The sequence below is a fragment of the Stenotrophomonas sp. YJH_SMC_101-4 genome (genome assembly GCF_059370395.1).
Genome location: NZ_JCAFTP010000001.1, coordinates 338,458 through 451,207, shown reverse-complemented (window position 1 = coordinate 451,207; position 112,750 = coordinate 338,458). Strand labels below are relative to the sequence as shown.

109 protein-coding genes, 1 tRNA gene and 2 pseudogenes (1 of these 112 cut by a window edge) are annotated in these 112,750 nt (G+C 64.4%); 52 read left to right on the top strand and 60 right to left on the bottom strand.

All coding sequences use genetic code 11. From position 1 onward, the window contains the following. Positions 1-379, top strand: partial view of a mechanosensitive ion channel family protein gene (locus AC5P8D_RS02150; RefSeq protein WP_010484905.1) — the final stretch only. Its footprint begins 515 nt before the window's first position; only the last 379 of its 894 coding nucleotides appear in the window; its start codon lies beyond the left edge, outside the window; the stop codon is at positions 377-379. A 46-nt stretch (positions 380-425) separates the two neighbouring features. Here the strand turns inward: AC5P8D_RS02150 and AC5P8D_RS02145 are convergent, their stop codons facing one another. The 5 genes from AC5P8D_RS02145 to AC5P8D_RS02125 form a co-directional block, all read right to left on the bottom strand. Further along, on the bottom strand, positions 426-1,541 hold the full coding sequence (locus tag AC5P8D_RS02145; RefSeq protein WP_495203030.1) for an alkene reductase: 1,116 nt from the start codon (positions 1,539-1,541) through the stop codon (positions 426-428). Positions 1,542-1,680: 139 nt separating this feature from the next. After that, positions 1,681-2,556, bottom strand: coding sequence for an EcsC family protein (locus AC5P8D_RS02140; protein ID WP_495203029.1), 876 nt, complete (start codon positions 2,554-2,556; stop codon positions 1,681-1,683). Positions 2,557-2,681: 125 nt separating this feature from the next. Next, a complete protein-coding gene (orn, locus tag AC5P8D_RS02135) occupies positions 2,682-3,254 on the bottom strand; it encodes an oligoribonuclease (protein ID WP_043402905.1) in 573 nt (190 codons plus the stop codon). 75 nt (positions 3,255-3,329) lie between these two features. Further along, entirely contained in the window at positions 3,330-3,854 is a 525-nt protein-coding gene (gene tadA / locus AC5P8D_RS02130) for a tRNA adenosine(34) deaminase TadA (protein ID WP_049436615.1), read from the bottom strand. 75 nt (positions 3,855-3,929) lie between these two features. Continuing rightward, a complete protein-coding gene (locus AC5P8D_RS02125) occupies positions 3,930-4,289 on the bottom strand; it encodes a winged helix-turn-helix transcriptional regulator (protein WP_010484895.1) in 360 nt (119 codons plus the stop codon). Positions 4,290-4,366: 77 nt separating this feature from the next. Here AC5P8D_RS02125 and AC5P8D_RS02120 point away from each other — a divergent pair, with 77 nt between their 5' ends. From AC5P8D_RS02120 to AC5P8D_RS02110, 3 genes are all read left to right on the top strand, one after another. After that, positions 4,367-5,134, top strand: coding sequence for an NAD(P)H-dependent oxidoreductase (locus AC5P8D_RS02120; RefSeq protein ID WP_043403253.1), 768 nt, complete (start codon positions 4,367-4,369; stop codon positions 5,132-5,134). A 68-nt stretch (positions 5,135-5,202) separates the two neighbouring features. Next, a complete protein-coding gene (locus AC5P8D_RS02115; protein WP_010484891.1) occupies positions 5,203-5,640 on the top strand; it encodes an acetyltransferase in 438 nt (145 codons plus the stop codon). A 58-nt stretch (positions 5,641-5,698) separates the two neighbouring features. Then, complete coding sequence (locus AC5P8D_RS02110; RefSeq protein WP_005410107.1) at positions 5,699-5,905, top strand: hypothetical protein; 207 nt, start codon at positions 5,699-5,701, stop codon at positions 5,903-5,905. Positions 5,906-5,927: 22 nt separating this feature from the next. On the opposite strand, the gene AC5P8D_RS02105 is transcribed toward AC5P8D_RS02110, so the two are convergent. Then, a complete protein-coding gene (locus tag AC5P8D_RS02105) occupies positions 5,928-6,434 on the bottom strand; it encodes a GNAT family N-acetyltransferase (protein WP_071306062.1) in 507 nt (168 codons plus the stop codon). A gap of 274 nt (positions 6,435-6,708) precedes the next feature. Between AC5P8D_RS02105 and AC5P8D_RS02100 the strand changes: the two genes are divergently transcribed. Genes AC5P8D_RS02100 through AC5P8D_RS02090 form a run of 3 tightly spaced genes read left to right on the top strand, consistent with a single transcriptional unit; the run spans position 6,709 to position 9,388 of the window. Then, positions 6,709-7,365: a hypothetical protein gene (locus AC5P8D_RS02100; protein ID WP_395137088.1), complete on the top strand. Its 657-nt coding sequence runs from the start codon at positions 6,709-6,711 to the stop codon at positions 7,363-7,365. A gap of 44 nt (positions 7,366-7,409) precedes the next feature. After that, entirely contained in the window at positions 7,410-8,063 is a 654-nt protein-coding gene (locus AC5P8D_RS02095; protein WP_049455015.1) for a hypothetical protein, read from the top strand. Then, a complete protein-coding gene (locus AC5P8D_RS02090) occupies positions 8,060-9,388 on the top strand; it encodes an XVIPCD domain-containing protein (protein WP_049455016.1) in 1,329 nt (442 codons plus the stop codon). Before AC5P8D_RS02095 ends, AC5P8D_RS02090 begins: the two co-directional genes overlap by 4 nt. 54 nt (positions 9,389-9,442) lie before the next feature. On the opposite strand, the gene AC5P8D_RS02085 is transcribed toward AC5P8D_RS02090, so the two are convergent. From AC5P8D_RS02085 to AC5P8D_RS01995, 19 genes and pseudogenes are all read right to left on the bottom strand, one after another. Next, positions 9,443-10,711 carry a hypothetical protein gene (locus AC5P8D_RS02085; protein WP_373695618.1) on the bottom strand — a complete coding sequence of 423 codons (1,269 nt, stop codon included), beginning with the start codon at positions 10,709-10,711 and terminating at the stop codon, positions 9,443-9,445. A 97-nt stretch (positions 10,712-10,808) separates the two neighbouring features. Beyond that, positions 10,809-11,813: an XVIPCD domain-containing protein gene (locus AC5P8D_RS02080; protein ID WP_329764511.1), complete on the bottom strand. Its 1,005-nt coding sequence runs from the start codon at positions 11,811-11,813 to the stop codon at positions 10,809-10,811. A 57-nt stretch (positions 11,814-11,870) separates the two neighbouring features. Further along, a complete protein-coding gene (locus tag AC5P8D_RS02075; RefSeq protein ID WP_241885282.1) occupies positions 11,871-12,407 on the bottom strand; it encodes a hypothetical protein in 537 nt (178 codons plus the stop codon). A 394-nt stretch (positions 12,408-12,801) separates the two neighbouring features. Then, positions 12,802-13,149, bottom strand: a complete 348-nt coding sequence (locus tag AC5P8D_RS02070; protein ID WP_159360321.1) for a DUF4189 domain-containing protein — start codon at positions 13,147-13,149, stop codon at positions 12,802-12,804. Positions 13,150-13,391: 242 nt separating this feature from the next. Next, positions 13,392-14,134: pseudogene (locus tag AC5P8D_RS02065) on the bottom strand (type IV secretion system protein); the annotation flags it as partial. 225 nt (positions 14,135-14,359) lie between these two features. Further along, on the bottom strand, positions 14,360-14,839 hold the full coding sequence (locus AC5P8D_RS02060) for a DUF4189 domain-containing protein (protein WP_230080658.1): 480 nt from the start codon (positions 14,837-14,839) through the stop codon (positions 14,360-14,362). A 77-nt stretch (positions 14,840-14,916) separates the two neighbouring features. After that, a complete protein-coding gene (locus AC5P8D_RS02055) occupies positions 14,917-16,068 on the bottom strand; it encodes a TrbL/VirB6 family protein (protein WP_236565072.1) in 1,152 nt (383 codons plus the stop codon). Between the two features lie 79 nt (positions 16,069-16,147). Continuing rightward, complete coding sequence (locus AC5P8D_RS02050) at positions 16,148-16,945, bottom strand: hypothetical protein (protein ID WP_054172017.1); 798 nt, start codon at positions 16,943-16,945, stop codon at positions 16,148-16,150. Between the two features lie 59 nt (positions 16,946-17,004). Next, on the bottom strand, positions 17,005-19,443 hold the full coding sequence (locus AC5P8D_RS02045; protein WP_313268384.1) for a VirB4 family type IV secretion/conjugal transfer ATPase: 2,439 nt from the start codon (positions 19,441-19,443) through the stop codon (positions 17,005-17,007). 81 nt (positions 19,444-19,524) lie between these two features. After that, positions 19,525-19,833 (bottom strand): VirB3 family type IV secretion system protein, encoded by a 309-nt coding sequence (locus tag AC5P8D_RS02040; protein ID WP_100049996.1) that lies wholly within the window; start codon positions 19,831-19,833, stop codon positions 19,525-19,527. Continuing rightward, on the bottom strand, positions 19,826-20,236 hold the full coding sequence (locus AC5P8D_RS02035; protein WP_049436633.1) for a TrbC/VirB2 family protein: 411 nt from the start codon (positions 20,234-20,236) through the stop codon (positions 19,826-19,828). The genes AC5P8D_RS02040 and AC5P8D_RS02035 overlap by 8 nt, the downstream gene beginning before the upstream one ends. Before the next feature lie 73 nt (positions 20,237-20,309). Beyond that, positions 20,310-21,293 (bottom strand): lytic transglycosylase domain-containing protein, encoded by a 984-nt coding sequence (locus tag AC5P8D_RS02030; protein ID WP_159360323.1) that lies wholly within the window; start codon positions 21,291-21,293, stop codon positions 20,310-20,312. A 3-nt stretch (positions 21,294-21,296) separates the two neighbouring features. Beyond that, on the bottom strand, positions 21,297-22,340 hold the full coding sequence (virB11, locus tag AC5P8D_RS02025) for a P-type DNA transfer ATPase VirB11 (RefSeq protein WP_049398229.1): 1,044 nt from the start codon (positions 22,338-22,340) through the stop codon (positions 21,297-21,299). Between the two features lie 14 nt (positions 22,341-22,354). Beyond that, on the bottom strand, positions 22,355-23,620 hold the full coding sequence (locus AC5P8D_RS02020; RefSeq protein WP_049436635.1) for a TrbI/VirB10 family protein: 1,266 nt from the start codon (positions 23,618-23,620) through the stop codon (positions 22,355-22,357). Next, positions 23,617-24,396, bottom strand: coding sequence for a TrbG/VirB9 family P-type conjugative transfer protein (locus tag AC5P8D_RS02015; RefSeq protein ID WP_019338166.1), 780 nt, complete (start codon positions 24,394-24,396; stop codon positions 23,617-23,619). Before AC5P8D_RS02015 ends, AC5P8D_RS02020 begins: the two co-directional genes overlap by 4 nt. Next, positions 24,393-25,448: a VirB8 family type IV secretion system protein gene (locus AC5P8D_RS02010; protein WP_010484847.1), complete on the bottom strand. Its 1,056-nt coding sequence runs from the start codon at positions 25,446-25,448 to the stop codon at positions 24,393-24,395. The genes AC5P8D_RS02015 and AC5P8D_RS02010 overlap by 4 nt, the downstream gene beginning before the upstream one ends. 89 nt (positions 25,449-25,537) lie before the next feature. Continuing rightward, positions 25,538-25,984, bottom strand: coding sequence for a hypothetical protein (locus AC5P8D_RS02005; RefSeq protein WP_495203175.1), 447 nt, complete (start codon positions 25,982-25,984; stop codon positions 25,538-25,540). Positions 25,985-26,411: 427 nt separating this feature from the next. Continuing rightward, entirely contained in the window at positions 26,412-28,091 is a 1,680-nt protein-coding gene (locus tag AC5P8D_RS02000) for a type IV secretory system conjugative DNA transfer family protein (protein WP_049482596.1), read from the bottom strand. Between the two features lie 36 nt (positions 28,092-28,127). After that, positions 28,128-28,385, bottom strand: a complete 258-nt coding sequence (locus AC5P8D_RS01995) for a hypothetical protein (protein WP_029379975.1) — start codon at positions 28,383-28,385, stop codon at positions 28,128-28,130. Between the two features lie 234 nt (positions 28,386-28,619). On the opposite strand from AC5P8D_RS01995, the gene AC5P8D_RS01990 reads away from it, so the two are divergent. Further along, entirely contained in the window at positions 28,620-29,831 is a 1,212-nt protein-coding gene (locus AC5P8D_RS01990; protein ID WP_495203028.1) for an MFS transporter, read from the top strand. A 16-nt stretch (positions 29,832-29,847) separates the two neighbouring features. Here the strand turns inward: AC5P8D_RS01990 and AC5P8D_RS01985 are convergent, their stop codons facing one another. Further along, positions 29,848-30,327: a MerR family transcriptional regulator gene (locus AC5P8D_RS01985; RefSeq protein WP_495203027.1), complete on the bottom strand. Its 480-nt coding sequence runs from the start codon at positions 30,325-30,327 to the stop codon at positions 29,848-29,850. Between the two features lie 89 nt (positions 30,328-30,416). Between AC5P8D_RS01985 and AC5P8D_RS01980 the strand changes: the two genes are divergently transcribed. The 6 genes from AC5P8D_RS01980 to AC5P8D_RS01955 all read left to right on the top strand — a co-directional run bounded on the left by AC5P8D_RS01980 (position 30,417) and on the right by AC5P8D_RS01955 (position 35,200). Then, complete coding sequence (locus AC5P8D_RS01980; RefSeq protein ID WP_049413021.1) at positions 30,417-31,655, top strand: NADH:flavin oxidoreductase/NADH oxidase family protein; 1,239 nt, start codon at positions 30,417-30,419, stop codon at positions 31,653-31,655. 93 nt (positions 31,656-31,748) lie between these two features. Then, positions 31,749-32,225, top strand: a complete 477-nt coding sequence (locus tag AC5P8D_RS01975) for a hypothetical protein (protein WP_019338173.1) — start codon at positions 31,749-31,751, stop codon at positions 32,223-32,225. A gap of 103 nt (positions 32,226-32,328) precedes the next feature. Next, on the top strand, positions 32,329-32,598 hold the full coding sequence (locus AC5P8D_RS01970; protein WP_010484830.1) for a hypothetical protein: 270 nt from the start codon (positions 32,329-32,331) through the stop codon (positions 32,596-32,598). 125 nt (positions 32,599-32,723) lie between these two features. Continuing rightward, positions 32,724-32,969, top strand: coding sequence for a hypothetical protein (locus AC5P8D_RS01965; protein WP_010484828.1), 246 nt, complete (start codon positions 32,724-32,726; stop codon positions 32,967-32,969). Between the two features lie 97 nt (positions 32,970-33,066). Then, complete coding sequence (locus AC5P8D_RS01960) at positions 33,067-33,315, top strand: hypothetical protein (protein WP_005410137.1); 249 nt, start codon at positions 33,067-33,069, stop codon at positions 33,313-33,315. A gap of 181 nt (positions 33,316-33,496) precedes the next feature. Next, the gene (locus tag AC5P8D_RS01955) at positions 33,497-35,200 is read left to right on the top strand and encodes an ATP-binding protein (protein ID WP_495203026.1); all 1,704 of its coding nucleotides are present in this window, start codon (positions 33,497-33,499) and stop codon (positions 35,198-35,200) included. An 8-nt stretch (positions 35,201-35,208) separates the two neighbouring features. Here AC5P8D_RS01955 and AC5P8D_RS01950 read toward each other — a convergent pair. Next, a pseudogene (locus AC5P8D_RS01950) lies at positions 35,209-36,721 on the bottom strand (FAD-dependent monooxygenase). Positions 36,722-36,803: 82 nt separating this feature from the next. Here AC5P8D_RS01950 and AC5P8D_RS01945 point away from each other — a divergent pair. Next, entirely contained in the window at positions 36,804-37,448 is a 645-nt protein-coding gene (locus AC5P8D_RS01945; RefSeq protein ID WP_043398660.1) for a TetR/AcrR family transcriptional regulator, read from the top strand. 74 nt (positions 37,449-37,522) lie between these two features. After that, positions 37,523-39,664, top strand: coding sequence for a TonB-dependent siderophore receptor (locus AC5P8D_RS01940; protein WP_495203025.1), 2,142 nt, complete (start codon positions 37,523-37,525; stop codon positions 39,662-39,664). A 58-nt stretch (positions 39,665-39,722) separates the two neighbouring features. Here AC5P8D_RS01940 and AC5P8D_RS01935 read toward each other — a convergent pair whose 3' ends face one another. Continuing rightward, complete coding sequence (locus tag AC5P8D_RS01935) at positions 39,723-40,004, bottom strand: hypothetical protein (RefSeq protein ID WP_099559583.1); 282 nt, start codon at positions 40,002-40,004, stop codon at positions 39,723-39,725. A 210-nt stretch (positions 40,005-40,214) separates the two neighbouring features. Between AC5P8D_RS01935 and AC5P8D_RS01930 the strand changes: the two genes are divergently transcribed. From AC5P8D_RS01930 to AC5P8D_RS01895, 8 genes are all read left to right on the top strand, one after another. Next, positions 40,215-40,889 carry a response regulator transcription factor gene (locus tag AC5P8D_RS01930; RefSeq protein WP_019338179.1) on the top strand — a complete coding sequence of 225 codons (675 nt, stop codon included), beginning with the start codon at positions 40,215-40,217 and terminating at the stop codon, positions 40,887-40,889. Continuing rightward, complete coding sequence (locus AC5P8D_RS01925) at positions 40,889-42,238, top strand: sensor histidine kinase (RefSeq protein ID WP_010484812.1); 1,350 nt, start codon at positions 40,889-40,891, stop codon at positions 42,236-42,238. Before AC5P8D_RS01930 ends, AC5P8D_RS01925 begins: the two co-directional genes overlap by 1 nt. A 323-nt stretch (positions 42,239-42,561) precedes the next feature. Next, the gene (locus AC5P8D_RS01920) at positions 42,562-42,978 is read left to right on the top strand and encodes a hypothetical protein (RefSeq protein ID WP_019338181.1); all 417 of its coding nucleotides are present in this window, start codon (positions 42,562-42,564) and stop codon (positions 42,976-42,978) included. Between the two features lie 135 nt (positions 42,979-43,113). Next, the gene (locus AC5P8D_RS01915) at positions 43,114-44,304 is read left to right on the top strand and encodes an efflux RND transporter periplasmic adaptor subunit (protein WP_019338182.1); all 1,191 of its coding nucleotides are present in this window, start codon (positions 43,114-43,116) and stop codon (positions 44,302-44,304) included. Further along, on the top strand, positions 44,301-46,265 hold the full coding sequence (locus AC5P8D_RS01910) for a MacB family efflux pump subunit (protein ID WP_495203024.1): 1,965 nt from the start codon (positions 44,301-44,303) through the stop codon (positions 46,263-46,265). Before AC5P8D_RS01915 ends, AC5P8D_RS01910 begins: the two co-directional genes overlap by 4 nt. A gap of 90 nt (positions 46,266-46,355) precedes the next feature. Then, entirely contained in the window at positions 46,356-46,754 is a 399-nt protein-coding gene (locus AC5P8D_RS01905) for a hypothetical protein (protein ID WP_053443254.1), read from the top strand. Between the two features lie 27 nt (positions 46,755-46,781). Then, positions 46,782-47,159: an EF-hand domain-containing protein gene (locus AC5P8D_RS01900; protein WP_100446102.1), complete on the top strand. Its 378-nt coding sequence runs from the start codon at positions 46,782-46,784 to the stop codon at positions 47,157-47,159. 115 nt (positions 47,160-47,274) lie between these two features. Beyond that, positions 47,275-47,472 (top strand): hypothetical protein, encoded by a 198-nt coding sequence (locus AC5P8D_RS01895; RefSeq protein ID WP_049455411.1) that lies wholly within the window; start codon positions 47,275-47,277, stop codon positions 47,470-47,472. Between the two features lie 87 nt (positions 47,473-47,559). Here AC5P8D_RS01895 and AC5P8D_RS01890 read toward each other — a convergent pair whose 3' ends face one another. After that, entirely contained in the window at positions 47,560-47,898 is a 339-nt protein-coding gene (locus AC5P8D_RS01890) for a winged helix-turn-helix transcriptional regulator (protein WP_495203023.1), read from the bottom strand. A gap of 102 nt (positions 47,899-48,000) precedes the next feature. On the opposite strand from AC5P8D_RS01890, the gene acuI reads away from it, so the two are divergent. The 4 genes from acuI (at position 48,001) to AC5P8D_RS01870 (ending at position 54,308) form a co-directional block, all read left to right on the top strand. Beyond that, on the top strand, positions 48,001-48,990 hold the full coding sequence (gene acuI, locus AC5P8D_RS01885; RefSeq protein WP_414614421.1) for an acrylyl-CoA reductase (NADPH): 990 nt from the start codon (positions 48,001-48,003) through the stop codon (positions 48,988-48,990). Between the two features lie 146 nt (positions 48,991-49,136). Further along, positions 49,137-49,457 carry a hypothetical protein gene (locus AC5P8D_RS01880; RefSeq protein ID WP_329762903.1) on the top strand — a complete coding sequence of 107 codons (321 nt, stop codon included), beginning with the start codon at positions 49,137-49,139 and terminating at the stop codon, positions 49,455-49,457. A 107-nt stretch (positions 49,458-49,564) separates the two neighbouring features. Further along, complete coding sequence (locus tag AC5P8D_RS01875; protein ID WP_495203174.1) at positions 49,565-52,324, top strand: UvrD-helicase domain-containing protein; 2,760 nt, start codon at positions 49,565-49,567, stop codon at positions 52,322-52,324. Between the two features lie 811 nt (positions 52,325-53,135). Beyond that, positions 53,136-54,308, top strand: coding sequence for a tyrosine-type recombinase/integrase (locus AC5P8D_RS01870; RefSeq protein WP_081323743.1), 1,173 nt, complete (start codon positions 53,136-53,138; stop codon positions 54,306-54,308). A gap of 34 nt (positions 54,309-54,342) precedes the next feature. On the opposite strand, the gene AC5P8D_RS01865 is transcribed toward AC5P8D_RS01870, so the two are convergent. Beyond that, the gene (locus tag AC5P8D_RS01865; RefSeq protein ID WP_495203022.1) at positions 54,343-55,176 is read right to left on the bottom strand and encodes a hypothetical protein; all 834 of its coding nucleotides are present in this window, start codon (positions 55,174-55,176) and stop codon (positions 54,343-54,345) included. A gap of 167 nt (positions 55,177-55,343) precedes the next feature. Then, positions 55,344-55,607 (bottom strand): hypothetical protein, encoded by a 264-nt coding sequence (locus tag AC5P8D_RS01860; protein ID WP_144435774.1) that lies wholly within the window; start codon positions 55,605-55,607, stop codon positions 55,344-55,346. A gap of 850 nt (positions 55,608-56,457) precedes the next feature. Here AC5P8D_RS01860 and AC5P8D_RS01855 point away from each other — a divergent pair. Then, positions 56,458-56,796: a helix-turn-helix domain-containing protein gene (locus AC5P8D_RS01855; RefSeq protein WP_059064568.1), complete on the top strand. Its 339-nt coding sequence runs from the start codon at positions 56,458-56,460 to the stop codon at positions 56,794-56,796. On the opposite strand, the gene AC5P8D_RS01850 is transcribed toward AC5P8D_RS01855, so the two are convergent. Next, entirely contained in the window at positions 56,786-57,352 is a 567-nt protein-coding gene (locus AC5P8D_RS01850; protein WP_059064569.1) for a recombinase family protein, read from the bottom strand. The two genes, AC5P8D_RS01855 and AC5P8D_RS01850, sit on opposite strands and share 11 nt — an antisense overlap. Here AC5P8D_RS01850 and AC5P8D_RS01845 point away from each other — a divergent pair. Genes AC5P8D_RS01845 through AC5P8D_RS01835 form a run of 3 tightly spaced genes read left to right on the top strand, consistent with a single transcriptional unit; the run spans position 57,342 to position 61,528 of the window. Beyond that, a complete protein-coding gene (locus AC5P8D_RS01845) occupies positions 57,342-58,961 on the top strand; it encodes a protein kinase domain-containing protein (protein WP_495203021.1) in 1,620 nt (539 codons plus the stop codon). The two genes, AC5P8D_RS01850 and AC5P8D_RS01845, sit on opposite strands and share 11 nt — an antisense overlap. Beyond that, complete coding sequence (locus AC5P8D_RS01840; RefSeq protein WP_164212572.1) at positions 58,958-60,112, top strand: UvrD-helicase domain-containing protein; 1,155 nt, start codon at positions 58,958-58,960, stop codon at positions 60,110-60,112. Before AC5P8D_RS01845 ends, AC5P8D_RS01840 begins: the two co-directional genes overlap by 4 nt. Next, positions 60,113-61,528, top strand: a complete 1,416-nt coding sequence (locus AC5P8D_RS01835) for a hypothetical protein (protein ID WP_164212571.1) — start codon at positions 60,113-60,115, stop codon at positions 61,526-61,528. 107 nt (positions 61,529-61,635) lie between these two features. On the opposite strand, the gene AC5P8D_RS01830 is transcribed toward AC5P8D_RS01835, so the two are convergent. Beyond that, positions 61,636-62,184: a hypothetical protein gene (locus tag AC5P8D_RS01830; RefSeq protein ID WP_495203020.1), complete on the bottom strand. Its 549-nt coding sequence runs from the start codon at positions 62,182-62,184 to the stop codon at positions 61,636-61,638. Between the two features lie 714 nt (positions 62,185-62,898). Beyond that, positions 62,899-62,988 (bottom strand) — tRNA-Ser (locus AC5P8D_RS01825). Positions 62,989-63,112: 124 nt separating this feature from the next. Between AC5P8D_RS01825 and AC5P8D_RS01820 the strand changes: the two genes are divergently transcribed. Next, positions 63,113-64,183 (top strand): DUF4241 domain-containing protein, encoded by a 1,071-nt coding sequence (locus tag AC5P8D_RS01820; RefSeq protein ID WP_049412992.1) that lies wholly within the window; start codon positions 63,113-63,115, stop codon positions 64,181-64,183. 81 nt (positions 64,184-64,264) lie between these two features. Here AC5P8D_RS01820 and AC5P8D_RS01815 read toward each other — a convergent pair whose 3' ends face one another. Continuing rightward, positions 64,265-65,257: a LysR family transcriptional regulator gene (locus AC5P8D_RS01815; protein ID WP_005410175.1), complete on the bottom strand. Its 993-nt coding sequence runs from the start codon at positions 65,255-65,257 to the stop codon at positions 64,265-64,267. A 127-nt stretch (positions 65,258-65,384) separates the two neighbouring features. Here AC5P8D_RS01815 and AC5P8D_RS01810 point away from each other — a divergent pair, with 127 nt between their 5' ends. Together AC5P8D_RS01810 and AC5P8D_RS01805 are read left to right on the top strand one after the other, a co-directional pair. Next, complete coding sequence (locus tag AC5P8D_RS01810) at positions 65,385-65,972, top strand: FMN-dependent NADH-azoreductase (protein WP_010480565.1); 588 nt, start codon at positions 65,385-65,387, stop codon at positions 65,970-65,972. 218 nt (positions 65,973-66,190) lie between these two features. Then, positions 66,191-66,541 carry an SH3 domain-containing protein gene (locus tag AC5P8D_RS01805; protein WP_272773718.1) on the top strand — a complete coding sequence of 117 codons (351 nt, stop codon included), beginning with the start codon at positions 66,191-66,193 and terminating at the stop codon, positions 66,539-66,541. A gap of 143 nt (positions 66,542-66,684) precedes the next feature. Here AC5P8D_RS01805 and serS read toward each other — a convergent pair whose 3' ends face one another. Continuing rightward, the gene (gene serS / locus AC5P8D_RS01800) at positions 66,685-67,965 is read right to left on the bottom strand and encodes a serine--tRNA ligase (protein ID WP_049455435.1); all 1,281 of its coding nucleotides are present in this window, start codon (positions 67,963-67,965) and stop codon (positions 66,685-66,687) included. Between the two features lie 113 nt (positions 67,966-68,078). On the opposite strand from serS, the gene AC5P8D_RS01795 reads away from it, so the two are divergent. Both AC5P8D_RS01795 and AC5P8D_RS01790 read left to right on the top strand, forming a co-directional pair. After that, positions 68,079-68,717: an energy transducer TonB gene (locus AC5P8D_RS01795; protein WP_010480562.1), complete on the top strand. Its 639-nt coding sequence runs from the start codon at positions 68,079-68,081 to the stop codon at positions 68,715-68,717. 119 nt (positions 68,718-68,836) lie between these two features. After that, on the top strand, positions 68,837-69,409 hold the full coding sequence (locus AC5P8D_RS01790; protein ID WP_010480559.1) for an energy transducer TonB: 573 nt from the start codon (positions 68,837-68,839) through the stop codon (positions 69,407-69,409). Between the two features lie 174 nt (positions 69,410-69,583). On the opposite strand, the gene aroA is transcribed toward AC5P8D_RS01790, so the two are convergent. From aroA to AC5P8D_RS01770, 4 genes are all read right to left on the bottom strand, one after another. Then, complete coding sequence (gene aroA, locus AC5P8D_RS01785; RefSeq protein ID WP_053443256.1) at positions 69,584-70,891, bottom strand: 3-phosphoshikimate 1-carboxyvinyltransferase; 1,308 nt, start codon at positions 70,889-70,891, stop codon at positions 69,584-69,586. Positions 70,892-70,967: 76 nt separating this feature from the next. Beyond that, entirely contained in the window at positions 70,968-72,173 is a 1,206-nt protein-coding gene (pheA, locus tag AC5P8D_RS01780; RefSeq protein ID WP_019337283.1) for a prephenate dehydratase, read from the bottom strand. Between the two features lie 51 nt (positions 72,174-72,224). Further along, positions 72,225-73,310 carry a 3-phosphoserine/phosphohydroxythreonine transaminase gene (gene serC, locus AC5P8D_RS01775; RefSeq protein WP_019337284.1) on the bottom strand — a complete coding sequence of 362 codons (1,086 nt, stop codon included), beginning with the start codon at positions 73,308-73,310 and terminating at the stop codon, positions 72,225-72,227. 252 nt (positions 73,311-73,562) lie between these two features. Then, on the bottom strand, positions 73,563-74,369 hold the full coding sequence (locus AC5P8D_RS01770) for an FHA domain-containing protein (RefSeq protein WP_010480552.1): 807 nt from the start codon (positions 74,367-74,369) through the stop codon (positions 73,563-73,565). Between the two features lie 125 nt (positions 74,370-74,494). Between AC5P8D_RS01770 and AC5P8D_RS01765 the strand changes: the two genes are divergently transcribed. The 3 genes from AC5P8D_RS01765 to AC5P8D_RS01755 all read left to right on the top strand — a co-directional run bounded on the left by AC5P8D_RS01765 (position 74,495) and on the right by AC5P8D_RS01755 (position 76,590). After that, on the top strand, positions 74,495-74,770 hold the full coding sequence (locus AC5P8D_RS01765; RefSeq protein WP_414614426.1) for a polyhydroxyalkanoic acid system family protein: 276 nt from the start codon (positions 74,495-74,497) through the stop codon (positions 74,768-74,770). Positions 74,771-74,851: 81 nt separating this feature from the next. Further along, on the top strand, positions 74,852-75,343 hold the full coding sequence (locus tag AC5P8D_RS01760) for a phasin family protein (RefSeq protein ID WP_010480542.1): 492 nt from the start codon (positions 74,852-74,854) through the stop codon (positions 75,341-75,343). 236 nt (positions 75,344-75,579) lie between these two features. Then, positions 75,580-76,590, top strand: a complete 1,011-nt coding sequence (locus tag AC5P8D_RS01755; RefSeq protein ID WP_049436705.1) for a restriction endonuclease — start codon at positions 75,580-75,582, stop codon at positions 76,588-76,590. A gap of 101 nt (positions 76,591-76,691) precedes the next feature. On the opposite strand, the gene hutC is transcribed toward AC5P8D_RS01755, so the two are convergent. Then, positions 76,692-77,420 (bottom strand): histidine utilization transcriptional repressor HutC, encoded by a 729-nt coding sequence (hutC, locus tag AC5P8D_RS01750; protein WP_049436706.1) that lies wholly within the window; start codon positions 77,418-77,420, stop codon positions 76,692-76,694. Positions 77,421-77,447: 27 nt separating this feature from the next. Beyond that, complete coding sequence (locus AC5P8D_RS01745) at positions 77,448-78,818, bottom strand: formimidoylglutamate deiminase (RefSeq protein ID WP_049436707.1); 1,371 nt, start codon at positions 78,816-78,818, stop codon at positions 77,448-77,450. 67 nt (positions 78,819-78,885) lie between these two features. On the opposite strand from AC5P8D_RS01745, the gene hutI reads away from it, so the two are divergent. The 6 genes from hutI to AC5P8D_RS01715 all read left to right on the top strand — a co-directional run bounded on the left by hutI (position 78,886) and on the right by AC5P8D_RS01715 (position 88,069). Continuing rightward, positions 78,886-80,109 (top strand): imidazolonepropionase, encoded by a 1,224-nt coding sequence (hutI, locus tag AC5P8D_RS01740; protein WP_414614427.1) that lies wholly within the window; start codon positions 78,886-78,888, stop codon positions 80,107-80,109. Further along, positions 80,106-81,647, top strand: coding sequence for a histidine ammonia-lyase (hutH, locus tag AC5P8D_RS01735; protein WP_227199659.1), 1,542 nt, complete (start codon positions 80,106-80,108; stop codon positions 81,645-81,647). The genes hutI and hutH overlap by 4 nt, the downstream gene beginning before the upstream one ends. After that, positions 81,644-82,498 carry an N-formylglutamate deformylase gene (gene hutG, locus AC5P8D_RS01730; RefSeq protein ID WP_019337290.1) on the top strand — a complete coding sequence of 285 codons (855 nt, stop codon included), beginning with the start codon at positions 81,644-81,646 and terminating at the stop codon, positions 82,496-82,498. The genes hutH and hutG overlap by 4 nt, the downstream gene beginning before the upstream one ends. Then, a complete protein-coding gene (gene hutU / locus AC5P8D_RS01725; protein ID WP_478416169.1) occupies positions 82,495-84,162 on the top strand; it encodes a urocanate hydratase in 1,668 nt (555 codons plus the stop codon). The genes hutG and hutU overlap by 4 nt, the downstream gene beginning before the upstream one ends. A gap of 165 nt (positions 84,163-84,327) precedes the next feature. Beyond that, positions 84,328-85,764 (top strand): serine hydrolase, encoded by a 1,437-nt coding sequence (locus AC5P8D_RS01720; protein ID WP_495203019.1) that lies wholly within the window; start codon positions 84,328-84,330, stop codon positions 85,762-85,764. 193 nt (positions 85,765-85,957) lie between these two features. Further along, positions 85,958-88,069, top strand: coding sequence for a TonB-dependent receptor family protein (locus tag AC5P8D_RS01715; RefSeq protein ID WP_495203018.1), 2,112 nt, complete (start codon positions 85,958-85,960; stop codon positions 88,067-88,069). A 46-nt stretch (positions 88,070-88,115) separates the two neighbouring features. Here AC5P8D_RS01715 and AC5P8D_RS01710 read toward each other — a convergent pair whose 3' ends face one another. The 6 genes from AC5P8D_RS01710 to AC5P8D_RS01685 form a co-directional block, all read right to left on the bottom strand. Continuing rightward, the gene (locus AC5P8D_RS01710; protein ID WP_010480529.1) at positions 88,116-88,634 is read right to left on the bottom strand and encodes a hypothetical protein; all 519 of its coding nucleotides are present in this window, start codon (positions 88,632-88,634) and stop codon (positions 88,116-88,118) included. A gap of 13 nt (positions 88,635-88,647) precedes the next feature. Then, positions 88,648-89,169: a hypothetical protein gene (locus AC5P8D_RS01705; protein ID WP_010480528.1), complete on the bottom strand. Its 522-nt coding sequence runs from the start codon at positions 89,167-89,169 to the stop codon at positions 88,648-88,650. A 351-nt stretch (positions 89,170-89,520) separates the two neighbouring features. Beyond that, positions 89,521-90,366 (bottom strand): energy transducer TonB, encoded by an 846-nt coding sequence (locus AC5P8D_RS01700; RefSeq protein ID WP_495203017.1) that lies wholly within the window; start codon positions 90,364-90,366, stop codon positions 89,521-89,523. A 52-nt stretch (positions 90,367-90,418) separates the two neighbouring features. Continuing rightward, positions 90,419-91,198: a hypothetical protein gene (locus tag AC5P8D_RS01695; protein ID WP_495203016.1), complete on the bottom strand. Its 780-nt coding sequence runs from the start codon at positions 91,196-91,198 to the stop codon at positions 90,419-90,421. A gap of 153 nt (positions 91,199-91,351) precedes the next feature. Then, entirely contained in the window at positions 91,352-91,735 is a 384-nt protein-coding gene (locus AC5P8D_RS01690) for a nuclear transport factor 2 family protein (RefSeq protein WP_043398547.1), read from the bottom strand. 52 nt (positions 91,736-91,787) lie between these two features. Then, positions 91,788-92,363 carry a TetR/AcrR family transcriptional regulator gene (locus tag AC5P8D_RS01685; RefSeq protein WP_043398545.1) on the bottom strand — a complete coding sequence of 192 codons (576 nt, stop codon included), beginning with the start codon at positions 92,361-92,363 and terminating at the stop codon, positions 91,788-91,790. Positions 92,364-92,432: 69 nt separating this feature from the next. On the opposite strand from AC5P8D_RS01685, the gene AC5P8D_RS01680 reads away from it, so the two are divergent. Next, entirely contained in the window at positions 92,433-92,978 is a 546-nt protein-coding gene (locus tag AC5P8D_RS01680; protein ID WP_057503324.1) for a thioesterase family protein, read from the top strand. A gap of 6 nt (positions 92,979-92,984) precedes the next feature. Here the strand turns inward: AC5P8D_RS01680 and AC5P8D_RS01675 are convergent, their stop codons facing one another. Continuing rightward, on the bottom strand, positions 92,985-94,118 hold the full coding sequence (locus AC5P8D_RS01675; RefSeq protein ID WP_495203015.1) for an agmatine deiminase family protein: 1,134 nt from the start codon (positions 94,116-94,118) through the stop codon (positions 92,985-92,987). A 105-nt stretch (positions 94,119-94,223) separates the two neighbouring features. Between AC5P8D_RS01675 and AC5P8D_RS01670 the strand changes: the two genes are divergently transcribed. Next, positions 94,224-95,108, top strand: a complete 885-nt coding sequence (locus tag AC5P8D_RS01670) for a LysR family transcriptional regulator (RefSeq protein ID WP_043398538.1) — start codon at positions 94,224-94,226, stop codon at positions 95,106-95,108. Here AC5P8D_RS01670 and AC5P8D_RS01665 read toward each other — a convergent pair. Further along, complete coding sequence (locus tag AC5P8D_RS01665; RefSeq protein ID WP_312250059.1) at positions 95,083-95,871, bottom strand: SGNH/GDSL hydrolase family protein; 789 nt, start codon at positions 95,869-95,871, stop codon at positions 95,083-95,085. The two genes, AC5P8D_RS01670 and AC5P8D_RS01665, sit on opposite strands and share 26 nt — an antisense overlap. Positions 95,872-95,920: 49 nt before the next feature. Beyond that, positions 95,921-96,886, bottom strand: a complete 966-nt coding sequence (locus tag AC5P8D_RS01660) for a DUF2268 domain-containing putative Zn-dependent protease (protein WP_478413737.1) — start codon at positions 96,884-96,886, stop codon at positions 95,921-95,923. Positions 96,887-97,024: 138 nt separating this feature from the next. Here AC5P8D_RS01660 and AC5P8D_RS01655 point away from each other — a divergent pair, with 138 nt between their 5' ends. Continuing rightward, positions 97,025-98,008, top strand: coding sequence for a hypothetical protein (locus tag AC5P8D_RS01655; protein WP_224328297.1), 984 nt, complete (start codon positions 97,025-97,027; stop codon positions 98,006-98,008). A 10-nt stretch (positions 98,009-98,018) separates the two neighbouring features. Here AC5P8D_RS01655 and AC5P8D_RS01650 read toward each other — a convergent pair whose 3' ends face one another. The 3 genes from AC5P8D_RS01650 to AC5P8D_RS01640 all read right to left on the bottom strand — a co-directional run bounded on the left by AC5P8D_RS01650 (position 98,019) and on the right by AC5P8D_RS01640 (position 101,519). Next, complete coding sequence (locus tag AC5P8D_RS01650) at positions 98,019-98,339, bottom strand: hypothetical protein (protein ID WP_159360352.1); 321 nt, start codon at positions 98,337-98,339, stop codon at positions 98,019-98,021. A 220-nt stretch (positions 98,340-98,559) separates the two neighbouring features. After that, entirely contained in the window at positions 98,560-101,022 is a 2,463-nt protein-coding gene (locus AC5P8D_RS01645) for a S9 family peptidase (protein ID WP_495203014.1), read from the bottom strand. A 167-nt stretch (positions 101,023-101,189) separates the two neighbouring features. Next, on the bottom strand, positions 101,190-101,519 hold the full coding sequence (locus tag AC5P8D_RS01640; RefSeq protein WP_010480503.1) for a hypothetical protein: 330 nt from the start codon (positions 101,517-101,519) through the stop codon (positions 101,190-101,192). Positions 101,520-101,757: 238 nt separating this feature from the next. On the opposite strand from AC5P8D_RS01640, the gene AC5P8D_RS01635 reads away from it, so the two are divergent. Continuing rightward, a complete protein-coding gene (locus tag AC5P8D_RS01635) occupies positions 101,758-102,534 on the top strand; it encodes a HipA family kinase (RefSeq protein WP_043398508.1) in 777 nt (258 codons plus the stop codon). Then, positions 102,512-102,904, top strand: coding sequence for a DUF3037 domain-containing protein (locus tag AC5P8D_RS01630; protein ID WP_019337307.1), 393 nt, complete (start codon positions 102,512-102,514; stop codon positions 102,902-102,904). The genes AC5P8D_RS01635 and AC5P8D_RS01630 overlap by 23 nt, the downstream gene beginning before the upstream one ends. A gap of 12 nt (positions 102,905-102,916) precedes the next feature. Here the strand turns inward: AC5P8D_RS01630 and AC5P8D_RS01625 are convergent, their stop codons facing one another. The 4 genes from AC5P8D_RS01625 to AC5P8D_RS01610 all read right to left on the bottom strand — a co-directional run bounded on the left by AC5P8D_RS01625 (position 102,917) and on the right by AC5P8D_RS01610 (position 106,156). Continuing rightward, complete coding sequence (locus AC5P8D_RS01625; protein ID WP_138984362.1) at positions 102,917-103,141, bottom strand: hypothetical protein; 225 nt, start codon at positions 103,139-103,141, stop codon at positions 102,917-102,919. A gap of 62 nt (positions 103,142-103,203) precedes the next feature. Further along, on the bottom strand, positions 103,204-104,634 hold the full coding sequence (locus tag AC5P8D_RS01620; protein WP_228354658.1) for a serine hydrolase domain-containing protein: 1,431 nt from the start codon (positions 104,632-104,634) through the stop codon (positions 103,204-103,206). A 64-nt stretch (positions 104,635-104,698) separates the two neighbouring features. Continuing rightward, positions 104,699-105,199, bottom strand: a complete 501-nt coding sequence (locus AC5P8D_RS01615) for a DUF4952 domain-containing protein (protein ID WP_049455460.1) — start codon at positions 105,197-105,199, stop codon at positions 104,699-104,701. Positions 105,200-105,250: 51 nt separating this feature from the next. Beyond that, positions 105,251-106,156 (bottom strand): LysR family transcriptional regulator, encoded by a 906-nt coding sequence (locus tag AC5P8D_RS01610; RefSeq protein WP_057503330.1) that lies wholly within the window; start codon positions 106,154-106,156, stop codon positions 105,251-105,253. Between the two features lie 118 nt (positions 106,157-106,274). Here AC5P8D_RS01610 and AC5P8D_RS01605 point away from each other — a divergent pair, with 118 nt between their 5' ends. Beyond that, on the top strand, positions 106,275-107,264 hold the full coding sequence (locus AC5P8D_RS01605; protein WP_143994118.1) for a zinc-dependent alcohol dehydrogenase family protein: 990 nt from the start codon (positions 106,275-106,277) through the stop codon (positions 107,262-107,264). Between the two features lie 43 nt (positions 107,265-107,307). On the opposite strand, the gene AC5P8D_RS01600 is transcribed toward AC5P8D_RS01605, so the two are convergent. Both AC5P8D_RS01600 and gyrA read right to left on the bottom strand, forming a co-directional pair. Then, on the bottom strand, positions 107,308-109,836 hold the full coding sequence (locus tag AC5P8D_RS01600; RefSeq protein WP_134958625.1) for a membrane-bound PQQ-dependent dehydrogenase, glucose/quinate/shikimate family: 2,529 nt from the start codon (positions 109,834-109,836) through the stop codon (positions 107,308-107,310). 131 nt (positions 109,837-109,967) lie between these two features. Further along, positions 109,968-112,682 carry a DNA gyrase subunit A gene (gene gyrA / locus AC5P8D_RS01595; RefSeq protein ID WP_019337314.1) on the bottom strand — a complete coding sequence of 905 codons (2,715 nt, stop codon included), beginning with the start codon at positions 112,680-112,682 and terminating at the stop codon, positions 109,968-109,970. Between the last annotated feature and the right edge of the window lie 68 nt (positions 112,683-112,750).

Below are 112,750 nucleotides of genomic sequence, written 5' to 3'. Positions count from 1 at the left end.
CGCGCCGATCATCAACCTCACCGCCGAACCGACGCGCCGCGTCGAACTGGTGATCGGCATCGGCTACGAAGACAACATCCAGCTGGCACGCGACACCGCGCTGGCGCTGATGAAGGCCGACCCGCGCGTGCTGCAGACGCCAGCACCGGACGTGGTGGTATACGAACTCGGCGCGCACGCGATCAACCTCGGCATCCGCTGCTACGTGAAGTCGGCCGACTGGTTCGGTACCAAAGTCACGTTGCTGGAACAGCTGAAGCTGGGCTATGACAAGGCCGGCATCAACATCCCGTACCCGCAGCAGGACATGCACCTGTACCTGCATGGCAAGGATGGCGGCGTGGTCGAAGCGGACGCGCTGGTGCGCGACAAGCCCTGATCCAACCCGGGAGTGCCGGCCAACGGTCGGCACCCACCGATGGGCATCAGGCCTCGGCGGCCTCTTCCAGCGCCGGGTAATCGGTGAAACCCTTCGCACCACCACCGAAAAATGTGGCGCGATCCGGCGGATTCAGTTCTGCACCCGTACGCAGGCGCTCAGGCAGGTCCGGGTTGGCAATGAACGGCCGGCCGAAACCGATCAGGTCGGCCCAGCCTTCGGCCAGCGCCTGCTTGGCGCGCTCGGCGGTGTACTTGCCGGCGTAGATCAGCGTGCCCGGGTAGACCATGCGTAGCGCCTGCTTGAACGCCACCGGCATCAGCGGCGCATCATCCCAATCCGCTTCGGCAATGTGCAGGTAGCCCACCCCCATCTCACCGAGCAGGTGTGCGGCAGCCAGATAGGTCGCCTGCGGCGTATCGTCCACCGCCCCCTGCAGCGTGGTCAGCGGCGCCAGGCGCACGCCCACACGCTCGCCACCGGCAACCTCGACCACCGCCTGCACGACCTCGCGCAGGAAGCGCAGCCGGTTCTGCAGCGAACCGCCATAGCCATCGGTACGCTGGTTGGCCTGCGAGTCGATGAACTGGTTGATCAGGTAGCCATTGGCGCCATGCAGTTCGACGCCGTCGAAGCCCGCCTCCAGCGCATTGCGGGCGGCCTGCGCGTAATCGGCGACGATGCCCGGAATCTCGTCTTCGCGCAGCGCACGTGGCATCGAATGCTGGATCATCTCGCCGACGCCGGCTTCGGGACCTGCCCCTGTCGGGTCGACGAACACTTTCACGCCATCGGCCAGCAATGCCGAGGAAGACACCGGCGCTGCGCCATCGGGCTGCAGGGCCACATGCGAGACGCGGCCGACGTGCCACAACTGCGCGTAGATGCGGCCACCGGCGGCGTGCACCGCATCGGTCACCTGCCGCCAGCCCTTTACCTGTTCGGGGCTGTGGATGCCCGGCGTCCAGGCATAGCCCTGGCCCTGCGGGCTGATCTGGGTGCCTTCGCTGACAATCAGGCCGGCACCGGCACGCTGCGCGTAGTAGGTCGCCATCTCGGCGGTAGCAACGTTGCCGGCAGCCGCACGCGAGCGGGTCATCGGCGGCATCACGATGCGGTTGGGCAGGGTCAGCGTGCCCAGACGGTGGGAGGTGAACAACATGGCGGACATCTCTTGCGGGGGGAGTGCCAGCAAGAATGGGGACCGCCTGCGAAAGGCAACAGGCGTGTTGTGGCAAAACAGTTGTGCCCGGCAGGCAAGGATGGCCCGGCATGAAGGCTCATCCACGCATGGCGTGGATCTACTCCAGGCGGGGTTCGATCTTTACCGCGCCATGCGCCACGCGGTCATAGCAGGTGCGCACCACGTCTTCCCCGTACTTCAGCTCCAGCCGGCGCACGATGAAGTGACCGCGCGCCATGTCCTGGTAGTAGTCGGTGAACATGGTATTGAGCGTTGCACCTGCAGCGGCACCGACAATCGGCACCGCCTGCGCGGCGAATTTCTCGGTGACCACCACGCCGAAACGCGCCGCCACTTTCTCCACCATCTTCGCCAGCAGCTTGCCGGCCTCCTTCGGTGCCACGCCCAGGGTCAGGTCGCGGCCGGTCACCACGCGCCCGGCCAATTCGGCCGACAGGTGGCGCATCACGTCGGTGGTGAAGCCGCGGGCCAGGTAGTAGCCGGTCTCGCTGGCGTCATCGCGCGGCGAGTTGCCACCCAGCGCGAACACCTCCAGGCAGGCCTGGCGGGTGCTGAATTCGGACAGGTCAAAGCCCTCGCTGCGGGCCACGTCGGCCACCGCGCGCATCATGATGGTGGTCGACACCGGCAGCTCGATGAACAAGGCCGCAAAGCCGAATGCCCCGCCGACCGCGCCGGAGGTGGCCGCCGCCAATTTGTGCCAGCGGGTGGAGGCCCCCTTGCCCGGGGTGTTGTCCATGCTCCACAGCGCGGCCTGCGCCGATTTGGTCAGCGCCGCCTGCACCGCATCGTGGATGCGGTTGGAGACCGAACTGGGCAGCGCCTTCACCGCGAACTCCAGCGGCGTGCCAACCAGGTTGGCCATGCGCGCGGTCAGGGTCGGCGCTTCCAGCAGCGCCACCGCCCGCTGCAGGTCGGACCAGTCGCGGGCGTCGTGGGCGATGTCGCGGGGGAGCAGGATGGGCTCGTTCATGGCGCCGATCTTAGCGCCAGGGAGTTGAACGGTTCGTCGCGGGGCACGACAGAGGGGTCAGAGCCCTTTCCGCTGGAAAGGCATCCGCCCCCGGCGCCTTGCCGGCCAGCGGCCGGCACTACCGATCAAGGCGTCGAAAGGCCGGAAAGCGCGCCCATGAACTGGCGGTAGTGGCGCAGCTCGGCGATCGAGTCGTGCACGTCGCTCAGCGCGGTGTGGTTGCTGTTCTTGCCGACGCCGGCGGCCACGGTCGGCGCCCATCGCTTGGCCAGTTCCTTCACCGTGGACACGTCCAGGTTGCGGTAGTGGAAATACTTCTCCAGGCGCGGCATCTGGCGGTGCAGGAAGCGGCGGTCCTGGCAGATCGAGTTGCCGCACATCGGCGACAGGCCGGCCGGAATCCACTGTGCCAGGAAGTTCACGGTCTGCGCCTCGGCCTGGGCCAGCGTGGTGGTGCTGTCCACCACGCGCTGCCACAGGCCCGAACGACGATGCTGGTTGCGGTTCCACTCGTCCATCGCTTCCAGCGTTTCCAGCGGATGATGGATGGCGAATTCAGGGCCCTCGGCCAGCACGTTGAGCTGGGCATCGGTGACCACGGTGGCGATCTCGATGATCGAATCGTTGTCGGTGTCCAACCCGGTCATTTCCAGGTCGATCCAGATCAGTCGTTCGTTGGCCGCGCCGGTGTCCGCCATTGTGTCGCCTCGTTGCTGGGCAGGCGCGCGGCCTACCGGTGAAGGAAAGAGGCGCCCATCATACCCGTTCGCCCCTCAGCCCTCGCCGACGTGGTCTTCCAGCAGCAGCGGCGGCTTGCCACGTTTGGCGCGGAAATAATTGGTCAGGCGTGTACTGGCTTCCTTGGCCAGCACCCCGCCGTGAATCTCGACGCGATGGTTGTGGCGGGCGTCGCCAATGAGGTCGAACACGCTGCCGCAGGCGCCCGTCTTGGGGTCACTGGCGCCGTAGACCAGACGGGCGACGCGTGCATGCACGATCGCCATCGCGCACATCGCGCACGGCTCCAGGGTCACATACAGCGTGCTGCCGAGCAGGCGGTGGTTCGCCAGCAGCTTTCCGCCGGCCCGCATCGCCACGATCTCGGCGTGCGCGCTGGGGTCGTGCGAGGCGATGTTGAGGTTCCAGCCCTCCCCCAGCAGCTGGCCATCGGCACCCACCAGCACGGCTCCGACCGGAATTTCGTCGAACTCGCGCTGCGCGCGCTCGGCCAGCGCCAGCGCGTGGCGCATCCAGTGTTCATCGGTGTCGTGCACCGGCACGCCCAGGGCGTCGGTCATGGCGGTTCTCGCGTGTGTGCAGGGCCAGGATGGCCGCCGGGGCCGCATTGTACGCCCCGGGCCGTACAGGCGCCGCTAGCGCGCGTCGAAGCGCTCGCGGGCCGCATCCAGCGCCGGGAAATTGTGCTCCGCCCAGCGGTCCAGGGCGGACAACGTCTCGACCAGACCGTGCGCGACCTCGGTCAGGCGGTACTCGACATGCAGCGGTTTGCTGCCCCGGTCACACCGCTCGACCAGCCCATTGCGCTCCAGCTGTCGCAGAGTCTGGGTCAGCACCTTCTGCGAGATGCCTTCGATCTTCCGCAGCAACGCGCCGTTGCGAAGCGGGCCCTGCGCCAATGCCGGCAGCAGCAGCATCACCCACTTGCCGGAGATCAGCGCCAGCGCATCGCGCGCCGAGCAATCGGCGGCATAGACATCGCCCGGATAGGCCATGGTTACCTCAAGGTGCGTAATTGCCGGGGCATGCCGGCACCGCGAGGATGGTCGCACACTCCTCGAACACCTCGCCCATGCGCGCCCTGATCCTGCTTGCCCACCCCGAACCCCGCTCCTTCAATGCCCACCTCGCCGCGCAGGCGGCCGAGCAGCTGAGGCACGACCACTCGCAGGTGGATGTGGTCGACCTGTATGCGGAAGGCTTCGATCCGCTGGAAGCGGCCTGGCACCATCCACGGCGCCTGCAGCCCGAGCGCTTCGATGCCCAGCGCGAACAACGCCACAGCGCCGAACTGGAGCAGTTACCCGCCGATGTGCGACGTCACCTGCACCTGCTGCGGGTCGCAGACCTGGTGATCCTGCAGTTCCCGCTGTGGTGGTTCGCGGCGCCAGCCATCCTCAAGGGCTGGCTGGACCGCGTGCTGGTATATGGGCCGATGTACAACAGCCGTCAGCGCCACGAACATGGCGTGATGCAGGGCAAGCGTGCATTGCTGAGCGTCACCACCGGTTCATCGGCACGGGCATGCGCGGTGGACGGCCGCGAAGGCGACACCCGATTGCTGCTGTGGCCGTTGATGTACAGCCTGCGCTACGTCGGCTTCGAGGTGATGGAGCCATGCGTGGTGCATGGCGTGCGTTCCGGGCTTGCAGCGGAACGCGTGCAGGCCCACGACGAAGCACTGGTTGCAGCCACCCTCTCCTACCGCGAGCGACTGACGCACTGGCGGCAGTGGCCAATCGTGCCCTTCAACGACAGCGATGACTTCGAGGATGGGGTGGTGCTGCGCGCGGACGCGACTGCGCACAGCCCCTTCATCCGCCACCGCGACGCGGGATGAATCTTCGCCTGCAGGCGCTACCGGAAAGCCTCATACTTCGCACTCTTCCGAAGCACCTTGGTGAACCCATGACCACCCTGCGTCCCTCTCGCGCCGACGACGGCGCCGCCCTTGTCGACCTCTGGCGTCGCGCCGTCGACGCCACCCACGACTTCCTCAGTGCCGAAGACCGCCAGGCCATCGATGCCGAAGTGGCCGGTTTCCTGCCGCAGGCGCCGATGACCGTTGCTGTCGATGCACAGGATCGGCCGCTGGGCTTCATGCTGATCGACGGCACGCACATGGAAGCGCTGTTCATCGATCCCGACGTACGTGGCACCGGGATCGGCCGGCAACTGCTGCAACACGCACTTGCCCAGCATCCGCAGCTGAGCACTGACGTCAACGAACAGAACGCACAGGCCGTCGGCTTCTACCTGCGCATGGGCTTCGTCGAAAGCGGCCGCTCACCGCTCGATTCGCAAGGCCGTCCGTATCCGCTCATCCATCTTCGGCATAACGGCTGACATCCGTCGGCAGCGGCCACGTGCTAGCGTGGCTGCTTTCGACCAAGGAACGCCGTGCATGGATGGTGCAAAAGCCCTGCTGACCCTGTTTGCGCTGGGCATCAGCCTGGTCTGGATCCTGGTGCCATTCGCCATCTTCGCCGTGCGCAACCTGCTGCGTGAGGTACTGGTCGAGCAGCGCCGTACCAATGAACTGCTTGAACACATCGGCGGCTACCGCATTCCGAAGCCACAACCTGAACCGACCGTCTGGCGCGCGCCCTGAGCGGGAACGTGCCAGGCCCGGATCAGGCCGTCGCCTCGAAGGCCGGTGAGTACTGCACCTCGCCCTGTGCCAGCGGAGGCTGCAGGCAAAGTGCCTGGAAGTACTCTGCAGGCACACCCGGCAGGACCAGGCCCGGCTCGGCACGGAAGCCGAAGCGACCGTAATAGGCCGGCTCGCCCAGCAATACACAGCCATGTGCACCCTGCTGACGCAGCGCTTCAAGTGCGGCGTGCATCAGGGCCGCACCGATGCCCTGCCCCTGCCACGCGGGCAATACCGAGATCGGTCCCAGGCCGAACCAGCCCGTGCTGCCATCGCTGATCGTCACCGGCGACACCGCCACATGGCCGATCACCTTGCCGTCCATCTCGGCCACCAGCGAAACGCTCAGCTCCCCGAGGGCGCGCAGGGCGTCGACGATGAACTGCTCGGTATGGCTGCTGTGCGCAGCGTCCCGGAATGCGGCCTCGGTGAGCGCATGGAGGGTGGCGTGATCATCAATGGCTTCGGCGCGGATGGTGTAGTTCATGGCGTAATGTTCGCTTGCATGAGAGTTGCGTGAATTGGCGACCGTTGTCACAAATTGGCGGCGAAATGTCGAGCGCGAGGCGCAATCGCCCCGCGAACCTCGAATCGCCTGTGCCGCAATCGATTCGGCGACGCCGCCGAACGCTGAATGCGTCAAAATTCCGTCACCCACGCCTTGCCCTAGCTGGCGCCAGGTTTCCAGAACACTCCATAATCGATAAACCTGTCACCAGGGAAGGATATATGGACACGGACGCACGATGCAGGATGCCGCCATGGATGTAGCCATGCCGACACGCAAGGGACGCCATCTGGTACCGATGGGCCTCTTGCTGGCACTGACGGCCTGCTCGCCTTACGCGGACGCAGAGCGTGACGTTGCCGCAGGTGGACGCGGCCTGGCCAAGCTCAACCCGTCACCGCAGCAGGGCTACGAGCTGGTACTGACACTGAAGGACGCGCCGGGCCCGTTCGCGATTGTTGAGGGCTCGGCCCAGTACGACGCCAGCAACTACGCAGACTGTGGACGGATCGTGCCTGCAACGGGCACTGCAGGCCGCATCACCAGCCAGGAGCCCGTCACCCTGCACAAGGTCGGCGAGCACGAATACCGCGGCACGTTCTACCTGGACCGCATGCTGGACGAGGACTACTACGGGCGTGGCGTCTGCCATTGGTCGCTGACAGGTGTCGGTGCGATGTTGCGCGCCACGAACGGCAAGGCGGATACGCGATTCCTGACGTTCATCGACAAGAAGCGCATGGACGCGGGGAGCCAATTGACACGGTACTACCCACGCGCCGACTACCCGCGGATCGAAGAGATCACCGGATACGGAGCGAGCGGCAAGGAAGATCCTTCAGCGTACAAAGAAGAGCTGCGCAATGCGCTGTTCTCAACCACCACTACTGTGCAGAAGCTTGTGCCATGAACTGCCAGTGTCACATTTACCTCTACCCCCAAAGGAGGCCGACATTGCGCCACAAGATGATTCCGTGCCTTGCTCTGCTTCTATTGACCGCCTGCAACCCGGAGACCGCCATGAACCAGGAACGTGCCGCTGCTGAAGCCGATGTCGCCCAGGGTGGGCGTGGCCTCGCCAAGCTCAACCCCAGCCCGCGCAAGGCCTATGAGCTGGTGCTGCGCCTGAAGGACGCCCCGGGCGATTTCGCGGTGGTCGAAGGCGTGGCCCAGTACGACGTCACCAACGAAGACCAGTGCGGCCACATCGAGCCGGCCACCGGTACGGCGGCACGCATCACCAGCCAGGAGCCGGTGGAGCTGCGCAAGGTCGCTGATGGTGAGTACCGCGGCACGCTGTATGTGGACCGCATGCTGGATGAAGACTACTACGGTCGTGGCGTCTGCAAGTGGGAGTTCACCGGTGCCGGGGCAATGCTGAAGGCGACGGGTGCCGAAGAAGAGACCCGCTTCCTCACTTTCGTCGACGCCAAGCCGCTGACCGAAGGTGGCGCCCATACGCTCTACTATCCGGATCTGGTCTATCCGAAGGCAGATCGCGTTCCCAACTTCCCAGCCAGTGGCGAGCCCGATCGCAGCAACTACGCCCCTGATCTGCAGGACAAGCTGTTTACGATCACCCTCTCCGCAAGTGAGGTGGCGCCGTGACCGTCACCTCTCAGGACTACGCCGCGTTATCCAATGACGCCTACAAGGATCGGGCCGTCGGCCGACGTGAACCCGGCCAAGAAGAAAAAGTCACGTTAAACGGCCATGAGTACAAGATACTTGAGCATGTCAACAATCGTCTCAACGGCTATCAGGGCACCGTCTATCAGCGCGTAGACACCAAAGAGATCGTCATTGCCCATCGTGGCACCGAGCAGATCGCCCGCGACGCGATTCTGACCGATGGCGGAATGGTGGTTGCACGCACCAATGTCCAGGCACCTGACGCGATCGCATTGACGCAGAGGACAATTGAAGGCGCCGCACTTCAGTCCCGCTTGAGCGGCGGACCTGCCCCCCAGGTCACCGTCACAGGCCACTCCCTCGGCGGCGCCCTCGCCCAGATCACCTCGCACCATTTCAACGTCAAGGGCGAGACCTTCAACGCCTACGGCGCGGTCAGCCTCAGCTACCGCATTCCGGAAGGCGGCAACACCATGATCAACCATGTCATGGCCTCCGATCCGGTCAGCGCTGCCTCGCCGCACTTCGGCCAGGTGCGCGTCTATGCCAAGCCCGATGAGATCAAGACGCTGGCAGCGAACGGCTTCAGCAATCACCCCCTGCGTGACCTGATCCCAGACCGCCCGATCATCGCGGCCACCAGCTCCTTCGGCGCGCACAAGCTGGGCAACTTCCTCGGCGACGGCTCGGTTCTGAAACACCCGGAAACGCAGAAGCTGGCAAAAGACAACGCCAGGATGATCGAGGAGTACCGCGACGACGTCGAGTCACTGCGTCGCGGCGTCACCCGCGCGGCACGGGGCATCCCGGGCGGTGCCATCGATCTGTACGACCACATCCGCGGCCCGCTGCAGCCCGGTGAACCGGCACGCCGCGAAGCGGAGAAGAACGGCCATCACACCAGCATGCTGCGCATGGACGATGCCAATCACCTGGGCAACCCATTGTTCAACGATGCGATCCGCGGCGTGCACGCGCAGGACGTCCGCGTCGGCCGCGTGCCGGATGTGATGAGCACGCAGTTGGCCGGTAGCTTGGCGGCGGAGATGCACGCTGCAGGCGGCAAGCGCATCGACGAGGTGGTGATGAATGCCGACGCCTCACGCAGCTTCGCGGTGCAGGGCCAGGGCGGCGACCCGGCACACCTGCGCGTGTCGGTGGACACAGCGGTGGCGATGAACACGCCGCTGGAGCAGAGCAGCCAGCGGATTGATCAGCAAGCCGCGGGACAGCGCTTGGCACAGGACCGCGATCAGCAACTGGAACAACAGCAGAACCAGACCCGCAGCATGCAGGCCTGATGAACAGCGCGGGAGCCGGTCATTCCGGCTCCCGCTTTACTTCAGCATCGCGCGTCAGGGGCTGGAGGCCGCGACCGGCGCCGACGCACCGGCGGTTACGAACAGATCCGGCCCGGAATCCGGGAAGCCACCACAGGCGCGATCGCCCGGCGCTACCGGGTCACAGGGCCACTGCGCCCGCGCGACCTTCTCACGCAGCTCGAAGCGATCCCCAGTCCAGACCACGAACGCGATGTGCTCGCGGTTCCAGTCACCGTAGGCGCGCGGACCGCCCTTCTGCGCAGACTCCGGGTACTGTACGAACCAGCGCATGGCCGGGCCGTACTGCAACTTGCTATGGTCCAGGCTGATCCGTCCCTTACGCGACAGCTGACGCGCACGATCGGCCTCCGTGACCGTGGGCATGGCCGGCATGGCATCGGCGGTCACATCCCTCGGCGCCGCGTCCCCGCGGACCTGGTACACACGCTGGGCCACGTAGGCCTCGCGGCAATCACCCGCTGGCACGCGGACCGGCTCCGCGCCGTACTCATCGCGGTTGGCGACCTGGTCGCTGCAGGTGAACGGTGCTGACACCAGATAGAACGTGCTGTCGGCGTCGCGCCCTTCCAGCGAGCGCACCCAGATGTCGCCCATCCGCACGATGAAGTCCGGGCGCTGGCCGTAGCCCGGCACCGCCTTGAACCACGCCTTCTGCTGCACCTCACGCTCGCGCCAGCTGCGCGGCAGGTGGATGTCCTGCTGGGGCAGCGCGACCAGCAGCGCGGCCAGATGCGCCGGCATCCTGCCCTGGCAGGCGCCGATCAGCAGCTCGCCCTGGGTCGCCAGCCGCCCGGCCAGATCCACCGGGCAACGGGCGCCAAGCGCGCGCTCGGTGGCCTGCTCGGGCTGCAACGGCACGATGGCCAAGGCGGGTGGCGCGGGAGCTACCGCCGGGACGGCTGGCTCGACGACGGCAGGCGGCGCAGCGACAGGCGCCACCGTTGCGGGTGCAACGGGCACAGGCGTCGGGCCTGCGGCCGGCGCCGGCTGCGCGTCCACCACAGGTGTCGCAGGAGGTGTCACGGCAGCCGGCACTTCGGGAGCCGGTGCCGCGGCAACAGCTTCGGCCGCCGTGGGTGCTGCAACGTGCGCCGTCCCTGCAGGCGCGTCAAAGGCCGCCTCGGCAGCGCGGGGCGTCTCCACGAGGGGTGCTGCGGCCTCCTGAGCCTGTGCCGACGCTGCGGCGAGTCCAAGTGACAGCAGCCAGAGTGACGGCAGGCGGCGCACGGATGCACTGCAGTGGGCGGCGGCGTGCCGGGCATTCGGGGGAACGATTCGCATGTGGTGTCCTTACGAGTGGGTTTCCATGTCGGCGCCACAGGACGCCACGCGTCGTACGTAAAGCGCCCGCGGGCACCCTGCCCGCCGGCATCAGGTGTTACAGGGATCGAGAACGCTGCTCCTGCTCGCGCGCGAGCGTGGCCGCCGGGTCCTGCTGGGCGACGCTGGCAGCCAACTGCTGGCTGCTCTGCGCCAGTGGCTGCTGCGCCGCCTGTTCGCGATCGACCGATGCGCGCAGCATGGCCGGATCGCCCAGCCCACCCTGTACCGCAAACAGCGTGCGACCGTCATTGCCGGCCAGGAGATGATCGATGCGCGACAGGCCGGCTTTATGCGCCCCCAGCGCCAATGCGCCAGCGGTATTGTCGAGCTCTTGTATGCTGCGCAGTCCACTCTGTGCTCCCATCTGCTGCAGGCGTCGGCGTGCATCCTCGAACAACGGGTTGCCGGGCTCACCAGTCTGCGACATGTCTCGGGCAACACTCTGCGCCGGCGCACCGACCTCACCCCGCTCCAGCCGCGCCATCACGTCCGGCGTCAGCTTCTGCTGCCAGACCTCGAAGCGTTGCCGGCGCGCCTCGATGCCATTGAGGGCGCCATTGAGCGCATGCGTTGCTTCGCGCACATCCTCGCGCGCGGCTTCCGGCACACGTGTCTGCCACTGCCACACCGCAATACGGCCTGCGTGCTCGGGCTGCGCGGCCAGTTCCGGCTGATTCACCAGGTCCAGATCCAGCGCCTTGCCGGCACGCTCGTAATTCTCCTTGCCGACCAACGGCAGATAGCCGCGGCCGTGGTACTTCAGCGCATCACCAGGCGCGTCATTGCCCATGCGCCCGCCGTACATCAGCTCAGCCAGGTTTTCCGGGCAGCCATGCAGCGCTTCCTGGCGGGCGCTCTCCAGCGCAGCGTTGCCATTGCGCCACGCAGCTTCCACCGGGATCTGCGAGATTCCCCGGGTGAAGTTGAAACTCTCATTGAGCCGGCTCAAGCCGCGCGACTCGTGCCCTGCCTGGGCCATGAAATTGGCCAGTTCAAGCGGGGAGTCGATGCCGGCTTTGGTCGCCTGCCGCAACAGTTGCGACTCTCTATCGGTCGACACAGTGCAACTCCTGAATCTTCATCAGCGCGGATTCCCTTCCGCCGGTTGGAGCTTGGCTCATGGAAGCGACACCTCGGCGACACTGGACGGGTCGAAGTCCTCGAACCGCACCCTGCCCAGCTCCGCCACCGAGTAATCCCGGATGTGGGTCGCTTCGGTCTCGATATCCACGACCTTGCGTCTCACCCCGTCCACCCAGCAGGCCTTGTCCGCGGGCGCATACCGGAACCGGTAAGTGCTGCTCCAGCGCTCGCGGCTACCGCCGTTGGTGATCACGCTGAAGGTGCCTTCCTCGACCATTGCATACGCAAAAGGGTCGCCGGCCAGGCCACCTCGGGTAGAACACGGCACCAGCTTGTCGTTGCGCGCGGCCAGCTGCCAGCGCCCGCGTCCGTCACCGCGCAGCAACAGCAGCACCCGGTTTGGTCCGTGCTGGCCGGGCACCAGCCCTTCCGGTGTCGGCTGGTCGATGACCAGCAGCTGATACTCTATGCCATCGCCGTTGAGCTCGCCCCTGACCGCTTCCAGCAGGTTCGCACCGGACGGAACGAACGCCAGGGCATTGTCCATGTGTACGCCACTCCCCTTCTGCATCCCCTGCGACTCCTTGAATCCTGACTTGCCAGTACCCGTGCGTCGATCAGGAGCCCGTGCACTGGGCTGCGGACCCCGGCGTCCGCCATGGCGGATCATAGCCCCGGCCCTACGGCGTCTGAGATCGTCGCAATCGTTACCCGCATCGTGGGTCGTCAGAGTCCTCATGGACGGAAAAGCTCCTGCACTCGATGGCACCGATGCGCCGGAATTTTGACGCGCACGCAGCTTACTTCGAAGAGGCAGCACTCGTCGAAGGGCGCTTGGGATGAAAAGCGCACTTGATCACATAAAACCGCGATCTTCGAAAGCGGTTACCTACTTGGTGACCGAGTCGACGATCATGCTCTCAGGTAGCGCCAGCCATCAGGCTGACTTACCCCGATAGATTCACTCAGAACTCGCGAAAAACCGGATTCGAGCACTCCGAGTAGGCAATGATGCAACTGCCTCCTCCAACATCCTTGCAACTGCGAAGTGCGCGAGCCTTAACGGTGTCCATATCCACTGCGGTATTCACCGAGCCCCGACCTTTTCCTGACGATGGCGCGGAAAATGCCACGCATTGGTTGTAGTAGCTAACAGTGGTCCTACAATCCCTCGAACCCTCGGCCGCGCACTTTCTAATTGCTTCCGATTCGGCAAGCTCCTTGCTGCGCTTGTTTGCCGAGGTTCCAACCAAATTCGATGTCGGAGATTCTGCGACCGCTCCCCAGGTCGTAAGCCACTCTCCGGTCGGCATCGGTGGCGCGTCTACGGGAGCGGCGGCTGAGCCGCTAGATGCGCCGGGTATCGGCGCACACCCTTGCACTCCCTGTCCCCCGATCGGATAGAACCCGGGAGGACAACTCCCACCTTCAGCCAAGACGGCAAACGGAACGAGAGCCAGTGCAGCACAAGCCAGAAATCCGCAACTAATTCGCATTGAAAACTCCGCAATTACTGTCAGACATCCGTCGTTGAAGCATTACCACGTTGTCCAGTCTACACGGGCGCATCAACGGCACTGCCAAACCTGGGCATCGAGCTCTGAGCGGGCGCTTCGAATGCGTGATTGTTACTTGGAGCACTGGGCTTGTAGGATGAGCCTCCCGTAGATCCGGGCGGTTGGCCCTGTGGTCCTGGTTGCGCGGCCGGCGAGCCACCAATCTGCGAATATGCCATGTAGCTACCCAAGTTGCCCTGGAAGAACATAGCCGCTATTGGGGCGCAGTCAGAATCAGGGGCGTCAGGATCAATCCCATGCGGCCCTGCTGCATCGCCTGACTGGACATGCCGTCGCTGGATGCGCCCATCAGCGGGAACTTGTTCACCAGCGCCGTCACCCACAACGACGCAGACAAGCGGATCACCATGTCCAGCGCAATCAAGACCATGGCCGCCAGCACCGCTATCGAGAACATGGTTCCGATGCCATAGAACAACCATCGTTGGAACAACTGCTTGGTCTGGTCGAACAGAAGGCAAAGAATGAACAACGGCCCGAATCCGATGAACAGCGCCATTGCTACTTCGTAGAGCAGAAGCATTGAACCCGCAGTCACCGCTGGACCACCAGTGCCGAGGCCAATGAACCACATGGCCCGGGTCTTGTCTTCCTGCAATCCAGGGTCATTCGGAATCTTGATGCCATCAATGCTGGACAGCGCCACCTGCATCCAAGCCAGACTCTTGTCGATCTGCTCTTCCGGTGCCTAATCTTTTCCGGTAACGACATGGGTGATGAGACATCAGAAAAAACACGCCTCGGCACTCAATCCCGGGCCGATGCTAGATCCAGCATCTGATCTGCTGTCATTCAGCTCCCGCCACCACGCACTCGAGCTACGGACGCATGCTGTTCGCCTCTACACCAGCCGCCCGAGTCAGCGCGCAACCATGGGGGCACCTAACCATTTCGATCTGGCTGACATTCAATCTAGCCGGACGACCACAGACTCGCTATAGGACTTCTAGAATTTCTCGAAGATCGGCTCAGAGCAAGCAGAATAGACGGGAGCGCAATCGCGCCCTCCTTTCGAAGCACAGAGCCGGGAAGCAAACTCCTCAGCACTCTCAATCGTCGCGCCGGTACCAAACTGCGTGGTTCCATCTGTGCCCGAGCTGGCGACAACAGCGGCCACGCATTGATTCTTGTAAGTAATGGTGATCTTACATCCCACTCCACCGGATTCAGCACATCTCCTCTGCGCCTCTTCAACAGCCTCCGCCTTCCGGACACGCCCAGTTGAGGAGCCTGAGGCGCCCGAGGGCGCCAACGATATTGCGCCCCACGTCTTGATCCATTTACCCGTCGCTCTAGGCCCACTGGTAGTCGTGCCCGCGCCTCCAGGAATCGGGGCGCAACCACCGACGCCCTGCCCTCCGATCGGATACTGCCCAGGAGGACACCGCCCCTCAGCCTGAGCCTCAAGAGCCGATGTGGCGAACATGAACACCAACGGCGCTAGCAAATGGATCACTCTCATCAGGCAACTCTCCTTACACAGACAACACGCATCTCCGCGAACTAAATAGGTGCCTTGGCAAATCGGCCTGTATCCGACTGCGTATCGGCAACATGTGGAGATCCAGTCGATCGACTCATCTGCCCTACTCCGCTTGCTCCATGCCCGGAGCTCCCCTTCTCTGGCGTCGCCGGCGAGTAATAGCTACCCGGCGGCTGCCCGCTCGGACCAGGCGCCTGAGCGACCGGGCTGCCGCCTATCTGCGAATATGCCATGAAGCTACCCAAGGTTCCCTGGAAGAACATCGCCGCCATTGGGGGCGCAGTCAGAATCAGGGTCGTCAGGATCAATCCCATGCCGCCCTGCTGCATCGCCTGACTGGTCATGCCGTCGCTGGACGCGCCCATCAGCGGGAACTTGTTCACAAGCGCTGTCACCCAGAACGAGGCGGACACGCGAATTACCATGTCCAGTGCGATCGACACCATGGCCGCCAGCACCGCCATCGAGAACATGGTTCCAATGCCGTAGAACAACCATCGCTGGAACAACTGCTTGGTCTGGTCGAAGAGGAGACAAAGAATGAACAAGGGCCCGAACCCAATGAACAACGCCATCGCAACTTCGTAAAGCAACAGCATTGAACCCGCAGTCACGGCTGGGCCACCCGTACCGAGACCGATGAACCACATGGCTCGTGTCTTCTCTTCCTGCAGCCCCGGATCCCCGAGGACCTTGATGCCATCAATGCTGGACAGCGCCACCTGCATCCAAGCCAGGCTCTTGTCGATCTGCTGCTCCGGCTTCTGATCCTTGCCGGTAACGACGTGGGTGATGAGTCCCTTTACATCCTCGGTCAGGAACTCATGAAGATCACGTCCAAACATGCCCATGCTCGTTGCCACAGCAACAATCAGAGCAGCGCGAGCCATGTTCGTCACAAGGATCATCATCGAGTCACGACTGCGCCCAGTGACGATGCGATAGCCTTGGATCAACACCCACAAGGTCATGAGGGTCAGGGCAATACCGCCAACCCACGCCATCATGTTGTCCATCAGGTCGAAACCAAACTTGCCGATCTTGTCCCGCAGGTAGTCCAGGATCAGTTTGAAGAACACGAAATCGCCGACCGACTGGACACGCACCGCGTGCTCCATCAAATCCTGGAAACCGCCCGAAAAATCAAAGTTGGCAATCGACCTGATCGTCATACCCACATTCCCTTGGTAATACCGCTATCGCATGAAGCACCACGCGGATTCGTGGTCCCCAGGTGCCCCATTCCACGCATCAGTCGATGGACAACGCCGTCTTCAGCGCTACCGTCTTGACCAGATCGCTAGCCAGGTTCTTCATCGGATCCCCCTTCAACGCTGCCTGCGCCACGACCTTCTGGTTTGCTTCCATCACCGAGATGTACGCGTCATATGCCTTGATACGCGCCTCAAAATTCTGAACCGACGCATTCATTTCATTGGCGGTCCGCAACGAGTCGTTTGCTACCGCCTCCATATCACCAAGGCGACTGCTACCAAACCGAATCTGGGCGATCGAATCCAGGCTCTTCATGATCGATGGGCCGGTCTTCTGCATGAAATCAACCGCATCGTTGTACTTGCGATTCTGCATCATGCGAATATTCACGCAGATCTGTGTCTGCTGATCCTTCCAGTCACCGTCAGGCTTGAACACGATCGACGTCATCAGGTCCTTGAGCTGGGCCCCGGTTCCGCAGGTCTCGGCGATCAGGTATTTCGGAGGCACGGGCGTCAACGGCGTAGCTGCGGGCAGGCCGAAATCATTGACGATGCCCTGGACCCTCACGAGCATCTCGTTGTATTCCTTGATCGTCTGATTCCAGTCACGCAGCCACTGGGTATTCTCCTTCACGAACTGTGCCTTTTCCTGCACTTTGGACTGAAGAGTGTTGAACTGGTTCCAGATGTGCTGCCAAAGCGCAGGACCCGTTTCCTGCACCGGGCCGATGGCACCCGCATTGGTCGCTGAAAGGGCCAAGGCAACGCCGAGCACCTTGGCCATCGGCTTGAGTACCTTGCGGGCGCTGGCCCGACGCTTGACGTTGTTCATGGGGAAACTCCTGTTGTTCTGATTGACGTCCACTTGCCTGTCTCCTGCTCGCACGGCCATCACGCCGCGTCGGAACGGGGTTCCTTCCCCGATCCCTTCCGGTTCCTGTAGAAATCTTCCAGCCACTGCTCCGGGCTGAGCTCGTCGACAGTGACGCGATTGCGTACCGCTGCCGTCTGCAACACCCGATGCATGACATCAATGTTGTCGGTCGAGGCCGAGATCACCGACAGGATGTCGTCCATGCCACGAAGGTTGAGCTGGCAGACGCTGGACGCATGGCCCTGCTTGACCAGGAAGCAGCGCGAGCGCTCGTCCAGGGCGGTCACCACCCTGAACTCGGCCTCGGTCAATTTCAGGCCATCCATGTAGTCGCTCTTGCTGGCATTCGGGTTCGGCAGCAGGATGAGCGTTGCGGTCTGCTCGATCAGGGCGGCGGAGATATCGCTCTTCAGCGCATCTTCCGGGCTCTGCGTCGCGAAGATGCCGAGACCATTCTGCTTACGGATGGTCTTCTGCTTGTTCTTCGCGAATTCCTTCAGGCCACCCTCGCCGTCGAGGATCTTCCAGAACTCGTCCATGACGTAGATCAGCGGACGACCGTCGATCAGCGATTCCAGGCGGTGCAGCAGGTAATTGATCACCGGCACGCGCACTTCAGGATTGTCGATGATGTCGGTGTAGTCGAAGCCGATGATGTTGGCCTTGCTCAGGTCAACGGTATCCACGGGATTGTCGAACACCCAGCCCAACGAATTGCCCGATGTCCAACGGCGCATGCGCGCGTAGAGGCCATCGTCGCCCATGTTGGGCAGGCTCTTCTGGAAGTTGGTCATGCTGCGCAGGTGCATCGGCGTATCGAGCATGCTTTCCACCGCGCGGTAGATATCCTCTTCTTCGCGGGCGCTGTATTCACGCTTGCCGGCCAGCACCTTGATCAGGTCGGCAAGGAACTGCACATTGGCTTCGTTGTTCTCGCACTGGAACGGGTTGAAGCCGGTCGGCGCGCCGTTCTCCAGGGCCAGGTAGTTGCCACCGCAGGCACGCACGAAGATCTCCGCGCCGCGGTCCTTGTCGAAAAAGAAGATGGTTGGCGACGGCTCGTACTTCTGCACCTGGCTGAGCAGGAAGTTGATCAGCGCGGTCTTACCGGTACCGGACTTGCCGATCACCATGGTGTTGGCGATCGCCTTCTCACCCAGCGAGTTCTCCGACGGGTGGGTCGCGTGGAAATTGAAGTAGTACGGCTGGCCGTTGGTGGTCTGCAGCGTGGTGACGCAGTCGCCCCACGGATTGTTGTGCTGCTTGCCGGTGGCGAAGTTGTGCAGTGGCGACAGGCCCAGGAAATTCAACGAGCTGACATTGGCCAGTCGGGTGCGGTAGCGCCAGTTACCCGGCAGCTGCGAGTAGAAGGACGAGGTAACCGCCAGGTCTTCCTTGGTCGACACGAAACCGGCATTGGAGAGCTCGGCGCGGGTCGAGGCGACGTTCTGCGAGAGCTTGGCCTGGGTGTCGCCGTAGACCGCCATGATGAAGTGGTATTCACCCAGCACGAAGTTACCCGACGACAGCTGATCCATGGCCTGATCGAGCTCGACGATCTGGCTGACCGCCTTGTCGCCGGACGAGATCATCATGCCCTTGGTGCGATCGAGCACCTTCAGTGCATCCTGGCGCCCCATCGGGCTGAACGAATGGGTGATGACGTACTCGTAATCCAGGTACTTCAGGCCGTTGAGGATGCCGGGGTAGGTTCCCTCGGCATACTCCTTGATATTCAGGATGGCGCCGAAATGATTGGCACCATTCGGGGTGTTGATTGCGAAGTCACCGGTCTTGGCCGAGAACATGTGGCGGCTGACAGGCAGGTAATCCTTGATCGGTGCCGACAGCACCGGCACCGGCTCGTCGATGCGATTGATCAGGTAGCCGAACAGCTCCAGCGTTTCAGAGAACACCACCCCGTTCCTGGCTTCGTACATGCCCAGGCGATACGGCGCGTAATCGCGGATCACGGCCTCGACGTTGCCGGCCAGCTCCATCAGCTTCTCGATCGCCTGCTCCTGCTCGGCGCGCAGCTTGTCCACGTTCGCCGATTTTTCGACGAAGCGCTTACCCGTCACCACCGGGCGGTAGATCATGGTCAGGTACAGCTCGTTCTGCATGATGCGCTGCGAGGACAGCATGCCCATGTACTGATCTGACACATCCTGGTTGAAGCGCTGCTTGTAGTTGCTCTTGCCCTTCAGCGTGCGGCGGCGACGGATGTCATGCACCCAGAAGGCGACGTTGACAAAATCAGGCGCGCGCAGCGTCTGCAGCAGGCGGTTGAACGTGTTGTGGCGATGCTCGAGCTCCCACTCCTCACGGCCGACGAACGGCAGCCCTTCCAGATGCCAGGTCAGCAGGTAGTCGCCGCCCGTGGTCTTGACCACGTTCGGGGCAACATGCGACGACAACGGAATGAACTCACTGATGGAGGTGTCAGGGCTGAACATACGACTGCTTCCAAAGAGGTACTGCCAAGGAGTTTCAAGAGACCTGGCGGGCGCGGACGGCCGCCAGGCCGGATCCGGACCTCAATCCATTCGGGCCGGCTTGTCGCGGTAATGGTTGGGGTTGAACACCCACATGCCATCGTGTTCCTGCACGTTGCGCACCTTCAGCTTGAACATCAGGCGCAGGCCCAGTAGCCGGAAGATCATTTCGTCACGCTTGGCCATGTGCCGCATGATGAAGACCGCCACCGGAATGGTGAGCAGGAACCAGAAGTTCGTGTACATGCTGAGCAGCAACAACCCACCTGCCACCATGAAAAATGGCAGGTAGGGGACGCCCAGGAACATCGCTGGACGCGTGCAGCCGCGGAACACGACGTTCTTATGCACTGTAGTACTGGATCACGTGGTTGATCAGGTAGGAGGTGCTGGTGCCACCACCGCACTTGCCGTCGCTGCCATCACCCAGCAGCATGCGCGCGATCTGGCCGGCGGCGCCGATCAGCACGCCACCGATCAGGATCGGGGCGACGTCAGCGATGCGCTTGTGCGCGAAGGCGATCTGATAACCGGCGAAGATCACCGCGATGGTGACCACGGCAATCGAGGCGATGTTCAGCAGGCCGTTGATGTTGTTGAAGAAGCCGCAGACCTTCTTGTCGGTGCCGCCGAAGTCGGTAGCACCGTTGGCGAAGACCTGCGGGGCGAACAGTGCGCCAACGAAGAGCGTGGCCATCAGCAGGGTTTTCAGCGTGCGCTGGGCCTGGACGAGGTCGAGATTGGATCGCTTCATGGATTGATTTCCTTGTTGATGGACTAACACAACTGAATCGGCCAGCCGGGGGACTGGCCGTACCACGACTTCGTCAGAACACGAAGGCCGCATCCCCTGCGGGAATCTGCTGCACCGGAGCGGCCTGCGCCGGTGCGTTGTATGAATTGCCATTGCCGGCCACCGGCAGATTCCGCTCGCTCCAGGGTCGCAACATCACCGGCCCCTCATTGCTTGCGCCGGCAGCACCCGGCAACTGCTGCGGCATGGCCATCGCCTGTGCGCCGCCCTGCTGAGGCAGCTGCTGCGGCATGCCAGGGGCCTGTTGCTGCGGATAGGCGGCGCCTTGGATCTGCTGTGCCTGCGGTTGCATCATCCGGTCCACCGAACCCAGCACCACCTTCGACAGCGCCTGGTCGGCGATGTTCAGCAGGCTGCCCCGCGCCATCGCACCGGTAGATGGGTACACGACATAGGCACGCGCCGGGTCTTCGGAGGGCACGTACACCGGACCACTCGACTGCGCAACGATGCGCGCCTGCGCCGGAGAGGCCAGCTGCGGATGATGCTCGACCTTTACGCTGCGGCGTTCGCCACGGCTGACCACGTCGATCGGCGCAGCCCCATTGCTGGCAAGCTGCTGCCCGCGGCGCATCGAGTCATAGACCTTCTGCACGTAGCCGTGACGGAAACCGGTCTCGAAATTGCCCGAGTAGTAGCAGCTGAACGACTTGCCCCAGTCACCACCGGAGCGCTTGTAGCACTCGGCCAGGATGCGCGAGCCCGCCTGCAGGTTCGGGCACTGCTGGAAGGCCTTCTCGTAGGAATCCAGGCCGTACTTGCCGAGGTTGTAGCGGTTGACCTGGGCCAGCCCGATGGAAAAGTTGTAGCCCTTCTCTTCCAGCATGCGCACCGTCGCCAGCGCTTCGTCCAATGCCTTGGGCTGGCGCACAAGCGCTCCGCCGACCACGCCGATGGCGTAGGGATTGCGCGACGATTCCACGTTGATGACATGTTGCATCACGTCCATCGATACGGCCATCTCCGGGCACGCCATCATTTCCAGTCCTGGCAGCATCCTTCAGCCCTCCTGCCCCTGGGCACGCCCAGGATTGAAGTCGATGCCGGTGATGTAGCGCGAACCGGCATGCGCCTTGATATGCACAACGATGTCGATGGTCATCATCAACAGTCGCTTGATCACGTTGAATTCCAGGCCCGAACCTTCGGTGGAGGCCTTCACCATGAGTGCCAACTGGTCCCAGGTCTGCTCCGGACTGCCCGCATGGCAGCTGGTGATCGAACCCGGGTGGCCCGATGCACAGTTGCGGATGAAGTAGAACGCCTCGTCACCGCGCAGCTCGGCAAGGATGATGCGTTCGGGCTTCATGCGCAGGCAGGCTTCCATGCAGCTCTTTGCGCTGACGTTGCTGGTGCTCTGCCCACCCTTGGAGTACAGCAGGTGCACCACATTGGGTTGGGTCAGAAACAGCTCGCGTGCGTCCTCGATCGTGACCAGGCGTTCGTTGTCGGGGATATGATTGACCAGCGCTTTCATGAATGTGGTCTTGCCGCTACCGGTCGCACCGGATACCACGATGTTCTTGCGGTACATCACCGCGCGCCGGAAGAACTCGGCGTACTCGCGCTGCTGGCGCAGTTCGAGCAACTCTCGATCCTGCTCGCTGATGCTGCCATCGCTTTCCAGGATCTGATTGAAGAAGCCGTCTTCGTGATACTGGCTGAGCGACTTGGTGTGCTTGGACGGCAAACGGATGGTGATCGACACCTTCCCAGCGTCACATGCCGGCGGAATCACGAACTGCGCACGCTGGCCGGTGGGGAACGTGAGCGACACGACCGGATCGGCATCGGTGATGCGCTGGCCGGTGTTGCTCTCGTTCACCACAGCCGTGCAGAACTGCCGGGCCCGCTCGAAGGTCAGGCCCGGCACATCCACCCGCTGCCACCCCGCCCGGGTTTCCAGGTACAGCTCACCGGGACGGTTGATGCAGATTTCCGTCACCTCCGGCGAGGTCATGTACTCGGCAATGCCCAGCACTTCGTATTGATAGCGCAGGAAATCGCTGGAGACGAGGGCGAGGGGTGACACTTCAGCGTCCATGATCGTTCGTTGGGTTACCGGCGGGGGTGCAGCACGCTCGTGAAGTCGACGTCCTTGGCGACGTACACATTCACGATGGTGCCTTGGTTGATGGTCACGGTCGGCGGGCGACGCTGGCTGAGCGACTCGTTGGCCAAGCGCTCCATGGTGCGCGCCGTGGCGCTCTCATAAGGCGACTGGATGGTCATGCCGTTGTTGGCCACCGTGGTGGTTTCCGGGCCATGTTCGGCGGCGGCGTACTTGAACGCGTCGGCCAACAGGCTGATCATCAGCGCCGAGGCGATACGGCTACCCCAGTGAGCGCTGTACTGGCCCGGATGGCCTGCGCCACCCAACTGATCAACGCCCGGGCTGGACATCGCCACGTCGATGCCATTCGGAGTGGTGATGCGGTCCCAGATCACTTCCACCCGCTTGCCGGTGGGACCACCGCCGTAGGCACCATAGATCTTGGAGCCCTTCGGCAGCAGCAGATTACGGCCGTTGATCGAGTACACCGGCTCTGTCACCAGGCACGAGGTGTAGCCCGCGATGTCGGTGATGATGCGGGTTTCCAGCACGCAGCGCAGATAGGTGCCACGCACCAGCAGCGCATCGGGGCTGCGGATGTAGCTGGCATTGGACACGTCATCCACGTCGGGGCCACGGCGCACGCGCGCGGGCGCTGCATTCTGCTGGCCACCCATCATCTGGGCCTGCAGGCGCAGCGTGCGGGTCAACTCGTCTTCCTGCCCTCCCTGCCCTTCGCTGCCAGTGCCGTCGCCGGCGCCAACGAAACCATTCCCCGATGCCCCCATCCGGCGCTCAGCGAGCGTCGGACCGCGCGGTGCTTCACGCTCGCTCATGTTGAACGCAGGTTCCGCACGGGTCGGCTCCGAAGGCGGCGGCAACATCGGAATCGGGTCAACCGGCTGCATCGCCTGGGCCGGACCCGGATCGGTCTGGACAGCATCCGGCAGCGTTGGCGTGCTCGCGCGCGCGACATCCGGCACCTTCGGCGCATCGTCCTTGTCCTGGCCCTTGCGGAACAACAGGAAGCCCATCGCCACCAGCAGCACCACGATACCGCCCAGGAACAGCAGCGCCTTGCGGTTCAGCCGCTGCTCTTCGGCCGAGCGCAGCTGCGGCGCGGCCGCATCCAGATCCGGCGCAGGCTCGGCCTGGGTGGTGCCGAAGTACGGGTTCGACTGCGCGTCCGGGGCACCTTGTGCACCATAGGGGCTCTGGCTCTCGTCGCGTCCGTTGTTCGGGTCGTTTCCGGGAGTGTTCTGCTGGCTCATTTCTTCACGTTCCTTCGCAGGCCGACGACGAAGTCGCCGTGGCGGATGACCAGGTACGGGTAGGTCCCGTGCACGATCAGCGTATTGCCTTCAACCGTGGTGTTGACCACGAAGTCTTCACCGTATTCCGTTTCACGACCGAACACGGCCGGGAAGATGCCGGTCTTGTACTCCGGCGAGTTCGGTAGCTTCAGGTAGGTGAAGCGGCTGTCGTCGTAGGCGTTGACCGGGATCAGCCAGCCCATCTTCTTCGCCCTGCTGGTCGAATAGGAGTAGTTGAAGTTGTACTGGCGATCCTTGGCCAGCTCAGAGCTCAACAGCGGCTTGGCCTCTTCCTCGACCGCTTCCTGGGCGACGCCGAACACGGTGTCGTTCGGATAGACGAAGGCGATCTTGTACTGCACGCCTGCCCGGCGGGCCTGTTCCAGCTGGCGCCAGTCGGTGGCCACCACTTTCAGTTCGAAGATGTAGGAATGGGTCTCGGTGCGCACCATCATGTTGGTGTCGACGTCGACGTTCTTCGGCTTGAGATAGAACACGTTCTCGCGGCGCGTCAGCTCCCAGCCACTGCTGAAGCCGGTGCTGTAGTCGAGGATCTTCTCGTTCGGGCTCAGCTCGATCTGGGTGGTCAGGCCCAGGCCGGTGCGAACCGGATAGATGCGGTCCTTCTCGTACTCGTAGTGGTCCACCGCCTGCGCCATCGCCGCTGCTGAAAACAACAGCGACAACATCGACAGCAGCGCCAGCGCGCTTCCCCTGATATTTCGACTACTCATCGGTTGCTTGCTCCATCAGCAGTTCCGGTGGAATTGTTCTGCGCCGGCCTCATGGCCGGCTGTCCGGGCATGGCTTGCCCCGGCGTTACTTGCCCCTGCACCGGCTGACCCGGCATGGGTTGACCCTGTACGGGCTGGCCCGGCATCGGCTGGCCCGGCACCTGGCCGTTGACCGGAGCCGCAACCGGTTGGCCGGTGGCAGGATCGATCATCGTGGCCGCAGCCGGATTGTTCGGATCGTAGACGCCCTGTGCCTGCTGCGCGGCCTGTGCGGCCTGCTGCGCCTGCGCCTGCATGGCGCCGTCATCCGGCACCGGGACGCCACGGGAATAGTCGTTGTCGACGCGATACTCGGTGACCTGGAAGGCCAGCGGATTGAGGATACGATCCTGCTCGGACAGCGCGAGGTTCTGGTTGTAGCCGAAGCGCATCGTCACCAGCTGATTGTCCAGGTAGGTGGCAACGCCAGTGCGCTTGTCCAGCAGGCTGCGCTGGATGCGCACCGACGCACCGCGGAAGCTGCCGTTCGGTTCGGCGCCCAGCGGCGTGATGCTGAGGATCTTGACCCGGATGGCGCGCTCGCGGCCATACATCACGAACGGGTTCTGCGGGTTGTTGCCGGCATATCGCACGCGCATGGACTGCGCCACCGGATCGGTGGACATCACGAACACCAGCTCCCAGTCGCGCAGGCCCATTACCGCCGAGTCGTACGATTCACGTGCCAGCACGTACTGGGCCACGTTGCTGCGATTGATCGCTTCGTTGCTGGTGATCGTCTCGCCCTGGAAGGTCCCACTCAGGCGCGCGACGGTCGCGGTACCCGTGTAGGCGTCGGCCATCACCAGGAACGGCACCTTCTCCTTCAGCGGCAGCATGTAGTAGTAGCCGCCCGCCAGTGCGAGCGACATCAGCAACGAGCCTGTGGCGACCCACCACGCGCGCCGCTCGCTGCGACGCGCCATATCGGCCACGGTGATCTCGTAGCTGACCGCCTTGGCGACCGACTGCTCGACCTTGGGACTGTTGCCGGGATCCTTCTTGCGGAACATGGATTCTTCCGTACTGCTGAAACATCAATGGGCATGGAGCCCCTGCGACAGGCGCGGGGAGCAGCACGTTCGATGGTTTCGAGGTGGACTCAGGTGCCGCTGTTGGAATCAGCGCCCTGCGCCGACGCGGTGGGCGTCGAGCCAGCGCTCTGCACAACGATCTGGTTGCCAACAATGAAGACGGAGATGCCTTGCGCCGAATACGCCGAAGTCAGATCGATCACAGCCTGCTGCGCGTTGGTGGTATCGATCTTCGAGACCGCGCCATACAGCGTGAAGTCCGAATTGAGGCGGTAATCCAGCGTCCGGCCTGAATCCTTGGCCCAGCGCTCGAGCATGGCTTTGAGCGTGCCATCCATCGGCGAAGCCTGGTAGACGTAGCTGGAGTACAGCGGGATCTCGGTCGTCGCCACGGCAAAGCGGTTGACCGGCTTCCAGCGCCCACCGAAATCGGGGGCGGACTTGGTGGCACACCCTGCCACCATCAGCGCCGCGACTGCGGCGATGGAGATTTTCGCGATAAACGCCTGATTCATACGGGCTTCACTTTGACGTACGAAAAAGCAGTCCCGAGCGTTGGTTCCCTGGTCGTCCGGCGCTGCATGGCGCACGCCGGAATCGGGGAGACGCGCTGGCATGCAGCACACCTGCCCCGGCTCCCCTGCAGCCCGAAAGCTGCCAACCAGGTCGCGGGGCCGCCAGACGTTGCCGACGACACACCCGCACACCCTCACCAACGTCGAAACCATCCTTGTTTCCATGGCACAAACTCCTGGCCACCCTGCGTTACAACTTTTGCCATCCAGCACACACTTCTGGATGACGAACACAGAGTTACACAACCACGCGTCAATTCCATGTCAGACAAGTCTGAAAATCTATGAACAGATGCCGAATTTTTGACTCAGGTCACGATTTCATTTCAGTGAATATGAATCCACGTCACAAATTTAGCGACGTGAATTAGACGTTAAGCATCGGAACGTCGACCTTCGGCAGCAGCCTCGACGTGAAATAGCGATCCTTGTAATAGCGGATCTTGTCGCACTTCACCGGATGCGGTATGCCCTCGTAGAGGAATACTTCCTTGTCCGGCCCCATCGCCTTCAGCTCCTGAGGCAGCATCAGTGCGCGCCGCTCCTCGGTGAAGTTGTGGGTCTTCTCGCGGGCATGGGTGACGTTCTTCTTGCGGATGGTGGTGTAGCCCAGCATGTCGGAGTAGTCGTTGGCGTCCTGCTGCTCGCGCGGCGCGTACAGGATCTGCAGCGCGTGGTTGGTGATGATCGTGCGTGACACTTCCCGTCCGTAGGTGGCATCAAGCTGGGACATGCTCTGGATGATCGGCAGCAGGCGGATGTTGTAACCGGCCATGTAGGACACCGCCGAGGCGATGATCTCGACCTTGCCGATCGAGGTGAATTCGTCCATCAGCAACAGGCACTGGTACTTCAGGTCCGGGTTGGACTTGGGCAGTTCCTTGGTGTTGAGGTTGATCAGCTGGCTGAAGAACAGGTTGATGATCAGCCGGCTCTCGGCCAGCTTGTTCGGCTGGATGCCGATGTAGATGGTCATCTTCTTCCTGCGCACGTCGGTCAGCAGGAAGTCGTTGCTGCTGGTGGCCTTGTCCAGCACCGGGTTGATCCAGGGATTGAGCGGCTCCTTGAAGGTGCCGAGGATCGAAGCGAAGGTCTCGTCGGCCTGGGACAGCATGTTGGCGAACGCCGAACGGGCGTTGCCACTGAGGAACGACCGCTCCGACAAAGCCTTGAGGTACTTCTTCAGATCGGTGCCGTCGCCCGATGACAACCGGTAGACAGCGCCCAGCGTGGGCGTGCCCGAGCCGCCCGGGAAACCACTGCTGCGCTCGTCGTCCCAGTTCTCGAACAGATACAGGGTGAAGGCCATGAACGCGTTGCGCGCCTGGCTGACCCAGAACTTCTGGTCCTCGGCCCCATCCGGATACAGCATCGCGGCAATGCTCATCAGGTCCGAAACCCGGAACGCCGGGTCATCGGACACGTAACTGAGCGGGTTCCAGCGGTGCGTGCGCCGATCTTCGGCGAAGGGATTGAACAGGTAGATCTCCTGGCCCTGGCTGGCGCGCCAGCCACTGGTCAGGTCGAAGTTCTCCTGCTTGATGTCCAGCACCACCAGCGATTCGCCGTACTCCAGCAGGTTCGGGATGACCACGCCCACGCCCTTGCCTGAACGGGTGGGTGCCGCAAGGATCACGAACTGCTGGCCGTCCAGCCGCACCAGCTTGCCGCCATGGCTGCCGACCACGATGCTCTGGCCGGTCTTCTTGAACATGCCGTGCTTGGACAGGTCGGCGCCGGTGGCGAAACGCGCGTCGCCATGCAGCGAGCGCTTGTCCTTCTTCAGCAGCAGCGCCAGGCCGGTCACCAGCAGGGCCAGCAGCGGCAGACCGAAGCCCACGTAGCCAGCCCATTTGATCTTGCCCACGAAGGGCGCGACCTGTGGCTGGTCCAGCGCATTGAAGTACTGGTAATAGGTGTTCCAGGTGAACAGCTTGGTATCCAGGCCCAGGAACAACAACGTCAGGTAGCCGGAAAACACAAAACCAAGCAACAGGGTCGCCAGCGTGGTGATGGCGATGAGCAGATACTTCTTACTGGGCAACACCCGAATCCTCCATGATGCGCACAAGGGCGCGACGGCCTAGCGGCGGCGCCAGCGCGACGCCTTCTTCCGCAGGTGGTTTTCGTTCTCCAGCCCGGGCTCTTCGCCCTCTTCACGCACCCGTTGCAACAGCAGTTGGCGCGCTTCGGCCAGTGATACCAGGTCGGTCAGACGATCCCCATCGTCGGCGACGACCGCATGGCCGACCACATCGCCCGGAGCGTACACCGGCGCGTAGGACACCGCTACCAGCTGATAGCGGCCGCGCGTCTCCAGCACATGCCTGAACTCCTGCATCGACATCCTCCTTGTTCCAGCATTCCACAGCCCCTGCACGCCCATCATGCCGACCGCCGTGTCGTCATCACATGCAGGAGGCCGGCAACAGGGGGCCGCACGCGCTGCAGCACCGAGCCCGTGCCCGGCGTGCCGCAATCCCATCGATCAAACACTGATTTGCCCCGGGCGTGGCTGCTGCTGTTGCGGTGCAGCAGTACAATGGCCGGCTCCCCGCCCCCATCGCGCCCCCGCATGAGCCCCAACGCTTCCCTGGCTGCGCGGCTGACGCCCCGTCAGCGCACCTTGATCATTCTTGCCCTGTCCCTGGGCGGCTTCGCCATCGGCACCAGTGAATTTGCCAGCATGGGCCTGATGCTGGAGATCAGCCGCGGCCTGTCGATTTCCGAAACCCAGGTCGGCCACCTGATCAGCGCCTACGCCATCGGCGTGGTGGTCGGCGCCCCGATCCTCGCCTTCGTCGGCGCCAGCTTCCCGCGCCGTAAGCTGCTGCTGGCACTGATGGGCTTCTATGCCGTCGGCAACCTGGCCAGCGCATTGGCACCAAACTACGGCACGATGCTGATCGCGCGTTTCGTCGCGGGCCTGCCACACGGCGCCTACTTCGGCGTGGCGATGCTGGTGGCGGCGGCGATCAGCCCGGCCGGCCAGCGCGGCCAGGCGATGTCGCGGGTGCTGCTGGGCCTGTCGATTGCGATCCTGGTCGGCAATCCGCTGACCACCTGGCTGGGCCAGCAGCTGAACTGGCGCACCGCCTTTGCCCTGGTCAGCCTGCTGGCCATCGCCACCGTGGCGATGATCGCGCGCTTCCTGCTGCCGGACCCGGACGAAGTGCGCACTTCGCCGATGCGCGAACTGCGCGCCTTCAACACCACCCAGGTGTGGCTGGCGCTGGCAATCGGCGCCGTTGGCTTCGCTGGCATGTTCTGCGTGTTCACCTACCTGGCGCCGACCCTGGTGCAGGTCACCGGCGTAGCCGAATCGTGGATGCCGCTGGCGGTGGGCGTGTTCGGCATCGGTGCGATCATCGGCAACATCGCCGGTGGCTGGCTGGTGGACAAGTTCCACTTCAAGGCCGCCGCGGTGGTGCTGGTGTGGTCGATCGTGATGCTGCTGCTGTATCCGCTGGCCGCGCAATCGGTGTGGACCATCGGCCCGATGATCATCACCGTCGGCACCATGGGTGCACTGGCCGCGGTGCTGCAGACCCGCCTGATGGACGTGGCCGGTGAGGCGCAGACGCTGGCCGCTGCCTCCAACCATGCCGCCTTCAATACCGCTAATGCACTCGGCCCGTGGCTGGGCGGCATGGCGATCAGCGCCGGCTTCAGCCCGGCCAGCACCGGCTATGTCGGTGCGGCCACTGCGATCGGCGGCCTGCTGCTGTGGTGCGTGGCGGTGATGCTGGACAAGAAGCGCAAGGCAGCCGGCGTGGGCAGCCACTGACCTTCGCGCCGGATCGTCAGCTGCTGCCCGCGCGGCGGCGGCGATCCGGACGCAGCAACGCCGTATCGCCGGCCGCCAACGTCGGTCGCGCCAACTTACCGCGCCGTACGCGGTCCAGTACCCGCCGCGAGTTGGCCGCGCAGTCGATGCCCTCTGGCCGTGCCTGGATGTCCTCGATCAGGGCCAGCAGATGGGCCCGGCTCTGTGCCAGCCGCAACTGCAGCGCCTCGATGTCGGTCACCTTCTGCTGCAGCATCGTGATCAATGCGTCGTGCTGCCACTGGCCCATGTCCGGTGGCAGCAGGGCGCGTATCTCCTCCAGGCTGAAGCCGGCGCGCTGCGCACCGGTAGTCAGCTCCAGCAACAGCACCGCCTGCTCCGGGTAGTCGCGGTAGCCGTTGGCCTGCCGCTGGACCACCAGCAACCCGGCCTCTTCGTAGAATCGGATGCGCGACGCTGCCAGACCCGTGCGCCGGGCCAGCTCACCGATCTTCATCTGCCTGAATCCTCGACATCGGAACCTGTTGACCTTCAATCAAACTTGAAGGTTAGCGTAGCGCCATTCCCCTGTCCTGGAGCTGTCCGATGTCGCTGTTCTCGCCCCTGGCACTACCCTCCGGTGCCGTCATCCGCAACCGCATCGCCAAGGCGGCGATGGAGGAAAACATGGCCGATGCCGACCACGCCCCCTCCGAAGCGCTGCTGCAGTTGTACCAGCGCTGGGCCGACGGCGGCGCCGGACTGATCATCACCGGCAACGTGATGGTCGATGGGCGCGCCATGACCGGGCCGGGCGGCGTGGTACTGGAAGACGATCGTCACCTCGACCGCTTCACCGCCTGGGCGGACACTGCCCGCTCGCGGGGTGCGCAGATGTGGATGCAGATCAATCACCCGGGGCGGCAGATGCCGGCCGCACTCGGCCAACCCGCGCTCGCGCCGTCAGCCGTTGCTTTGCAGATGGGCGCGCTGTCCAAGCAGTTCGCACCGCCGAAGGCGATGACCGAGGACGACATCGACGCGGTGATCGCGCGCTTCATCCGCAGTGCCGAGCTGGCCGAGCGCGCCGGCTTCAGCGGGGTGGAGATCCATGCTGCGCACGGCTACCTGCTCAGCCAGTTCCTGTCGCCGCTGTCGAACCAACGCAATGACCGCTGGGGCGGCAGCCTGCACAACCGCGCGCGCCTGCTGCTGGAGATCGTGCAGGGGGTGCGCGCGGCCGTGGCGCCCACCTTCGTGGTGGCGGTGAAGCTCAACTCCGCCGACTTCCAGCGGGGCGGCTTCTCGCCCGAGGACGCGCGCGCCGTGGTGGAGATGCTGGCGCCCCTCGGCGTGGATCTGGTCGAACTGTCCGGCGGCAGCTATGAAGCACCGGCCATGACCGGCGCCGCACGCGACGAACGCAGCGTGGCCCGCGAAGCGTACTTCCTCGAATTCGCACGCGAGATCGCCACGGTGGCAACGATGCCGCTGATGGTCACCGGCGGCATCCGCCGCCGCGAAGTGGCAGAACAGGTGTTGGCCAGCGGCGTGGCCATGGTCGGCATCGCCACCGCGCTGGCGATCGAGCCGGATCTGCCGCAGCACTGGCAGCAGGGCCGCGACCCGGTGCCGACACTGCGCAACATCAACTGGCGCAGCAAGCCGCTGGCGGCCAGCGCGCACATGGCCGCAGTGAAGTATCAGCTGGGCCGGTTGAGCCGGCACCGCCCCACCGCGCCCGGTATCTCACCGGCCTGGGCACTGCTGCTGGCACAGGCGGACGTAAAGTGTCGGACCCGCCGCTACCGGCGCTGGATCGGCGCCCGCGTCATCGCACATTGAGCCGCGCGGACTTCTCATCACCGCAGCGATGCTCCACCATCTGCAGGATCGGCGGCACTCCGCCGCCGGTCGCAACTTGGAGATGGAAGCCACGTGGCAGCAGGATCGACCAGGAACCGCGAGAAGCTGCTCGACGACCTGCTCTCGCTGGGCCGCAACTGGGCACTTGCCATCGCCATCGCCGGTGCCGGCGCGGCCGTCCACTACAACGAATCGGTCTACGAGGCCGGGCTCTGGCGTGGCCTGCTGCCCCCCCTCTGCTTCCTGGTCGCGATCATCTGGATCGTGCTCAGCATCATCCGCTTCGACCTGACCCTCCAGCAGCACTTCGAGCGCAAGCGCACGCGCTGGCTCAGCCGCCTGCTCTACGTGGTGCTGCTCGGTACCGGTATCACTGCCGTGTTCTTCGTGACCGAACTGGCGTCCAACAACCACATCGCAAGAATGTGCGACGCCGTGGCCAACGAACCGGCCAGCCGGATCCACAGGTCCGCCGAGTGCCAGCGCCTGTATCAGCATCGGGCGGCCTACCGGCAACGGCTGGAGTCGGCCGAGGGCGAGTTCGACTGAAGCCTGCGCCGGCTTCGCATCGCGTGCGCGAAAAACACATGGCGTGGATATGCCGTCGGGCACAGTGGCTGCGCCTCCCTTGCAGCGAACGAACGCCGCCGACATGCACCACCCACCCGCCCCTGCCCGTCACGATGCCATCGCCCTTCAGGCCGGTGTACTCGGCAGTGTGTTGGGCGTGACGCTGTTCAAGGCGATCGCACTGTCCGCACTGGCGAGTGGATCCTTGATGGTGATCGGGCTGTGGCTGCTGGCCTGCGCGCTGCTGGCTGCCTGGGCACTGGCCGCCTGCCTGGCCTGCCTTGCGCTGAGCCGGCGCGTATTCGTGCTGATGCTGGCGCTGAGCATGATGCTGATGATCTGCGTCGCCTGATCCCAGCAGGCGCGGGACTATCGCGCATCTGTTACAGAATAACAAGTGCGGTTGGTCGGATTGTGCGTGCCCGGGGTCACGGATTTGAATGCCATGGCCAGCCCGGCACCACCCGAGACCTCCCCATGACCCTGCAGCCCCTGCTTCGCGCCTCCCTCACCGCCGTTGCCCTGGCCTCGCTCAGCGCCTGTGCCACCTATGACGACAGCAACATGCATCAGGCCTGCCAGGAATCACCGCATCTGAAGGACCTGCCGCGCGAAGTGGCTGCCCGCGAGAGCCGCTGCAACAAGGGCATGGAAGTGTGGTCGAGCGAGCGCAAGGGCAGTGACAGGCCGATCGACCTGAGCGGCAGGAAGAAGGATCTCTGAGCCGCCTGGCATCTTGATCGTTCCGATGCATGCGGATGACCAGCCCGTCACGATCAGAAGGGCAGGATAACGCCTCCCCACCGCGACGACTTTCCCGATGCCGGCCACTGGTCACCCTGTCATCCATGCCTTTGAAGCTGTGTTCGACCTGTCTGGCGGAGTGGAGCGCATTACGGCGCTCACTGTCATCTGCCGGCACTGTTCTGAAACCCGCTCGGCCAGCGAAGACAACTTGGTCCAGCTGCCGGGCGGTGCCTTGTTCCGCTGCGATGGATGCGGCAGTCATCAGGCGGTGAGCCATGCGCGGGTTGCCGATTGGCAGGTGAATTCGCTTCTGGGTGTCTGAGGCTGGAATACGACGGTGCCATGACGCAGGCTGTTGGCGCAGGGATGATGGTGAAGTCAGAGGCCGCCCCGTGAGCCACCTCGTCGGCCCGAAGGGCCGATGACGGCCAGGGCGCAGGACCTGTGCAGAGCGCAATGACATCACCTCGGCTAAGCTGCGGCACCTTTCTTCACGCACGGCCATGCATCCCTTCCCCCTTCCTGTCTCGGCACCCGATCAACTCGCCTACCGGCTGCTGCAGGACAGCGACTGGGCCCGTTCCGCCGACGCCGCCAACGCTACTCCCGAACTTCGCGCTCTGCTGGCGATGATCCTGGATTCTCCGGAGCCGCTGTGGATCGCATGGGGCCGCGACAACAAGGCGTTCTTCTTCAACGATGCCTACCTGCCGATGCTGGGCGGCAAGCTCCACGGCGCCATGGGCAGCCGATTGGAAGACGTCTGGGCCGACGTCTGGGCCGACGTCGTCGATGCTGTCAACGACGCCTTCGGCGGCACGAGCCGCAGTTTCAAGAACATGCCGTTGATGATGGACCGTGATGGCACGTTGCGCGAGACATTCTGGACGTTCTCCTACTCGCCGCTGCGTGCCGGTTGCGGAGGCGTGGCCGGCATCATCTGCGTCGTCAGCGAGCAGACCGAACGGGTGATCGAGCGCGACCGGCACACGCGCCAGGTAGCGGCCATCACCGAGCAGGCACGCGAGGCCCACCTTGAACTGGTACGCGCCCGCGAACAGCTGCGGCAGTCGCAGAAGCTGGAGGCCATCGGCCAGCTGACCGGCGGCGTTGCACACGACTTCAACAATCTGCTGCAGGTCATCACCGGCTCCGTGGACATGCTGCTGCATACCTGGCCAGCCGGAGATGCGCGCCTGCGCTATGTACAGGCCATCGAAACCGCCGCTGACCGCGCCACTCGCCTGACCGCCCAGCTTCTAGCGTTCTCGCGTAGACAGAGCCTGTCGCCGCAGGTGTTCGACCTTTGCGAGAGCGTGCGCGCGCTTTCAGACATCATCACCACAGTACTGGGTGCGCGCATCTCCGTATCAGTAAACCTGCCCGACGCCCCGTTGCCGGTACTGCTGGACCGAACCCAGCTCGACACCGCACTGATCAACATCGCGGTGAACGCGCGCGACGCCATTGACGGCCACGGCAAGGTGACGATCGATGTGGAACAGCTGACATCGGTGCCTTCCGTGCGGTTCGCGGCGCCGATGAAAGGCAACTTCGCTGCGATCAGCGTCAGCGACACCGGTGCCGGTATCGATCCGTCCGTGGTGGACCGGATCTTCGAGCCATTCTTCACCACCAAGGGAGTGGGCGCGGGCACCGGGCTTGGCCTCAGCCAGGTGTTCGGCTTCGTCAAGCAGTCCGAGGGCGAAGTGGACGTACAGAGCCAGGCCGGTGTCGGTACGCGCTTCACGTTGTATCTGCCGCTGGCGCAGGAAAACGCCACCATCGAGCTGCCGACCACGCAACAGGGGCTGCTGCATGGCCACGGATTGTGCGTACTGGTGGTGGAAGACAACGTGGATGTGGCCGAGTTTGCAGTCGGGGCGCTGCGCGAGCTTGAGTACAACGTCGTACTCGCGCGCAATGCCGACGAGGCGCTGGCGGAGCTCGAGCGCGACGCTGCGCGTTTCCACGTGGTGTTCAGCGACGTGGTCATGCCCGGGACCAATGGGCTGGATCTCGCCCGCACCATCCGCAGCCACCTGCCCGATCTTCCGATCATTCTCACCAGTGGCTACAGCGAACTGCTGGCCCGCGATCCAGGACACGGTTTCACGCTGCTGCGCAAGCCCTACTCACTGAAGCAGCTGGCCTCCGTGATGACCGAGGCCAGCCGTCGCTCGCAGACGATGGTGACTGCGTTTTAGCCGGCAGATCACCGCGTCGGACCGGTCCAGGAAGCAAGCGCCGAATCAAGGCCGGGCATATCTCCTCCTATGCCGCAGGTCCAGGCAACGATGCCATCCGGGCGCACCAGCACCGCCCCCAGACCCGATGCCGCATCTCCAGTATCTGCGGCGCAGGCGATGGAAGGCTGCCAGCGTTGGCCATGCTGCGGCGGCGAAGACGCCGGGTCGAAAACAAGCAGCGCCCCCTGCCCCGCTCTCAGCAGTTCGCCCAGGCGGCGGCCATCGGCCAACCGGAAGTCCGGCGCGCTCCTGCCGACCAGCGGGTGCTCTCCGCCAAGTTCCAGCTGCTGCGAAACACCCCAGATCCGCTCGGCCAGATACGTGGCCCCATCGCGGGTGCCGGCCAGGTCGGCCATGATCGCTGCCAGCGCGCGCGAGCCGGCCCCGGGACGCATCAGCGCAACCTGCGCGCGCGACCATGGTGCCCACCGGATGGCGCTCAGACTGATAGCTGTCCAGCAGCGCCTCATCAGCCTTGCCCCGCACTACGGCGGCCAGCTTCCAACCGAGGTTCATCGCATCGCCGATGCCAAGGTTCAGCCCCTGGCCGCCCAACGGTGAATGCATGTGCGCGGCATCACCTGCCAACAGCACACGGCCGCTGCGATAGGCCGTCGCTTGGCGCGCAGCATCGGTCCATGTCGTGGCCAGGTGCAATGCAGTGATCGTTGCCTCGCGGCCAGACACCCGCCGCAGCAACGCTTGCGCGGAGTGCCGGTCCAGTGGCGTGCGATGGCCCGCGCCACCGTCGAAATCGGCCAGCGCCAGCAGGCCTGGCGGGTTGAAATTGCACATCCCGTGATCGGTGAACTGTCGGCCCGGTGTGAGTACACACCCATCTGCCAGTTCGACCAGCAGCGTGTAACCGGTGAACTCCGGCCCGGTTCCAGCAAAGATGAAGCCCGATTGCTTGCGTACCGTGCTGCGGGCCCCATCACAACCGACCAGCCAGCGGCCGTGGACCCTGCCGGAGCCGATGTGCACGGCAACCTGCGCCTCGTGCGCATCCACCGCCTGTACCGCACGCCCGCGTTCGATGCGCACGCCCAGCGCAATCGCACGTTCGGCCAATACCGTTTCCAGGGCCTGCAGCTCCACCGCCATCTGAGTACCCACTGGCGTCGGCAGGCGCCAGCTCCAGCGCGTGCGGTCGACGTCGTCCAACGCAAACGGAATGCCGGCGAAGTGGCCACCCAGCGCCCGCGGTTGCGCCAGCCAATGGGCGGTGCCCAGCGGCGGCGCGCCCTTGTCGGGCTTGAGCACCTGAGTCGCGACGACCGCGTCCAACAGGCCACGCCGATCCAGCGCCTCCAGCGTGGGGACGTTCAGGCCGCGCAGCCCGAATGGCAGGTGCTTCAACGGCGAATCAGCGGACCCGGCCTGTTCCAGCACCAGCACCGAACACCCGGCATGGGCCAGTTCGCAGGACAGGAACAAGCCAACCGGGCCAGCACCGGCAATGACGACGTCGTACAGCATGGAGATTCCTTGTGAGCGCCGGGTCGGCGCTCTGGCGGGACAAATGTTACACTCGGTGTACGTTTTCACACGTGAACCACCCATGACCCCGCTTCCTGGCCGTCGCGAGCAGCGCAAAGCCGAGACCCGACAAGCGATTTCCGACGTCGCCACCGAGCTGATCATCCGGCGGGGCTTCGAGGCCGTCTCCATGTCCGAGATCGCCGAAGCCGCGGGCGTCTCACGCAAGACGGTCTTCAACTACTTCGCCAGCAAGGAAGACCTGGTGTTCGATCGCGATGAGGAGGCGCGCACGCTGCTGCGCGAGGGCATGATGGCGCGCAGCGGAATGACCCCGCTGATGGCCTTCCAGTCACTCGTGCGCGAGTTGCTGGAGGCGGGCCATCCACTGCTGCGCATCAATGCCGGTGCTGCCGCCTTCTGGGGCACCGTGGCGGAGAGCCCGGTACTGGTCGCGCACGCGCGACGTCTGCAGGCGCAGTTGACTGACGATCTGGCGCAATTGATGGCCGACGCTGTCGGCCGGCCCGGACATGACGCCGAAGGGCGATTGGGCGCGGCCATGCTGCTGGCGTCGATGGTGGCGGCCTATGAGAAAGGACTGGCAAGCCAACTGCAGGGCGAGGACCCGCGCGAGGCCATGCTGCAGCTGATCGTGCGCGGCGCCAACGGGGTACTGGTGGCCTTGGCGGGCACCCCATATACGGACCCCGGCGCGCGTCCATAGCGCATTCGGGGGATAGGTTTCGAAGTGTTGCAAATGCTACTCTTTCTCATTTGCAGACACATAACCCCTCCCCAATGCCCCTTCCCACACCCCTGCAACGCGCCCTGTACCTGGCACTGACCCTGCCCTTGGCACCGCTTGCCCATGCTGCCGAGTCCTCTACTGCCGCGCCCAAGGACCTGGACAAGGTCGAGGTTCGCGGACGTGCACAGGCGCTGTACCGGGTGGACGATGCCGCGGTCGGCACCCGCACGGATACACCGCTGGAGCTGGTCCCACAGTCGATCCAGGTCATCCCGCGTGAACTGATCGACGACCAGGCGGCGCGTCAGGTAACCGATCTCTATCGCAGCATCAGCGGCATCAGCTATTTCAGCTATGCCGGGGTGACCCTGCGCGGCTTCCGCCAGGAGAACGTGCTGTATGACGGTCTGCGCGGCGACCCGTATGCAGGATTCTCGGTGCCGCAGTTGTTCAACATCGAGCGCGTGGAAGTGCTGAAGGGACCGGCAGGCGCGCTTTATGGCGGGGGTGATGCGGGCGGTGTCATCAACTACGTGACCCGCAAGCCCAAAGCCGCTGCCGAGCGCCGCATCGAGGTCCAGCTGGGCGACAAGGACTTCCGTGCCGGATCGATCGAGGGTACCGGGCCGTTGAATGCCGCCGGCAGCGTGCGCTATCGCGCCGGGCTCTATGCCGACAATGAAAAGGGCGTGCGCTGGAACACCGACAGCGAGAGCGTGATCGGCGATGCCTCGCTGGCCTTCGACGTCGGACAGACCAGCGAACTGGTGCTGCAGTTCACCGACATCACCCAGAACCTTGGCGGCAACCGTCTGCGCGGCGTGCCGGTCAACGATGCAGGCACGTTCCTGACCGACCGCCGCTGGAACCACAACGAGGCCAGCGACTTTCTCGACATGCGCGCCAAGGTGGCGCTGGCGCAGTACCGCTTCGCGCCGCTCGACACGCTGGACCTGGACTTCGCCGCCCGCTGGTTCAGCAACAACGAGCACCAGATGTACCACGAGCCGATGGGCCTGCTCGATCGTGACCGCGATGGCGTGGCCGAATGGATGACCCGCCAGCTGCGCAACCAGATCCGCGACAACGACGCATTCACTGCCAACGGCAATGCAGTCTGGCGGGTGACCACCGGCGCGGTGGAGCACAAGGTGCTGTTCGGCGCCGATGTATACCGGCTGGATGCGGACTTCACCGCACAGACCGCGAACAGCGCTGACCTTGCGCGTGGCGCCGGGCCGGTGCGCGGCATCGACCTGTTCAATCCCGTGTACGGCGCCAGTACCTGGCACGACTACAACCTGGCGGCCCTCCCCTGGCGCAGCACGTCCACCCGCAGCAAGCGCTATGGCGGCTACCTGCAGGACGAACTGGCACTGGGCACGCGCTGGCATGTGCTGGCCGGACTGCGCTGGGATGGCTTCAAGGATGAGGACCGCATGGGTGGCAGCAGCGTGGATGGCAACGATCTCAGCTGGCGGCTGGGTGGCACGTTCACCGTGCGCGAGGGCCTGAATGTCTACGCCAACGTCGCCAGTGGTTTCGTGCCGCAGAGTGCCGCCAACCAGAACCCGGCCGCTGGCGGACCGTTCGATGCCGAGCGCAGCAAGCAGTGGGAAGTGGGCATGAAGTCGCTGCTGGCCGACCGTGTGACCTTGAACATGGCGGCCTACCGGATCGACCGCAGCAACATCGTGCAGGCCACCGGCGAGGTGATCGGTGGCGTGAACCAGTTGGCCGCGCTGGGCCTGGTACGTAGCACCGGCATGGAGCTGGACCTTCTGGCCGACCTCACCGAGCGCTGGGTGCTGAACCTGACCTACGCCTACAACGATGCGCGGGTGAAGGACGCCGGCCCGAATGGCATCACCAACGCCTCCGGCGACCGATTCGCCAATGCGCCGCGCAACAAGCTGGGACTGTGGACGCGTTATGACCTGCCGGCGATCAACTCCGCCATCGGCTTTGGCGCCGATCACGTCGGCGAACGCCTCAGCCTGGATGGGCAGACGGTCAAGGCCTACACCGTGTTCGACGTGAGCTGGAAGACCACGTGGAGGCAATGGCACTTCCAGGCCAACGTCAAGAACCTGTTCGACAAGGTGTACGCGGCCAGTGGCTTCATTGAACGCAACGGGCATTTCCCCGGCGAGCCACGGCGGGTGTATGTGCAGGCGGCCTACAGCTTCTGACACAGGGCTGCGAACCATGATGACAGGGGGAGGTGGCTGCCCACCTCCCCTCCCGGTGTCAGTGCGAGCAGGCCACCAGCATCGAGCGGGTGGCCATCTGGGTGGAGGTGAAGCCGTTCTTGTTGCCCACCGCGATGGCGTTGCCGTCGTCGCCATCCTTGCTGAAGACCACATAGCCGCCTGGGCACATCTGCCCGGCCTTTTCGTAGCAGCCACTCCAGGAGCCGGAGCCGCTGCAGTCGATGGAGACGCCGCGTCGGCCATCGGGGGTAACGGTCATCCTGGCGGTGGTGCAGCCACTCAGCGCGGCCACGAACAACAACGGAACGAACAACTTCATGGGTACTCCAGGGGGTGGGATCAGCGGAAGGGCGCCAAGGCTGGAGTGCCCGGATTGCGCGAACCTTGCGCCGACATCCGCTTTCCTGCGTCCATTACAGCCTTGCGGGACATCGGGAAGGCACGCCATGTTCACGCAATGTTCCTGTCATACGGTGCCGGCGCGTGCCGAACCGCCCCGCCACGCCCCCTTCCTGCGCAAACCCCGCCGATGCACATCCTGCTGATCGAAGACGAAGCCGAACTGGCCGCTACCCTGAAGTCCGCCCTGCAGCGCGAGCGCTACGTGGTGGACCTGGCCAACACGCTGGCGCTGGCCCGCGAAGCGGCCCTGTGCGGATCGCACGACCTGGTATTGCTGGACCGCACCCTGCCCGACGGCGACGGACTGGGATTGATTTCGCTGTTGCGTGAGCGCAACCCCGGGGTGCCGATCATCGTGCTGAGCGCGCTGGGGCAGCTGCCGGACCGCATCGCCGGCCTGGATGAGGGCGCGGACGACTATCTGGCCAAGCCCTTCGCACTGGAGGAGCTGTTCGCCCGCATCCGCGCTGCCGGGCGCCGGCCGAGCGGCATGCAGGTGGAACTGGTGAGCATCGGCCGGTTGGTGTTCGACCCGGCATCGGGCGAGGCGAGCGTGGGCGGGCAGCGGCTGGAGCTGCCGCGCCGTGAGATACGTGTACTGGCCGCGTTGGCCCGGCGTCTGGGTCGCACCGTGCTGCGCGAGTCGATTGAAATGGCGGTGTATGGATTCGATGACGGCATCCATTCCAACACGCTCGATTCGCACGTATCGCGCCTTCGCCGCAAGCTGGCCGATGCCGACGCAGGAGTAGAGATACACGCCATCCGCGGTGTCGGCTATCTGATGCGGGAAGCCAAATAATGGCGCGTCGTCCATCGCTGAAGCGTCCGTTGATCGTCAAAACGCTGATCTATCAGCTAATGGCGTTGCTGGTGGCGTTCTTCGCGCTGCTGATGGTGCTGATACGTGCCGACAGCGGTGGCTACTACACCATCCAGACCTTTGCGCCGGTGGCCGCCGACGCGGTGCACCGCGACCGCAATGGCGAACTGTACGTGCAGAACACACCGGAACTGGCCGAACTGCTGAAGATCGTTCCCGGTGCATGGTTCATCGCCGAGGATGAGCATGGCCACTACGTTACGTTCGGACCTGTGCCGCCGGCCTATGCCTCGCTGGTAGGCGCACTGGATGGCATCCCCTTTGGCGACCTGCGCGGGCGGGATCGCAGCGATGGCCTGGCCGTCGTGGTCCGCCAGCACAGCGGGCCGGCCGGCAAGCTGACCATCATGGCCCATGGCGAAACCGATACGCTGACCTGGCAGATGGCGCTGGCGGCACACATCATCACCCTGCCGATCTTCCTGCTGCTGGGCCTGGCCACCATCGTCCTGACACCGATCATCGTGAGACGGGCCCTGGCCGGGGTGGAGCGCATCGCCGAGGAAGCCCGCAACATCTCCGCCAGCCGCCGCGGTGTCCGCCTGACAGAAACCGCTGTGCCTGTGGAGATCGCTCCGTTGGTGACGGCGGTGAATGAAGCACTGGAGCGGCTGGACGAGGGGCACGAACGGCAACGCCGCTTCATCGCCGCCGCCGCGCATGAGCTGCGCACACCCATTGCGATTCTGAGGGTAAAGGTCGATGCGGCCGACGACGCCACCTCGTGCAGCCTGGCCGTGGAAGTGGCGCGGCTGGCGACGCTGGCAGAGCAGCTGCTGGATCTGCACCGCATGGACGAAGACGGGCCGAAGGAAACCATCAACCTGGCGCGGGTGGCCAAACGGGTGGCCGCCGATCTGGCGCCGCTGTTGATCCAGTCGGACAAGACCGTAGCCGTGGCGGTGGAATCACATTTCCCGGTGCTCGGCGAGACCGGTGCAGTGGAGCGGGTAATTTCCAACCTGGTACTGAATGCTGCCGAACATGGCGGACGCCAGATCATCGTGCGCGTTCAAGGCAGCTGCCTGGAGGTCGAGGACGACGGCCCCGGCATACCGGTCGACCAGCGCGAACGGGTTTTCGAACCCTTCCAGCGGTTGAGGCCGCGGCAGACAGGCGCGGGCCTGGGGCTGAACCTGGTGCGCCAGGTGATCGACCGCCACGGCGGCCACGTCACGATTCTGGATGCGCCAGGCGGTGGTGCATTGATCCGTGTCGAGTTTCCATTGCATCCGGGCGTGACCAGCACGCCACCGCTGGAGCACTGAACACATCGCATGCACCTGTGTAACCGGCGCCTGTCCATACGTGGCCGGGAGCGAGGACAGGCAAGGTTGCGGCAATGTTCGCTGGACAGCATCGGGGTGTGGCACCTGCCGTGCCACCGCGCTCCTATCTGACAGGAAGCCTGCATGTGACCCAGGGAGCTCCCCCACCGTCCCCTTCCGCACGCACTGTGCCACCGCGGAATTCGCCGGGACTTACGGCTGCCGCATGGAATCGCCGCCCACACAATGTCCGCGCGCCCGGCCTGCAACATTGGCCGCTTTGGCTGCGGACAGTCCCCGATATCGAGCGCGCTGGCGTGTTGATGCGGCTGTTCGGCGCGTTGTTTCTGCTGCTGCCCGGCATTGCGCTGGTGGCTTCAGCGTATCGGCATGCGAGCACAGCGGTGGCGACGGCCGTGCTCCTGTTCGTTGCCGTGCATGCTGCGCTGCATGGGCTGGCGGCATGGCGGGCGGCAACCCCGCACCCAACGCCACCGCTGCTGCGGGCCCTGGACGGCCATGCCGCTGGGATAATGATTGCCAGTACGCTGCTGATCGCCATCGGTGCAGGAATGGCGAAGCTGCATGCTTCGACCTTCCCCTGGTTGTTGGCCAGCGCGGCGATTCAACTCTGCGCTGCGCGCATCGCAGGTCACCGGCTGCGAAATGCACTGCTGGTTCTCGGTAGCGCCCTGCAGTTCATCGCCGTGGCACTGCTCGCTCTTCATGCCGCGCGCTGACACAACGATCGCCCCGCAAGGTTCGCGCAACCCAGCGCATCGAGACTCGACGGCCAACCACGTCTGCCCCGACAGACGTGTGTCTCTTCTGTCGCAAGGACCCCCGATGACCTGTCTCTTCTGGTTGCTGAGCCGATGAGCACCGTACCCCGCAAGCGCCGCCGTGCGCTCATCGTCGCTGCCGGCCTGCTGTGCTGCGCGCTGACTCTGTTCGCGTGGTTGCGGCCCGCACCACCTCCGCACCTGCAGGTTGCACCGGTCGCTCGCGGCAGCATCGAACAGGTGGTGGAGGCCACTGGCACGCTGAAGCCCTCGCAACTGGTAAGCGTGGGTGCACAGGTCTCCGGACGCATCGATACCCTGCATGTAAAGCTGGGCGACAAAGTGAAAGCCGGCGATCCCATCGCCGACATCGACTCGCGTACTCAACGCAATGCATTGCTCAGCGCGCAGGCCGCACAACGCACCGCGCGTGCCAACCGCGATGCGCTGGCCACCGACCTGCGCCAGTTCGAGCTGACACTGCATCGGCAGCAGCAACTGGTGGCCTCGCAACTGGTGGCCCGCGCCGACTTCGATACAGCCAAGGCCAAGGTCGATGCCACCCGTGAACAGGTCGCTGCGCTGGACGGTGAAGTGGCGCGCCGACAGACCGACGTCGATGTTGCTCAGACCAATCTGGAGTACACCCGCATCACCGCCCCCACCGACGGAACCGTACTGGCCGTGGTCGCGCGCCAGGGGCAGACCGTGAATGCGGTGCAGAGCGCCCCCACCATCGTGATGCTGGGCAACCAGGATGTGATGACGGTGTACGCCGAGATCTCCGAGGCCGACGTCGTACACACGTCTGTTGGCCAGGAAGCATTCTTCACCATTCTTGGTGATGCCGGCCGCCGCTACAGCAGCACGTTGCGGGATATCGCGCCAGCGCCGGAATCGATCACCAACGAAGACAGCTCCAGCCTTGCTGCACCGGCAGTGTCGGGTGGCAGCCGCACGGCCATGTACTACAACGGCCAGTTCGACGTGGATAACGCCGATGGCCGCCTGCGCAGCTACATGACCGCGCAGGTCCGCATCGTGCTGGGCCGCGCCAACAACGTACTGACCATTCCCTCGGCCGCATTGGGTGCGCGCGCCGCCGATGGCAGTTACAGCGTGCAGGTACGTGGTGCCGACGGCCGCGCCAGCACGCGGCGCGTCACTACCGGGCTGGATGATCAGATCCAGGTGGAAGTACGCACCGGGCTGAAGGAAGGCGAACAGGTCGTGCTGGCGCAGGCCGACGCCGAAGCCACCAGCGCACCCACGCAGTCCAGATGAGCACGACCACGACCGAGCCGCTGCTGCGCGTTCGCGGCGTACGCCGCGAGTTTGCGGCAGGCGAGCAGACATTGGTGGTACTCGACGGCATCGATCTGGATATCCACGCAGGTGAACTGGTGGCCATTGTAGGCCAGTCCGGTTCGGGCAAGTCCACGCTGATGAACATCCTGGGCTGCCTGGATCGCCCTTCCGCCGGTGTCTATCAGATCTCCGGGCGCGAGACCGCACAGATGTCGCCGGATGAACTGGCCGAACTACGCCGCGAACACTTCGGCTTCATCTTCCAGCGCTACCACCTGCTGACCGATCTGACTGCACTGAGCAATGTGGAAGTGCCTGCGATCTACGCCGGCATGCCTGCCGATGCACGCCATGCGCGTGCGGCCACGCTGTTGTCGCGGCTTGGCCTGGGCGAGCGCATGCAGCATCTTCCTGGTGAGCTGTCGGGTGGCCAGCAGCAACGCGTTTCGATTGCACGTGCGCTGATGAATGGCGGCGCAGTGATCTTCGCCGACGAACCTACAGGTGCGTTGGACACGCATTCCGGCAAAGAAGTGATGAAGATCCTCGGCGAGCTGCACGCCGAGGGCCATACCGTGGTGCTGGTTACGCATGACATGGCCGTGGCCGAGCACGCGCAGCGCATCATCGAAATCCGCGATGGGCGGATTGTGGATGATCGTGCAACCGGTACTGGTCTGTCAGCGGGCGTGGCGACGCCAGCCGTGACCCAGCCTGTGGGCAACAGCGGCTGGCGGGTCTGGCGGGACCGTTTCGCTGAAGCCTTCCGCATGGCATTGCGCGCGATGAACGCCCACCGCATGCGCACCTTCCTGACCATGCTCGGGATCATCATCGGCATTGCATCGGTCGTAGCGGTGGTGGCACTGGGTACCGGCGCACGGCAGGCCATCCTGTCCAACATCTCCTCGTTGGGTACCAATACCATCGAAATCTATCCCGGATCGGGCTTTGGCGACCTCCATTCCGCGCGGGTGGAAACACTCACTCCCGGCGACAGCGTGGCCCTTGCCCGGCAGCCATTCGTGGACAGCGCCACCCCCGGTGTTGCCACCAGCGGCACTGCCCTGCGCGGCAACCGTTCGGCCAGCGTGCAGGTGCAGGGCGTCAGCGAGCAGTATTTCCGCGTGCATGGCCTGAAGCTGGGCGAAGGCGCATTCTTCGGCCCACCGGGTGTGAGCGGCTACCAGCAGGTCGTGGTGATCGACGCCAATACCCGCGCTCGCTTCTTCGCTGCCGCGGACAATCCCATCGGCCAGACCCTGCTGCTGGGCAACGTGCCTGTGCGTATTGTGGCCGTGGTGAAGAAAGATGCCGGTGCTGCCGGCGATGCGTCACTGCTGCGGGTATGGCTGCCTTACACCACCGCCATGGCACGCATGCTGGGGCAGAGCCACGTGTCCAGCATCACCGTACGCGTTTCCGATGCGATCAGCATGGAAGCGGCTGAGCAGGCCATCCGACGATTGCTGACGCGGCGTCATGGCAGCACCGACTTCTACATGAGCAACAACGCGCAGATCCGTGAATCCATCGAACAGACCACCAGCATCCTGACCATGATGATCAGCTCCATCGCAGCCATCGCATTGGTGGTCGGCGGGATCGGCGTAATGAACATCATGCTGGTGTCGGTGACCGAGCGCACCCGCGAGATCGGCGTGCGCATGGCGGTGGGCGCGCGCCGCAGCGACATCCTGCAGCAGTTCCTGATCGAATCGGTGCTGGTCTGCCTGCTCGGTGGTGTACTCGGCATCGGCGTGGCCCTTGCGTTGGGCGCGGCTCTGGAGCTGGCCGATGCGGGCTTCAGCCTGGTGTTCTCCGTCAACTCGATTCTGGCCGCCTTCGCCTGTTCCAGCCTGATCGGCGTTGGCTTCGGATTCCTGCCGGCACAACGTGCCGCACGGCTCGATCCGGTGGAGGCACTGGTCCAATAGCCAATGCATCTACCTGTATTGACAGCAGGTTCGCGCAATGTCCGCAGTGTGTACTACGGCTACCGAGAATGTCCGCACAGGAGCTGGACGATGTTTCTTAGAACAGGAAAGCCCGCACTGCTGCTGGTAGCTGCCGCGCAGCTACTGGTGTTGATGCCCTACTCCAGCGACGCCCACGCACAGCGTGGCGATCGCTACAGCCCACACTGGAGCCAGGACTACCGTGATCGGGAGCGCGACGCATGGGAGCGGCGCGAACGTGAGCGGAATCGTGAGCGGGAACGCGAGCGCCGGCACGACGCCAAAGCCACCGGCGTGGTAGTGGGCGTGGTGGGTGCAGCGGTGGTGGCCGGCGTGATTGCCGCTGCTGCCAAGCGCGAACGCGAAGTCCGCGAGCGCGCCGACTACTGCATGAACCGCTACGGCAACTACGACCGCCGCAACGATACCTATCGCGGCACCGACGGCTACACCTATCCCTGCCGCTGATTGACCCTCAACAAGGACAAACACCCCATGACCAGAACTGCTCTGTTGATTGCCCTGGGCGCTGCCCCATTACTGGCCGAGGCCGCACCGGCCGATCCGAAACAGGCCTACATCGATTCCACGTTCACCGCGATGGATACCAACAAGGATGGACGCGTCGACAAGTCCGAGTACGCAGAATTTCAGCAGGGCCGTTTCAACAAGCAGGCCGATTCAATCAACGCCGCATTTACCGCGATGGACAAGAACAAAGATGGAAGGATCAGCAAGGAGGAAGCCATCGTGGTGCCGGAGATCGCGAAGTACTTTACGGGCCTGGACACTGATGGTGATGGCTATCTGTCACTGAAGGAAATGCAACAGGCCATGGTGGCCGCTCAGACTGCAGACGCGCCAACAAAGTAAATCCATGGCGGGGCGCTGAAGATGGATGCCCATCCGGACGCGGTGCGGGTTGAACACACCCTCTTCCCACGTTAGCCTCCGAGGTGCCCATGGAGGGCTATCAACGGAGTGAAGCATGAAGATTGGATTCAAGCTGCCTGTTGCTATTGCGGCTGCTGCACTGACCCTGGGAATCGGCAGTGCCTCCGCGCAGTCCCGCTGTACCCCGTGCTACACCGCCTACGAGGCTTGTCTGGCGGCGGGCAATGGCGAGAACGTCTGCTACCCGGCGTTTGCCCGTTGCCTGCGGAACAGCGGCTGCACCATCCCGTAAGTCACGCATTGCCGTGATGTGTGCCGGCCCCCATTTTGGGGGCTGGCACTGGTGCGCGCCACATTCCATGCGCGGCTGACAATCAGCTCAGGGCGAACGCTTGGAACCACGATAGGTTTCACCCCACTCGCGCATGGCCAGCAGCACCGGCACCAGCGTGCGCCCGAACTCGGAAAGCTCGTATTCCACCTGCGGCGGCACTTCCGGGTACACGTGGCGGATCACCACCCCGTCGGCTTCCAGTTCCCGCAGCTGGCTGGTCAGCATGGACTGGGTAGCGTTGGGCACACGCCGCGTGAGCTCCATGAAACGCCGCTTGCCTGTCATCAGGTGGAACAGAATGATCGGCTTCCACACGCCGCCCATCACCGACAGCGTGACTTCCACCGCGCAACCGCTCTTGCCGTCCCAACGCTTGCTACGCATGCATACTCCGGAAAACCATAGTATCTACGGAAAATCATCGTTCTTGTTGCGATAGTGGTGCGAGCCTAGCATGGGTTCATCCATTGAACGTGAGACCGCACCATGAGTTTCAAGGCACTGCTGACCCGCAAGACCAACGACGGCGTTTCCACGGAGCTGGTCGATTTCGATGAAGCCAACCTGATGGATGGCGACGTGCTGGTGCAGGTCGAGTACTCCACGCTGAACTACAAGGACGCGCTGGCCCTCACCGGCGCGCGCCCGGTGATCCGGACGTTCCCGTTGATCCCTGGCATCGACCTGGCTGGCGTGGTGCTGGACTCCAGCAGCGTCGACTTCAAACCCGGCGACCGCGTTGTGCTCAATGGCTGGGATCTCAGCATGGGCCACCACGGCGGCCTCGCCCAGCGCGCCCGTGTTCGCGGCGAATGGCTCAACAGGATTCCCGGCAACCTGAGCACCCGCGACGCCATGGCCATCGGCACCGCCGGCTACACCGCGATGCTGTGCGTGCTGGCACTGGAAGATGCCGGCGTGACGCCCGATAGGGGCGACGTGCTGGTAACGGGGGCCAACGGTGGCGTCGGCTCGATCGCGGTGGCGATCCTTTCAAAGCTGGGCTATCGCGTGGTGGCCGCCACCGGGCGCCCGGAACACGCCGAGTATCTGCACAGCCTGGGCGCCGCCGAGATCATCGACCGCGCGCAGCTTTCAGAACCGCGCGAACGGCCGGTGAGTGCCGAGCGCTGGGCCGGCGTGGTCGATGTGGCAGGCGGCCCTACCCTCGTCAACGCCCTTGCCGAGACGAAGTACCGCGGCGCAGTGGCCGCGTGCGGGCTGGCGCAGAGTGATGAGCTGCATGGCTCGGTGCTGCCCTTCATTCTCCGCAACGTGACGCTTGCCGGCGTGGATTCGGTGAATGCGCCGCAGGCCGTTCGCCAGCGTGCGTGGGACCGGCTTGCCACCAACCTGGACCCGCAGAAGCTCGAAAGCACCGTGCAGCTGATTGGGCTTGCCGAGGTGCTGGACGTCTACGACCAGATCATCCCAGGCAAGGTGCGTGGGCGGATTGTTGTGGATGTGAATGCGTGAGCAGATCGTCTGGATCAACTGCATCTGATGCAGTTTCCATGCTGCGGCGAATGGTGAACACGCAGTGAAACGACGCGGGCGGCGGTGACCTCAAGCCAACGCCGCTCGCATACGCTCGGGTTCCCATCGCTGCCTGGACACCTGACATGCCAATGACCGCGTTCGCACTTGCCGCTGCGCTTTCGGGCCTGCCCGACATCACCTTGGAGCGCGAGCGCGCCGAGGATGCGCACCAGCTCATGCTGTGCCAGATCCATCGCGATGCGCTGAAGCAGAACGAGGGCAAGGAAGATGCCTATCCGCGTGCCAAGGCGGTCTGCGACCTGCTGGCGCGCGAGTACAAGGACAAGTGGGATTTCGATGCGCAGGACGCGCTGGCCGCTTCGGCGGTGGATCTGGATGAGCTGATTCGACGTGGTGATGTGGTGGAGGTCCCGCCAACGAAGCAGGATCGCGCCTACGAGTGACGCCGTGCCTGCAGGCAAGGCCGCACCCATCGTCAAGGGCCCTTATCATGTGGGCTCAAGGGCCCAGTAGGCCCTATTGAAGCTTGCAAGGCAGTATCTGGATGTCTATGGAATGGTGCCCCTCGGGCTGGGGCCGACGCTTGACCCGTTCGCCCCATTGGTCGCTGCGGCTTGATGGCGAGTATGTTGAACTCAGTGTGTCCGGCCAGCAGTTCCGGCAGCGCGTGGATGATGACCAGCAGGTGCAGATCCATCCAGGGGTCTTCTGGTCACGGGTCGAGCTGCAGACCGGCGATGCTGCTGGGCTGTGCGTAGACGGGCTCCCCAACGGACAAGCATCCCGGCTTGCTGCGGTCCTGAAACACATGCTCTTTGCGCGCACCACGCGTGGGCGCAAGGCCTTGTTTGACAGCGTTCTACAACAGATCCAGTCGTGGTTGAACGACGCGGACGCCCTCATCGACCGAGGCAATGCCGGCCGCCGCTGGATCACCCACGAGCAGCAGCAGGCGCTGCTGGCGAAGCGCTCCGCCGTGCCCCTGCCCCTGCAACCGCTGGAACTGGAGCAGCTGTTCCGCGATGAAGACGTGCATGAAGATCTGCATGCGGACAGCCATCGCGCAGCGCTGGACGTCCTGCGCGACTGGAACCTGGATTGGCCCGCTGCCTGGGCCGAAGCCAACGAGGCCATGACCCGGCGCGAGCTGGTGTTGGCCAAGGATTTCCTAGACCGGGTCGAGAGCAGACCGCTGACCGAGGAACAGGCCCGCGCCGTCATCTGCTTCGACAACCGGGTCCAGGTCGTGGCCGCGGCCGGTTCCGGCAAGACCTCCACCATGGTCGCCAAGGCCGCTTATGCCATTGACCGCAGCTTTGTCGAATCCGAACGCATCGTGATGCTCGCCTTCAACAAGGATGCCGCCCAGGAACTGGAGGAGCGCGCGCAGCGATGCTTCGACCGGCTCGGCATGGGCGACACCGTGGTTGAGTCGCGAACCTTCCACGCCCTGGGCCTGGCCATCATCGCCAAAGCCACGGGGCGCAAGCCCGATATCCCGGAATGGGCCATTGACGCCACGCTGGGCTTCAACAAGCTGGCCGAACTGGTGGACGACCTGAAGGATCGCTCGACCCACTTCCGCACCCAATGGGACATGTTCCGCCTGGTGTTTGGGCGCGACCTGCCGCCATTCGGCGCGGAAATGGAGGCCGACGGCTACGACCGCGATGGCATGCCCTACATCCGCACCCTGCAGGGTGAGCGGGTGAAGAGCCTGGAAGAGTGCGTGATCGCCGACTGGCTCTTCTACAACGGCGTGACGTACGACTACGAGCGGCGCTACGAGTTCGATACCGCGACAGACACCCACCGCCAGTATCGCCCCGACTTCTATTACCCGGACGCCGGCCTGTATCACGAGCACTTTGCGCTGGATGCCGATGGCCAGCCGCCGGCGCACTTCGCCCATTACGCCGAGGGCATGCACTGGAAGCGCCAGCAGCATGCGGCACGCGGCACCACGCTGGTCGAGACGACGTCGTTTGGACTGCGCAGTGGACATGCCCTGCAGGATCTTGCGGAGCGACTTGGCGCGTCTGATGTCGAACTCGACCCGAACCCGGACCGCGACTTGCCCGAACAGGGCGCCAAGCCGATGCCGGATGCAGACCTGATCGGCTTGATGCGCACCTTCATTGCCCACGCCAAGAGCAACTGTCTGACGCTGGACGATATGGCCGCGCGTCTGCGGCAGATGCCCGAAGATCAGTTCAAGGAGCGACATCGTCGCTTCCTGGAGATCGCCAGCCCTGTTTTCCAGGCCTGGGACAACGCACTGGCTGACGAGCACGGCATCGATTTCGAAGACATGCTCAACATGGCGGCCGGACTGCTGGAACAGGGCCGCTATGAATCGCCCTACGAACTGGTGATGGCCGACGAATTCCAGGATGCCTCGCGTGCCCGCGCCCGGCTCTGCCGCGCCTTGGTCAGCAAACCAGGGCGCTACCTGTTTGCGGTAGGCGATGACTGGCAGTCGATCAATCGCTTCGCCGGCGCCGACGTTTCAGTGATGACCGGATTCCGCGAATGGATGGGACATGGCCAGGTGCTGAAACTGGAGCAGACATTCCGCTGCCCGCAGGCGCTCTGTGATGCGTCCAGCCGCTTCATCAGCCGGAATCCAGCACAGATTGCCAAGGCGGTTCGTTCTACTACACCGGCGATGGGCCCGGTGCTGCAGGCGTTCCAGATGAATCGACGCGAGGAGCTGCAGGATGGCGTTCGCCAGCACCTCGCCAAGCTGCATCAGCAGTTGTTGTCCGGGGCGGTGCCACAAGGGCGCAACGGGCGCGTGACGGTCTTTATCCTGGGGCGCTACCGCGCAGATCGCAGCGCGATGCCTTCGGATTGGAAGACAGCCTTCGGCAGCACGATGGACGTAGAGTTCCTCACGGTCCATCGATCGAAGGGACGCGAGGCGGACTACGTGATTCTGCCGGGCATGATCAACCGCAGCTTCCCGAGCCTGCGCGCCGATGACCCGGTCCTTTCGCTGGCAATGCCGGATGGGGATACCTATCCGCTGAGCGAAGAGCGGCGGTTGTTCTATGTCGCGCTGACGCGTGCGCGACGCTCGGTGGCCATGTTCACCCTACAGGGGAAGCACTCGCCGTTCCTGGATGAGCTGGTGAAGGACGGGGCAGTGGAAGTAACCGCGATTTCAGGCGCGGCCATCAATGAAGAGCGCTGCCCGGTGTGCAAGGTGGGCGTGTTTGTGGACCGCAATGGGCCGCATGGGGCGTTCCGGTCGTGCTCCAGTTACCCGTTGTGCCACAGCAAGCCGAGAGGTGGGCGTCGGGGATGACTGCATCCCGCCCCTTTCAGCACGCACCCGCCCGCCTGCATCAGAAGGCACTTCTACGCCATGGCGTCTCCGGAAAAGAAAAAGCCCCGGTTGGACCGAGGCTTTCGTCTGGATGGTGGCAAGACTGCGGGCATCGTAAAGACCCTGCAAATCCCCACGATGTGTTCCTACGGGATAATGCAACCGTTCGCACGCATGCATTGCGTATAGTTTCGGATGCAGATGCTCACGTCTGCGCCTGACGCCTCACACGCTCTGTACTGGACCTCGCAGATGGTACAAGGGCCGGGGGCTTTCGCCGTGGCGCTACTGATTCCAAAGGTCAACGCGCAGGCCGCAATAGCAACAGAAAGCTTGAATCCAATCTTCATGCCATAACTCCGTTGATCGCCCTCCTTGGGCATGCGCAGCCTAGCGCGGGTGACTTGTACATTCAGATTGACCGGCAGAAGTCTCTGCGCCTGTGTATCAGAACCGCTTACGGTTCTTGATTTTCCTCTGTCCTATCGGAGTCCCGATCAAAGGAAGGCATCCGTTTGTCCGTTCACTTGCCCTTGTGGGCGGATGGGTGGATGAATGGCAGCCAGGGCCGTAGAAACAAAAAGCCCCTGTTTCCAGGGGCTCTTTGAAACAACTGGCGGAGAGAGTGTCATCCAAACCAGAATACAAATTTTATCCAGTCCGTCCACACAACTCACTTACAATCTTATAAATCAGACACTTGTAGGCCATGAAATACAAATAGAGTCTAGACCGTTCCCGCCCAGCCAGGCTATCATGTAGGGAACAAAGATGGGAACGAAATCAGGCAATGCTCACAGCGGTGGCAGTCAAAAACGCAGGCCCGGGCAGGCACAGTGACGGCGGCAACCTGTATCTGTACGTCAAGAAGGACAGTGGTCGTAAGACTTGGGTTTTCCGCTACCGAGACCGGCTCACGGGTAAGTTGAAGGACTTGGGACTAGGCTCGGTCAGAGATGTAAGCCTTGCGCGAGCGAGGCATCGCGCCCAGCAGCTCCGAGCTGAACTCGCGACAGGCATAGACCCATTGCGCGCAAAAAGAGACGCACTGAAAGCGGCGCGGCGCGGCCTGGCAAGACAAATAACCTTCGGAGAGTGTGCACTGCACTGCATTGCGACACATGAGCACGAATGGCGGAACGCAAAGCACAAAGCGCAATGGACCTCGACCCTCAAAACACACTGCGCCTCGATTCAGGACATACCCGTTTCAGAAATCAATGTGGACCATGTATACGAGGTGCTGAAGCAAATCTGGCTCGATAAGACCGAGACCGCGACCAGAGTCAGGGCACGAATGGAACGAGTCCTTGATTGGGCGAAGGCCAACAACTATCGCGAGGGCGACAACCCTGCTGCGTGGCGCGGCAATCTTCGCAGCCTCCTTCCCTCCCCTGCGAAGGTAAAAAAGGTCGCACACAGACCTGCATTAGACTACACAGAAGTGCCAGCCCTGATGCGCGAGCTGGCGTCCAAGACTGACCTGTCCGCAGCCTGCCTGCGCCTCCAGATTCTTACAGCGACTCGTCCCGGCGAAGCTTCGGCCGCTCGATGGGAGGAGTTCAACTTGACCAATGGAATCTGGAAAATTCCAGGGTCACGCACGAAGACCGGAACGGAACACGCTATCCCCCTATCCGCCCAAGCCATTGCATTGCTGACCAGCCTTCCAACATCGGGGGACGCTTTCCTGTTTCCTGGGAAGCCAGGTAAGTCCATCACAACTGCGGCCTCCTTGAAACTCCTGAAGTCGCTAAGAGCGGGACAGACATGCCACGGCTTCCGAAGCTCCTTCAGAGATTGGGCCGCCGAGGCCACCCATCACAGTAGAGAAGCGGCAGAGCTATCGCTTGGACACGTCATCAAATCCAAGACCGAGGCAGCCTACTTCCGTTCTGATATGTTCAAAAAGCGAGTTCCCCTCATGCAAGACTGGGCGGACTACTGCCACGCCAAGCCGTAGCGGCTAGGCCAGGACCAGCGCAGCCCTGGCCAAGCTACCGCTGCCGCGCAAAGCGACCATTTGCGTAAGTCCATGCCTCCCTCCCCGGAAGGCTTCTCAGTACCGGCCTTCCGTTGCTGCTGTCCAAGTAGAAGTTGGTCCCTTTGAACTTCTTGGCGCTCTCAGTGTACCCAGGCAGCACATCACTACTCGCGTTGTGCCACCGGCCCCCTTCATACCGATAGACGCCCAGCTCATGCAAACCGGAGTTGCCTTCGTAGTACGTCACCAGCATGTTTGAGGCACCTCGCGGCAACCACATCTGCGTGCTCGCATCAAGCTCAGCGTAGCCATTGCCGGCATCTATACGCACGAAATCTGATGCCGACACACCTGCATAGCTTGGATGAGTTCCTAGTGCAGCGATGGCCTCGTGGATAGACGCGAATCCCCGCGAAGTGATGGAGCGGTCACAGTCACTGCCAAGTGCGGATGTCACACGATTCACCCGCACCTGCATGAGGCGAGCTTCAATGCGCTCGTCGTACATTTCATCTTCCGGCAGCAACCTCACATTGGCGAGCACGACGGTAGCCGTTCCTTTTGCTACGTACTTGCACCCAGGCCTCTGGGCGGCCTGCACGACCCCAAGGAGCTTTGCGCCCTCCGAAGGGTTTGACAGGCAAAGAGCGCCGCCCGACTGTTGTAGCTGCGGATTCCGGGCTACAGAAGTCGCGTCCAGCTGGAAGCAGACATTGAGTCCCTCGTCCGTCTCCATTCGGGACGCATCGTGATATTCCCACTGGCCGGTGACGGTGAGATGGCTCTGTGCCTGGGAGCCAAGTGGAACGAATGCAAGGGACACCGCGATGGCAAACCGATTCAGCATGTGCTCTTTCCTTAAAGTGCAATGTCCGAAGAGATAAGGATTTTGGGTCTCTGAGAGCGCTACGCGGGATGTAGGGAGGAGTCCCTGTCTGCGCGAATCCACAAAACGCCAAACTTGTTGTCTCTTCAGCCTGGTTGTCGTGTGAACTTTTTCACCCCTTCTGCCATCTACAGAGCAAGCACGGAAGTGATGTCCCGCGCGCCGGGGTCGGCGATCAACTCCTGCACCCTATTGAACGCCGGAATGCTGTCCTTTACGTCAACACATACAAGGCTTTCGACCCCCTTCTCGTAGAAGATGGTGGCAACGCGCTCCTCTCCCGGCATCAGGGTAACGCCCATCATTGCGTGCACGTTCTTGGGCCTGCCCACCATCCGTTTTTGACCGTCAAAGCCCACACACTCCATGTTGGCCTCCCTGGGAGCGCTCATGTGATTGCGCATCACGCAGTTGAAGCTGACTGGTCCACGCCGTTCGCATGACACGGGTCTGACGAACCCGAATGAGACCATCTCACTCGGGCCAGTCATGGCCGTGAGCTGGTCACAGCCAGCGAGGAGAATGGGGAGTAATACAGTGCAGAGAGGGCGAACGACGCGCATGGTTCTCCTTTGATGCGGGGATTGTTGTAAGGAAGCGAGGCTTGGTTAGCGGCGTTGAAGGTCTGCTTCGCAGTTCGGGCAGGAATAGACTTCATGGCTTCCAGACATCGCCACGCCGCTGACCAACGCACCAACCACGAATGCAGCCACCATTCCGATACCGCCGAACAAGACAAATGCGACGCACGCTGCTGCGGCGGAGAGGAGCGTGCTTCCCCACCACGTTGCGTACCACGGCCTCCAACTAGATTTGATGCCCACGAGTCCGGTGTATCCGCATTCCAGACATGTCATTCCTGGGGCATGTCGTTGGTGCTTCTTCAAATTCATACGGACGTGTTCAGGCAACGCATACGTGGCGCTGGCGTCCGACCCACTCTCGTTCATAGCTGTCCCCTAGTCGAATGATTACCCCATCCCGGTCCAGCAAGCCCTGACTAACTCATAAGCACCTTACTAGCCTAGTCAGCAGCTCTAATTCCCTGCGGAGTAGGGCCTCGCGCGACATCCAAGTGCACCCTCCAGCGCGAACAAACAATTGCTCTGAACGCAACCGGGGTGTCTAGCATGTCCGCACGGACAAAGTATGGATTCTCCGAACCAATAGAGTCAAGCCACGCCGAACGACAGCGGTGCGGACACTCCATATTTTGTTTGCCTAGTCCAGCAGGCAGTCCAGATGAAGGGTTTTGGCGACAGATTGCGTGAGGCGCGAGCAGCCTCGGGGCTGACACAGGAGCAGCTTGGCTTCGCTATCGGGGTCACAAAGGCCTCGGTCTCGGCCTGGGAGAATGGACGCGAAACACCTGGCTTCCGCGTCCTTCTTGCCCTGCGGGCTGCGTTAGACCGCTCTTTGGATGAGCTGATTTGCGGGGAAACGAATGCCGTAACCGGGCCTGCGGCTGGAAAGGAAAACGAGCTGCGCGCCAACAATGCGCAGGAGGAGGCTCTACTAATTCGCTTTCGGGCGCTACGGGCCAGGAAGCGTGAGGCGCTTTTGGAACTACTTAAGCCTTAGGAGCGAGCTTCAGGGCACGGTACACGCTGCTCCTGCTGATGGAAAAGCGTTCAGCTAGTTGCTCGATGCTAAACCCTTCCTCGGCCCGAAGCGCTCGGATGCGCTCTTCCTGCTCACTGGTGAGTGCCTTCTTGCGACCAAACCGGGTGCCCTTCTGCTGAGCGAGTGCAATGCCATCTCGCTGGCGCTCGGCACGGATATCAGCCTCGAACTCTGCGAAGGCGCCTAGCAAGTTAAACATCAGCTTGCCTTCTGACGTGGTGGTATCCAGACCTTGGTCGAGCACCCGGAGACTGACACCCTTCCGCTTGAGTCGGTCGGCAATCTTGGCGAGGTCCAGCACTGACCGAGCCATGCGGTCCAAGCGACACACGACTAGCGTGTCCCCGTCGCGAAGGTACTCCAACGCCGCTTGTAGCTCCGGACGGTTGTCAGCCTGACGGCCAGAGCGCTTCTCTTGGTAGACCCGGCTGCAACCTGCCCTGTGCAGCTTGTCCAGTTGAACATCCAGCGATTGCCCTGCTGAACTTACCCGCGCGTAGCCGATGACTTGCATTCTTTGTCCCACAAGCTCTAGACGTTACGATAATACCATTCTGGAATGGGTTTTGAAACGCAGACTAGGCCGTCCCAAGTTGTATAGATTCTGGGATTCCAACGCCTTCAGTGAACTGTTAGCCTCTACTGATACATCGGCAGTCACATGCAATGAACTGAAGGAACAGTCCGTGCCAGAGCTACCCACCGCAGTGCGACAAGATATGGAACACCGACTCCGCCTTCATCTTGCTACCAAGATTGGCTATAGCGCTCCTTGCTATCTTGCATCTGGAGGGTCGGCAGCGACGTATGCAGTAACCACTCCATTCGGCAAGCGTGCCGTAAAGGTCTACGACCCTAGGTTCCTCACCGGTCCAGCTGCTCCGGCAGAACAAAGGCGTCTTGCCCTGCAGCGAAGTCTCATTGGTCACTCTTGTGACCAGCTAGTCACCGTGTATGCCGTAGATGAAAGCGAGGGCACGGCTTTCATTGAAATGGAGTTTATTGAGTGGCCACAACTGAAGAGTGTTGCTGCCCGCGTCCCCGATGAGGCGGTGTCAATCTTGATACAAGAGTTAGTGAGCGCAGTTACGTATCTAGAGAGGTTGCAGATTGTTCATCGCGACATCAAGCCCGAGAACATTCATGTCTCACCAGATTTTACGCACCTCAAGCTTCTTGACTTGGGAGTCGCAAGAGCTATTGATGCTCATGAGGATGATTCCGGGCAGGGGACAGACCATGGCGACGCTCGTCCCTTCATCGCCACCGCGCAGTACAGCTCCCCTGAATATTTGTTCCGATTGGATGAGCCATCTCCTACTCTATGGAAGGCGCTTAACATCTACCAGGTAGGTGCTGTTCTGCATGACCTCATTAACAAACGGCCTCTATTTCAGGACGAAGTTGATAAGCAGAATCGTTGGCTCGTAGCTCGGGCTGTGCTGGAAAAGCCGCCCTCATTTCCAGACCCCGACCCTTCCCGCCTGGTCCGGCAGAAAGCACTCGCCGCGCGATGCCTAGCAAAAGACGGGAACATTCGGCTACAAATTGCTAGCTGGAGCGACTTTAATCTTGATGCTCCAGCTGACGGAATCGCAACGTTGCAAGCGAGAGTTAGCAAGCAGAGGGGCTCCCTGGGGGCAATATCGCTTGCAGCTTCGAGCGGACGGCTGGAGTTTGAGCGCCGTGGCTTTATGAAGCGGCTATGTGATTCAGTAAGGCTGGAGCTAATCGCGGCGTGCAACCAGCAGATTCGGCTAAACATGTACGCCGAGGAGCACACCTCCCCAGTAGTTTATGTATACGACTTCTCTCTTGCAAATGGACTCACTGTCGTATGCAAAGTTTCATCCATCTGGAATGATGGAATCCACGCGAGGACAGCAACGATAATGCTCGAGGCCGCGCTAGGGCTGGCTGGCCGCCCTCTTCCGCAGACGAGCGTCTCTGCTCTTACGTCGGCGACAATCGGGGAGTCGGAAGAGCTTGCAATGAACGACGTTGCCAACGCGCTGGGAAATATAGTCGCTGGAGCTATCGACCTTTCTGAAGCTGGAGCCGAACCCGATAGCCTTCATGGCACGGATTTGATGTTTGCATTCAATAGTAGGGGGACTCATTGAGCACAACATGGTGGAAGAACAAAAGTGAGCTGGACCCGACGCAGATTGAGTTCATCAACCTTCCTGCTAAAGGTCGCTATCAGTTGGAAGGACCAGCAGGTTCAGGCAAGACGAACCTCTTGCTCCTGCGAGCACAGTTTGTGGCCGGACAAGGGGATAAGAACGTTCTTGTAGTAACCTACACCAATGCGCTTTGCCACTTCCTGCGAAGTGGCCTAGTGGACTCAGGGTACCTAGAGGCAGACCAAGTTAGAACCTTCCACTCCTGGGCACGCCACCATGTGAAGCTCTACCTCAATAAAGATATCGCTGATGGCGGCGACTTTGACGAGAAGAAGCGCAACGAAGCAATAGAGATGCTTCGAGAGGCAAATAAAAGGGCACCCAATACGAAGCTAATTGGCTCTGTCTTTATTGATGAGGCACAGGACCTCACAATTGATGAAATTTCCTGTCTGTCTGAAATTGCCGAGAACATCTGCATCTGTGGAGACCTGAATCAAGGCATCTATCATCGAGATGGGCTGGATGCTGCGGGAGCACTCGGCCTGAAGAAGTACGCCCTACAGGGCCACTATCGTATCGGTCATCGCATTGCTCATGTGGCAGACCGGCTATTGCCGCCTGCTACGCCTGAAGAGTCGCTTGAGGCAACGTCGAACTACGACGAGCAAAAGCTCGGAAAATCTAGCGCGAAGCTACACACGCTCTCAAGCAGGGACGAGCAGTTTGAAAAGATGCTAGAGATACTGAACGTCCAAGCGGCAGCCTTCGCCGGCGAACGAATCGGCATTCTTTGTGGAAAACGGAGCACGGTGCAGTACGTCTACGACCGGCTACTGGAAACGGAATTGGGAGCGAGCACTTGCTGCCACCTTGCCGAGGGAGCGGACTTCGCCGACGACTTGCAGATTCATGTTATGACGATGCACTCATCCAAAGGGATTGAGTTTAGAGCAGTCCACATGTTTGGCATCGAGGAATTGAAGTATGGACATCTGAACAACCCCACGTTGTCCTACACAGCAGTGACACGCGCCAAGACGGCATTGAATGCGTATAGCACCGGGACAACAAACCCTGAGCTGGAACATGCTTTTGCAGAACCTAAGCATATGACTATCGATGAATTATTTCCGGGCGCGCACTGAATGAATAACTCCAAGCTTGCTTGGTATCAACTGAGCAGAGATGAGATTCCGGATACAGTTCTAGGCACTGCGTCCCTTGCATCCAGGGAACAACAGATTTCACCCACCCCATTAACTGGCACCGACAACGTTGGCTGTGCAGGTTTCGCTTGGGAGGGAGCCAGTCCCCTTGAGCACCATGCACCAACGGCCTTTGTTCTAGATGAACGGACCATTGCCGAGACTCTCTCATGGCTTCGAGTATATGCCGGGGACACCTTCCCATTGAGCCAGTTCTCTCGGGTCCTATCATCTGATGATTGGGAGATGCTTTCGGGGAACGAGGGCACTAGTCGCTCATTCCGCGATGACCGCTGGTCAAGCGTCGTTCTTGGTGAGCTGCTTGCCCAGAGTGAACAAGATGTCACACTGGACAACCTTTCTCTGTCCAGAGTCCAAGCATGCTTCTCAATTGCTGTCGCTCGCGCGCATAAGTTCTATGATTCTTACAAAGTAACCAGGGCTTGCACCGAGCGCCTAAGGGCAATCGAAGCTGACCCCAGGTTTCTGAGGCGCAGCGTCAATATCGATTCACTGGTACCGGTGTGGTCGCTCGCATCTGCGGAGTTTGGACATATTTCCGACCTGAGAGAGCTGTCTGACTTTATCCTTACTGCCGCATTTTCTTATGACGACCCGAAACAGCAGCGCCTAATTAAACCAACCAGCTACCTCCCTGATGCGCTTTATAGTGATTCCATTGAAGAGCGCGTCGTGGCTTTTCAGAAGGTGGCCATGGAAGCTACTGAAAGATTTATTTCCATGCCGAACTCATACTTTCGCTCAGCTGCTACAGTAGCAGTCGCAGCATTCTTGGTCGGGAAAGGAACAGGTCACGCCTTTTTGATAAAGAGGCAGGGAAGACTTGCCCCCATGGCTCATGTATGGTTCGGACTCATTGCCGGCCTTGCAGGCCCCGCCTTCTGGGACCCGCTGTGGGCTAAGGCCCTAAAGGGCGTTGAGAAGCACGTCAGAGTTTCATTCTCGTGGGCGGACCCGCCGCTGTCAGATATATCATGGGCTGAACACAAGTGGGTTAGCGGCGCGATTCGTGGTGCCCAAGCTCTCCAGGGCATCCCTCGCCAGGTGCAAACAGCACTCTCCATTGAGATATTTCCTGGCGTCTCATGTCAGATGCGCCTACACACTGATGATAATCGAAGTCAAGTGAAATCATCCGTTTCGCACAACGTGGCGCCTCCTCAGCAAGAGCGTGCCTCCCTGCCTCCTGAATTGATTGCAGCCATCGAAGACCTGTATCGATACTCAGAGAAGGCAAGAAATCTTGTCCGAAAGAACGCCAAATTGACCGATGACCTTTTTAAGCCATCGGAATCTTCGAAAGCAAAGAAGACAAGTAGGAAACCGAAGGCCTGATGGCGCACCTGTCATACAATAGATAAATCAGGGGAGAGCTGACTCCCCTGAGCTATTAGATAGCGATATGCCTGAGGCGCTCGCCTCCCGCGAAGTGAGTCCAGCTCTTAAATCGCGGGTCGAATCGGCATAAACATAACAAGCACTCCATCGAGATTTTCGCCGCACCTCTTCAGGACGTAGTTGGTCATCTCGCCCCTGTCGCGTGCATCATTCAGCTCGATGAACCAATCGTCCCTATTCGGACAGTTCACTTTTGGGTCTCCACACAGTTTTCCTGAAGACCTCCACAGCGTCCGGACTACTTCCATGTAATCCATCGGACAGCCGGGGAGGCGCATGAGGCAATGGATGTGCGTTCCTTGTCGAGTCCCGGCAGCCGATGTAGTCCACATCATTTCCCCGCCAAACCCCTCAACTATCGGACACATGGGTATTCTTTTCTTGGAATTTTTGCCAAATAAGTGGCATTTGAACTTGTGCGCAAAACGCCCAAATGCCTCTTCAGCCAGCTTATAGCTGACTCCCATGTCACCACTGAATGTCAACGTCACCATAGCGTTGTGCTCGGCGCTAAGGAGCCAGTCTGCAGCCTGCCTTTGAAATTCAGTTCTCGAATACGTTGTGTCGTCCACTACTTTTACCTTCAAGAGCATTGTGCGTTTGTGCTCTCACAGGTATCTTCCAATGGCGGGACACTTCGCAAGTAGGGGCTATGGCAAATCCGAGGGGCAACCCAGAATTCCTGCGTATCCGCAACTCAGATACCGGGGCTGCGAATCTTGCAAGACAGCGAGCGGCTGACGAGCAGGCGCTAAAAGTTTTTGCCTTGGTCATGAAAGCACTGGAGAACGGCTGCACAGACATGTCACAGTGCATGGAGTGGTTGAATGCGCACGGTCACTTCACGCGCGGCAAGAGCCCTAAGCCTTGGTCCAACAAAACGTTCAAACGGGTCTTAGGGCGGCTTGCAAAGCGCCAGCTAATTTCACTCCAGGATGCCCGACGTGTCCTTGGGCTTCGTCGCTGACGTTTACTCGATGTCGTCTGACGGTTCTCGACGGACTGCTCCCAGCCTCTCTGGGAGGCTGTGTACGCTCTTTACGTAGACATACGTGCGATTTCCCATCGGAAACGTCTCAAGCAGCCCTTGACTCGCATACTGGAACGCCCTTGTCCGCGATATCCCATGTGCCTTGCACACATCGACCAACGGTCCATATGCGACCTCAAATGTCGGCTGCTTTGCCATGCGCTTCCCCTTTCGTCGTCGCCCAATTGTAGCCAGTGACTAGCTAGGGAACAAAGTAGGGAACAAAATGAAAGGCCGCACTTGGCGACCTTTAATTTCAGACACTTACACTCACAACTGGCGGAGAGAGTGGGATTCGAACCCACGGAAGGTTTGACCCTTCGCCGGTTTTCAAGACCGGTGCCTTAAACCGCTCGGCCATCTCTCCAATAGGGTCCCAGTTACCCGGGCAGCGGCGTATTCTCGCACGTGAAGGGCATTTGCCCAAGACCACCCTTGCCCCCGCCCTTCGCATCCGGCACGGTGGGGCCTTCACTGCAATCGGAGCCCCCATGGCCCATCTCGATCTGGCCAACCTGCGCACCTGCCTGCTGGACGACACCCAGCTGGCCGCTGTGGCCCTGCACCGCACCTTCGCCGGGCACCTGCCGGTCAGCAGCGGGCACGTGGTGGTCTGCGATCCGCTGGTGCAGGCCGAGGCGCCTGCGCTGGCCGACTACACCGCCCCGCTGGGGCGGCATCCGGTCGAGATCATCGTGCACAGCGGCCGCCCGGCGTTGGCCGTGGTCTGGTTCAAGCCACGCGAAGCTCTCACCGCGACCGCCCTGCACTGGCAGATGGCGCGCTGGACCACGCAGGACCTGACCGGACTGGATGAGGACAGCTTCATCGGCTACCCGGTCGACGCCGGCATCGGCTGCTTCATGGACACCGACACCCAGCAGGCACTGCTGGCCCTGATCGAACGGGCCGATGGCGACGAAGGCGGCGAGTGGTCGGATGCGCTGATCGACCATGATGGCCTGGACGAAGGCACCGAATACCGCCCCTGGGGCGAGGACTCACCGCATGGCCTGGTCGTATTCACCAGCGGCTGGGGCGACGGCGTTTACCCAAGCTACTGGGCGCTGGATACGTCCGGCATTCCGGTCGCTCTGGTCACCGATTTCCTGTGCATCCAGGGCGGAGACGGGCGCGACGAGCGCGAGATCGCCGACCAGGCCTATCGCGACAGCCTTCCATACGAAGAGGCTGAAGCGCTGGCACGGCTTGTAGCGGCGGTGGAACGCGATGATGCGAACGCACTGCGCGACCTGCTGAAGGATGCGCCACAGCGCGCCAACCAGATCGAGCCTGGTTGCGGCGGCACCGCCGTGTTCGAGGCGATCCGTCTGGACCGCCCAGAGGCATTGCGGGTACTCCTGCAGGGCGGCGCGTTGCCGGCAATGCCCGAGCGGCTGCACATGAGCAAGGTGACCAGCTACCTGGACTACGCGCGCTTCCTGAAGAAGCCACGCAGCGCGGAGCTGATGGCAGTACTGGAAGCGCCGGTCATAGCCGAGCCCACACCGGCCGCACCGCCGCGGCGCGGCTTCTGGGTCCGGCTGTTCGGCCGGAACTGACCGGGGCCGGCAAGCAGCAACGCCGGGCATGGCCCGGCGCTACCGTTTCACAGATTGGCGGTGCAGTTGCGGGCAGGTGCCTCAGCCCGCATCCACCGCCAACGCGCCCAGCGCACTGGCCTTGATCCGCTCCTTGGCCTTTTCACAGGCGCCACCGCAATCCAGGCGCGAGGCCTCCAGCTGCGGCGGCAGGTGCTCGGCCAGGAAGTCGATGAACACGCGCACTGCCGGCAGCAGGCCGCGACGCGAGGCGAACACGGCATGGCACACGCCCTGCGGCAGCGACCAGTCCGGCAGCACCACTTCCAGCTCGCCGTTACGCACCGCATCGGCGCACACAGTCTCCGGCAGCATGGTGATGCCGAAGCCGTCCTTCACCATGCTCTGCAGCAGCGGGAAATCGAAGCCGGCCACGCGTGGCTGCAGGTCGACCCGGCGCACTTCGCCTTCCGGCCCGTGCAGTTCCCAGCGCTGGCGCGCTTCGTCTTCGCTGATGCTGAGGGTGACGTGCTGGGTCAGCTCTTCCGGGTCCTTCGGGCGGCCAGCGCGGTCCAGGTACTTCGGGCTGGCCACCAGCAGTTCCTGCACCTGTCCGAAGCTGCGCATCACCAGGCTGCCGTCGTCGTCCAGGCGCGAACGCACGCGCAGGGCCACGTCATAGCCTTCATTGATGATGTCCACGCGGCGGTTGCTGATGTTCAGCTGCAGGCGCACCTTCGGGTACTGCTCAAGGAACTTGGGCAGCAGCTTGGGCAGCTGCATCTGCGCCAGCGACACCGGCACGCTGGCGCGCACCACGCCGCGCGGTTCCGCACTGAGGCGGTCGACCACTTCGCGGGCGGCCTGCGCCTCGGCCAGCATCGTCTGCGCGTGGCGGTGCACGCTGGTGCCGACGTCGGTCACGGCGAAACGGCGCGTGGAGCGCTGCAGCAGACGCACGCCCAGGTCGGTCTCCAGCTGGCTGATGCGGCGGCTCAGGCGCGACTTGGGGATGCCCAGCGCACGCTCGGCGGCGGCAAATCCTCCGTGGTCGACCACCATCGCGAAGTAGTACAGATCATTCAGGTCATGCATGCCCGAGTTCCATATCTAGAACAATACGTGGCATTCAACCACCTTTATCCCGCCTTTGCAACAACCTATCGTTCTCTCCGTCGGCGGGGCCACCCCGCCCCTTCCTCCCAGAACATAGGTGACTGCCATGAAGCTTCTGCATCTCGACGCCAGCGTGCTTGGCGAGAACTCCGTCTCCCGCCACCTGACCGCCGCCGTGGTGGCCCGCTTCAAGCAGCAGATCGAAGGCCTGCAGATCGATTATCGCGATCTTGACGCCAATCCGGTACCGCATCTTCGCAGCAGCTCGCTGGCCAAGGCGGACGCGGCCGAAGCCGCCGATGCTGAACAGGTGCTCGAGCAGTTCCTTGCCGCGGACATCGTGGTGATCGGCGCGCCGATGTACAACTTCAGCATCCCGTCCACCCTGAAGGCCTGGATCGACCGCGTGGCCGTGGCCGGGCGCACCTTCAAGTACACCGAGAACGGCCCGATCGGCCTGGCCGGCGGCAAGCGCGTGATCGTGGTCAGCAGCCGCGGCGGCATCTACACCGATTCGCCGGCCGACTTCCAGGAACCGTTCCTGCGCCAGACGTTCGCCTTCTGGGGCATCAACGACATCGAGTTCGTACGTGCCGAAGGCATCGCCTACTCGCCGCAGCACCGTGAAGACGCCATCGCCGGCGCGCTGGCGGCCCTGCCGTCGCACGAAGCGGCCGAAGCCGCCGCTGCATAAGCGTTCCAGCGTTCGGCGCCCCTCTCTCCTCGTCTGGGCGCTGAACGCGGGCCGGGATCCCCTCCCCCATCCCGGCCCACCCTGGCGGCCCCGCTGTGCGGGGCCGCTTTTCTGTGTCTGGCCCGAGGGCTCGCCATCCACGCACGGTGTGGATCTACTGCACGTGTGCGTGGATTCGGTGCCATGCGCGGCGCTCACCAGAACGTTAGGCTGGGGCCATGAACTACATCGTGACCACTGCACACCGCAGCGAATTTCCGCACCCGATCACCCTGCGCCGTGGCCAGGCGCTGGTGGTGGGCGAACGCTATGAAGGCCCGGAGGGCTGGGACGACTGGTTCCTGTGCGAAGCCGAAGGGCAGCAGCCCGGTTTCGTGCCGGCGCCCGTGATCGGTCGCACTGCGCAGGGTGACGCGTTTGCCACCGAGGATTACTGCGCACGGGAGCTGGATGTGGATCCCGGGCAGGTGCTGCGTGGGCAGCGCACGCTCAATGGTTGGGCGTGGTGCGTGCCGGAGACCGGCGAACCGGGATGGGTGCCGTTGGAGAAGGTGCGGGTAGTGGGGTGATCGCGGGGTTCATCCACGCATGGCGTGGATACGGTGCCATGCAAGCATGGCACCCACCAGAGACACAGCGGTGCCATGCAAGCATGGCACCCACCAGAGCCACAGCGGTGCCATGCATGCATGGCACCCACCCGATCAGAGAATCAGGCGATGGTTTCCAGCCCACCCATGTACGGGCGCAGCGCTTCCGGCACGGTGATGCTGCCGTCGGCGTTCTGGTAGTTCTCCATCACTGCGATCATCGCGCGGCCAACCGCCACGCCCGAGCCGTTCAGCGTGTGCGCCAGTTCCGGCTTGCCGGTGGCCGGGTTGCGCCAGCGCGCCTGCATGCGACGGGCCTGGAAGTCACCACAGTTCGAGCACGAGGAGATCTCGCGATAGGTTTCCTGCGACGGCAGCCAGACTTCCAGGTCGTAGGTCTTGATGGCCGAGAAGCCCATGTCGCCGGTGCACAGCAGCACCTTGCGGTACGGCAGGCCCAGCTTCTCCAGCACCACTTCGGCGCAGCGGGTCATGCGCTGGTGTTCGGCGTCGCTGTCTTCCGGGCGGCAGATCGAGACCAGCTCGACCTTCTCGAACTGGTGCTGGCGGATCATGCCGCGTACGTCGCGGCCACCACTGCCAGCCTCGGCACGGAAGCACATCGAGTGGGCGGTCATGCGCAGCGGCAGGCGCTCGGCCTCGACGATCTCGTCGCGCACGATGTTGGTCAGCGGCACTTCCGAGGTCGGGATCAGGTAACGCGTGGAGTCGCCCACGGCGGTCTTGAACAGATCGTCCTCGAACTTCGGCAGCTGGCTGGTGCCACGCAGTGAATCAGCGTTGACCAGCAGCGGCACGTTGGTTTCCTCATAGCCGTGCTCACCGGTGTGCAGGTCGACCATGAACTGGGCCAGCGCTCGGTGCAGGCGCGCGATCGGGCCGCGTAGCACGGTGAAGCGCGAGCCGGACAACTTGGCCGCGGTCTCGCCATCCAGCCAGCCGTTGCGGGCGCCCAGTTCGACGTGGTCGAGCACCTTGAAGTCGAACTGGCGCGGGGTACCCCAGCGCGCCTGCTCGACGTTGTCGTTCTCGTCGGTACCGGCCGGCACGTCATCGGCCGGCAGGTTCGGAATGCCCATCGAGATCGCTTCGATCTTCTCACGCAGCTCGTCCAGCGCCACTTCCGAGGCCTTCAGCTCGTCGGCGAAGGCAGCGACCTCGGCCATGATGGCCGAGACATCCTCGCCCTTGGCCTTGGCCTGGCCGATGGCCTTGGAACGGCTGTTGCGCAGGCTCTGCAGCTCCTGGGTCCGCACCTGGATGCGCTTGCGATCGGCCTCCAGGGACTCCAGGGCAGACACGTCGAGCTCGAAGCCGCGGCTGGTGCGCAGGCGTTCGGCGAGGTCGGCGGGCTGGTGGCGGAGCAGGGCTGGATCAAGCATGGCAGGTGTCGTGGTGGGTATCAGGGATGGGATTATCGCTTGTTATACGGATTTCTGCCGCCCGGTTCATTCCCGCCGTGGCAGAATCGGGCCATTCCGTACTGGTCCGGTCCATGTCTGCACCCCGCTCGTCGTCCGCCAAGTCGTTCACTGTGCATATCCCGCGCAACGCCCTGAAGATCGCCGGCATCGCCTTCGGCGTGGGCGTACTGCTGTTCGTGCTGGTCTGGCTGACCGGTCGCGACAAGGAGTTCTTCCGCGCCGATCCTGCCGCCCAGACACCGCAGGAAACCGCCCAGATCGAGCCCCTGCCGGAGCCGTTGGCCGCTGCGGCCGGTTCCAGCGACATGCCTGATGCCAAGCCGGCCCCGGTAGAGGAAGAAGCACCAAAGCTGGTCGAAACCGCTCCACCGCCGCCTGCCCCCATCGCTGAAGCAGCCCCGGCCGCACCGGGCCCTGCGCCGGCGGCCACCGGCAACAGCCAGCCGATGCCGATTGCCGGCCAGTCGCCGCCCCCCGCCTACCCGGCTGCCGCGCTGCGTGCTGGCGAAACCGGCACCGTGGTGGTGCGGGTGGACGTGGACGCCACCGGCTATCCCAACAACGCCACGGTGATCCAGCGCAGCGGTTCACGCGAGCTCGACCGTGCTGCCACCGACGCCGTACGCCGCTGGCGTTTCACCCCCGCGCAGAGCAACGGCCAGGCCGTCCCCGGCAGCATTGAAGTGCCGTTCGACTTCAAGACCCAGTAACTGAACGCTTCCCGGCAGGCAAACTGAACCCTGCCGGTGGCGTTGACGCAACGCTGACACTTCTCGTCCGTGGCTCGCGCAACACTTCCCACGTCGTCCATTGACGGAAGGAGTTAGCGATGACTGCCACCACCCACGAAGACCTTCATTCGCCGCAGCTGCAGGAGGATTCCAGCCTGCAGCACAAACCCACGTCGCCCTGGATGTGGATCGCGCTGATCGTGGCGATGTTTGCTGCCGCCCTGCTCTGGCTGCGTCATTCCAACCAGGAAGATGTGGCCCCGGCGCCGGTCGGTGAGCGCATGTTGCCAGCCCCCGAGCAGGCCGCGGTGACGGAGGCAGCCGCCCCTGCCGCGCGCCAGGCAGCCCCGGCTACTGCTTCGCGGAAGGCCGCGCCGGTAGTGCGCAATCGTGAGGCCCGCCCGCTGGCCAGCAACCGCATGCCCACCTACCCCGCCGCTGCGCTGCGTAGTGGCGTGCAGGGCAGCGTGATCGCCAGCCTGAGTGTAGATACCCACGGCAATGTCGCCAATGCTGCGATCGTTTCGCGCAGCGGCGAGCGAAGTCGTGATCTGGATCGCGCGGTACTGAACACCGTGCAGAACTGGAAGTTCCAGCCGGCGATGCACGAGGGCCGTGCCGTCGCCAGCGTGGTGCGGGTCCCGGTGGATTTCCGTACCGAGCAGCGTTGATCGCGGACGAGGGGTTCGTGATGTTTAGACGGAGGCTTCGGCCTCCGTCCTTTTATGCGGAAAAGCGTGCCAACCGAGGTTGGCACCTACCGGATGAGGTGAGCGCGCCAACCGGGGTTGGCTTCTACCGTGCAATGCGATCCGCCGGGCGTGGCCCGGAGGTTGCGGTGACGATCAGGCCAGGTTGAACCCGGCGCTGCGCGCCAGGCCGTCGAAGTCCGGGAACGAAGTGGCGACGTTGGCGATATCGTTGATGCGCACTTCGCCATCACTGATCTGGCCGGCGATGGCGAACGCCATGGCGATGCGATGGTCACCGTGGCTTTCGATGGTGCCGCTGCCCAGGCGAACGCCACCATGCAGGGTGGCGCCGTCTTCGGTCTCGTCCACCTGCATGCCCAGCGCGCGCAGGCCGGTGGCCATCGCAGCAAGGCGGTCGGATTCCTTCACCCGCAGCTCGGCCGCACCGCTCACCACGGTCTGGCCTTCTGCGGCGGCGGCGGCCACGAACAGCGCCGGGAACTCGTCGATCATGTCCGGCACCAACGCTTCCGGAATGCGCGCGCCCTTGAGCGGCGCATAGCGCACCACCAGGTCCGCCACCGGCTCACCGCCCTGCTCGGCCGGATTCTCTTCGGTGATGTCCGCCCCCATCAGGCGCAGCGCGTGCAGCAGGCCAGTGCGGCGCGGGTTCAGGCCGACCTGCTTCAGGCGCAGCTCGGAACCCGGAATGATGCTGGCGGCCACCAGGTAGAACGCCGCAGACGAGAAGTCGGCCGGCACCACGATGTCCGTGGCGCGCAGGCGCTGGCCGCCACGCAGGCGGGCCTTGCCCGGTGAAAATTCGATGTCCACGCCGAACGCCGACAGCATGCGCTCGGTGTAGTCACGGGTCGGATGCGGTTCCAGCACGCTGGTTTCGCCCTGCGCGTACAGGCCGGCCAGCAGCACTGCGGACTTGATCTGTGCGCTGGCCACCGGCGAGGCGAAGTCGATGCCGTGCAGCGACTGGCCGCCATGCACATGCAGCGGCGGCGTGCCGTCATCCTGGGTGTCGATCTTTGCGCCCATCTGCGACAGCGGGCCGGTGACGCGGCGCATCGGGCGGCCCGACAACGATTCATCGCCGATCAGCGTGCAGTCGAATGCCTGGCCTGCCAGCAGGCCGGCCAGCAGGCGCATGCCGGTACCGGCGTTGCCGCAATCCAGCGGTGCGCTGGGTGCCTGCAGGCCGTCGATGCCGACGCCATGCACGATGCGCTGCGACGGGCTGGGCGTTTCGATGCGCACGCCGAGCTGGCTGAAGATGCGCGCGGTCGCGCGGGTGTCTTCGCCTTCCAGGAAGCCTTCGATATGCGAGGTGCCATCGGCCAGCGCGGCGAACATCACCGAGCGGTGCGAGACCGACTTGTCGCCGGGAATGGTCAGGCTGCCCTGCAGCGGCTGGCCCTTGCGGGCAATCCAGTGTTGCGCGTTGCTCATCGTTCGATCATTCCGTAAACACCGGCAGCGCCGGCGATGCATCAGGGAGCGGCGGCTGTTGCCGCCGCAGCAGCACTCAGGGCACGGCCACCGGGTAGGAGCCGAGCACCTTGATCTGCGCCGAGTGCGCTTCCAGTTCGGCCAGGGCAGCCTGCATCGGCGCGTCGTCGATGTGGCCCGCCAGGTCGATGAAGAAGCCGTACTCCCACTTGCCGTGGTGCGACGGCCGCGACTCGATGCGGTTCATGCTGATGCCGTGGCGGGCGAACGGGCTGAGCACGTCGAACAGCGCACCGGGCTTGTCATGGATGAACACCAGCACCGAGGTGCGGTCGTGGCCGGAGGTCGGGAAGATGTTGCGACCCACCACCAGGAAGCGGGTGGTGTTGTCGGCATCGTTCTGGATCGGCTTGGTGACCACCTTCTTCAGGCCGTACACGTGGCCGGCGCTCTCGCCACCAATGGCCGCCGCATCATCGGCGTTGCGCGCGCGACGCGCGCCTTCGGCGTTGCTGGATACCGGAATCTTCTCGGCCTTCGGCAGGTTGGCGCGCAGCCACGCCGAGGTCTGCATGAACGACTGCGGGTGTGCGTAGATGCGCTCGATGTCCTCGAGGCGGCCGCTGCGCGACATCAGGTACTGCTGCACGCGCAGTTCCACTTCGCCACAGATCTTCAGGTTGGAGGTCAGGAACATGTCCAGAGTGATCTGGATGGTGCCCTGCCCCGAATTCTCCACCGGCACCACGCCGAAATCGGCGTTGCCCGCTTCCACTTCCTGAAACACCTCCTCGATGCTGGCCATCGGCAGGCCCAGCGCGGAGCGGCCGAAGTGCTTGAGCACCGCCTGCTGGCTGAAGGTGCCTTCCGGGCCGAGGTAGCCGATCTTCAGCGGCTCCTGCTGGGCCAGGCAGGCCGACATGATCTCGCGGTAGACGTGCACCAGCAGTTCATCGCTGAGCGGGCCTTCGTTACGGTCCACCACCATGCGCAGCACCTGCGCTTCGCGCTCGGGGCGGTAGTAGTCGACGGCGGCGGCGAGCTTGCCCTTGGCCTTGCCGACCTGGTGGGCGAAGCGCGCGCGCTCAGCGATCAGGTTCTGGATGTCACGGTCGATCTGGTCGATCTTCGAGCGCACATCGGCCAGCGCCAGCGGCGCCAGGGTAGGCGCCGGATTCGACGCGGCCTTGGACGTGCTCTTGCCCTTGGCCTTGGTGGAGGCGCTGTCCTTGGCCGGTTCGGCCTTCTTCGGCGCCTTCTTGCTGGATTTGCTGCTTGCCATCGGAGTTCCTTGTTGCGGGGCACGCACCCGACGGTGCGCGCCGTTCATTGCTCAACCGTGACGCTGCTGGAAATCAGCCATGAAGGCGACCAGCGCCTCGGCCCCGGCCAGCGGCATGGCGTTGTACAGCGAGGCACGGATGCCCCCGACCACCTTGTGTCCCTTCAGCGCCAGCAGGCCGGCGGCCTTGGCTTCGGCGACGAAGCGGGCATCGAGCTCGGCATCGGGCAGGAAGAACGGGATGTTCATCCGCGAACGGGCCGCATGTGCGACCTCATTGCGGTAGAAGCCGCCGGAGCCGTCGATGGCGCCGTACACCAGCGCGGCCTTGGCGGCGTTGCGCTTGGCGAACTCGGCCACCCCACCTTCTGCCAGCATCCACTTGAACACCAGGCCGGCCAGGTACCAGTTCCAGGTGGGCGGCGTGTTGAGCATCGAATCACGGGCGACGTGCGAGCGGTAATCGAAGATGTCCGCACGTGGCTGGCCACTGCGCTCGAGCAGGTCGCGGCGGATGATCATCACCGCGATGCCGACCGGGCCCAGGTTTTTCTGCGCGCCGGCGTAGATCACGCCATAACGGCGCACATCCAGCGGTTCGCTGGCGATGGACGAGCTGAAGTCCGCGATCAGCGGAACGTTGCCGGTGTCGGGCACATCACGGAACTCGACGCCGTGGATGGTCTCGTTGGCGGTGATGTGCACGTAGGCGGCATCGGGCGACAGCTGCCAGTCGGCACGCGCCGGCAGTTCGCGGTAGCCGTTGGCCTCGCTGCTGGCGGCGATGTTGACGTCGACGTAGACACCGGCCTGCTTGACCGCGGTCTTGCCCCAGTGGCCACTGACCACGTAGTCGGCACGTTGGCCGGGGGCGGCGAAGTTGAGCGGGATCAGCGCCTGCTGGGTGGTCGCACCACCGGACAGGAACAGCACCGCATAGTCGTCGGGGATGTCGAGCAGGCGTCGCAGATCGGCTTCCGCCTCGGCGGCCACGGACATGAATTCCACACCGCGATGGCTCATTTCCACGATCGAGGCACCGGTACCGTGCCAGTCCAGCATTTCCGCCTGCGCCTGGCGCAGGACCGATTCCGGCAAGGTTGCAGGGCCGGCACTGAAGTTGAACGCGCGCGTCATGTCACACCTGTGGGGCAAGACCCCTAGTATGCCGCAGTGCACCAGCCTTGCGGCCTTGTGGCGCAAGGGAAATTTGGTTTCATTGGAATCCATTGGCCGCCCGCATGGCGCGGGTAGTCGCCGACCTTGGTCGGCGTACGCCGTCAGGCGTCATTCCCGCCGAAGGAGCGTGCCGACCAAGGTCGGCACCTACCGGAAGCGAGTGGGCACACGCCGGGGGGGTAGCGTCGGGCCATGCCCGGCGGATTCAGATCAGCGCGCGCCGAACCAGAGCAGCAGGCTGAGCAGCGCGGCCAGCAGCAGCGCACTGACCAGCAGCCACGGCCAGCGCCGGACCTTGCGCGGCACGGCCGGCAGCACCGGCGCCTGCTCGGCGTCCTGGCTGGACTCGTCTTCATCCGGCAGCGGGCGCCGGCGCGGGTCATGCGGCACTTCCAGCACGAACCGGTGCTGGCCATCGAACACTACCTGGTCGCCCGCCTGCAGCCAGCAGTGGCGCACGGCCACACCGTTGACCCGGGTGCCGTCGGCACTGCCCAGGTCACGCAGCAGCACGCGCTCGCCGTGCACTTCCACGCGGGCGTGCTGTTCGGCGAAGGCCGGTTCATTGATCTCGATGTCAGCGTCGCCGCCGCGGCCGATCAGGCGGGACCGCGACAGCGTGAAGCTGCGGCCATGGTGCAGGCCACCGACACCGCGCAGCAGGCGCTGCTGCTCATCGGAGCCGTCGTCGTTCTTCGGCGCAGGCGCCTGCAGCAGGCTCTCGACCTCGCCCTGCAGGACCATTTCCACGCCGTCCACATACACCGCATCGCCGGCACGCAGCAGCGCCATGCGCCGCACCGGGCGACCGTTCACATGAATGCCGCGGATACCGTTGCCGACCTGCAGCCAGAGGCCGCGATCATCCACGCAGAACTGCGCCAGCAGCAGGGCACCGTGGCCGGCATCGCCGAGCCGCACACTGCCGTTGGCCTGGCGCACGATGCGTTGCACCCCGGGCCGCAGCGGCTGGTCGGGCTGTTGTTGCTGACTGAAGTGGACAAGCAGGTTCTGCACGCGGCGCAGCCTAGCAGGTTGGCCGCCAACGAAGAAGAACCCACGATGAGTGCTTGGCGCGGAGGCCCTCGATGCGCACAATGCTCGCCCTCATTGATCATCCCCGCCCTGCGCCAGGAGCCTGCATGTCCACCATCGATGTCCGCCACGCCCACGCCCTGCCGGACGCACAGGCGCGCGCCGCGATCGAACAGGTTGCCGCCAAGTTGTCCGAGCGCTTCGGCCTGAAGTCGTCCTGGACTGCCGACGTACTGAATTTCTCCGGCAGCGGCGTGGACGGTGCGATCGAACTGCAGCCGGGCGCCGTGCGCGTGACCGCCAAGCTGGGCTTCCTGCTGTCGGCGATGAGGGGCATGGTCGAAGGCGAGATCCAGCGCGTGCTGAAGGAAAAGCTGGGCTGAACCCCGGCGGCGGCCATCACGGCCGTGCAACGCCAACGCGCGCTACTCTCGGGGGCAGGCCCAACTCCCACGGGAAGTGCGATGAACCAGTACGAAAATGATGACCGCCGCAACGACGACGCCTCGTTCGGTGACCAGGCCGAGCGCTTCTCGCGCAAGCTGAGTGACTCGGCGCAGCAGGTCTGGCTGGCCGGCCTGGGCGCTCTTGGCCGTGCACAGGCCGAAGGCAGCCGCTTCTTCGACGGCCTGGTGAAGGAAGGCGAAGCCTGGGAAGCCCGCCGCCGTGAACGCAACGGCGAACAGGGCCCGGGCTGGCGCGACAACGTTGAAACGTCGCTGGACGAGGCCCGCGAGAAGGCCTCCGGCACCTGGAACAAGGTTGAAAAGGCGTTCGACGATCAGGTGCAGGGCGTACTCAAGCGCCTGCACGTACCCACCGCCGACGAGGTGACTGCGCTGGAGGCTCGCATCGACGCCCTGCAGGCGCGCCTGGCCAAGCTGGAGAATCGCGACGCCTCGGGCACCGATGCACCTGCACCGGGCAGCCATCAGTCACCAGGCAGCGTGCCCTGACCAGCCATTGTTGCAATGCAATAAATTTTGATTGACAATCGCGAGCAACCCGCCAATCGCTTCGGCTGCCGTTTGTTCCCTCCCCTCACGGCTTCAGGATTGGCGGGTTTTTCGTGCCTGCGGTATTCCGAACTGCGCGTTCCATCACGCTTCCTGTCAGGAACCTCCTGACTCAGCGGCACGGCGCGACCTTTACACTGTCGCCTTCGCATTCGCCCCTTCCGCGCACCTCCTGCATGCTCCCTTGGATCCTGGCCCTGCTGTCGGCCCTGTTTACCTGTTCCCTGGCCGTTGTCTATCTGTGGTGGATCAAACGGCGGCAGAAGGAGATGCAACTCGGCCTGCAGGCCCTGGCTGGCATGCACTGGCGCGAATTCTCGGTACTGGTCAAGCGCATGCTGCGCGAGCAGCGCGGCCTGCGCGAACTGGATGACCCAGGCGAGGAATCCCGTGAGCCCAGCAGCGATTTCCTGCTCAGTGACGGCCCCAACAGCTGGCTGGTGTCGTGCAAGCACGGCCTGGCCTACCGCATCGGCACCGCTGCAGTGAACGAACTGGGTGCGGCCGCGCGCCTGGCCGGCGCCAAGGGCGGCGTGCTGCTGACCGAAGGCCGGATGGAACGCGACGGCCGCAACGCCGCCGAGAAGCAGGCGGTCGAGGTGCTGGACGGCCCGCGCCTGTGGCCGCTGCTGCAACCCTATCTACCGGCGGAAATCGAAACCCGTGTGCGCGCCAGCGCCCGCCATGAAGCCCTGCGCCGGATCGCCATTGCCGCGCTCGGCGCGGTCACGCTGGGCCTGCTGGTGGGATTGAGCCTGCAAGGGCTGCACGTGCAGGACGCCCCGCCCGTTGCCGAGGTGGCGGTCGCCCCCGCGCCGGTTGCGCCTGCGGTTGAAGCGGCGCCCGAACCGGCGCCGGCCCCCGCCACCATGCCGCCGGCCGCTACGCCTGCACCGGCCGCGCCCTCAACCGATGCGCGCAGCAACCCCAACCCGGATGCCGCTACGCTGGAGCGCTTCCAGGCCGATCTGTCCCGTGCCTTGGCCGGCAAGCCCGGCATCGCCAGCGGTGTCTGGTTGACCCGGCAGACGCTGGCGATCAACCGCACCGGCGAGCTGGACGCGGTGTGGCCGCAGGTCTGCGAGGAAGTGCTGCACTACCCCGCCCTGCGCAACGTGCGCATCCAGCTCAATGCCCGCCCCGGTGTGGATGAGCCGGTGCGCTGGCGCCAATGCGCCACGTATTGATGGGGCAGCATCCACGCATGGCGTGGATCTACCAGGGATTCACACGCGTCGGATAATCCCAACCGGGATTCAGTAGATCCACGCCATGCGTGGATACGCCTCTAGCGCGCCCCAGGCGCGAAGCGCGCAACCAGGTCCCAGGCATCGCCGAGGAACACCTGGCGCACGCGGGTGATCGGCTGCTCACCGCGCCAGGTCAGGCGCTCGATCACCAGACAGGCGGTACCGGGCTTCACACCGAGCAGCTTGGCGGTGACAGCATCCGCGCCCCAGGCACTGATGCGATGCTGGGCGCGGGTCCACGACACGTTCTGCAGCAGCCAGCTGCCCGGCGCGGTAGTGCTGAAATCGACCTCCAGCACCTCGGGCACGCCGACGGGGCTGATCAGGCGATGCTCCAGCGCCAGCGGGCGGCCATCGGCCAGGTGCAGGCAACGCATCGCCAGCAGCATTTCGCTGCCGGCCAGTTCCACTTCGCCGGCATTGCCCACTTCAGCCAGACGCAGCTCGCGCTGCAGCAGCCGGTAGCCGTACTGATGCCCGCGCGAACCGACCTCCATCGCAATGTCCGGAATTTCCAGCGCCACCTGCTCCAGGTGTGGCGGCTGTCGCGCCACGAACGAACCCGCACGACGGCGACGTTCGATCATGCCGCTCTCGGCCAGCGCGGTCAGCACCTTGTTCACCGTCATCCGCGAGCAGCCGTACTGCTCCATCAGCTCGTGTTCGTATGGAATGCGGAAGCCCGGCGCCCATTCTCCGCTGAGGATGCGGCTTTCCAGATCGCTGCGGATACGCTGGTTGAGCGTGGCGGACTTGCTGGCCTTCACGTAATGGGGTCCCGGTGGCGGAGGCGATCAGCCCAGCACGCCCTTCAGGGCGGCGGCGAAGGCGGTGGTGATCGCCTCGCGCTGCAGGTGGCGGCCCTCGGCCACGCATTGGCGGCCATGGCGCCAGACCGATCGCAGCGCGCCATTACGTGCGGCGAACACCCAGCTGTCAAGCCACGCGTCATCCTGTCGCGCCTGCAGCGCCGGGTGCGCGGCGTCCAGTTCGACCAGATCGGCACTGGCACCGACCTGCAGGCCAGCGGCCACGCCCAGCGCCTGCGACCCACCGTGCAGTGCGCCTTCGAACAGGAAGCGGCCGGTGCTGCGGGTGGCATCCGGCGCCAGCACGTTGCGACCGCGCAGGGTCAGGCGTTGGCCGTATTCGAGCAGGCGCAGTTCTTCGGCGGCATCGATCAGCACGTTGGAATCGGAGCCGACACCGAAACGTCCGCCCTCTCGCGCGAACGCCTGCATCGGGAACAGACCGTCGCCCAGGTTGGCTTCGGTGATCGGGCACAGGCCGGCCACCGCCTGGCTGGCCACGATGGCGGCGCGCTCGTCGTCGGTGATGTGGGTGGCGTGCACCAGGCACCAACGCGCATCGACCGGTGCGTGGTCGTACAGCCACTGCACCGGGCGCTGGCCGCTCCACGCCAGGCAGGCCTCGACTTCACGCACCTGCTCGGCGATATGGATGTGCACCGGTCCGTCGGTAAGCGGCAGCAATGCACTCAATTCCTCGCCGGTGACCGCGCGCAGGCTGTGCGGGGCGATGCCGAGCACTGCATCCGGCAGCGCGGCCAGTGCCGGCTTCGCGGCGTCCAGCAGCTGCGCGAAACCGTCCACATCGTGGATCAGGCGGCGCTGCGCCGGATTCGGCGCTGCCCCACCGAAATCGGCATGCGCATAGAACACCGGCAGCAGGGTCAGGCCGATGCCGGTCTGATCGGCCGCCGCCGCGATCCGCGCACTCATCTCGGCGCGGTTGGCATAGGCGCGGCCGTCGGCATCGTGGTGCAGGTAGTGGAATTCGCCGACGCGGGTGAAGCCGCTTTCCAGCATTTCCATGTAGGCCTGGGCGGCGATGGCCTGCACCGCGTCCGGGCGCAGATGGGCCAGGAAGCGGTACATCAGTTCGCGCCAGCTCCAGAAGCTGTCACCGTCACCGCCGCCGATCTCGGTCAGGCCGGCCATGCCGCGCTGGAAGGCGTGGCTGTGCAGGTTGGGCAGGCCCGGCACCAGGATGCCGACGCGGGTGTCGCCGTCCTGCGCGCCCTGCCCCGTGCTGATCGCGGTGATGCGGCCGTCCTGAACCTGCAGGCGGACATCACGGGCCCAGCCCTCGGCCAGCAAGGCGTGGGCGGCATGGAAACAGTGCGGGGAACGCGAATCGGACATGGCTGGACAACCCGAAATGGACACCTATATTGTATAGACATATAAGCACAGCCGCGTTGTGGATGCCATGCACGTCGATACCCTCTGGTCCAACGTTCACCTGATCACCCTCGACGGCGAGGGGCTGGGTGTCATCCGCGATGGCGTGCTGGCCTGCGCCGACGGCCGCATCGTCCATGTCGGCCCGCCCGGCAGCGACGCCCACCTGAAGCCGACCACCCGCATTGACGGCGAGGGCCGCTGGATATCGCCGGGCCTGATCGACTGCCACACCCACCTGGTCTACGCCGGCAACCGCGCCAACGAATTCGAGCAGCGCCTGCAGGGCGTGAGCTATGCCGAGATCGCCCGTGCGGGTGGCGGCATTGTTTCCACGGTACGCGCCACCCGCGCCGCCTCGCCAGAGCAGCTGGCGCACGAGAGCCGCCCGCGCCTGCTGGCGATGCGCGCCGAAGGCGTGACCACCCTCGAGATCAAGTCCGGCTACGGCCTGACCCTGCCCGACGAGCGCAAGCAGCTGCAGGTGGCACGTGCGCTGGGCGAGGAATGCAGGGTCAACGTGGTGACCACCTTCCTCGGCGCGCACGCGATCCCGCCGGGCCGCGAGGCCCAGGAATACACCGACGAGGTGTGCAACGTGATGATCCCGGCCATCGCCGCCGAAGGCCTGGCCGAAGCAGTGGACGTGTTCTGCGAGAACATCGCGTTTTCCCCGGCGCAGGCGCGGCAGGTCTTCGAGGCAGCGCGTGCAAACGGGCTGGCAGTGAAGATCCATGCCGAGCAGCTGAGCAACCAGCACGGCGCCGAACTGGCGGCCGGCTTTGGTGCGCTCTCCGCCGACCATATCGAACATCTGGATGACGCCGGCATCGCTGCGATGGCTGCCGCCGGCACCGTCGCCGTGCTGCTGCCCGGCGCCTTCTATTTCACCCGCGATACGACCCTGCCGCCGATCGCCGCGCTGCGTGCGGCCGGCGTGCCGCTGGCGCTGGCCACCGACAGCAACCCGGGCACCTCGCCGCTGACCAGTCCGCTGCTGGCGATGAACATGGGCGCCACCCTGTTCCGCCTGACCGTGGATGAGTGCATCGCCGGCTTCACCCGTGAAGCGGCGCGCGCACTGGGCCATGGCGAGCGTATCGGCCGCCTGGCCGTCGGCATGGACTGCGATCTGGCGATCTGGGACATCGACGCCCCCGCCGACCTGGTCTATCGCATTGGATTCAACCCGCTGCACGCGCGCGTGGTGCGCGGACAGCCCGACCTGCCTGCCTCCTGGAGCAACACATGAGCAACACCCTGGTTCTTCGCCCCGGCCATGTCACTCTCGCCCAGTGGCGGCAGGTCTATCGCGGCGCGCCGCTGGCACTGGATCCGGCCGCGCTGCCGCTAGTGCGCGCCAGTGCTGCTGCAGTCGCCGCCATCGTCGCCAAGGGTGCGCCGGTGTATGGCATCAACACCGGCTTCGGCAAGCTGGCCAGCGTGCGCATCGAGCGCGAGGACCTGGCCACCCTGCAGCGGAACATCGTGCTCTCGCACGCTGCTGGCGTGGGCGAACCGATGCCGGCCAGCGTGGTGCGGCTGATGATGGCGCTGAAGCTGGTCAGCCTCGCGCAGGGCGCTTCCGGCGTGCGCGAGGAAACCCTGCTGCTGCTCGAAGCGATGCTGGTCAGGGGCGTGCTGCCGGTAGTACCGGCGCAGGGTTCGGTCGGCGCCTCGGGCGACCTCGCGCCGCTCTCGCATCTGGCCAGCGTGATGCTGGGCGTCGGCGAAGCGTTCATTGGTGACGAACGCCTGCCCGCAACCGACGCACTGGCGCGTGCCGGCTTGCAGCCGATCGAACTGGGCGCGAAGGAAGGCCTGGCGCTGCTCAACGGCACCCAGTTCTCCACCGCCTACGCGCTGGCCGGCCTGTTCGAGATCGAAACCGTGTTCCAGGCGGCACTTGTCACCGGCGCGTTGTCGGTGGAAGCGGCCAAGGGCTCGGACACCCCGTTCGATCCGCGCATCCATGCCATCCGTGGCCAGCGCGGCCAGATCGCCACAGCGGCCACGCTGCGCACCCTGATGCAGGGCTCGGGCATCCGCGAGTCGCACCGTGACAACGACGTACGCGTGCAGGATCCGTACTGCCTGCGCTGCCAGCCGCAGGTGATGGGCGCAGCGCTGGACATCCTGCGCCAGGCCGCGACCACCCTGGAAATCGAAGCCAACGGCGTGTCCGACAATCCGCTGGTGTTCACCGATACCGGCGAAGCACTGTCTGGCGGCAACTTCCACGCCGAGCCGGTGGCCTTCGCCGCCGACATGCTGGCGATGGCGGTGTGCGAGATCGGCTCGATCAGCGAGCGCCGCCTGGCGATGCTGGTGGACCCGGCGCTGTCCGGCCTGCCGGCGTTCCTGACCCCACGCCCGGGCCTGAATTCCGGCTTCATGATTCCGCAGGTGACTGCCGCTGCGCTGGTCTCGGAAAACAAGCAGCGCGCCTACCCGGCCAGTGTTGATTCGATCCCGACCTCGGCCAACCAGGAAGACCACGTGTCGATGGCCGCGCACGGTGCGCGGCGCCTGATGCAGATGGCCGAGAACGCGGCCAACGTGATCGGCATCGAACTGCTGGCCGCGGCGCAGGGCTGCGACTTCCATGCGCCGCTGCGCTCCAGTGCCGCGCTGGAAACCGTGCGCGCCACGCTGCGTGCGCAGGTGCCGACGCTGGAAGAGGACCGCTACTTCCATCCGGACATGGTGACCGCCACGAATCTGGTGCGCAGTGGTGCGCTGGCGCAGGGCCTGGCCGACCTGCTGCCAACCGTGGAACCGCAGGCATGAATACCCATCCCGACTGGCTGACGGTGCACGAGGGCGACGCCCCCCTCATCGTCAGCTTCCCGCATACCGGCAGCGAGCTGCCGCACGACCTGATCGGCGACTACCACTCGCCGTGGCTGGCACGCCGCGATGCCGACTGGTGGGTGCACGAGCTGTACGACTTCGTGCGCGGCATGGGCGCGACCACGGTTCGCTCGGCGATCTCACGTTCGGTGATCGACCTCAACCGCGATCCCAGCGGTGTGTCGCTGTACCCGGGCCAGAACACCACCGGCCTGTGCCCGCTGACCACCTTCGACAACCAGCCGCTGTACCACGCGGGCCGCGAGCCGGATGACGCCGAGATCGCGCGGCGCCGCGACACGTATTTCCTGCCCTACCACGATGCGCTGGCCGCACAGATCACCCGCCTGCGCGCGCAGCACGGTACGGTGGTGGTGTACGACGCGCATTCGATCCGCTCGCATATTCCGCACCTGTTCGATGGCGAGCTGCCGCAGTTCAACCTCGGTACCGCCGGGCCGTCCGGCGCACCCGACACGTCCTGCGACAACGCCTTGAGCGATGTGGTGGAAAACCTGCTGAAGATCAGTGGCATGAGCCAGGTGCGCAACGGCCGCTTCAAGGGCGGCTGGATCACCCGCCACTACAGCAACATCGCCGGCGGCGTGCACAGCCTGCAGATGGAGCTGGCCTGCCGTGGCTACATGCACGAACCCCTGCCGGACCAGGTGGACGAACACAGCTGGCCCACCCCGCTCGACCCCGACCACGCCGCACCACTGCGCCACACCCTGGCGCAGGTGCTCAATGCCTGCCTTGAATTCGCTACGAACCGGAGCGCCGCATGACCCGCAACGACCCGTCCCGCACCATCGCCGCGCCGACCGGCACTACGCTCAATGCCAAGAGCTGGCTGACCGAAGCGCCGCTGCGCATGCTGATGAACAACCTGCACCCGGATGTGGCCGAGCGGCCGCAGGAACTGGTGGTGTACGGCGGCATCGGCCGCGCCGCGCGTGACTGGGAGAGCTTCGATGCCATCGTCGAAACGCTCAAGCGCCTGGACGATGACCAGACCCTGCTGGTGCAGTCGGGCAAGCCGGTAGGCGTGTTCCGCACCCATGCCGATGCACCGCGCGTGCTGATCGCCAATTCCAACCTGGTACCGCGCTGGGCCAACTGGGACCACTTCAACGAGCTGGATAGGAAGGGCTTGGCCATGTATGGCCAGATGACTGCCGGCAGCTGGATCTACATCGGTGCGCAGGGCATCGTGCAGGGCACCTACGAGACCTTCGTGGAAATGGGCCGCCAGCATTTCGGTGGTGACCTGACCGGCAAGTGGCTGTTCACCGGCGGCCTCGGCGGCATGGGCGGTGCACAGCCGCTGGCTGCCGTGATGGCCGGCGCCTCCTGTCTGGCGGTCGAATGCCGCAAGAGCAGCATCGACATGCGCCTGCGCACCGGTTACCTGGATACCTGGACCGACAATCTGGACGAAGCACTGCGCCTGATCGAGGAATCGTGCAAGGCCGGCACCCCGAAGTCGGTGGGCCTGCTCGGCAACGTGGCTGACGTGCTGGCCGAACTGCTGGAACGCGGCATCAAGCCGGACCTGCTGACCGACCAGACCTCCGCGCACGACCCGGTGAATGGCTACCTGCCGCAGGGCTGGACCGTCGAGCAATGGGACGAGAAACGTGTCTCTGCACCGAAGGAAGTGGAAAAGGCAGCGCGTGCTTCGATGGCTAACCACATCCGCGCCATGCTCGGCTTCCACGCACTGGGCGTGCCCACCGTGGATTACGGCAACAACCTGCGGCAGATGGCGCTGGAAGAAGGCGTAGAAAACGCGTTCGACTTCCCCGGTTTCGTGCCGGCCTACATCCGCCCGCTGTTCTGCCGTGGCATCGGTCCCTTCCGTTGGGCGGCGCTGAGCGGCGACCCGGAAGACATCGCCAAGACCGATGCCAAGGTGAAGGAGCTGATTCCGGACAACCCGCACCTGCACCGCTGGCTGGACATGGCCGCCGAAAAGATCAAGTTCCAGGGCCTGCCGGCGCGCATCTGCTGGGTCGGTCTGGGCGACCGCGATCGTCTGGGCTTGGCGTTCAACGAGATGGTCGCCAACGGTGAACTGAAGGCGCCGGTGGTGATCGGCCGTGATCACCTGGACAGCGGCAGTGTGGCCTCGCCGAACCGCGAGACTGAAGCGATGGCCGACGGCTCCGATGCGGTCTCCGACTGGCCGCTGTTGAACGCCCTGCTCAACACTGCCAGCGGCGCGACCTGGGTGTCGCTGCACCACGGCGGTGGCGTGGGCATGGGCTTCTCGCAGCATGCCGGCATGGTGATCGTGTGCGATGGCACCGAGGCAGCGGCGAAGCGGATTGGCCGCGTGTTGTGGAACGACCCGGCGACCGGCGTGATGCGCCATGCCGATGCGGGCTATGAGATCGCGATCGACTGCGCGAAGGAGAAGGGGCTGGATCTGCCAGGGATTCTCGGCTGATCGCAGGGGTGCCGGCCACTGGCCGGCACTACCGCAAGGCACCTGTAGAGCCGAGCCATGCTCGGCTCAGTGCTTCCAGGGTCACGACGTCTGGCCGGAAGGCAGCCGAGCATGGGCTCGGCTCTACATGCCAAGATGCGCCATCACCGCTGACGGACTACTGCGATGCATCGCGCTCTTGCCGTTGCACTTTCCTGTTTCCTGATGGCCACCCTGCCGGTTTCGGCGCGCAGTGCTCCCGACAACCTCTCGTCCCACCTGGATACCCAGCTGCAGACCAACCGCGAACGTTACGGCATCGCCGGGCAAGCGGTGCTGGTCGCCCACAACGGACAGGTGCTGTACCAGGGCGCCAGCGGCGAGCGTGACCCGGCCTCCCACGCGCCGGCCACCGTCGATTCCATTTTCACTGCGCAGTCGATGGCCAAGCTGCTGACCAGCACGCTGGTGATGCAGTTGGTCGACCAGAGCAAGGTGGATCTGGATGCGCCGGCCAGTCGCTATGTGCAGGACCTGCCCACTGCATGGCAGGCGATCCACGTGCGCGATTTCCTCAACCACAGCTCAGGTATCGGCGAGTACTACGACCGCGTGGACAACCGCTGGGTGAGCAAGGGCTACGCCGGTGTGGCCCCTGACCTTGGCGCTGCACTGAAGGTGGCCGGCGCGGCACCGATGCAGTTCGCCACCGGCAGCCGCGTGCAGTACACCCAGGCCAACTACCTGGTGCTGACCGCGTTGCTGGAAACGCACTACCGCAAGCCCTACCCGGCCATCGCTCGCGAACGCATCCTGCAACCGCTGAAGATGACCAGCACCTCATGGGGCGTCTCCAGCGTGCCAGCCACGCGCGCGGCGGTGCCGTACATCGGCAAGGACGGCCAACTGCAACCGGCCAATGAAGACCCCTGGCCGGACTATGGCTGGGGCCATGCCGATCTGCAGACCACCGTAGGCGACATGAACCGTTTCCTGCAGGCGCTGGCGACCGGCAAGCTGCTACGCACGGCGACCCTGGAAAGGCTCTGGCAGCCGAAGAAACTGAGCGGTGGCGGCAGCAGTTTCTTCTCCACCGGCTGGGACACCACCCGCAGCGACGGCTACACCCAGGTCGGTCACGATGGCGGCACCCGTGTACGTGCGCGGCTGGCCTACAAGGGCACGCTGGCCAGCGGCTACTGGGTATTCGTTTACCTGACCAACGGCAGCGCTCGCAATGTCTGGTCGAGCACACTGGTGGAAAGCACGATGGCGGTGGCCGCGCCCGGGGAGTTTCCGCATGCGGTGTTGTCCGAGCGGTTGATCGGCTATGCGTTGGATGACAGCACCGATGCGAAACCGCAGATGCGTAGCTGGCTGCGCGACAGCAATGGCGTTCCCACCGGCGAACTGGAGCGCGCGATCAATGCCGATGGCTACGCCATCCGCGAGAGTCTGGGTGCTGGCAAGGCGCTGAAAGTGTTCACGCTCAACACCGAGCTTTATCCGGATTCGGCCAACGCGTGGGACAGTCTGGCCGAGTGCCATGCGGCATTGGGCGAAAGGGAAGCGGCTGATCGGCTGTATGCGAAGGCCAAGGCGCTGGCGAAGCCCTCGCCTTAAACCCTGCTGTAGAGCCGAGCCCATGCTTGGCTGCTCTTCGTTGAGATCGCAGGAGACCCGCGCTGCGTGCGATAGCCGAGCATGGGCTCGGCTCTACATGGATGTTGCGGGCGGCCATACGCGAGCGACGGGTGACGTGACGCCGCCGACCTGTTAACTTGCGCGCCACTTTCGTGGTTTACAGCATTCCCGCATGTCGCTCTCGTCGTACCGCCCCACCCGATCACTGCTGTTCCTGGCCGTTTCCCTCGGCCTAGCTTCCACCGCCGCTGCGGCCCCACAGGCCACCACGCTGGATGCCGTGCAGGTCACCGCTGCCGCTGATGCCAGTGCCCAGGCGCGCGAGGCACTGAAGCGTGTACCCGGCGCCAGCAACGTCATCGACGTGGCCAAGGCCCACAGCCGGCTGTCCAGCAATGCCGATGTGCTGGCCTACCAACCGGGCATCAGCGCGCAGTCGCCGGGCAACGAGGGCACCAAGATCTCGATCCGGGGCTCGGGCATCAACCGGGGCCCCGGCGCGCATGCCTCAGGCATTGCGGTGTCGATCGACGGGCTGCCGCTGACCGGCCCGGGTGGCACGCCCTACGAGCTGCTGGAACCGCTGTGGCTGTCGCGCGTCGAAGTGCTGCGCGGCGCCAACGGCTTCGAGCGTGGCGCGCTGGCGCTGGGCGGTGCCATCGACTATGTAAGCCGCAGCGGCCGTGATTCGGCGGGCGTGCAACTGCACTACGAAGCCGGTAGCCGTGGCTACCAGAAGCACGGCATCAGCTGGGGCGGCGTCAATGGCGATGTCGATTACTTCCTGGCCTATACCGATACCGAGTTCGATGGCTATCAGCGCCATGCGCGCGGCGACGGCAAGGGCGCGATGGCCAACATCGGCTGGCAGATCACCCCCGATCTGCAGACGCGCTTCTTCGTGCGCTACCGCGAAACCAATCATGAAACGCCCGGCCGCCTGACCCGCGATCAGATCCGCAACGATCCGCACGCCGCGAATGCGTCCAACCTGGCCATTGATGCGCGCCGCCCGCAGCCGGGCAGCACCTGGGTGGGCAATGTCACCACGCTGCAGATCGATGAGGACTCCTCGCTGCAGGCCGGGCTGGTCTACCACACGTACCCGATGGACTTGAACGAGAGCCTGTACCGGCAGCAGCTGGACTACGCCAACCTCAACGCCACGCTGGACTACCGCCGCCGCCACCGGCTGTTCGGCCTGGACAGTGAAACCACGGTCGGTCTGCGCGTCACCCACGATCTGGACGCCGACGTGCGCGAGTCGCTGCGCTTTGCCAGCAACGGCTATGCCGCCGGTACGCGCACGCGTGACTTCCGCCACCACGGCACCGACAGTACGCTGCACGTCGGCAATACCCTCACCTTCAACGACCGCCTGCGCATGCAGACCGGGCTGGCACTGATCAGCACCCGCCGCGACGTGCAGGTGACCTGGCCGAGCAGCGGCGGCCGCCTGCGCGACCACGACTGGGATTACGCGCCGCGACTGGGCTTCACCTGGCAGCACAGCGCGCAGACGCAGTGGTTCGGCAACCTCAGCCGTTCGGTGGAGGCGCCGCACCCGTGGTCGATGATCTGGGGCTCGAACCAGTACTTCGGGCCGGGCAATGGCCCGTCTACCGGCCGCCAGCGCGCGCCGGTGCCGATGCAGAACCAGACCGCCACCACGCTGGAACTGGGCGCGCGCGGTGACGCGGCGCCGGGTCGCTGGGAACTGACCGGCTACTACGCACACGTGAACCACGAACTGCTCAGTGTCGAACTGCAACCGGTGCCGAACCTTTTCATCGCCGAGAACAACGCCAGCCCCACCGTGCACCGTGGCATCGAAGCCGGATTGGACAGCACACTGTGGCAGGCCGCGCCGGGGCGCCTGTCGTTGCGCCAGGCGTACACCTTCAGTGATTTCCGTTATCGCCACGATGCACGCTTCGGCAGCAACCGCCTGCCCGGCCTGCCGCGCCACAGCTACCAGGCCGAGCTGCGCTTCGATCATGCCTCCGGCCTGTACGCCGCGCTGAACACCGAATACGCCTCGCGCATCGCGGTGGACTACGCCAACAGCTACTGGGCCGACAGCCATGCGATCTTCGGCAGCCGCATCGGCTACGACGCACCCGGTGGCCGCTGGCAGGCGTGGGCGGAGATGCGCAACATCGGCAACCGCCACTACGCCGCCACGGTCACGCCGGGCTACGACGACGCCGGCAAGGATGTCGCGCGCTCGACGCCAGGCGAAGGCCGTGGCGTCTATGCGGGCGTGCGCTGGCGCTTTGACTGATGGCCGCAGGCGGCGCCGGGTCTGACCCGGCGCCGTCGTTCCAGGGTCAGCCGATACGCCAGGCCGGCAGGCGTTCGCTACGCTTCCAGATGGAAGGCGCGAAACCAATCAACACCAGCGCCGCCAGCCACTTCGGTGAGGTGTTGAGCAGTGTCGAGGTAAGCGAACCATCGCCGGGGGGGGCCATGTCCTGCCACGGGTTGTAGCCCAGGTAGACGACGCTGCCAGCCCACCACAGCAACGCCAGGCCGATGCCCACCAGCAGCAGAGCCAGCGTGCGGCAGGTCCAGCGCTGCGACGTGGTGCCCCATTCCCGCGACGCTGCGATCAGCAGACCCACCACCAGCAGCGATACCAGTGCAACCAGTCCGATATCGACCTTGGGCCCGATACGCTCATAGCTGCAGGCGCGGCATTGGGCCTCTTCCGTGGCAGTGGCGGCTTCGGCGCCATCGGCCTGCCCGGCTGCGGGCTGCGCCAGCGCTGCAAACGGCAACAACACCGCCAGCAGCGTCACCATGATCCAACGAAACAACGTCCTGTTCTTGCGTGCAGCGACATCCATGCGCTCTTCCTCGTCAGTGGTTGTACGTCCAGGGCCGCAGTATGCGGCCGTCCCATACGCCGCCCAGACCCCGTTCCGGGGGTTCGGCCATCCAGCGTCCTTGTTCCCGATGCAGCACGACAAGCTCCCGGTAGACGAAATCGTCGGAACACGAATCCCAGGCGACCGCAATCATAGCCCACTGCCCATCGACGCTGAAAACAGGCCGGGTCAGATAGGCGACGTGGTCGTATGTCCGAGTCGGCCCATGCACCGTTGCCCCGCACCCCTGCTCCCGCAGCGCTCGAAGCCCCGCGCCGTCCATCCGCTGCGCACCGGCCAATGCGGCCGCAGGCACTGGCGTGGACCGGCGATTGGCGGGAACCAGGTCCGCCTGCAGCTGCAACCGCAGCGCATGGATGTCCGGCGGCCACCAATCGTCCAGCGGCAGGACCAGATCGTCCACCTCCTGGCAGATGGAGGCACTGCTGCCCGGCCAGCAATAGGGCAAGGTCTGCTCCATCACGTAGATGTCCTCCCCCACCGGGTCGGTCAACTGCGGCTGTTCCTGCGGGCGCCATTGATCAACGCGCGTGAACGGTGTCTGCGGTGCGCTGGGCACCTCGCTCAGCGACGATGGCAGAACTGGCGTTGGCTGCGGCACTGGCGGGGGTGGAGGGGGGAATGGGGGGCGCTCTGCCGGATCGCCAGCGCCATCGCCTCCGCCTGCATCTGCGCTGTTCCCAGGTTGATCGGTAGCCGACCGATCTCCTGCTGCCACCTCGGGCGCAGGCTGCAGATCCCGGCCATGAGAGCCAAAGCCGACAGCGCCGCCGCCAGCGATGCAATGCGTCGCCAGGTGATCCGTTGTTGGCAGTCACGGTCTGGCTTGAACGAGTATCTGTCATCACGACTCCGCCAACGCGGGCCACAGGCCGTGTCCAACGCTCATATGGCGGACAGGCTCCACTCGAATACGCTCCCATCCGCTCTTCCTGCGGTGCAGAAGGTAGAGGACGCGCATCGCCGTTCCTCCACTGCACAGATCCGAGGCGACCGATGCCATTGCCCAGTTCCCCTCCTGGCTGAACACAGGACGCTGCAGATAGACAACGCCCAGATCGGGATTGCCCGGGCCACCCGTGCATCCCTCGATGCCACGCGCACGCCGTTGCTGAAGCTCGTCCCACGTCATCCGTTGCGCTCGCACATGCGCAAGCTCAAACGCAAGGTCGGGTACGCGTACAGCCCGGCGGTTCGCAACCTGCAGCATCGACTCCAGATGCTGCTGCAGCTGAATGGACGCCGCACTGTCATCATCACGCCATTCCACGACGCTGTGACGAACCTGGCAGACAGGGGCGGGGTCTCCTTCGCCACAGGTAGGCGCAGTCCATTCCATCACGGCAAATGGCATGTCGGGCTCCCAGCCGCGCGGCTCGAAGTGTGCTGGCGCGACATCTTCCAGCGGCACTGCCGCGGTCGCGGATCCACTGTTACCGGTCAGCATCGGGGAGAAGATTCCCTTGATTGGAATCGGTGGTTCCGGCGGCTTCCCTGGTGGTGTCGGTCGCAGGTCGATGAGCTCTGCCATCACTTCGGCCTGCATCCGTGCCGTTCCCAGATTGATCGGAGGCGGGCCGACTGCCTGCCCCCATTGCGAGCGCACGCTGACGATCAGCGCTACGACTGCAACCATCGATAGAACGACCGTTGTGGCCAGGACGCGTTTCCGTGCAATGCGCTGTCGCATGAAGTTCCTGGAAGAAATGAAGCAGGTTGGGATATCGGCCGGGGACGTGACGCTACAGCGCTTGAATGACCTGCAGCAGATGGGTCGCATCTGGCGCGAGTTCCTGCGCGAGCCCGCCCAGCACCACGAAGAACAGCAGCAGGCCGAGCAGCGGCCAGATCGTGTGCGTCACGCATACCCGCCACCACCCCTGCTCGTGCATGCCCTGCATGCGCCGGTACAGGCCACTGGCGATGGCCGCGTCCACCAGCAATTCGGCCATCAGCACCGGTGCCGACCACACCACCCACACGCTCGCCAGCAGGACGGACGCCACCAGCGCGACGATGCCGGGGATCGCCAGCAACGGCAGGCCTGCTTCGTCTTCGGCCAGGCCGGTCAACGGCAGCTCACCGGCATCGCCGCCGCCGGCCTGCGCCGACTCATTCCACGAAGCTGACGCGCCGCCACCTCCAGAACGGCCACCGACGCCGCCCCACGGTGATTCCACGGCACTTCCGCGAGGCGAAGGGCTGCCACTGCCCACATCCGGCGACAGGCCATCCAGCACGTTGTCCCAGCGCCAGCGGATCCAGATCCACATCAGCAGCAGGAACACGCCATAGGCCAGCAATACGGCCATCGGGTAGCGAAGCAGCATCGCGTCGATACCGGCCAGACGCAGCAGGTGCGAGGCAAGGAAACCGGCCGCACCGGTCAGGGCCACGATCAGCGTCATCTGCAGGCGTGGCCAGCCGCGTTCCCGCAGGTGTTGCCGTGCGCGCACAAGCTCACCGGCGGGGTTCACCGGCAACTTCAGCGGGTTCCGCGCAAAGAAATGGGTGCGTTTCATCGGCGCCACCGGGTGCCGCGGATCGTGGAGCGTGGAAGCTCAAGAACCTGATACAGCATGCGGACATCCTTGCCGGGCACGCGCGGGTGGTGTTGCGCGGATTCTACCGCGGCCGGGGCCTCTGTCCAGGCGACGGGCCGAGGCCATTGATCATCAACTGCGGTCGACGATCCGCACGATGCGACCGTCCTCAAAAGCGAACTCGCTGTGGCCCTGCAGTGCCAGTTCCGTACCCGCGCCGGGACCATCGGGAATGTCCTGCGCGAACACGCCACGCCAGCCGATGCTGGCCAGCACCACGCCATCCTTGAAGATCAGCTCCAGCAACCGCTGCTCGCGCTCGCGGAACAACGGCGCCGATTGCCGTGCCAGTTCGCCGAAGGCATCGATGCCTTCGGTGACCATCGTCAGCTGGCCACCGCTGTGGTTCTCGAAACGCACGTCATGCGCCAGCACCGCCAGCATGGCGTCGATGTCGAAGCGGTTGTAGGCCTGCAGGTAGTGCTCGATCAGATGGCGGCAGTGCGATTCGTCCACGGCGGCGTCCAGTCAGGGCCTGCGCCGAGTCTCCCGCGACCGTGCAGCCGTATCAAGGAGGCGCGGCGGCCTTCAGCAACTGCGCGGCCACCTGGTCGAACGGGGCGATGTCCTGCAGTGCGCGGCACATCGCCACCGCACCTTCCACACTGGCAATCACCAGATTGGCCAGCCCACCCGCGGCGACCGGATCGTGGCCGTCGGCGATGAACGCTGCGGCCAGATGGGCCTGCCAACGTGCGAACACTTCAGCAGCTGCTGCACGGGGCTGGCTCGGCACTGCCTCCACCGGCTCCTCCACGGCAGCGGCCAGTACCGGGCAGCCCGCCCGGAACCCGGAGCGCAGCAGGCGCTCGCGCCACATTGCCAGGAACTGCTGCAGGCCCTGCACCGCCCCGCCCTTCAGCAGCTCCACCAGCAGCGCTTCCACCTTGTCGCCAGCCATGTGGGTGGCACGCGCCAGCAGCTCCTGCTTGCCGCCGGGAAAATGGTGGTAGGTGGAGCCCAGCGGCGCCTCGGCCAGCTTGGTCACCTCACGAATGCTGGTGGCATTGAGGCCTACCCGCGCCAGCATCTGTGCTGCGGCATCAATCACCCGTTGCGGGGCATCAGAGGGTCGTGGGCTCACGGCGATCGCCTTGCTAAGACAGTCGTCATAGATTAGCGTACCGGCCGTTCTATAACAGTCGTCATAGCCATGAATCTCTGGTTCCGCCTGCTCCATCTGCTGCTTTGCAGCCTGTTCCGGCCAAAGCTGGAGGCCCCGTTCGGGGTCTCGCGCCTGCAGTTCCGTGTGCTGCCCAACGACCTGGACAGCAACCTGCACATGACCAACGGCCGCTACTGGAACATCTTCGATCTGGGCCGGCTGGACCTGATCCTGCGCATGGGCCTGGGCCGGGTGGCGCTGCGCGAGAAGTGGGCACCGATCGTCGGTGCCGGCACCATCCAGTTCCGCCGCGAACTCAAGCCGTTCCAGCGCTTCACCCTGGAAACGCGCCTGGTGGGCTGGGTCGGCTCGCGCGGCATCATGGAGCAGCGCGTGCTGATCGGGCCCGAGCAGAAGATCGCCACCCGTGCGCTGCTGGTCACCGGCATCTACGACCGTCGCGCGCGCCAGTTCCTGAGCATGCCGAAGATGATGGAAGCGATCGGCGTGGTCGCCCCACCGTCGCCGTCGCTCAGTGCAGCCGCCGAGGCGTTGCTGGCGGCCGATGCCGCGTTGAAGCTGGACGATGCCTGAGGCACGTCACCCTACCTTCGGCATGTTCTTGGTCACGCAATGGATGCCACCTCCGCCGCCGGCGATCGCATCGATATCCACCTGTTCGATCACGCGGCCGGGATACAGGTCCTCCAGCAGTTCACGGCAGTAGCCATCGGCTGCGTCGTCACCGAACTGCGGCGCGACCACCGCGCCGTTGATCGGCAGGTAGTTGATATAGCCCGTCGCCAGATCGTCGTTCTCGCGGGTATGCACGTTGTCGCGCCCGTCCAGCGGCGGCGGCAGCGTATGCACCTGCAGGCGACGGCCATCGGCATCGGTGGCCTCGCGCAGGATCTGTAGATGTTCGCGGGTCAGGTCGTAGTCGTAGGACTCCGGATCATTGTCCAGGTTGGCAATCACTACACCCGGGCGCACGAAGCGCGCATAGAAATCCACATGCGCGTCGGTGATGTCCTCGCCGGCGATGCCGGGCAGCCAGATCACCTTGCGCAGGCCCAGGTGATGCTTCAGCTCGGCCTCGATCTCCGCGCGCGACCAGTCCGGATTACGGTTGCGGTTCACCCAGCAGCTTTCGGTGAGGATGGCGGTGCCATGGCCATCGACTTCGATGCCACCGCCCTCGCCCACCAGATCGCTTTCCAGCAGCGTCGCGCCGGTCACCTGTGCCAGCCAGGGCGCCACCGCGCCATCGTTGCGTGCGCTCTGCTTGCCTCCCCAACCGTTGAAGTTGAAGTCGACCAGCCCCAGCCCGCCCCGGTCATTGGTGACGAAGCATCCGCCGTAGTCGCGCACCCATATGTCATCCAGCGGCACCTCGAGGAACTCGATGTTGTCGCGGCCGCAGCGGTCCTGCGCCTGCTTCAGCTGCTCCGGGCGGCACAGCACGCTGACCGGCTGGTGGCGGGCGATGGTGCGGGCCAGCCGTGCCACGGCGGTGTTCACCGCATCGGCCTGCGCGCCCCACACCCGCGGTTGCGCGGCGAAGGCCAGAAAGACACGTTCCTGCGGCCCGTGCTCGTCCGGCATGCGCCAGGCGCCCGCAGCTGGCCCCGCTGCGGATACGCGAGCCGGCAGCCCCGCCAGACCGAGGGCGGCCAGGCCGCCAAGACCGGCGGCGCCCGCCAGCTGGGTGAGGAAGTGACGACGGCTGCTCATGACGGGCTCCAGGGCCGGTGTGGGATGGAAGCTATGCTGCGCTTGCCCATCCATAAGAACAAACGATAGATTCAGCCATCAATTGAACAGTTTTACTTACCTGAAATGCTCAAGCATTGGCCACCGCTGAACGCGTTGCGTGGTTTCGAGGCCGCCGCCCGCCTGGGTAGTTTCCACAGGGCCGCCGAGGAACTGCATCTGACCCAGTCGGCCATCAGCCAGCAGATCCGGGGCCTGGAAGCCTCGCTGCAGCAGCCGTTGTTCTTCCGGCAGGGCCGCAGCGTCACCCTCACCGACGCCGGCATCGACCTGCTGGAAACCACCCAGTCCCTGCTGCGGCAGCTGGCCAGTGGCATCCGCCGGCTCGATCAGTACCGCAAGCCGAATCAACTGATCGTCAACACCAGCCCGGCCTTTGCGCGCCATTGGCTGGTGCCACGCCTGGCCGGGTTCCATCGCCTGCATCCCGGTGCCGACCTGTGGCTGCTGACCAGCGAGGACGCGCCGGACATGACCACGCAGACGCTGGACGTAGCGGTACGCGATGACCTCGACTCACAGGCGCAGTGCCAGCACCGCGTGCTGCTGCAGGACCGCCTCTATCCGGCCTGCCATCCGGCCCTGCTCGCCACACCGGTGCACGAACGACTGACCCTACATGGCGAGCGCGAAATGGATTGGAGCCAATGGCAGGTGCAGGGCGGCGCCGATGTCGGCCAGCGCCGCGAGGGCATGAATTTCTCCGAGCCCGGGCAGCTGCTGGATGCCGCATGCCAAGGGCTGGGCATCGCGCTGGTCAGCGAGCTGCTGGCGGCCCGCGCCTGCGATCAAGGCCTGCTGCTACCGCTGGATGAGGCGCGCGTGCGCGGCCCGCGCTGGAGCTGGCTGGTGCACCAGGACAGCGCGGCCGATCCGCTGGTGATCAGTTTCTGCGAGTGGCTGCTGGCGAGTCTGCCCGCGGGAGCTACTTCTGCTGCAGCGCGCGCTTGACCGCCGCTTCGGCCAACGGCGCCATCACTGCATAGCCCTTCGCCGTGGGATGCACGCCGTCCTCGGCCAGCTGCGGATCGAGGCCACCAGCCGCATTGGCCATCGGCGTGTAGTAGTCCAGATAGACCAGCTGCTTCGCCTCGGCATAGCGCTTCAACGCCGTGTTCAATGCGCGCACCTTCGGCGCAGGCGTGATGCCCGGCATCCACGGGTACTCGCTCACCGGCAGCACGGAGGCCAGCACCACGGCGATGCCATGTGCACGGGCCAGCTCCATCATCGCGTGCAGGTTGTCTTCGATCATCGCCTGCGTGGACGGGCCGGTGTTGCCGGCGATGTCGTTGGTGCCGGCCAGGATCACCACCACCTGTGGCTTCAGTGCCAGCACGTCCTGCGGGAAACGCACCAGCATCTGCGCCGTGGTCTGGCCACTGATGCCGCGGTTGAGCCAGCCCTTGCCGGGGAAGAAACCGGCACTGCCTTCCCTGCCCCAGCCCTCGGTGATGGAGTCACCGAAGAACACTACGCGTGGCTGGCCCGGCACTGCCGCAGGCAGTCGCGCGTTCGCGTCACGATAGCGTTGCAGCTGCGGCCAATCGGCCAGGCGCTGCTGCATGAAACGAATTTCGTCGGGGCGCAGCTGGTCGATCGGCGTCTGCAGCAGCGGATTGACTGCGACGGCTTCCGCAGCGCCCAGCGGAAAAGCCAACGCGAGGCCCAGCGTCACGACGGTGGCAGCGGCAAGCTCAACAGATCCACGCATGCGAGTACTCCTGAAATCATCTTCCGCAGTCTAACGCCCCGCCCTGTGCTCAGCGTGCAGCCGTACGCGCCGCCACACCCGTGACTTTCGCCGGCATCCACATGCCCGGCGTCCAGCCGCTGGCAGCGAGGATCGCCTTCGGGTTGTCCTGCTGGATCAGCGCACGCACCGCATTACGCTTGTCCTTGGCCTGCAGGTAATAGGCCTTGGCGATGCGGTAGCCCACCCAGTACCCGAGGTCGTAAGGCTCCTGCGAGCCCGGCTTGTAGTTGTACAGCCACGGCGACAGATCGGTGCTGTCCAGATCCAGCGCGAACGCGCTTTCGATATGCACTTCCCGGCCACGGGTCCAGGCCGCGTGGCGCCCGTTGCCGACGTTGCCGGAAATCAGTTCGGCGATGAACTCGGCGATGCCCTCCCCCAGCGAAACACGCAGCACCGTCGCATGCGGGTCGCCCGGCTCGAAGTCGGTCAGGCCCGTCTGCTGGATGTGCACGTACTCGTGCGCAATCACGTGCACGAAGCGGTCCTGCACATTGGGATTCATGAAATCGGCTGCGCACAGCGCTTCCAGGCCGATGATCACCCCGCTTTTCGAGGTCAGCCCGACCGGACGGCCACGGCCCACCGCGATGGTCACCGGCGGAAACGCAGCCTGCGGGTAGATCGCCTGCAGGTTGGAAAACACCTGCGTCAGGCGTTGTTTCACCGCTGGCAGTTCGGCCAGGCAGCTTCGTCCCTGCGCATACAGTTCCGGCTGGTTGGCGATGGACTCGGCAATGCGCTCGGGAGTGACCCGGCGCGCCTTCGCCAGTTCGGCCAGGCCCGCCGAACCCTCGGCCATGTATCCACGCAACTGCGCAACGCTGGGTTTGCCACCTGCGTTGTCGTACAGCGCGTAGAAGCGACTGACATCGTCAGTGACAATCTGAGGCCCGGCCGGTACCGTCGCCGTGGCCATGCCAACTGCCCCGGCACAGGCCAGGGCCAACAGGCCGCGCAGGATCATGGACATCGCTCCGTCCTTGGTGGAGTGCAGGCGAAGCGCGCAATCTATCACCCCGGCCCGGCCGCCGCAGCAAGCAGATGCGGGCACTCCGACGCTGTGCCAGACTCGATTCGGCACCTGCCACGGAAGATGGAGCACCCCGCGATGATGATCGTTCCCGCGTACTGGGCTGAAGCCCGCCTGCAGGCCCGCTTCCGTGGCCGGCCGGTGGTGGTGCGCCGCTTCGGCTGGTCCGACGAAGGCCCTGCAGAGGCGCAGGTGCACGCCGACCGCCGCGCCAACGAAGCCCTCAATGCCATCCTCGCCGGGCAGGCGCTGCCGCGCCGCGAAGTGCGCAGCAACTACGGCGTGGAGGGCGTGCCGATCCGCGAGCAGATCGTGCAGCGCGACGGCGACGTCATCATCACCCGCAACAGCTATGGCGCACTGTGCCTCAACAGCCCGGACGTGCTGTTCGCCGACATCGACCATGCGCAGCCGCCAGCCGGCTGCGTGATGCCGGCCATCGTTGCGGCGATCGTGCTGCTTGCCGGCGCCGTCACCGGCACGCTGCTGTGGCACTGGCTGGTTGGGCTGGTGCTGGGCGTAGCGGCGGTGGTTCTGGTCAATGCCGCATTGCTGTTGCGCCGCAGGCAGCGTCTGGCCGCCGCAGGGGGTGCCGAAGGGCTTGCGCTGCGGCGCGTGGAAGTCTTCAGCGAACAACACCCCGACTGGCATCTGCGCGCTTACCGCACGCCTGCGGGACTGCGCGTGCTGGCGATGCATGCCACCTTCTCGCCCGAGGACGAGCAGCTGCAGGCGTTCTTCAAGGCACTGGGCACCGACACCTTGTACGCGCGCATGTGCCGACTGCAGCACTGCTTCCGTGCGCGGCTGACACCGAAGCCGTGGCGCGTCGGCCTGCGTTATCGCATCCGCCCGCCGGTGGCCGCGTGGTCCGCCGAACAGGCCAACAACCCGGACCGTCTGGCCTGGATTGCGGAGTACGAAAAGAAGAGCGCCGGCTTCGCGGCCTGCGCTTATCTACGCAGTTTCGGCGATACCACCCGGGTGCATGCCAAGGCAGAACATGTGCGCGACCTGCATGACCGGCTGTCGCGCGCGCAGGACCGCCTACCGCTGGCGTGAGGGCGGGTACTCAGTCAGCGCTCTGCACGAACGGCTGCCCTGCCAGGGTAGTGCCCAGCTGCACCGCGATCTGTTGACCGTCCTTTTCGAAGGTCGTCGCACATTGCTTTCCATCCTTCTGGCATCCGACTTCCGGAAAGCCGTCCAGCGATTCCGGCGCGCCCTGCGCAGGTTTTGCCCGCCAGCCTGCGGCATCCAGCAGGCGCTTGGCCTTGGCGTAAGGCATGCCGGCGATGATCCCCAGCTGCGCCAATTCGGTGGGCAATGGCTGCGCACCTGCAGTTGAGACCAGGACCAAGGACAACGTTGCAGCAAGAAGGATGGCTTTCATTGCACCGACCTGGAACGAGCTATCAGGTTCAGCCTAGACCATTTGCGCGGCGTGCGAATGTGCCGGTAACACGTCGTTACCGAGTCTCCACAGTTGATTGCAGAGCACCTGCAACTGTTTACAGGCCAACGGATAGCCGAGCGTGGGCTCGGCTCTACAGCAGGATGCAGGAAGGCCGCCCGAAGGCGGCCTTCTGCAAAGCGGTCGAGCAGGCTCGACGCTACTTGGCGTTCTTCACGTAGGTGTCGAACCAGTTCAGCATTTCCGCCACCAGCTGCTCGTTCGATTCCAATGCGGTGTACCAGTGCGGTTCGTTCGGCAGCATCACCAGGCGGGTGGTGCCGCCGTTGCCGCGGATCGCCTGGTAGAGCTTGCGCGACTGGAACGGCTCGGTGCCCGGGTTGGCGTCGTCCTCGCCGTGGACCAGCAGCAGCGGCAGCTTGATCTTGTCGGCATAGAAGAACGGCGAGGCCTTCAGGTACACGTCCTGCGCCTGCCAGACCGAGCGGCGTTCGTTCTGGAAGCCGAACGGGGTGAAGGTCTTGTTGTACGAACCGCTGGTCGCCACACCGGCCTTGAACAGCTTGGTGTGCGCAATCAGGTTGGCGGTCATCAGGCCGCCATGGCTGTGACCGGTCACGCCGATGCGGTTGCGGTCGACCACGCCCATGTCCACGGCCTTGTCCACCGCCGCCTTGGCGTCGGCTTCCAGCTGCTCCAGGTAGGTGTCGTAGGCGTTCTTCGGGTCACCCACGATCGGGAACGAGGCGTTGTCGATGATCGCGTAGCCGGCCAGCAGCATCAGGCGGTACGGCTGCAGGCGGGTGAAGGTCTGCTGCGAACCGGATACCTGGCCGGCCTGCGCGGCGTTGGCGAAGTCGGCCGGGTACGCATACAGGATCGCCGGCACGCGCTGGCCCTCCTTGTAGCCCGGCGGCGTGTACAGGGTGAACGACAGGTCCACGCCGTCGGCGCGCTTGTAGGTCACCAGCTGCTTCTTGATCTGGCGCACTTCCGGGGTCGGGTCGACCAGCTTGGTCAGCGCGGTCGTGGTGGACGCGAACTGCGCCTCGCCGGCCTTCGCGGCGGCCACCGCCTCACCCTGCTGCCGAATGAAGGCATTCGGCGGATCGATCACCGACTGGTGCCAGGTCAGGTAGCGCCCCGGCGTGTTGCTGAAACCGAGGAACTGTTCGTAGGCATCGGCACTGCTGCGAAACAGGCGCTCGCTCTTCAGCGTGCCCAGGTCCAGGCGGTCCAGGAACGGACGGTCGCCCTGCGGCGACGCGCCACGGCCGCTGAGGAACACATGGTTGCCCTCACGGCGCACGACCTGCGCGCCATTCGGCAGGCGGGTGAAGACCAGGTTGCCGGGGTTGCCGTACAGCTCATCGCTGGACATGTCCCACAGCAGGCGGCCTTCCTTCTTCGGCTGGTCCACATCGACGATGCGGGTCTGCATCCAGTGGCGGTTCTCGTCGTTCTCGAACTGGAACGCCACGGACGGATCGGCGGACCACGCAAAACCTTCAAAGCGCTGCGTAGTGCGGGTGATTTCGGTCGGCTTGCCGTTGAACGGCGCCTTCAGCATCAGCACGCGATCGCGATGCGGCACGTTGACCTTCCAGTCGCCCTTGTCCAGCGCTTCGGCATAGACCAGGGTGGCCGGATCGGTGGCACGCCAGTCGAAACCGCGCGGACCTTCCGGTACGCCGTGCACCGGCACGCGGTCGGCCAACGGCAGGCTGGCGATCGGCGTGGACTTGCCGCTGGCGATGTCCAGCACGGCCACGTCGTTGGCGAAGCGCTGGTAGGTCACCGCATGCGAATACGGTGCCTTGATCGATTCGGTCAGCACGTGCACGCCATCGGGCGCGGCGCTGACTTCATTGAACAGCGCCGGTTGCCCGACCGGGCGCACGCGGTTGGCGACGGTATCGACCACGGCCAGCTGCGAAGTACCGTAATAGGCGAACAGCTTCTCGTCATGGACGCTGGTCAGCGTGTCGCGGGCTTCGTAGGTGCTGCTTTCGCCGCTGCTGCCCAGCGACTCCTGCGCGTCCGGACCGGTCGGCACGCCGCCATTGGACGGCGCCGGGCCCTGATTGGCCGGGACCAGCTTCACCAGCAGATTCTGGCTGCCGCCCAGCCACTGCACGGTGTAGCCGAAGATCGGGTTCAGCTGCACGTTCGGCACCTGCTTCACCTGGCCGGTGGCCGCATCGCCCACCCACAGCTGCACGCTGGTATCGACCGCATTCTGGAAGGCGAAGTGGCTGCCATCGGCCGACCACAGCGCGCCGGTGGCGCAGCCCTGCGGCAGGTTGACCTTGGTCTCCTTGCCGCTGCCGATATCGACCAGGGTGAAGTCGGCCACGCAGGCCGGAATGCCGTAGCCACCGGGGGTGTCATGGCGGCTGCGATTCTTCGGCTCCAGGCGCACGCCGGCCAGCTTCAGGTACGGCTGGGCGACGCGGCTGATTGACGGGTAGGTCTGCGCGGTGGTCAGCAGCAGGCGCTGGCCGCCCGGGGCCACGTTCGGCGCCGGCGGCGGCGGTGCCTTCAGCACCTTGAGCAGGTGTTCCGGCGGCTTGGCGTAGTCGGCAAGCGCCGGGCCAGCGGCCAGCAGGCCGACGGTGGCGACGGCAACGGCCGCCGCCAGAGAGGTTCGACGGATCAGCATCCTTATCCCCTGGAGTGTGAATGGGTACCCGGAATCGGGCATGGACCCGAATCTAGCACCGCAGGGGTTGTCGTGAATGGGCCGGAAGGGCTAGTGGCCGGATGGGGCAAAGTGCAGCTCCGGGAGGTGCCGGGGAACTGCCGGCACCTGCCAGGCATGGCTTGGCACTACTGCTGCGCGTGCAGGTCCCAGGTGGCCAGGTAGTCGGGGTCGACCACGATCATGCCACTGGTGTGCATGCGGTACTCCCCGGGCTCGGCTGGCTGGTACTGGTCCAGCATCGGCGGCAGGTAGCGCTCGTGGCCATCATTCTCGTCGGCCAGCACCACGCCCTCGTCGGCGCTGATGCGCAGCACCGTGCCGGCATACTGCTCCAGCCCCTTTACCTGGCCGTCGCCGCCATAGCGGGTCACACCTACCAGTACGACCTTGCCGATCATTTCCTCGACCTTGGCGTCGTCCAAGGGCGGCAGCATGGGAGTGAATTCGTCGCTCATCGGTGCACCTCCGTAGCCTGCAGGACATCGTGGATGAGGTTTCCGCTTCGCAGTGCGCGTCGCTGGCAGCCGAGCAGGTGCCCGGCCTGAAGCCTCTGCATCAAGAGTGCCAGTACGCCCATGAACCCAAGGGTTCCTGGAGCACGATGCTGCCATCGCAGGCGGAAGGGACAGGTGAAGGCCGAACTCGGTCCTCGCCGATCAGGGGGTTGCACCTGCACCACGCTAGAATGCGCCCATGCGCACCGTACATGCCCTCCGCTACATCACTCCCTTGCGGGAAGGTGGCTCCCTGCCGGCCGTGGTCGAGACCGACGACGACGGCATGGCCGTGCTGAAGTTCCGTGGCGCAGGCCAGGGCCCGAAGGCGCTGATCGCCGAGCTGATCGCCGGCGAAATGGCGCGCACGCTGGGCCTGCCGATTCCGGAAATCCTGTTCGTGGAGCTGGACCGCGAGTTCGCCCGCACCGAACCGGACCCGGAAATCCAGGAGCTGATCCGTGCCAGCGAGGGCCTGAACCTGGGCCTGGACTACCTGCCCGGTGCGATCAACTACGACCCGGCGGCGATGCCGGTGGATGCCGATCTGGCCTCGCGCATCGTCTGGTTCGATGCGCTCACCAGCAATGTCGATCGCACCACGCGCAATCCGAACCTGATGGTGTGGCATCGAAAGCTGTACCTGATCGATCACGGTGCGGCCATGTACTTCCATCACGACTGGGCCAACGCCGGCGATGCCTGCGAAAAGCCGTTCGTGCTGATCCGCGACCACGTGCTGCTGTCGTTCGCCAGCCGCATCGCCGAGGTGGATGCCGAACTGGCCGCGCGCCTGACCGATGCCGAGATCGAGCGCATCGTCGGCCTGGTGCCGGACAGCTGGCTGGTCAACGAGCCGGCATTCGACAGTCCGCAGGCCTATCGCCAAGGCTACATCGACTATCTCAAGCATCGCCTGAAAGTGCGTGCGGTGTTCGTGCAGGAGGCCATCCGTGCCCACGCTGCACACGTATGACTACGCGGTCATCCGCGTGGTACCGCGGGTGGAACGCGAGGAATTCATCAACGTCGGGGTGATCGTCTCCTGTCCTGGCGCGCGTCATCTGGAGGCGGCCATCGAGATCGATCCTGCGCGCCTGCGCGCCTTCGCGCCGGCGCTGGACCAGGAGGCGCTGCAGCCGTGGCTGGATGCGATCGTGGCCATCTGCCGCGGCGACGCCAGCGCCGGCCCCATCGCGCAGCTGCCCGCGCGAGCGCGCTTCCATTTCCTTACCGCCAAGCGCAGTTCGGTTGTGCAGATGTCGAGCACGCATGTGGGCCGCACTGCGGACCCGGCGGGCGTGGTGGAACACTTGATGACGAAGATGGTGCGGGTGCCCCGCTGATGCGCCCGTCTCTCACTTCCTGGCGCGCGCCCGGTACCAGGCAATGAGTGCACAGGCTACCGCAGCGGAAATCAACACCCACCCGGCTGCTGCCTGTCCATGCAGGTAGCCTTGTGCATACGCAGCACTGGTACCTTCGCTGGCCATCGCCGGGACACCCCTGAGTATCACGTGCACCCCGCGCAGCAGGAGCACCATGCTGGCGACCAGACACACCACGGGAAGGAATCGGCTCATGGCCCGATTCTGGTCCGCCAACTGCCCCAGCGTCAACATCGCTGCAGCACAGTCGCTCGGGGCTACAACGGCACTCTTCGCGCGATGTAGTTGACCACGTTGCTGATCGCATCCGGATCGACATTGGCCAGGCCAACGATCACATAGCCCTGTGCGGGCATCACCACGATGGCACTGTTCGATCCGGGCGCACCGCCTTCGTGGCCGTACTGGTGCTCCCTGCCCTTGCCCTGCACCACGAAGCCGAATCCATACCAGCCCTTGTGGTTCTGCGCCGTGGTGGCCTGCTGCAGCAATGCAGGTGAGACCAGCTTTCCACTGCGCAATGCCTCGGCGAACTTCACCATGTCGCCCACCGCGCTGTAGCCACCACCGGCTGACATGCCGCGCCAGGGCAGCGACTTCGTTTCACGGACCCATTGCCCGTCCTTCTTCGTGTAGGCGACGGCACGCTGCGGGACGTTCACTGTTTCCGGTTCGAAGCCGGTGCCCATCATGCCCGCCGGGCGCAGGATGTGTTGCTCCACATAGGCGTAGTACGACTGCCCGGAGACGGCCTCGATGATCCGCCCAAGCACGATGAAGCCATAGTTCGAGTAGCTGTCCTGGCTGCCTGGCGTGAATTGCGGCGCATCCTTGGCAAAGCGCCGCACGTAGTCATCCAGCGTCTTCAACGACGCGGAATACTGTTCGAAATCGTCGCCGAAGAAGTCGCCCAGGCCACTGGTATGTGACAGCAGCTGGCGAACGGTTACGCTGTTGGCAACGGCCTTGTTCGGATAGTCCGGCAGGCGACTGCCGATCGTGTCATCGAGACTGAGCTTGCCGTCCTGCACCAGCTGCAGGACGGCCACTGCGGTGAACATCTTGTTGGAGGACGCAAGGCGGAACTGTGTATCCACGTCCACTGGAATGCCAGCGGTGCGATCGGCATCGCCACCGCGCCAGTCCAGCAGCACCTTGCCATTCTGCGCCACCTGCAATGCACCCGACAGCGCGTCCTGCGCCCGCAGCGCCTCCAGCCTTGCCGCGGCATCAGCCATCAGCGCAGGCAATGCAACCCGTGCCGGCTTGTATTTGTCTGGCGTTTCAGTGCCCTCGATCTGGAACTGCTTCACGTGCGACGGGTTGGCCGGGTCCATGACTGCCGTCACCCACATCGCACGTTCGCTCAGCTGGCCCATCACCAGCAGCTTCGCCTGGCTGGGCGCGCGCTCGAGTGTTTCCAGAACGCTCAGCGGGCCCGTGCTCTCGCGGAACTCGAGATAGTCCTTGGGCGTGCTGCCCTCCTGCTTGGCATATCTGTCGGCGAATGCCTGCAACCCCTCGAGGCTGCCCGCATTGAAGGCGGCAAGCCAGTCATCGATGGCATCCCGCGCGCGTGGATGTTCGCGCTCGGAAGATGCTGCGCCAACTGCCGGAAATGCCGAGGCGGTCACCAGGACCAAACAGGCCAGCGCATTGCAGAGAAACAGGCGTCCAACAGCCCTCATGGCAATTCCTTTGCGGGTATCCCTGGGCGCATCCTAGACGATGGATCGGCCCGCCGCATCCACGCTAGGGACGCTGCCGCACCACCTCGACGGTGACGTTGAATGCCTCGATGCTATGCCATTGGCCCCGTTCGTACGGCAGCGATTCCACCCCCATGCCGATCTGATACCTCACCGCATCCGGACCTTCGCGCCAGTAGTAGGGTGCGCCGTTGCTCCAGCCACAACAGACGTAGCGCAATGCAGGCAGGCCGAATGCCGTGTGCAGATAGGCTTCGACCTGCGCCGCTTGCGCGCCTGAAACACGATAGTGGGCCTCCATCGGCTTGATGTAGGACACGTCATCCTGGCTGCAGCTTACATACTGCAGTTCCGGAGGCTTCCGGCCCATTGCCTGCAGGAAATCCTGGCATTCAGTATCAGGTCGCGCCAGGCCATCCGCGCGCCCTTGCACCTCCCACTCGGCCAACGCCTGCGCAGGCGTCTGCTGCGCAAGCACGCTGGCGCTGGAAAATGACGCCAGCAGCAGGACGCGGGCGGCATGCTGCGGCAACGGGAGAGACATCACGGGGCGAGTCCTTCGCATGGGAGCACAGGAATGCTGATCGATGCCACGCTATCGCCTTGCCATCGTCTGCTCTGTGAAACGCGCCACGCAGAAGTCCAGGAAGCTGCGCAGCTTGGGCGTCAGCTGGCGGTCGCGCGGATACACCAGGTTGATCCACGTCGATACCGGCACGTGGTCCGGCAGCACTTCCACCAGTTCACCACGCGCCAGCGCAGCGGCAAGCATTTCGTAGGGCTGCAGGATCAATCCCAGCCCACCCACGGCCGCTGTCAGCAGCGGCTCGGCCTGGTTGACCATGAAGCGACTGGACACCGGCACGGTCAGCACGCTGCCATCGGCATCGCGGAAACTCCAGCGTGTGCGGATGATCGAATGCGCGAAGCCCAGGCACTCGTGGCGGCTCAGGTCATTGGGATGGGTGATGGCCGGGCGCGAAGCCAGGTAGTCCGGCGAGGCACATAGGACGAGCGGATACGGCCCCAGCCGTCGCGCCACCAGCCCGCTGTCGGCCAGGTCACCGGTACGGAACACCAGGTCGTAGCCGTCCTCGACGATGTCCACCAAGCTGTTGGACAGATTCAGATCGACCTGCACATCCGGGTACTGCTGCATGTAAGCCACCACCGCCGGGCCCAGTGCGTGCACGCCGAAGGTGACCGGCGCGCTGATGCGCAGGCGCCCCATCGGCCGTCCACGCGCCACTTCCGCCAATTGCTCGGCGCCCTCCACTTCCTCCAGGATCACCCGCGCCCGCGCCAGGTAGGCCTGGCCGAAGTCGGTCAGGCTCTGCTTGCGCGTGGTGCGGTTGAGCAGGCGCATGCCCAGGTGCTGCTCCAGCGCCTGGATATGCTTGCCGACCAGCTGCGGCGACAGGTCCAGTGCCTCGGCAGCGGCGGCGAAGGAGCCGACCTCGGCCACCTTGGCGAAAGTCCGCAGGGGAGCGATCAGGTCCATTGCAAACAATTGTTATTCAATGAAACACCAGATTACCCCTTATTCTGGATGCAGACTACGCGCACAGTAGCCGTGACCCTTTCGCCGGCGCCCTCGTCGGCCCTTCCTCGGAGCCCCCATGAGCCAGATTGTCCGCATCCACGAATATGGCAGTGCCGATGTGCTGCGCATCGACGATATCGACGTTCACGCCCCCGCCCCTGACGAAGTCCAGATCCGGGTGAAGGCAATCGGCCTGAACCGCGCCGAGGTGATGTTCCGCAACGGCGCCTATCTGCAGGAAGCGCAGTTCCCCAGCCGGCTGGGCTATGAGGCCGCTGGCGTGATCGAAGCGGTCGGCAGTGCGGTGAGCGGCTTCACTGCTGGCGATGCGGTCAGCGTGATACCGCCACTGGACATCGCGCGCTGGGGCACCTATGGCGAGCTGGCCAACGTGCCGGCACGACTGGTGGTCAAGCACCCACAGGCGTTGGACTTTGAAACGGCGGCCGCGGTGTGGATGCAGTACGTCACCGCCTGGGGCGCGCTGCTGGAACAGGCTCATCTGGCCGCCGGGGATTTCGTCATCATTACCGCCGCCAGCAGCAGCGTCGGCCTGGCCGCCATCCAGATCGCCAATGCAGTAGGCGCCACGCCGATCGCGGTCACCCGTGGCCCGGGCAAGCGCCAAGCCCTGCTCGATGCCGGTGCCGCCCACGTCATCGCCACCCAGGAGCAGGATCTGGTGACCGAAGTGGCGCGCATCACCGGCGGTGCCGGTGCCCGTGTGGTGTTCGATCCGATCGGTGGCCCGCAGTTCGTGCCGCTCACCGAAGCGATGGCCCGTGCCGGCATCCTGCTGGAGTACGGCGCGCTGAGCAGCGAACCCACGCCGTTCCCGCTGTTCAACGTGCTGGGCAAGTCGCTGACGCTGAAGGGCTATCTGTACTCGGAAATCGTTTCTGACGATGCCGCACTGGCCCGCGCCAAGGCGTTCATCGTCGATGGCCTGGACAAGGGCACGCTGGCGCCAAAGATTGCCAAGGTGTTCCCGTTTGCGCAGATCCAGGAGGCACACCGTTACCTGGAATCGAACGAGCAGATCGGCAAGGTGGTGGTGACGGTGTGATCCAGCGTCATGCAATGGGGGTGGATCATCGCCCCCATTGCGGTTACCTGGGCAACGCAAACGCCATCACATAATCGCCGTTCGGGGTTTCCATGAAATGGTGGCCGCCGGCCATGATCACTACGTACTGGCGCCCGCCCTGCTCGTACACCATCGGATTGGCCTGGCCGCCCGCGGGCAGCTTGGCATGCCACAGTTCCTTGCCGGTCTTCAGATCAATGGCACGCAGCAGGTCATCGGTGGCAGCGGCGATGAAGATCAGGCCGCTGGCGGTGATCACCGAACCACCATTGTTCGGCGTGCCGATCTCGATCGGCAGGCCGGAACGGATGCCGAACGGTCCGTTGCCGCGCGCACTGCCGAATGGACGGTCCCACAGCAGCTTGCCGGTACGCAGGTCGATGGCACGGATACCGCCATAGGGCGGCTGCTTGCACAGCAGGCCGGTGAACGGCAGCCGCCAACCAGCGTTGACCTGGATGCCATACGGCGTGCCCACCTGCGGGTCGCCCGCGCCTTCTGCACCGCCCTTGTCGAACCGGATCTTCTCGCGTGGCAGCCAGCCCAGCCGGTCGGCCTCGGCGCGTGGCACCAGCCGGTTGTAGTTGGGCATGTCGTTGTAGTTGGCCACGATCACGCCGCGGCGCGTATCGATGGACACGCTGCCCCAGTCCGAGCCGCCGTTGTAGCCAGGGTACTCGATGGAATGGCGCTCGCTGCTCGGCGGCGTGTAGAAGCCTTCGTAGTACGCCTTGCGGAACTGGATGCGGCAGACCAGCTGGTCGATCGGGGTGATGCCCCACATGTCGCGCTCGGTCAGGTCATGTTCGCGGCGCAGCGTGTGGTACAGCGAAAACAGCTGGGTGGGTGAACGCTGCTCGGGTTCGACGCCGCCGACCGGCACCTTGCGCTCTTCGGCGGCGGTAAGCAGCTGGCCGTTGCGGCGATCGAGGATATAGAGGTCGCCCTGCTTGGTCGGCAACAGGATCGCCGGCACCTTGCCCGCCGCCGTCGGGTAGTCGATCAGGCTGGCCTGCGAACCCAGGTCGTAGTCCCACACATCCTTGCGCACCGCCTGGAAATGCCAGACCGGCTTGCCGGTGGCCACGTCGATCGCCACCAGCGAGGTTGCATAGCGGTTCTGGCTCTCCGTGCGCGAGCCACTCCAATAGTCTCCCGCAGAATTGCCCAGCGGCAGGTAGACCAGCCCCAGTGCTTCATCACCGGTGGCGGTGGTCCACATGTTGGGTGTGCCGCGCGTATAGGTCTGCTCGCGCGGCGGCAAGCCGCTGCGCTCGGGCTGGTCCATGTCCCATGCCCAGCGCAGCTTGCCGGTGATGGCATCGTAGGCCTGGATCACGCCCGAGGGCGCATCGCGGCGCTGTCCGTCGAGCACCTGATGACCGGTCACGATCACGCCGCGCACGATGGCCGGCGGCGAGTTGATCGACACGTAACCCGGTGGCACCTCGCCCATGCCCAGGGTGATGTCGACCTGGCCGTTGTTACCGAAATTCGCGCAGGGACGGCCGCTGTCCGCGTCCACCGCGATGATGCGACCGTCCAGCGTGCCTTCGATGATGCGCGCCCAGCATGCCGGACGACTGCCCGGTGCAACACTGCGGGTGATGCTGGGCGGCGGTTCCGGCAGCGCCAGATCAGCGGCGACATCGGCCAATGCCGCATCAGCAACGGTCGGCGTGCTGGGCTGCTCGTAATAGCTCACACCGCGACAGGCAGCGGTATAGGGAATCGAAGCATCCTTCACCCTTGGATCGAACCGCCACAGCTCCTTGCCGCTGGCGGCGTCGAGTGCGATCAGGCGGTTGCGCGCGGTGCACAGGTACAGGCGATCGCCAATCTTCAGCGGCGTGGTTTCCGCGCCCCAGCGCTTCTTCGGCATATCGCCGGTACGGAACTGCCAGGCCGGCTGCAGCGTGGCCACATTGGCCGGGGTGATCTGCTGCAGCGGCGAATAGCGGGTGGCCGCATTGCTGCGGCCCCACGCCGGCCAGTCGCCCTCGGCGGGCTGGTCAGCCGGCTGCAGGCCCGTGGTATCGCGCGTAGGTTCCAGTCCGGCGCTGACCGCGCCTTCCGGGAACGGCAGGTGCCCGTCCACTTCACCATGCGGCGCAAAGGCCAGGCCGAAGGCAGCTACGAACACCAGCATCAGCACGCCCGCCACGCTGCGCGACAGGCGCTTGGACACCGGTTCGCGCAGGGTCGGTGCGAGCAGCGCCACCACGATGCCCAGGGCCGTAACGAGGCCCAGGCGCGGCACCCAACGCCAGTAGTCGCTGCCTGACTCCCACCAGGTCCACAGCAGTGTGCCGATGAACACCAGCGCGTACAGCAGCGCGCCGCTGCGACGGTTGCCGAACAGCAGGAGGCCGCTGGCCAGCAGGCCGAGCCCGGCGATGGCGTAGTACGCCGAGCCGCCAAGGCTGAGCAGCCATGCGCCGAGCCCGCCGATGACCAGGCCGAGCACGACCAGCAACAGCGACAGCACGGTCACCAGCGGATGGCGCGGGGTTCGGACAGGAGCAGGATCGGACGGCGGCGTGACGGACATCGTCGATCTCCGGGGGCAGCATGCGCCCTTATCCCACCGCCGGCGTGAAGCGCGCGCGTATGTGTGGCGTCCGGATACGACGACGCCGGCACAGGGCCGGCGTCGTCGGGTACCTCAGGCTCGCGGCAGGATCACTCCTGCGCGGCGTCCTCGCTGCTGGCCGCAGCCGGGGCGCCGTCGGTCGTGGCCGGGGCGGCAGCCGCCACCTCGTCCTCGTCCTCGTCGATCGAGGCATCCATGCGCTCCACCGCCTGCAGCTTCTCGTCCTTGGACAGGCGGATCAGGGTGACGCCCTGGGTGTTGCGGCCGACGCGGCTGATTTCCGAGCCACGCGTACGCACCAGGGTGCCGCCATCGGAGATCAGCAGGACTTCGTCGCTGGAGCCCATCAGCACCGCGGCGACCAGCTTGCCGTTGCGCTCGGTGGTCTGGATGCCGATCACGCCCTGCGTACCACGGCCCTTGCGCGGGTAGTCCGGCAGCGGGGTGCGCTTGCCATAGCCGTTCTCGGTGGCGGTGAGGATGTACTGCACGCTGGCGTCGTCAGCGCCGTCGATCACCGCATCGCCATTGGCGGCGGCTTCTTCGACACCGTTGTCGTCCTCGTTCTCGTCCTCGATGCCACCGGCACTTTCGGCCACGATCAGGCTGACCACTTCCTCGCCGGCCGGCATCTTGATGCCACGCACGCCGGTCGCGGTACGGCCCATCGAGCGGACCTTGTCCTCGCCGAAGCGCACGGTCTTGCCGTTGGAGGCGAACAGCAGGATGTCGCGCTCGCCGTCGGTCAGGCCGACGCCAACCAGCGCGTCGCCCTCGTCGAGGTTGATCGCGATCTTGCCGCGGGCCAGACGGAAGGCGAACTCGCCCAGCGGGGTCTTCTTGACCGTACCGTTCTTCGTGGCGAAGAACACGAACTGGCCATCGGCGTACTCGCGCACCGGCAGCACGGCCTGCACGCGTTCGCCCGGTTCCAGCGGAATCCAGTTGATGATCGGACGGCCACGAGCGTTGGAACCGGCTTCGGGCAGCTGGTAGACCGGCAGCCAGAACACCTTGCCCGAACTGGTGAAGGTCAGCAGCGTGTCATGCGTGTTGACCAGCCACAGCTGTTCGATGAAATCCTCTTCCTTGGTCGCCGCCGCACTGCGGCCACGGCCGCCACGGCGCTGCGCGCGGTACACGCTCACCGGCTGGCGCTTCACGTAACCGGCGTGCGACACGGTGACCACCACGTCTTCCGGCGCGATCAGGTCGAGGATGTCCAGGTCTTCTTCGCTGTGGCGGATCTCGGTACGACGCTCGTCGCCGAACTCGGCCTTGACGCTGACCAGCTCTTCGCGGATCACCTGCAGCAGGCGGTCGGGGTCTTCCAGGATGTGGATCAGCCCGGCGATCACTTCCAGCAGCTGCTTGTACTCGTCGGTCAGGCGGTCCTGCTCCAGCCCGGTCAGGCGGTGCAGGCGCATTTCCAGGATCTGGGTGGCCTGGATCTCGGTCAGCTGGTAGCCGCCCTCGATCAGGCCCACGCCCTTGGGCAGGTCTTCCGGACGCGAGGCTTCGGCACCGGCGGCGCCCAGCATCGCACCGACCAGGCCCGGCTCCCACACGCGCGCCAGCATGCGCTCGCGTGCTTCGTTCGGGTTCGGCGAGGTCTTGATCAGTTCGATCATCTCGTCGATGTTGGCCAGCGCGACGGTCAGGCCTTCCAGCACGTGGGCACGGGCACGCGCCTTGCGCAGCTCGAACACGGTGCGGCGGGTGACCACTTCGCGACGGTGGCGGACGAACGCCTCCAGCATCTGCTTGAGGTTCATCAACTGCGGGCGGCCATCGACCAGCGCCACCATGTTGATGCCGAACACCGATTCCATCTGCGTCTGCTGGTACAGGTTGTTCAGCACAACCTCGGCAGATTCACCGCGCTTGATCTCGATGTAGATGCGCATGCCGTCCTTGTCGGACTCATCGCGCAGCTCGCTGATGCCTTCGATCTTCTTTTCCTTGACCAGCTCGGCGATCTTCTCGATCAGACGCGCCTTGTTCACCTGGTAAGGAATCTCGGTGACGATGATCGATTCGCGGCCGTTGTCGGCCACTTCGATATCGGCCTTGGCACGGATGCGCACGCGGCCACGGCCGGTGCGGTAGCCGGCGACGATGCCGGCGGTGCCATTGATGATGCCGGCGGTCGGGAAATCCGGACCCGGGATGTATTCCATCAGGCCGTCGACGTCGATTTCCGGGTTGTCGATCAGCGCGATGCAGGCGTTGATCGATTCGCTCAGATTGTGCGGCGGGATGTTGGTCGCCATGCCCACCGCGATACCGGCCGAACCATTGACCAGCAGGTTCGGGAACCGGGTCGGCATGACCGTCGGCTCCAGTTCCTTTTCGTCGTAGTTGGGCTGGAAATCGACGGTTTCCTTGTCGATGTCGGCCATCAGCTCATGCGCGAGGCGCGACATGCGCGCTTCGGTGTATCGCATCGCTGCGGCGGAGTCGCCGTCGATGGAGCCGAAGTTACCCTGGCCATCGACCAGCATGTAGCGCAGCGAGAACGGCTGTGCCAGGCGCACCAGCGTGTCGTACACCGACTGATCGCCATGCGGGTGGTACTTACCGATGACGTCACCGACGATACGTGCCGACTTGAAGTAGGGCTTGTTGCTGTGCGCGTTCAACTCGTTCATCGCGAACAGCACGCGGCGATGCACCGGCTTGAGGCCGTCGCGCGCATCCGGGAGCGCGCGGCCCACGATCACGCTCATGGCGTAATCGAGGTAGCTCTTGCGCATCTCGTCTTCCAGGTTGACCTGGATGATTTCCTTGGCGGTTTCTGCCATTCGGGTTCCGTTGTCTGGTAGCGGTCCAGTCCGGCGCAGCCCTCTGCGGGAGGGGGTCGTGCCGGAAC

Coding starts and splice junctions, on each gene's coding strand:
- AC5P8D_RS02145 (WP_495203030.1), bottom strand. CDS start 1,541: ATGTTGTTCACCTCCCACCGTCTGGGCACGCTGACCCTGCCCAACCGC.
- AC5P8D_RS02140 (WP_495203029.1), bottom strand. CDS start 2,556: ATGAACGAGCCCATCCTGCTCCCCCGCGACATCGCCCACGACGCCCGC.
- orn (WP_043402905.1), bottom strand. CDS start 3,254: ATGGCGGACACCGGCGCGGCCAACGAACGACTGATCTGGATCGACCTG.
- tadA (WP_049436615.1), bottom strand. CDS start 3,854: ATGACCGACGCCCTGGGCGTGCCGGTGCACGACACCGATGAACACTGG.
- AC5P8D_RS02125 (WP_010484895.1), bottom strand. CDS start 4,289: ATGGCCTATCCGGGCGATGTCTATGCCGCCGATTGCTCGGCGCGCGAT.
- AC5P8D_RS02120 (WP_043403253.1), top strand. CDS start 4,367: ATGCGCGCCCTGATCCTGCTTGCCCACCCCGAACCCCGCTCCTTCAAT.
- AC5P8D_RS02115 (WP_010484891.1), top strand. CDS start 5,203: ATGACCACCCTGCGTCCCTCTCGCGCCGACGACGGCGCCGCCCTTGTC.
- AC5P8D_RS02110 (WP_005410107.1), top strand. CDS start 5,699: ATGGATGGTGCAAAAGCCCTGCTGACCCTGTTTGCGCTGGGCATCAGC.
- AC5P8D_RS02105 (WP_071306062.1), bottom strand. CDS start 6,434: ATGAACTACACCATCCGCGCCGAAGCCATTGATGATCACGCCACCCTC.
- AC5P8D_RS02100 (WP_395137088.1), top strand. CDS start 6,709: ATGGATGTAGCCATGCCGACACGCAAGGGACGCCATCTGGTACCGATG.
- AC5P8D_RS02085 (WP_373695618.1), bottom strand. CDS start 10,711: ATGCGAATCGTTCCCCCGAATGCCCGGCACGCCGCCGCCCACTGCAGT.
- AC5P8D_RS02075 (WP_241885282.1), bottom strand. CDS start 12,407: ATGCAGAAGGGGAGTGGCGTACACATGGACAATGCCCTGGCGTTCGTT.
- AC5P8D_RS02070 (WP_159360321.1), bottom strand. CDS start 13,149: ATGCCGACCGGAGAGTGGCTTACGACCTGGGGAGCGGTCGCAGAATCT.
- AC5P8D_RS02060 (WP_230080658.1), bottom strand. CDS start 14,839: ATGTTCGCCACATCGGCTCTTGAGGCTCAGGCTGAGGGGCGGTGTCCT.
- AC5P8D_RS02055 (WP_236565072.1), bottom strand. CDS start 16,068: ATGACGATCAGGTCGATTGCCAACTTTGATTTTTCGGGCGGTTTCCAG.
- AC5P8D_RS02050 (WP_054172017.1), bottom strand. CDS start 16,945: ATGAACAACGTCAAGCGTCGGGCCAGCGCCCGCAAGGTACTCAAGCCG.
- AC5P8D_RS02045 (WP_313268384.1), bottom strand. CDS start 19,443: ATGTTCAGCCCTGACACCTCCATCAGTGAGTTCATTCCGTTGTCGTCG.
- AC5P8D_RS02035 (WP_049436633.1), bottom strand. CDS start 20,236: ATGAAGCGATCCAATCTCGACCTCGTCCAGGCCCAGCGCACGCTGAAA.
- AC5P8D_RS02030 (WP_159360323.1), bottom strand. CDS start 21,293: ATGCTGCCAGGACTGGAAATGATGGCGTGCCCGGAGATGGCCGTATCG.
- virB11 (WP_049398229.1), bottom strand. CDS start 22,340: ATGGACGCTGAAGTGTCACCCCTCGCCCTCGTCTCCAGCGATTTCCTG.
- AC5P8D_RS02020 (WP_049436635.1), bottom strand. CDS start 23,620: ATGAGCCAGCAGAACACTCCCGGAAACGACCCGAACAACGGACGCGAC.
- AC5P8D_RS02015 (WP_019338166.1), bottom strand. CDS start 24,396: ATGAGTAGTCGAAATATCAGGGGAAGCGCGCTGGCGCTGCTGTCGATG.
- AC5P8D_RS02010 (WP_010484847.1), bottom strand. CDS start 25,448: ATGTTCCGCAAGAAGGATCCCGGCAACAGTCCCAAGGTCGAGCAGTCG.
- AC5P8D_RS02005 (WP_495203175.1), bottom strand. CDS start 25,984: ATGAATCAGGCGTTTATCGCGAAAATCTCCATCGCCGCAGTCGCGGCG.
- AC5P8D_RS01995 (WP_029379975.1), bottom strand. CDS start 28,385: ATGCAGGAGTTCAGGCATGTGCTGGAGACGCGCGGCCGCTATCAGCTG.
- AC5P8D_RS01990 (WP_495203028.1), top strand. CDS start 28,620: ATGAGCCCCAACGCTTCCCTGGCTGCGCGGCTGACGCCCCGTCAGCGC.
- AC5P8D_RS01985 (WP_495203027.1), bottom strand. CDS start 30,327: ATGAAGATCGGTGAGCTGGCCCGGCGCACGGGTCTGGCAGCGTCGCGC.
- AC5P8D_RS01980 (WP_049413021.1), top strand. CDS start 30,417: ATGTCGCTGTTCTCGCCCCTGGCACTACCCTCCGGTGCCGTCATCCGC.
- AC5P8D_RS01970 (WP_010484830.1), top strand. CDS start 32,329: ATGCACCACCCACCCGCCCCTGCCCGTCACGATGCCATCGCCCTTCAG.
- AC5P8D_RS01965 (WP_010484828.1), top strand. CDS start 32,724: ATGACCCTGCAGCCCCTGCTTCGCGCCTCCCTCACCGCCGTTGCCCTG.
- AC5P8D_RS01960 (WP_005410137.1), top strand. CDS start 33,067: ATGCCGGCCACTGGTCACCCTGTCATCCATGCCTTTGAAGCTGTGTTC.
- AC5P8D_RS01955 (WP_495203026.1), top strand. CDS start 33,497: ATGCATCCCTTCCCCCTTCCTGTCTCGGCACCCGATCAACTCGCCTAC.
- AC5P8D_RS01945 (WP_043398660.1), top strand. CDS start 36,804: ATGACCCCGCTTCCTGGCCGTCGCGAGCAGCGCAAAGCCGAGACCCGA.
- AC5P8D_RS01940 (WP_495203025.1), top strand. CDS start 37,523: ATGCCCCTTCCCACACCCCTGCAACGCGCCCTGTACCTGGCACTGACC.
- AC5P8D_RS01935 (WP_099559583.1), bottom strand. CDS start 40,004: ATGAAGTTGTTCGTTCCGTTGTTGTTCGTGGCCGCGCTGAGTGGCTGC.
- AC5P8D_RS01930 (WP_019338179.1), top strand. CDS start 40,215: ATGCACATCCTGCTGATCGAAGACGAAGCCGAACTGGCCGCTACCCTG.
- AC5P8D_RS01925 (WP_010484812.1), top strand. CDS start 40,889: ATGGCGCGTCGTCCATCGCTGAAGCGTCCGTTGATCGTCAAAACGCTG.
- AC5P8D_RS01920 (WP_019338181.1), top strand. CDS start 42,562: ATGCGGCTGTTCGGCGCGTTGTTTCTGCTGCTGCCCGGCATTGCGCTG.
- AC5P8D_RS01915 (WP_019338182.1), top strand. CDS start 43,114: ATGAGCACCGTACCCCGCAAGCGCCGCCGTGCGCTCATCGTCGCTGCC.
- AC5P8D_RS01910 (WP_495203024.1), top strand. CDS start 44,301: ATGAGCACGACCACGACCGAGCCGCTGCTGCGCGTTCGCGGCGTACGC.
- AC5P8D_RS01905 (WP_053443254.1), top strand. CDS start 46,356: ATGTTTCTTAGAACAGGAAAGCCCGCACTGCTGCTGGTAGCTGCCGCG.
- AC5P8D_RS01900 (WP_100446102.1), top strand. CDS start 46,782: ATGACCAGAACTGCTCTGTTGATTGCCCTGGGCGCTGCCCCATTACTG.
- AC5P8D_RS01895 (WP_049455411.1), top strand. CDS start 47,275: ATGAAGATTGGATTCAAGCTGCCTGTTGCTATTGCGGCTGCTGCACTG.
- AC5P8D_RS01890 (WP_495203023.1), bottom strand. CDS start 47,898: ATGCGTAGCAAGCGTTGGGACGGCAAGAGCGGTTGCGCGGTGGAAGTC.
- acuI (WP_414614421.1), top strand. CDS start 48,001: ATGAGTTTCAAGGCACTGCTGACCCGCAAGACCAACGACGGCGTTTCC.
- AC5P8D_RS01880 (WP_329762903.1), top strand. CDS start 49,137: ATGCCAATGACCGCGTTCGCACTTGCCGCTGCGCTTTCGGGCCTGCCC.
- AC5P8D_RS01875 (WP_495203174.1), top strand. CDS start 49,565: ATGGAATGGTGCCCCTCGGGCTGGGGCCGACGCTTGACCCGTTCGCCC.
- AC5P8D_RS01870 (WP_081323743.1), top strand. CDS start 53,136: ATGCTCACAGCGGTGGCAGTCAAAAACGCAGGCCCGGGCAGGCACAGT.
- AC5P8D_RS01865 (WP_495203022.1), bottom strand. CDS start 55,176: ATGCTGAATCGGTTTGCCATCGCGGTGTCCCTTGCATTCGTTCCACTT.
- AC5P8D_RS01860 (WP_144435774.1), bottom strand. CDS start 55,607: ATGAGCGCTCCCAGGGAGGCCAACATGGAGTGTGTGGGCTTTGACGGT.
- AC5P8D_RS01855 (WP_059064568.1), top strand. CDS start 56,458: ATGAAGGGTTTTGGCGACAGATTGCGTGAGGCGCGAGCAGCCTCGGGG.
- AC5P8D_RS01845 (WP_495203021.1), top strand. CDS start 57,342: ATGACTTGCATTCTTTGTCCCACAAGCTCTAGACGTTACGATAATACC.
- AC5P8D_RS01850 (WP_059064569.1), bottom strand. CDS start 57,352: ATGCAAGTCATCGGCTACGCGCGGGTAAGTTCAGCAGGGCAATCGCTG.
- AC5P8D_RS01835 (WP_164212571.1), top strand. CDS start 60,113: ATGAATAACTCCAAGCTTGCTTGGTATCAACTGAGCAGAGATGAGATT.
- AC5P8D_RS01830 (WP_495203020.1), bottom strand. CDS start 62,184: ATGCTCTTGAAGGTAAAAGTAGTGGACGACACAACGTATTCGAGAACT.
- AC5P8D_RS01820 (WP_049412992.1), top strand. CDS start 63,113: ATGGCCCATCTCGATCTGGCCAACCTGCGCACCTGCCTGCTGGACGAC.
- AC5P8D_RS01815 (WP_005410175.1), bottom strand. CDS start 65,257: ATGCATGACCTGAATGATCTGTACTACTTCGCGATGGTGGTCGACCAC.
- AC5P8D_RS01810 (WP_010480565.1), top strand. CDS start 65,385: ATGAAGCTTCTGCATCTCGACGCCAGCGTGCTTGGCGAGAACTCCGTC.
- AC5P8D_RS01805 (WP_272773718.1), top strand. CDS start 66,191: ATGAACTACATCGTGACCACTGCACACCGCAGCGAATTTCCGCACCCG.
- serS (WP_049455435.1), bottom strand. CDS start 67,965: ATGCTTGATCCAGCCCTGCTCCGCCACCAGCCCGCCGACCTCGCCGAA.
- AC5P8D_RS01795 (WP_010480562.1), top strand. CDS start 68,079: ATGTCTGCACCCCGCTCGTCGTCCGCCAAGTCGTTCACTGTGCATATC.
- AC5P8D_RS01790 (WP_010480559.1), top strand. CDS start 68,837: ATGACTGCCACCACCCACGAAGACCTTCATTCGCCGCAGCTGCAGGAG.
- aroA (WP_053443256.1), bottom strand. CDS start 70,891: ATGAGCAACGCGCAACACTGGATTGCCCGCAAGGGCCAGCCGCTGCAG.
- pheA (WP_019337283.1), bottom strand. CDS start 72,173: ATGGCAAGCAGCAAATCCAGCAAGAAGGCGCCGAAGAAGGCCGAACCG.
- serC (WP_019337284.1), bottom strand. CDS start 73,310: ATGACGCGCGCGTTCAACTTCAGTGCCGGCCCTGCAACCTTGCCGGAA.
- AC5P8D_RS01765 (WP_414614426.1), top strand. CDS start 74,495: ATGTCCACCATCGATGTCCGCCACGCCCACGCCCTGCCGGACGCACAG.
- AC5P8D_RS01760 (WP_010480542.1), top strand. CDS start 74,852: ATGAACCAGTACGAAAATGATGACCGCCGCAACGACGACGCCTCGTTC.
- AC5P8D_RS01755 (WP_049436705.1), top strand. CDS start 75,580: ATGCTCCCTTGGATCCTGGCCCTGCTGTCGGCCCTGTTTACCTGTTCC.
- AC5P8D_RS01745 (WP_049436707.1), bottom strand. CDS start 78,818: ATGTCCGATTCGCGTTCCCCGCACTGTTTCCATGCCGCCCACGCCTTG.
- hutI (WP_414614427.1), top strand. CDS start 78,886: ATGCACGTCGATACCCTCTGGTCCAACGTTCACCTGATCACCCTCGAC.
- hutH (WP_227199659.1), top strand. CDS start 80,106: ATGAGCAACACCCTGGTTCTTCGCCCCGGCCATGTCACTCTCGCCCAG.
- hutG (WP_019337290.1), top strand. CDS start 81,644: ATGAATACCCATCCCGACTGGCTGACGGTGCACGAGGGCGACGCCCCC.
- hutU (WP_478416169.1), top strand. CDS start 82,495: ATGACCCGCAACGACCCGTCCCGCACCATCGCCGCGCCGACCGGCACT.
- AC5P8D_RS01720 (WP_495203019.1), top strand. CDS start 84,328: ATGCATCGCGCTCTTGCCGTTGCACTTTCCTGTTTCCTGATGGCCACC.
- AC5P8D_RS01715 (WP_495203018.1), top strand. CDS start 85,958: ATGTCGCTCTCGTCGTACCGCCCCACCCGATCACTGCTGTTCCTGGCC.
- AC5P8D_RS01710 (WP_010480529.1), bottom strand. CDS start 88,634: ATGGATGTCGCTGCACGCAAGAACAGGACGTTGTTTCGTTGGATCATG.
- AC5P8D_RS01700 (WP_495203017.1), bottom strand. CDS start 90,366: ATGCGACAGCGCATTGCACGGAAACGCGTCCTGGCCACAACGGTCGTT.
- AC5P8D_RS01695 (WP_495203016.1), bottom strand. CDS start 91,198: ATGAAACGCACCCATTTCTTTGCGCGGAACCCGCTGAAGTTGCCGGTG.
- AC5P8D_RS01680 (WP_057503324.1), top strand. CDS start 92,433: ATGAATCTCTGGTTCCGCCTGCTCCATCTGCTGCTTTGCAGCCTGTTC.
- AC5P8D_RS01675 (WP_495203015.1), bottom strand. CDS start 94,118: ATGAGCAGCCGTCGTCACTTCCTCACCCAGCTGGCGGGCGCCGCCGGT.
- AC5P8D_RS01670 (WP_043398538.1), top strand. CDS start 94,224: ATGCTCAAGCATTGGCCACCGCTGAACGCGTTGCGTGGTTTCGAGGCC.
- AC5P8D_RS01665 (WP_312250059.1), bottom strand. CDS start 95,871: ATGCGTGGATCTGTTGAGCTTGCCGCTGCCACCGTCGTGACGCTGGGC.
- AC5P8D_RS01660 (WP_478413737.1), bottom strand. CDS start 96,886: ATGTCCATGATCCTGCGCGGCCTGTTGGCCCTGGCCTGTGCCGGGGCA.
- AC5P8D_RS01655 (WP_224328297.1), top strand. CDS start 97,025: ATGATGATCGTTCCCGCGTACTGGGCTGAAGCCCGCCTGCAGGCCCGC.
- AC5P8D_RS01650 (WP_159360352.1), bottom strand. CDS start 98,339: ATGAAAGCCATCCTTCTTGCTGCAACGTTGTCCTTGGTCCTGGTCTCA.
- AC5P8D_RS01645 (WP_495203014.1), bottom strand. CDS start 101,022: ATGCTGATCCGTCGAACCTCTCTGGCGGCGGCCGTTGCCGTCGCCACC.
- AC5P8D_RS01640 (WP_010480503.1), bottom strand. CDS start 101,519: ATGAGCGACGAATTCACTCCCATGCTGCCGCCCTTGGACGACGCCAAG.
- AC5P8D_RS01635 (WP_043398508.1), top strand. CDS start 101,758: ATGCGCACCGTACATGCCCTCCGCTACATCACTCCCTTGCGGGAAGGT.
- AC5P8D_RS01625 (WP_138984362.1), bottom strand. CDS start 103,141: ATGAGCCGATTCCTTCCCGTGGTGTGTCTGGTCGCCAGCATGGTGCTC.
- AC5P8D_RS01620 (WP_228354658.1), bottom strand. CDS start 104,634: ATGAGGGCTGTTGGACGCCTGTTTCTCTGCAATGCGCTGGCCTGTTTG.
- AC5P8D_RS01615 (WP_049455460.1), bottom strand. CDS start 105,199: ATGTCTCTCCCGTTGCCGCAGCATGCCGCCCGCGTCCTGCTGCTGGCG.
- AC5P8D_RS01610 (WP_057503330.1), bottom strand. CDS start 106,156: ATGGACCTGATCGCTCCCCTGCGGACTTTCGCCAAGGTGGCCGAGGTC.
- AC5P8D_RS01605 (WP_143994118.1), top strand. CDS start 106,275: ATGAGCCAGATTGTCCGCATCCACGAATATGGCAGTGCCGATGTGCTG.
- AC5P8D_RS01600 (WP_134958625.1), bottom strand. CDS start 109,836: ATGTCCGTCACGCCGCCGTCCGATCCTGCTCCTGTCCGAACCCCGCGC.
- gyrA (WP_019337314.1), bottom strand. CDS start 112,682: ATGGCAGAAACCGCCAAGGAAATCATCCAGGTCAACCTGGAAGACGAG.